The sequence below is a fragment of the Butyrivibrio hungatei genome, assembly GCF_001858005.1.
Taxonomy (GTDB): Bacteria; Bacillota; Clostridia; order Lachnospirales; family Lachnospiraceae; genus Butyrivibrio; species Butyrivibrio hungatei.
On the sequence record NZ_CP017831.1, the window covers coordinates 2,706,170 to 2,821,512 of the forward strand.

At 40.0% G+C, this 115,343-nt stretch carries 101 protein-coding genes and 1 tRNA gene (2 of these 102 running past the window's edge); 4 read left to right on the plus strand and 98 right to left on the minus strand.

The genetic code is table 11. The annotated features are described in order from the left end of the window. A protein-coding gene (locus tag bhn_RS12545) for a ribonuclease H-like domain-containing protein (protein ID WP_071177016.1) crosses the window boundary here: on the plus strand, positions 1-259 show its end. Its footprint begins 929 nt before the window's first position; 259 of the gene's 1,188 nt are visible here — the last part of the coding sequence; its start codon lies beyond the left edge, outside the window; it ends in the stop codon at positions 257-259. 65 nt (positions 260-324) lie between these two features. Here bhn_RS12545 and bhn_RS12550 read toward each other — a convergent pair whose 3' ends face one another. The 61 genes from bhn_RS12550 to bhn_RS12850 form a co-directional block, all read right to left on the minus strand. Then, positions 325-582, minus strand: coding sequence for a hypothetical protein (locus bhn_RS12550; RefSeq protein WP_071177017.1), 258 nt, complete (start codon positions 580-582; stop codon positions 325-327). 149 nt (positions 583-731) lie between these two features. After that, on the minus strand, positions 732-1,469 hold the full coding sequence (locus bhn_RS12555) for a MerR family transcriptional regulator (protein WP_071177018.1): 738 nt from the start codon (positions 1,467-1,469) through the stop codon (positions 732-734). After that, entirely contained in the window at positions 1,466-2,371 is a 906-nt protein-coding gene (locus bhn_RS12560) for a DUF2268 domain-containing protein (protein WP_071177019.1), read from the minus strand. Before bhn_RS12560 ends, bhn_RS12555 begins: the two co-directional genes overlap by 4 nt. Before the next feature lie 147 nt (positions 2,372-2,518). After that, a complete protein-coding gene (locus bhn_RS12565) occupies positions 2,519-3,649 on the minus strand; it encodes a glycoside hydrolase family 88 protein (protein WP_071177020.1) in 1,131 nt (376 codons plus the stop codon). A gap of 45 nt (positions 3,650-3,694) precedes the next feature. Further along, entirely contained in the window at positions 3,695-5,221 is a 1,527-nt protein-coding gene (locus tag bhn_RS12570; protein ID WP_071177021.1) for a lipopolysaccharide biosynthesis protein, read from the minus strand. Then, positions 5,221-6,150: an alpha-1,2-fucosyltransferase gene (locus bhn_RS12575; RefSeq protein WP_071177022.1), complete on the minus strand. Its 930-nt coding sequence runs from the start codon at positions 6,148-6,150 to the stop codon at positions 5,221-5,223. Before bhn_RS12575 ends, bhn_RS12570 begins: the two co-directional genes overlap by 1 nt. A 27-nt stretch (positions 6,151-6,177) precedes the next feature. Next, positions 6,178-7,350, minus strand: coding sequence for a polysaccharide pyruvyl transferase family protein (locus bhn_RS12580; protein ID WP_071177023.1), 1,173 nt, complete (start codon positions 7,348-7,350; stop codon positions 6,178-6,180). After that, the gene (locus tag bhn_RS12585) at positions 7,347-8,324 is read right to left on the minus strand and encodes a glycosyltransferase family 2 protein (RefSeq protein WP_071177024.1); all 978 of its coding nucleotides are present in this window, start codon (positions 8,322-8,324) and stop codon (positions 7,347-7,349) included. The genes bhn_RS12580 and bhn_RS12585 overlap by 4 nt, the downstream gene beginning before the upstream one ends. Continuing rightward, a complete protein-coding gene (locus tag bhn_RS12590) occupies positions 8,309-9,718 on the minus strand; it encodes a DUF3329 domain-containing protein (RefSeq protein WP_071177025.1) in 1,410 nt (469 codons plus the stop codon). Before bhn_RS12590 ends, bhn_RS12585 begins: the two co-directional genes overlap by 16 nt. Then, positions 9,699-10,895 (minus strand): hypothetical protein, encoded by a 1,197-nt coding sequence (locus bhn_RS12595; protein WP_071177026.1) that lies wholly within the window; start codon positions 10,893-10,895, stop codon positions 9,699-9,701. The genes bhn_RS12590 and bhn_RS12595 overlap by 20 nt, the downstream gene beginning before the upstream one ends. Before the next feature lie 2 nt (positions 10,896-10,897). Continuing rightward, positions 10,898-11,854 carry a glycosyltransferase family 17 protein gene (locus bhn_RS12600; protein WP_071177027.1) on the minus strand — a complete coding sequence of 319 codons (957 nt, stop codon included), beginning with the start codon at positions 11,852-11,854 and terminating at the stop codon, positions 10,898-10,900. Further along, a complete protein-coding gene (locus bhn_RS12605; protein ID WP_148661955.1) occupies positions 11,844-12,938 on the minus strand; it encodes a glycosyltransferase family 2 protein in 1,095 nt (364 codons plus the stop codon). Before bhn_RS12605 ends, bhn_RS12600 begins: the two co-directional genes overlap by 11 nt. After that, on the minus strand, positions 12,893-13,663 hold the full coding sequence (locus bhn_RS12610) for a DUF5672 family protein (protein WP_236845925.1): 771 nt from the start codon (positions 13,661-13,663) through the stop codon (positions 12,893-12,895). The genes bhn_RS12605 and bhn_RS12610 overlap by 46 nt, the downstream gene beginning before the upstream one ends. A gap of 3 nt (positions 13,664-13,666) precedes the next feature. Continuing rightward, on the minus strand, positions 13,667-14,704 hold the full coding sequence (locus tag bhn_RS12615) for an alpha-1,2-fucosyltransferase (protein ID WP_071177029.1): 1,038 nt from the start codon (positions 14,702-14,704) through the stop codon (positions 13,667-13,669). A gap of 13 nt (positions 14,705-14,717) precedes the next feature. Continuing rightward, entirely contained in the window at positions 14,718-16,511 is a 1,794-nt protein-coding gene (locus bhn_RS12620) for an ABC transporter ATP-binding protein (protein ID WP_236845926.1), read from the minus strand. Between the two features lie 19 nt (positions 16,512-16,530). After that, the gene (locus bhn_RS12625) at positions 16,531-17,403 is read right to left on the minus strand and encodes an alpha-1,2-fucosyltransferase (protein WP_071177030.1); all 873 of its coding nucleotides are present in this window, start codon (positions 17,401-17,403) and stop codon (positions 16,531-16,533) included. Between the two features lie 34 nt (positions 17,404-17,437). Continuing rightward, positions 17,438-19,393, minus strand: coding sequence for an asparagine synthase (glutamine-hydrolyzing) (gene asnB, locus bhn_RS12630; RefSeq protein ID WP_071177031.1), 1,956 nt, complete (start codon positions 19,391-19,393; stop codon positions 17,438-17,440). Positions 19,394-19,404: 11 nt separating this feature from the next. Further along, positions 19,405-20,493, minus strand: coding sequence for a hypothetical protein (locus bhn_RS12635; protein WP_071177032.1), 1,089 nt, complete (start codon positions 20,491-20,493; stop codon positions 19,405-19,407). Between the two features lie 16 nt (positions 20,494-20,509). Then, the gene (locus bhn_RS12640) at positions 20,510-21,928 is read right to left on the minus strand and encodes an MBOAT family O-acyltransferase (RefSeq protein WP_236845927.1); all 1,419 of its coding nucleotides are present in this window, start codon (positions 21,926-21,928) and stop codon (positions 20,510-20,512) included. A gap of 145 nt (positions 21,929-22,073) precedes the next feature. After that, the gene (locus bhn_RS12645; RefSeq protein WP_071177034.1) at positions 22,074-23,276 is read right to left on the minus strand and encodes a glycosyltransferase; all 1,203 of its coding nucleotides are present in this window, start codon (positions 23,274-23,276) and stop codon (positions 22,074-22,076) included. Next, positions 23,267-25,213, minus strand: a complete 1,947-nt coding sequence (asnB, locus tag bhn_RS12650) for an asparagine synthase (glutamine-hydrolyzing) (protein ID WP_071177035.1) — start codon at positions 25,211-25,213, stop codon at positions 23,267-23,269. Before asnB (bhn_RS12650) ends, bhn_RS12645 begins: the two co-directional genes overlap by 10 nt. An 8-nt stretch (positions 25,214-25,221) precedes the next feature. Continuing rightward, complete coding sequence (locus bhn_RS12655; protein ID WP_071177036.1) at positions 25,222-26,331, minus strand: glycosyltransferase family 4 protein; 1,110 nt, start codon at positions 26,329-26,331, stop codon at positions 25,222-25,224. A gap of 6 nt (positions 26,332-26,337) precedes the next feature. After that, complete coding sequence (locus bhn_RS12660; protein WP_071177037.1) at positions 26,338-27,537, minus strand: glycosyltransferase; 1,200 nt, start codon at positions 27,535-27,537, stop codon at positions 26,338-26,340. Further along, positions 27,537-28,979 carry a glycosyltransferase gene (locus tag bhn_RS12665; protein ID WP_071177038.1) on the minus strand — a complete coding sequence of 481 codons (1,443 nt, stop codon included), beginning with the start codon at positions 28,977-28,979 and terminating at the stop codon, positions 27,537-27,539. The genes bhn_RS12660 and bhn_RS12665 overlap by 1 nt, the downstream gene beginning before the upstream one ends. A gap of 327 nt (positions 28,980-29,306) precedes the next feature. Further along, positions 29,307-30,041: a DUF2334 domain-containing protein gene (locus tag bhn_RS12670; protein ID WP_071177039.1), complete on the minus strand. Its 735-nt coding sequence runs from the start codon at positions 30,039-30,041 to the stop codon at positions 29,307-29,309. Positions 30,042-30,269: 228 nt separating this feature from the next. Beyond that, positions 30,270-31,244, minus strand: a complete 975-nt coding sequence (locus bhn_RS12675) for an SDR family oxidoreductase (protein WP_071177040.1) — start codon at positions 31,242-31,244, stop codon at positions 30,270-30,272. A gap of 201 nt (positions 31,245-31,445) precedes the next feature. Further along, positions 31,446-32,762: a nucleotide sugar dehydrogenase gene (locus tag bhn_RS12680; protein WP_071177041.1), complete on the minus strand. Its 1,317-nt coding sequence runs from the start codon at positions 32,760-32,762 to the stop codon at positions 31,446-31,448. Between the two features lie 96 nt (positions 32,763-32,858). Then, on the minus strand, positions 32,859-33,956 hold the full coding sequence (locus bhn_RS12685) for a glycosyltransferase family 4 protein (protein WP_083385987.1): 1,098 nt from the start codon (positions 33,954-33,956) through the stop codon (positions 32,859-32,861). Positions 33,957-33,958: 2 nt separating this feature from the next. Then, the gene (locus bhn_RS12690) at positions 33,959-34,954 is read right to left on the minus strand and encodes an ATP-grasp domain-containing protein (RefSeq protein WP_071177042.1); all 996 of its coding nucleotides are present in this window, start codon (positions 34,952-34,954) and stop codon (positions 33,959-33,961) included. Positions 34,955-34,958: 4 nt separating this feature from the next. Continuing rightward, a complete protein-coding gene (locus tag bhn_RS12695; protein ID WP_193399758.1) occupies positions 34,959-35,585 on the minus strand; it encodes a sugar transferase in 627 nt (208 codons plus the stop codon). A gap of 27 nt (positions 35,586-35,612) precedes the next feature. Continuing rightward, positions 35,613-36,884 (minus strand): DegT/DnrJ/EryC1/StrS family aminotransferase, encoded by a 1,272-nt coding sequence (locus bhn_RS12700; RefSeq protein ID WP_071177043.1) that lies wholly within the window; start codon positions 36,882-36,884, stop codon positions 35,613-35,615. 2 nt (positions 36,885-36,886) lie between these two features. Beyond that, the gene (locus bhn_RS12705; protein ID WP_071177044.1) at positions 36,887-38,827 is read right to left on the minus strand and encodes a polysaccharide biosynthesis protein; all 1,941 of its coding nucleotides are present in this window, start codon (positions 38,825-38,827) and stop codon (positions 36,887-36,889) included. Between the two features lie 15 nt (positions 38,828-38,842). Then, positions 38,843-41,476: an O-antigen ligase family protein gene (locus bhn_RS12710; protein WP_071177045.1), complete on the minus strand. Its 2,634-nt coding sequence runs from the start codon at positions 41,474-41,476 to the stop codon at positions 38,843-38,845. Between the two features lie 81 nt (positions 41,477-41,557). After that, positions 41,558-43,243: a DUF6020 family protein gene (locus bhn_RS12715; protein WP_071177046.1), complete on the minus strand. Its 1,686-nt coding sequence runs from the start codon at positions 43,241-43,243 to the stop codon at positions 41,558-41,560. Then, complete coding sequence (locus bhn_RS12720) at positions 43,233-44,177, minus strand: glycosyltransferase family 2 protein (RefSeq protein WP_071177047.1); 945 nt, start codon at positions 44,175-44,177, stop codon at positions 43,233-43,235. Before bhn_RS12720 ends, bhn_RS12715 begins: the two co-directional genes overlap by 11 nt. Before the next feature lie 15 nt (positions 44,178-44,192). Further along, positions 44,193-44,708, minus strand: a complete 516-nt coding sequence (locus bhn_RS12725; RefSeq protein WP_071177048.1) for a GNAT family N-acetyltransferase — start codon at positions 44,706-44,708, stop codon at positions 44,193-44,195. Between the two features lie 12 nt (positions 44,709-44,720). Further along, positions 44,721-46,481: a hypothetical protein gene (locus tag bhn_RS12730; protein WP_071177049.1), complete on the minus strand. Its 1,761-nt coding sequence runs from the start codon at positions 46,479-46,481 to the stop codon at positions 44,721-44,723. A gap of 14 nt (positions 46,482-46,495) precedes the next feature. Beyond that, complete coding sequence (gene rffA / locus bhn_RS12735) at positions 46,496-47,632, minus strand: dTDP-4-amino-4,6-dideoxygalactose transaminase (RefSeq protein WP_071177050.1); 1,137 nt, start codon at positions 47,630-47,632, stop codon at positions 46,496-46,498. 14 nt (positions 47,633-47,646) lie between these two features. Next, positions 47,647-48,105 (minus strand): GtrA family protein, encoded by a 459-nt coding sequence (locus bhn_RS12740; RefSeq protein ID WP_071177051.1) that lies wholly within the window; start codon positions 48,103-48,105, stop codon positions 47,647-47,649. 19 nt (positions 48,106-48,124) lie between these two features. After that, a complete protein-coding gene (locus bhn_RS12745; RefSeq protein WP_148661956.1) occupies positions 48,125-49,765 on the minus strand; it encodes a hypothetical protein in 1,641 nt (546 codons plus the stop codon). A gap of 98 nt (positions 49,766-49,863) precedes the next feature. Further along, complete coding sequence (locus bhn_RS12750; RefSeq protein WP_071177053.1) at positions 49,864-50,976, minus strand: acyltransferase; 1,113 nt, start codon at positions 50,974-50,976, stop codon at positions 49,864-49,866. Positions 50,977-50,996: 20 nt separating this feature from the next. Then, positions 50,997-52,748, minus strand: coding sequence for an ABC transporter ATP-binding protein (locus bhn_RS12755; RefSeq protein WP_071177054.1), 1,752 nt, complete (start codon positions 52,746-52,748; stop codon positions 50,997-50,999). Positions 52,749-52,772: 24 nt separating this feature from the next. Further along, positions 52,773-53,798 (minus strand): glycosyltransferase family 52, encoded by a 1,026-nt coding sequence (locus bhn_RS12760; protein ID WP_236845928.1) that lies wholly within the window; start codon positions 53,796-53,798, stop codon positions 52,773-52,775. A 52-nt stretch (positions 53,799-53,850) separates the two neighbouring features. Beyond that, positions 53,851-54,912, minus strand: a complete 1,062-nt coding sequence (locus tag bhn_RS12765; protein WP_236845929.1) for a glycosyltransferase family 2 protein — start codon at positions 54,910-54,912, stop codon at positions 53,851-53,853. Further along, positions 54,909-55,991: a UDP-2,4-diacetamido-2,4,6-trideoxy-beta-L-altropyranose hydrolase gene (pseG, locus tag bhn_RS12770; RefSeq protein WP_071177056.1), complete on the minus strand. Its 1,083-nt coding sequence runs from the start codon at positions 55,989-55,991 to the stop codon at positions 54,909-54,911. Before pseG ends, bhn_RS12765 begins: the two co-directional genes overlap by 4 nt. Before the next feature lie 15 nt (positions 55,992-56,006). Beyond that, complete coding sequence (gene pseI, locus bhn_RS12775) at positions 56,007-57,080, minus strand: pseudaminic acid synthase (RefSeq protein WP_071177057.1); 1,074 nt, start codon at positions 57,078-57,080, stop codon at positions 56,007-56,009. Next, positions 57,081-59,009 carry a pseudaminic acid cytidylyltransferase gene (gene pseF, locus bhn_RS16085; RefSeq protein ID WP_083385989.1) on the minus strand — a complete coding sequence of 643 codons (1,929 nt, stop codon included), beginning with the start codon at positions 59,007-59,009 and terminating at the stop codon, positions 57,081-57,083. It lies immediately after the preceding gene. After that, positions 59,006-60,208, minus strand: coding sequence for an ATP-grasp domain-containing protein (locus bhn_RS12785; RefSeq protein WP_071177058.1), 1,203 nt, complete (start codon positions 60,206-60,208; stop codon positions 59,006-59,008). The genes pseF and bhn_RS12785 overlap by 4 nt, the downstream gene beginning before the upstream one ends. 49 nt (positions 60,209-60,257) lie before the next feature. Further along, positions 60,258-61,814 carry a hypothetical protein gene (locus bhn_RS12790; RefSeq protein ID WP_071177059.1) on the minus strand — a complete coding sequence of 519 codons (1,557 nt, stop codon included), beginning with the start codon at positions 61,812-61,814 and terminating at the stop codon, positions 60,258-60,260. A gap of 3 nt (positions 61,815-61,817) precedes the next feature. Then, a complete protein-coding gene (locus bhn_RS12795; protein WP_071177060.1) occupies positions 61,818-62,825 on the minus strand; it encodes a glycosyltransferase family 2 protein in 1,008 nt (335 codons plus the stop codon). Further along, complete coding sequence (locus tag bhn_RS12800) at positions 62,818-64,041, minus strand: hypothetical protein (RefSeq protein ID WP_071177061.1); 1,224 nt, start codon at positions 64,039-64,041, stop codon at positions 62,818-62,820. The genes bhn_RS12795 and bhn_RS12800 overlap by 8 nt, the downstream gene beginning before the upstream one ends. 7 nt (positions 64,042-64,048) lie before the next feature. Continuing rightward, a complete protein-coding gene (locus bhn_RS12805) occupies positions 64,049-65,179 on the minus strand; it encodes a glycosyltransferase family 4 protein (RefSeq protein ID WP_236845930.1) in 1,131 nt (376 codons plus the stop codon). A 74-nt stretch (positions 65,180-65,253) separates the two neighbouring features. Further along, a complete protein-coding gene (locus bhn_RS12810; protein ID WP_071177536.1) occupies positions 65,254-66,525 on the minus strand; it encodes a glycosyltransferase family 4 protein in 1,272 nt (423 codons plus the stop codon). Positions 66,526-66,527: 2 nt separating this feature from the next. Continuing rightward, on the minus strand, positions 66,528-67,421 hold the full coding sequence (locus bhn_RS12815) for a glycosyltransferase (protein WP_071177063.1): 894 nt from the start codon (positions 67,419-67,421) through the stop codon (positions 66,528-66,530). 11 nt (positions 67,422-67,432) lie between these two features. Then, positions 67,433-68,545: an EpsG family protein gene (locus bhn_RS12820; protein ID WP_071177064.1), complete on the minus strand. Its 1,113-nt coding sequence runs from the start codon at positions 68,543-68,545 to the stop codon at positions 67,433-67,435. Further along, complete coding sequence (locus bhn_RS12825; protein WP_071177537.1) at positions 68,546-69,355, minus strand: glycosyltransferase; 810 nt, start codon at positions 69,353-69,355, stop codon at positions 68,546-68,548. Positions 69,356-69,366: 11 nt separating this feature from the next. After that, on the minus strand, positions 69,367-70,467 hold the full coding sequence (locus bhn_RS12830) for a YveK family protein (protein WP_071177065.1): 1,101 nt from the start codon (positions 70,465-70,467) through the stop codon (positions 69,367-69,369). 23 nt (positions 70,468-70,490) lie between these two features. Further along, on the minus strand, positions 70,491-71,891 hold the full coding sequence (locus tag bhn_RS12835) for an exopolysaccharide biosynthesis polyprenyl glycosylphosphotransferase (RefSeq protein WP_071177066.1): 1,401 nt from the start codon (positions 71,889-71,891) through the stop codon (positions 70,491-70,493). A gap of 18 nt (positions 71,892-71,909) precedes the next feature. Continuing rightward, positions 71,910-72,656 (minus strand): glycosyltransferase family 2 protein, encoded by a 747-nt coding sequence (locus bhn_RS12840; RefSeq protein ID WP_071177067.1) that lies wholly within the window; start codon positions 72,654-72,656, stop codon positions 71,910-71,912. Beyond that, positions 72,656-73,588 carry a glycosyltransferase family 2 protein gene (locus bhn_RS12845; RefSeq protein WP_071177068.1) on the minus strand — a complete coding sequence of 311 codons (933 nt, stop codon included), beginning with the start codon at positions 73,586-73,588 and terminating at the stop codon, positions 72,656-72,658. The genes bhn_RS12840 and bhn_RS12845 overlap by 1 nt, the downstream gene beginning before the upstream one ends. 846 nt (positions 73,589-74,434) lie before the next feature. Further along, positions 74,435-75,295 carry an AraC family transcriptional regulator gene (locus bhn_RS12850; RefSeq protein ID WP_071177538.1) on the minus strand — a complete coding sequence of 287 codons (861 nt, stop codon included), beginning with the start codon at positions 75,293-75,295 and terminating at the stop codon, positions 74,435-74,437. A gap of 159 nt (positions 75,296-75,454) precedes the next feature. Here bhn_RS12850 and gmd point away from each other — a divergent pair, with 159 nt between their 5' ends. Next, complete coding sequence (gmd, locus tag bhn_RS12855) at positions 75,455-76,546, plus strand: GDP-mannose 4,6-dehydratase (protein WP_071177069.1); 1,092 nt, start codon at positions 75,455-75,457, stop codon at positions 76,544-76,546. A gap of 20 nt (positions 76,547-76,566) precedes the next feature. Continuing rightward, positions 76,567-77,508, plus strand: a complete 942-nt coding sequence (locus tag bhn_RS12860; RefSeq protein ID WP_334293130.1) for a GDP-L-fucose synthase family protein — start codon at positions 76,567-76,569, stop codon at positions 77,506-77,508. A gap of 54 nt (positions 77,509-77,562) precedes the next feature. Here the strand turns inward: bhn_RS12860 and bhn_RS12865 are convergent, their stop codons facing one another. The 28 genes from bhn_RS12865 to bhn_RS13000 all read right to left on the minus strand — a co-directional run bounded on the left by bhn_RS12865 (position 77,563) and on the right by bhn_RS13000 (position 106,939). Continuing rightward, positions 77,563-78,012: a CAP domain-containing protein gene (locus tag bhn_RS12865; RefSeq protein ID WP_071177071.1), complete on the minus strand. Its 450-nt coding sequence runs from the start codon at positions 78,010-78,012 to the stop codon at positions 77,563-77,565. A 197-nt stretch (positions 78,013-78,209) separates the two neighbouring features. After that, a complete protein-coding gene (locus bhn_RS12870; RefSeq protein ID WP_071177072.1) occupies positions 78,210-80,000 on the minus strand; it encodes an LIC_10190 family membrane protein in 1,791 nt (596 codons plus the stop codon). A 35-nt stretch (positions 80,001-80,035) separates the two neighbouring features. After that, positions 80,036-80,491 (minus strand): divergent PAP2 family protein, encoded by a 456-nt coding sequence (locus tag bhn_RS12875; RefSeq protein ID WP_071177073.1) that lies wholly within the window; start codon positions 80,489-80,491, stop codon positions 80,036-80,038. Between the two features lie 12 nt (positions 80,492-80,503). Next, positions 80,504-81,373, minus strand: coding sequence for a dTDP-4-dehydrorhamnose reductase (rfbD, locus tag bhn_RS12880; RefSeq protein ID WP_071177074.1), 870 nt, complete (start codon positions 81,371-81,373; stop codon positions 80,504-80,506). 57 nt (positions 81,374-81,430) lie between these two features. Further along, entirely contained in the window at positions 81,431-82,603 is a 1,173-nt protein-coding gene (locus tag bhn_RS12885; protein ID WP_071177075.1) for a DUF3048 domain-containing protein, read from the minus strand. Positions 82,604-82,658: 55 nt separating this feature from the next. Beyond that, positions 82,659-82,922, minus strand: a complete 264-nt coding sequence (locus bhn_RS12890; protein ID WP_071177076.1) for an HPr family phosphocarrier protein — start codon at positions 82,920-82,922, stop codon at positions 82,659-82,661. A 1-nt stretch (position 82,923) separates the two neighbouring features. Further along, the gene (gene glmM, locus bhn_RS12895) at positions 82,924-84,273 is read right to left on the minus strand and encodes a phosphoglucosamine mutase (protein ID WP_071177077.1); all 1,350 of its coding nucleotides are present in this window, start codon (positions 84,271-84,273) and stop codon (positions 82,924-82,926) included. Between the two features lie 18 nt (positions 84,274-84,291). After that, positions 84,292-85,569, minus strand: a complete 1,278-nt coding sequence (locus tag bhn_RS15625; protein WP_071177078.1) for a CdaR family protein — start codon at positions 85,567-85,569, stop codon at positions 84,292-84,294. Then, the gene (cdaA, locus tag bhn_RS12905) at positions 85,566-86,384 is read right to left on the minus strand and encodes a diadenylate cyclase CdaA (RefSeq protein ID WP_330393217.1); all 819 of its coding nucleotides are present in this window, start codon (positions 86,382-86,384) and stop codon (positions 85,566-85,568) included. Before cdaA ends, bhn_RS15625 begins: the two co-directional genes overlap by 4 nt. Positions 86,385-86,448: 64 nt before the next feature. Beyond that, a complete protein-coding gene (locus tag bhn_RS12910) occupies positions 86,449-87,390 on the minus strand; it encodes a hypothetical protein (RefSeq protein WP_071177080.1) in 942 nt (313 codons plus the stop codon). Between the two features lie 4 nt (positions 87,391-87,394). Continuing rightward, entirely contained in the window at positions 87,395-87,790 is a 396-nt protein-coding gene (locus bhn_RS12915) for a hypothetical protein (RefSeq protein WP_071177081.1), read from the minus strand. A 9-nt stretch (positions 87,791-87,799) separates the two neighbouring features. Further along, a complete protein-coding gene (locus tag bhn_RS12920) occupies positions 87,800-88,210 on the minus strand; it encodes a flagellar protein (RefSeq protein WP_071177082.1) in 411 nt (136 codons plus the stop codon). A 20-nt stretch (positions 88,211-88,230) separates the two neighbouring features. Beyond that, the gene (locus bhn_RS12925; RefSeq protein WP_071177083.1) at positions 88,231-88,947 is read right to left on the minus strand and encodes a ComF family protein; all 717 of its coding nucleotides are present in this window, start codon (positions 88,945-88,947) and stop codon (positions 88,231-88,233) included. Next, positions 88,937-91,186 (minus strand): SF1B family DNA helicase RecD2, encoded by a 2,250-nt coding sequence (gene recD2 / locus bhn_RS12930; protein ID WP_071177084.1) that lies wholly within the window; start codon positions 91,184-91,186, stop codon positions 88,937-88,939. Before recD2 ends, bhn_RS12925 begins: the two co-directional genes overlap by 11 nt. Positions 91,187-91,262: 76 nt before the next feature. Further along, the gene (locus bhn_RS12935) at positions 91,263-91,655 is read right to left on the minus strand and encodes a hypothetical protein (protein WP_071177085.1); all 393 of its coding nucleotides are present in this window, start codon (positions 91,653-91,655) and stop codon (positions 91,263-91,265) included. 14 nt (positions 91,656-91,669) lie between these two features. Next, positions 91,670-92,497, minus strand: a complete 828-nt coding sequence (locus bhn_RS12940; protein ID WP_071177086.1) for a flagellar hook-basal body protein — start codon at positions 92,495-92,497, stop codon at positions 91,670-91,672. A gap of 123 nt (positions 92,498-92,620) precedes the next feature. After that, on the minus strand, positions 92,621-93,451 hold the full coding sequence (locus tag bhn_RS12945) for a flagellar hook-basal body protein (protein ID WP_071177087.1): 831 nt from the start codon (positions 93,449-93,451) through the stop codon (positions 92,621-92,623). 63 nt (positions 93,452-93,514) lie between these two features. Next, positions 93,515-94,507, minus strand: a complete 993-nt coding sequence (mreB, locus tag bhn_RS12950) for a rod shape-determining protein (protein WP_071177088.1) — start codon at positions 94,505-94,507, stop codon at positions 93,515-93,517. A gap of 164 nt (positions 94,508-94,671) precedes the next feature. Next, a complete protein-coding gene (gene uvrA, locus bhn_RS12955) occupies positions 94,672-97,548 on the minus strand; it encodes an excinuclease ABC subunit UvrA (protein WP_071177539.1) in 2,877 nt (958 codons plus the stop codon). Between the two features lie 45 nt (positions 97,549-97,593). Next, positions 97,594-99,579, minus strand: coding sequence for an excinuclease ABC subunit UvrB (gene uvrB / locus bhn_RS12960; protein WP_071177089.1), 1,986 nt, complete (start codon positions 99,577-99,579; stop codon positions 97,594-97,596). An 82-nt stretch (positions 99,580-99,661) separates the two neighbouring features. Beyond that, entirely contained in the window at positions 99,662-99,901 is a 240-nt protein-coding gene (locus bhn_RS12965) for a hypothetical protein (protein WP_071177090.1), read from the minus strand. After that, positions 99,898-100,854, minus strand: coding sequence for a serine/threonine protein kinase (locus bhn_RS12970; RefSeq protein ID WP_071177091.1), 957 nt, complete (start codon positions 100,852-100,854; stop codon positions 99,898-99,900). The genes bhn_RS12965 and bhn_RS12970 overlap by 4 nt, the downstream gene beginning before the upstream one ends. A 2-nt stretch (positions 100,855-100,856) precedes the next feature. Next, positions 100,857-101,579, minus strand: coding sequence for a PP2C family protein-serine/threonine phosphatase (locus bhn_RS12975; RefSeq protein WP_071177092.1), 723 nt, complete (start codon positions 101,577-101,579; stop codon positions 100,857-100,859). Between the two features lie 122 nt (positions 101,580-101,701). Then, positions 101,702-102,967: a S41 family peptidase gene (locus bhn_RS12980; RefSeq protein WP_236845931.1), complete on the minus strand. Its 1,266-nt coding sequence runs from the start codon at positions 102,965-102,967 to the stop codon at positions 101,702-101,704. A gap of 24 nt (positions 102,968-102,991) precedes the next feature. Beyond that, positions 102,992-104,224: a murein hydrolase activator EnvC family protein gene (locus bhn_RS12985; protein WP_071177093.1), complete on the minus strand. Its 1,233-nt coding sequence runs from the start codon at positions 104,222-104,224 to the stop codon at positions 102,992-102,994. Further along, positions 104,217-105,113 (minus strand): permease-like cell division protein FtsX, encoded by an 897-nt coding sequence (gene ftsX / locus bhn_RS12990; protein ID WP_071177094.1) that lies wholly within the window; start codon positions 105,111-105,113, stop codon positions 104,217-104,219. The genes bhn_RS12985 and ftsX overlap by 8 nt, the downstream gene beginning before the upstream one ends. Beyond that, complete coding sequence (gene ftsE, locus bhn_RS12995) at positions 105,103-105,843, minus strand: cell division ATP-binding protein FtsE (RefSeq protein WP_071177095.1); 741 nt, start codon at positions 105,841-105,843, stop codon at positions 105,103-105,105. The genes ftsX and ftsE overlap by 11 nt, the downstream gene beginning before the upstream one ends. Before the next feature lie 13 nt (positions 105,844-105,856). After that, on the minus strand, positions 105,857-106,939 hold the full coding sequence (locus bhn_RS13000) for a PucR family transcriptional regulator (protein ID WP_071177096.1): 1,083 nt from the start codon (positions 106,937-106,939) through the stop codon (positions 105,857-105,859). Positions 106,940-107,167: 228 nt separating this feature from the next. Here bhn_RS13000 and bhn_RS13005 point away from each other — a divergent pair, with 228 nt between their 5' ends. Then, positions 107,168-107,356 carry a YjfB family protein gene (locus bhn_RS13005; protein WP_071177097.1) on the plus strand — a complete coding sequence of 63 codons (189 nt, stop codon included), beginning with the start codon at positions 107,168-107,170 and terminating at the stop codon, positions 107,354-107,356. 47 nt (positions 107,357-107,403) lie between these two features. Here bhn_RS13005 and bhn_RS13010 read toward each other — a convergent pair whose 3' ends face one another. From bhn_RS13010 to bhn_RS13050, 9 genes are all read right to left on the minus strand, one after another. Next, a complete protein-coding gene (locus bhn_RS13010) occupies positions 107,404-108,330 on the minus strand; it encodes a CPBP family intramembrane glutamic endopeptidase (protein ID WP_071177098.1) in 927 nt (308 codons plus the stop codon). A 9-nt stretch (positions 108,331-108,339) separates the two neighbouring features. Further along, entirely contained in the window at positions 108,340-109,173 is an 834-nt protein-coding gene (locus tag bhn_RS13015) for a CvfB family protein (RefSeq protein ID WP_071177099.1), read from the minus strand. A gap of 29 nt (positions 109,174-109,202) precedes the next feature. Further along, positions 109,203-109,937 carry an acyl-[acyl-carrier-protein] thioesterase gene (locus bhn_RS13020; RefSeq protein WP_071177100.1) on the minus strand — a complete coding sequence of 245 codons (735 nt, stop codon included), beginning with the start codon at positions 109,935-109,937 and terminating at the stop codon, positions 109,203-109,205. A gap of 74 nt (positions 109,938-110,011) precedes the next feature. Beyond that, positions 110,012-110,084, minus strand: a tRNA-Gln gene (locus tag bhn_RS13025). A gap of 109 nt (positions 110,085-110,193) precedes the next feature. Next, the gene (locus tag bhn_RS13030) at positions 110,194-112,305 is read right to left on the minus strand and encodes a glutamine synthetase III family protein (RefSeq protein WP_071177101.1); all 2,112 of its coding nucleotides are present in this window, start codon (positions 112,303-112,305) and stop codon (positions 110,194-110,196) included. A 98-nt stretch (positions 112,306-112,403) separates the two neighbouring features. Continuing rightward, positions 112,404-113,630, minus strand: a complete 1,227-nt coding sequence (locus tag bhn_RS13035; RefSeq protein ID WP_071177102.1) for a peptidase U32 family protein — start codon at positions 113,628-113,630, stop codon at positions 112,404-112,406. 8 nt (positions 113,631-113,638) lie between these two features. Next, the gene (locus bhn_RS13040; RefSeq protein WP_071177103.1) at positions 113,639-114,286 is read right to left on the minus strand and encodes an O-methyltransferase; all 648 of its coding nucleotides are present in this window, start codon (positions 114,284-114,286) and stop codon (positions 113,639-113,641) included. Further along, positions 114,276-114,767, minus strand: a complete 492-nt coding sequence (locus bhn_RS13045; RefSeq protein WP_071177104.1) for an endolytic transglycosylase MltG — start codon at positions 114,765-114,767, stop codon at positions 114,276-114,278. Before bhn_RS13045 ends, bhn_RS13040 begins: the two co-directional genes overlap by 11 nt. Before the next feature lie 21 nt (positions 114,768-114,788). Further along, positions 114,789-115,343: the 3' portion of a ribonuclease J gene (locus bhn_RS13050; RefSeq protein ID WP_071177105.1), read on the minus strand. 1,125 nt of this gene lie beyond the right edge of the window; only the last 555 of its 1,680 coding nucleotides appear in the window; its start codon lies off the right edge, out of view — the gene reads right to left on this strand; its stop codon occupies positions 114,789-114,791.

Sequence of the window (115,343 nt, forward strand, 5' to 3'; positions counted from 1 at the left end):
AAAAGAGGATATGGCAATCCATAAGTCAATTGCCGGATTTGTAGATAAAGACTTTAGAGAAAAAGCAACTGCAGAGAACTGCTACACCAAAAAGGCCGGTCAGTACCTAAGAGAGTGGGATCTTTGCTTTTCTCCATTCTTTAAAAAGAACTATGGCGATAAAGAATTTTTCTTTGACCTCAACGACAATATGAAACAAAGCCGCTTTGCCATGAGCCTGTATGCTTGTCACGTCATTGCTCATGTCTTAGAACTATAATGTTATATTGCGGAAAATAAAAAGAACCTCTGTCTTACAAAAGACAGAGGTTTTATTTATGATCCTTACCTTGCCGGAGCCCATGTAATTCCGTACATCTGCTCCATAAGCTTTCTGAGTTCATCTTTCATCCTGCTACAAGCTGATGCCTCATCAACAAAATTCATTACCCCAATTTTTTCCTTTTTGTCCTGGAAGAAAACAGACCAGCCATTTTCAGTTTTGGCAAGACATATTCTATTCTTATGAGCGCCTCCAATCTTATAAAGTTTGGATGGTACGAGATGTTCTTTAAAATACTTCTGAAGTTCCTTTGCGTTCATGATCTCCTCCATTGCGTATAAAAAGTATCGTTATCTTGAATGTTGTTTTATAAATCATTACATGTAGTATTGATTACTACATATAATATATCACAATACTATTTCGTGTGCAACAACAAAAAATGAGCCCTAACCTCCGTCCCTAGGGCTCATTTTTTGCCGCAATATATCTTTATTGCCTGATATGTAAATGCACCGGTTCCTTTACCGCCAGCTTTGTCGATATTCTCAGTAAATTCTCCGCCACCATCATAGATTTTTCCAAGACTATACAGTATGTCATTTGTACATGTGTAAAGATTGTCAGTTATATAATCCTTCATTTTCTGAACAATCTCTTGCGCCTCATCACAAGCAGGATCCAAATCCTTTAGCTTCCCCATTTCCACAAAAAGCTTCATGAAGTTTTCCATAACCAAGTTGTCATGCTCTTTTGTCCAGCCCTTAGTCTTTTGGGCGTATTCTTTATACTGAGGAGTATGCTGCCACTGCTCTTTAGCTCTTTTACTATATTCATCGAGCTTGCTGGAATCGAACACAGAAAAATCAAGCTTGGCATGCTTAAAGCCGATAGTCTGCATTGTTCTAGCTACCGTGATAAGGTTTTCTATATGCTCTTTCTTTAGTTGTAAGAGCTTTATCTGCTGATTAAGAGCTTTATTCCTATCAAAATCTGCGCTGTTTACTATAGCCTGGATGTCCTTTAGCGGGAATTCAAGCTCTTTAAAAAACATGATCTGCTGCAACTTTTGAAGCTCTGCCTCGTCGTATAGTCTGTATTTAGCATCTGTATACTTTGCAGGCTTTAACAGGCCTATTTTGTCATAATATTGAAGTGTCCTGACGCTCACTCCAGAGAGCTTGCTGACTTCATGTACTGTCATCATGTCCAGAAATCCTCCACTTCATCTAGTATTTCTTTGGCTGGGAGTATTGTGGCTTCTTCGATCGGAATCTTTGTCTTTTCAAGGTAATGCTTGATAAGATAATATCCTGTTGCGTAACCAGCGCAATATGGAAGCCCTACCTTTGGAAACTGCTGAATCTCAGCCATTTCATCGCCGTAAAGGTATGATGTGATATTGTCAAAGCCAGTCACTTCAAGACCGTCGTGAATTATCTCTTTTATGAGTGGCATCAACTCCATATCTGTCTTGGTAACCCATGGGCCAAGAAACTCCTCGCCAAATATAGTTGTGGCGTAGTTCTCAGCAAGGCCTTCGCTTACGATCATCTCAGCAAGGTTGATGTCATTTGTCCACTTGATAAACTGATATCTCACGTTGTGGTTGGTCTCATGAGCCAGGGCAGAAGGGAGTCTTTTTATAGTCTCCTTTGATGGCACAAGCCATGCCATGATATAGCCAGGAATTCCGCCATCTCCGCAGTAGCCTTCGTTCATGACTGTGTACGCATTAGTTGGATTAGCCAGGAAAAGAGAATACAGATAATCCGTTACTTTCAGCTCAATACCACGTTCCTCGAATCTACTAAGTGCTGTTTCTATAGCGCTCTGGCAATCATCCCAGATCTTTTCATCAGATAAAAGATCTATAGAACTCTCGAGGCTACTATCTACAGCTGAAGGTGGCATGAGACCCATCCTATTATTGGCCATGATAATGTCATATCCACCGGGATGTGTGGGCTTAAGTGGTATATGGTAGCAATCCCACTTTCCCATAAATGGCATCATCATTTCATAGCGGTATATATCATCTTTTTTATCTTGCTCAGCCAGCATGATCTTTGTGTAGATATCTGGCGAATAAACTCTGCTTACTTTCATAGTCATCTCCTTGAGTAATAATATAAACTATTACGTAACGTCAGAGTCAACACTTTTTGTAAAAGAAACGAAAAAGAGCTCCGCAAACGCAGAGCTCAAGAGCATTTTCGGAAATGAGCCAAAGCCGACCTCCCTAGGGCTCAAAAATCATTCCCCAATTTCAGCAAGAGCGGCAAGTACTGCTCCCTGTCCCCATGGATATGTGCCATAGGTCTGGTAGTGAACACCGAAGTCGTCGCAGGAACTAAGGGCGTCAAGAACGTCGCCCTCCTTGGTGTGAGTAATCATACAATCGCGGGCTTTAGCAAGTTTATCTTTTAGTGGAGCAATCGCAGAATCAGCAAAGATTCCGGCATTTACGCCTCTTGCGATACAGTATGCGATCATGCCGGTTGCAGACATATCAATATGTCCCTCAACAGCCTGCATCTGCCAGCTCCAGCCACCGTCAAATCTCTGGTAATCAAGGGCTATCTCACAGATATTTCTATAAATCTCAACCACATCAATATCCTCAGCAATGGCTTCTGCCTTGGTAGGAGCACCTTGTACACTTGCCTTAGCCTGAACAACTGCTGCCTCAGTAATTCCCATAAAGAGCCATCCAAAAGCTCTGCCCCATCCAAGAAGTCCCTTCTTGGTTCCTTCTTCCATGGAATATCCGTGATAGTTAAGTCCTGTTCTCTTATCTATTCCATGATTATAGAAATTCTTGATCTGCTTGGCTGCGCTAAGTCTTGCCCCAGCACTGATTGAAATATCAGAACCACCAAATGCCTCTCCATAAGCAGCCATAAACATTGAAACCTGACCTACCCCATCGGCAAAGATATTTGTTGAATCACGGCCAGGATTGTAGATAACTGAGCCATCATTGTCCCTTGGAGTCTTGGCTATAAAGTCTGCAATCTTATCTGCTGCCTCTTTGTACTTGTCTTCCTGAGTATATTCATAGCTCTTTACAAAGCAGTAACCAGCAAGAGCATCATCTACAAAGTCAATCTTTCCATCATAGTCTCTAAGCCACATGTCTGTATGAGCAGAGATGTGCGACATGATCTCAGGTCTGATCACTCTGTCCTTTGCTGCAGACAAAAGCCCCAGCATCAGCATTCCTGAAGGCCAAAACAGCGGATCCTTGGTCCTTACAGATCTTCCCATAACTTTCTTGGCTGTGTCCTTCATCTTGTCAATGAGAGATACGTTCATGATATCATCAAGCTCAGCCTCGCTCTTTTTTATTATCTCCTGGTACATTTCATTGAAGCTTTTTTCCATATGAGTCTCCCTTTTTTTCATACCCCATGACTTATGTCATGTAACTCAATGCCTTACTAACTTCTCACGCAACTTGCCATAAAGATATTTAAACTCTTCACTTCTACCGTAAAGAATAAAATAAACTCCATTAAAGACGATTGTAATGATCACTGCCATGATCAGGAAAGTAAATATATTTAAGTTTGCCAGCACTTTCAGACTTATGAAATGGCAAGATAAAAGTACAAACAACAAACTGGCTATATATTTAAAGGAATCAATAAAATAGCTGCTGGCGTCCATATCAAAGCAGGCCCTGTAGATGATTATAGGCTTGGTGATATTGGCAATAAGTCCTGACACGATAGTTCCTATGTAAATACCAACAATTCCAAGTGGTGTCTGTACAAGAGCAATTGATAATACAAGGTTAACTGCTCCCTGAATAAGGGCCAGGTACTTATCCTGCTCGAACACACCTGCTGCTGTCTTGTAGTTACTAAGAACTATTCTGTCACCCTTGAAGTAATAATCTGTAAGTATGCAGTACACTGCTGCTGGAACCAGCACCCACTTATCACCGATCCATATCCTGATAAGAGGTGTCAAAAGAATCATGAATCCCACGCAGGAATATCCATAGATCCAGGATGCAAAGAACCTGTAAACCTTAAACATTTCATACTGCTTTTGCTTGGACTCTGTGGCGATCAGATTTCCAAAGCTTGAAATAACCGAGTTAAAAATAATATTTACAAAATTTGATACTGAGTTAAGGACCAGATTGTAGTTATCTACATATCCAGCCATTTTTACCTGGATAAAAGAAGTAATGATAATGGCATCTGTCTGAAGTCTTGCCACATCACCAACTTTGTGAAAAACTAATGCCTTGGTCTTGTTCCAGACTTCATCACTCTCAGCCTTTGCAAGTGGCTCGATGTTCTTTTCCTTAAGAAGCGGATACTTCTTGTCCAGATATATTGATACAAATATCTTCTGTACCAGCTGCACTGCCGCATCTGTCAAAAGGAACAGATAAAAGTTCTCTGTTATTACTACTACTGCAATCTGAATACTTACTGTAACGATCTTGGTAATAGTTAAAATATTGGTCTGAATGTAGTTCTTTTGCTCAGCATTTACAAGGCTGTACTTGTAGGCTACAAAGTAGCTGCTGACTGTATTAAACAAGAAGATAAGGTAATAAAGTGTGAGATCTCTCTCAGATACATCTCCCGGGTTCTTGGCAAGATACTTAAGGAATGGTACCAGCAAAAGACCTACAACTGCCACAACTGTAGCAATCACGCGATAAGCCTTGCGATACAGCTGCATATAGGATTTGATCTTCTCTTTTTCACCCCTTGCTACAGGACCGTAAAGGCTGAAGTTAAGGGCTGTTCCTATTCCAAGCTCAGCCATGTTCAGAAGAGAAAGAATATTACTGTACATGCTGTTGACGCCAAGAAGGTCTTCGCTTAAGTGCATGATAAAAATGGTACGTAAAGCAAAAGACAAGATCAGCGTAGCAGCCTGCCCAATAAATCCAAATGCTATATTTCTTGTTGCAGATTTAATTCTTCCCATTAAACGATGTTTCCTTGATTATCAATCAATATCCAATCTTTCCAGTATTTATGCATAGTCTCAGGTTCAGCAACCTGATTGTTTCTCATCTTAAGAGTACGAACAAGCTCTTTGTCCTCTCTCTTGTTGAGTCTAGCCCCCCAGAAGCTAAAGGTTGAATTAGCACAAATGTTGCCCTTACAGTGACTCATGAGCATCAGATCCTGAACGGAATCTTTGCCAATGTTCCAGTCTATTATAGTATATCTGGACTCGTCGCTGTAATTCTCCCTTGCGTATTCGTGATCGCTGGTGAAAATGTAGAAGTGTGTTGAAGGATCCTCCTTAAGGAAATGATCCATAGCACTCTTGTAATACTCATCAGATGCGATGTTTCCAAGTATCTTTACATTTTCAGGAGCAAGATAATCGCCTCTTCTGATATGAACGCTTACTGAAACCTCAGAGTCCATCTTGGCTGCAATAACTTTGTTGCGCTGCTGCAGATCTGGATCTCTGTGGTCAGGAAAGACAAATAACTCTCTAAGCTCAGGCATAATGTCATCATAGTAATACTGACATGCAAAATAGCCTGTAATATACATATCATCCAGCTCGAAAACTTCCGGATGATACATCTTGGTCTCTACAAATACCTTAGGATTTGCAAAAGGAGTAAGTCTTAACATATTAGCAACTTTTCCTACTACCTTCTGGAAAATATTTCTCTTTAAAAGAGCTGCCTTCTCCTCCTTGGTACATACCTCATAAGGAAGGTCCTTAAAAAGTGCAAGTTCAAATTCTCTTGGAGCAAGCATGTTCTTTTGGATCTTTGGATCAAACCATGAAAGGTCCAACTTAACTTCTTTTCCAAGTTTTAATAGCTTACGATAAAGTGCATACTGCTGCATTTGGTTTCCCAGGCCGCCTGCAATCTGAATTATTATCATAGTATTTCCCCAATCCCCATTTAGTCTTTAAGCAGTTTCTTTTATCTTGTTATATGCCTTTATTAGTGAATCCGGCTCAGATAGTTCCTGAACTGGAAGGCAATAGTTCTCATAGGTTCCAAAAAGATCTGTGGCAATGCCCTTACTCTTAACTGAATAGCCAATTACAAGTGTTGGAACATTGCTACTGTATGCAGCGATGGTACTGTGTGTTCTGGCACCTACAAAAAAGCTGCACTTAGCGATATATCCTTTAAGCCCCTCAGCAGGTCTGTCTCCAATAAGCGCGATCCTGCCAGTATCCTTAAATGCCTCATAGAGCTCAGTAAGAGGCTTTCTATCATCGCTTCCACTCCATACTACGTGCGGAATAAGAGCTACGGAATCATCAGTATTATCAAAGATATACTGAATGAATTTCTTGTAGTTCTCCATGGTGATTCCTGGAGTCTTTTCTTTTTCAATGACCATAGGGCTTAAATTTATTCCAATGGTCTTACCCTGTTTAACTACATCTCCATCTGAAACATCAGATGTATCAAGCATAAATGCAGGATCTTTTCTAAGAACCAGCTTGTCAGCTGATATTCCCGCATTCAAAAGTCCATTATATGTGATCGATTCTCTTGCATATATCTTTGAATATGCACACAGGTCTTTATATAGAACTGGATCTTTTAATGAATCAGGCTCTATTGAGCATCCCCATAGAATTGTCTCAAAGCCTTTTTTCCTGAATACATTGTGCGCAAGGATCAGATCCTGCACCATCTCTGGATAGCAGTAGTTGTCGCCGCCGATAGATACCGCCAATGGCTTCTGACTCTTATCCCATAAAGGAGCTTCTTTCGACATCTGTGAAAAGAGCTTAAAAGCATCCTTAAATCTGTATCTCAAAAAAGACTCTCTGTCTCCTGTGATCTTTCTGTAGCCATAGTAAAGAACGTGGTCTACAAATACTCTGTCGATGTGCCTTTCTTCAACTAAAGTACACAGTCCCTCTTTTTCAAGTTCTCCAAGTGAATACTTTCTATCCTCTGCTACGCTGTTTGTCACTATAAGAACCGGAAGTTTAGTGTCTGCTCCCTGCTCTTTTCTTTTGGCTGCAATGAGTTTAACAGTGCTGTTTGCGATTGCTTCACAACCATGATTCCCAGAGCCAGCATGCATATATAAAACTATTGGTCTGTTTAGATTCATTTTTTGTAACCCCCATAGAGCTTAAGATATAACTTAGGACTGATTCTAAAAAGAAGTACTTTAACCTTGTATCCGGCTGAAAGTCCCGCAAAGGCGCCTCGCACCTTAAGAGCGTGTTCTATCTGGTCCCCAACTCTCATGATAACAAGGTTTGTGATATCAGCATCTCTCTGACCCTCAGGCACTACAGCCAGCTTACCAACTACCAAAAGAGCTGTCATGATCTGAGAGGCAGCTACGCTCACAAACGCATACTGTGAAATGTGCTCTGCTACTGGAAGAAGCCTATCTTCTGCCTCTTTCCAGCACACAAGCTGATCCATATAGCTTTCTTTAAATGCCCTGTTCATGGCACTAGCTTCGTTTTCTTCGTAGTTATAGCCATTTCCAGAGATGAGGCGTATAGTACGCTCTTTTCCCTGTAAAAGAGCTATATCAAGCATGAAGAGAAGGTCCTCTCCAATAGATAGTCCTTCCTTGAACATCACATGGCCATCTCTAAGAGTCTGTCTCTTAAATAGCTTACCCCATACGTGGGTGTTCTTGTTAAGGATAGAATTCTCAATGTACTGATAGCCGCTTATCTTACTGTTGCTGGCATAGCTATCTGTCTCATCTACTATAACTGTAGCTTCATCAAGGTACTTGAGCATATCCTCTGCAAAAAATTCAGCGATAGTATCATCTGCATCCACAAAGGTAATGTAATCACCTTCTGCCATCTCAAGTCCGATATTTCTGGCATGAGACACTCCAAAGTTTCTGGTGTGCTTGACCTTGATGCGTCCATGCTGGTCTTTGGCCGCAAGCTCATCACACAGGTCGCTACTGCCGTCAGTTGAGCCATCATCTACAAGTATTACTTCCAGTTCCTTCTCAAGAAGGTCCTTTTGGGCAAGACAAGACTGGACACATCTCTCCAGAGTGTCCTTAGCCTCATAAACTGGAATTATAATACTTAATACTCTGTCCATTCTTCCCTTTCCACACCTGAAACTGTGTCAAAGCCATATTTCTCAGCATAGAACTGATTGATCCAGAAATGATAATCCTCATCAAGATCAGACTGATATGCAAACGAGAATCTGTTATCCCACTGAGGTCTTAGCTTTGGTGCATATACGTCTATCTCGCCCTTATCTGCAAGCTCCTGCAGATAAGCATCTCTTTCATTAAACTCTCTCTTGATCCTAGCAAGGTTAGCTCCATTTTCGATATATGAGAACATCAAGATCAAAAGAGCTACTACTACCGCAGATGTTACAGCTGTCTGCTGCATTACAAATGCTAGTCCTTTTTCCTGATCAGAAGCACTTCCTGACATAAGCTTGGTATTTGCAAAGATAGCAACTCCATTTGCTACAGCAATCATAAGGAAAAGACCTGCTCCATAGTATGTTCTGATCTGAGATGATGGAACAGCTATAAGAGCAAATGCAGTAGCAAGTGCAATAAATCCAAAGAATCTCATGGTTCTAGTCATCTCCATGAACTTTCTCTTATCTACTGCTACGTATGCTACAAAAATAAGAAGCACTACAAACATAACTGTAAGAACAAGGTAGTTTTCCTTGATATTAAGAACAATCTTTAAAAATCTAGCCATAAGAGCCATAAAGCCTGTGTGCTCTTCGTCTGCACCTTCTGCTCTTGAGTAGTTACCAGGAGATGCGATCATGAAGGCAAATCCAATAAGGTTAGCTACTAAAGAAACTACCATCCAAGGCTTAAGGAACTTAAAGCTCTTGTTGTTCTGAAGCCACTTATAGGCAAGGAGAATAACTGTAACAAGAATAACTCCGCCAGATGTATTCTCATTGCACCAGCCAGCTAAAAGTCCAAGTACTGCAAGCTTTATCATAAGTCCTACAGAATTTTCTGACTCAAGCTTCATGTGCTTTCTAAATAAGGTCACATATCCAAGTACAATTGTTCCTGTAAAGAGATAATTACATGCTCCAGTCTCCCAGAAAACTGTGTTGCTGATGGCTGGATCAAAGAACCATAAAAAGCAAAGGATAACCCCGTAGATCCTGATGTCGTATTTTTCTCTGGCATCGACATTTAAGTAGATAAGGATTGATTCCAAAGTAAATACAAGGGCAGCCACAATATCAAAGATAACCTTGTTTCCGCTAAACAAAAAGAATCTAAGGATTATATGAGCTACATTTCTGCCACTGTGATGGAGATAATGATCATACTCCTGTCCAAAGAGATCAAATATGTTTTTGGCTCCTGAAACAACGCCTCCATAGAAGATGTCATCAGACATAACAGGTGTCAGATATTCATAAACCGCCACCATTATGAAGGTTATAAATGCCATTAAGAAAAAGATATTTTTCTTAGTCTTGTTCTGAATCATTTCTTTCTCCTCGATGTAAGATAAAGTCTCCCAGATAAACAGCCAGGATTGGAAGAAGCATATTCCTACCAATATATCTTGAAACAAATGTAGCTTCGATAACTGTGTATACCCCAAGGGATAAAATAAGTATCAAAGTCCATGCGTCACGTCTTTTGAGGCACAGATAAATAAACACAAGTGTGAGTACAACTATTAAAGCTCCAGGAATGATGCCATACCAGTAAAAGATCCTGACCCATCCCATATCAAACATCTCTTCGCTTAAACTATCTGAAAAAGGCTTCCAGGAAATAAGAGCTCCGCCGTGTCTCTCACTGCCTCTGTAAAGGTTCTGTATTCTGTTGTTTAACATATCATCAAATCTAGTAAGCTTGATCTGATAATCTGTATCCATGTGAAATCTAGGTATCTCGCTTACAGCTGCTGCCCATACTGAAAAAGCTACTGCTGCCACAGGTGTAACTATCGCTGTGAGAATATATGGAAACCTAAACTTTCCAAGCACAGGAATGTATCTAACGATAAAGGCAATAGCAAGAGTACCCATGAATATCATCACGCTTGTTCTGGAGGATGTAAGCTTGTATGTACCCCAGATCGCTGCAAAAGCTATAGCGTACTGATAGAGTTTGGCTTTTTTGCCATAGATCCAGATCCACAAAAGCTCCAGTGCATAAACGCAACCTGCCAGTGTATTTGGATGTCCAAAGCCAAATACATATCTCTTTTCATCCTCTATCTCTCTGCCATAATCAGTGATGATAGCTACATCTCCAAGGATTCCTGTAACGGATAACAGCACTATCACTGCAAATCCAATGGCTGAAAAATAGAAGTAATATTTCATGATCTTCTTTAGATCGATATCTCTAAGCGCAAAGACATAATAGGAAAATCTAAGGAGCTCATTTCTACCTGTGATCCTATAACAAACAAATGTAAATACTGTAACTAAGGCAATGGCAATCCACTCTTTTTTGTTATGCTCCATCAAAAGAACTGCTGCAAAAGTCAAAAGAAATGTAACCCTGAAAACATGGCTGATAAAAGGAATAGAAACTTCACTTTTTTCAAGGACCATAAAAAACAGTTCCAGCGTAATAGCAAGATATACCAGTACTTCTGCTGTCTTTTTCCTATTTTCTTTTGAAAACATATCTAATAATTTTTCCATAATTATCTGCGTGTAATGATTCTTTTTATCTTTCTGAAAGCTTTTCTGCAAAAGCGGCCTGCTGTTATATCAAGGTAGTGATAGGTCCTTGATAAAGCTGTAACCTTTGGCATTACCAAATGGCTATACTCTGAAAGGTGCTCACGAAGGTACTCAGGATATGTCTCGTCCACTTCACATCTTTCAAACTTTGCATTTCTTCCAAAAATATCCTGTCCAAGAACAAGGTGATCCATTGTCTCAGCAAGGATTTCTTTGTCATTGAGCTCCTGATGAGCTGCAGCCTTAACCTTAACGCCAATTCTCTTGGCTGGGTTATTTTCTTTGCAGCCGCCCATATATCCAAAGTGCCATCCGCCGTCAGCTACGCGAACTGATCTCTCATCGCAGACAGAAATAAGGTCACGCAGTCTCACGATTCCTTCCTTTGGAATATTGAGAATAGATGTGATCTTAGTTCCAAGCCACTTTCTATCTATTTCTGCTATCTCAGGAAATTCTCCTGTTATAGATAAAAGTCTTCCTGATCTTTCTTCGTTATTTACATATACGTAAAAGTTTCTCTGCGCAAGGTGATATACCTTGTGCTTGTCAAAGGTTTCGATGATCTTAGTAAGAACCTCTGGATTTGGAATCTCATCTGCATCGCCAAAGATGATCACATCATCCTCTGTGGCATCTACTTCATCAAGTCCCTTTGTAAGGTGGTTCTTTTGGAAGTAGTCACGCTCATGAGTTACCTTAAAGTCCTGGTCCTCATCCACAACAACATAGATGATCTTGTCCAAAAACTCTTTGAACATATCCCTATTTTTCTCAAAGCAAAGCTCTTTTGGCTCACCAGAAAAAGTGGTTGTAGCTTCCTCGATGATAAACTTATCCACATATGGGTTAAGAATATTGAGTCTAAGCTTTAAAATATCAAGTTCATTAAAAAAAGGTATAAGATCATAAACCATGTTTTAAAATCCTTTTAATCCTTGTCTTTAATCTGCGCTTTGTAGCAGACATCATAAGTCTAATATACGGGTCAGATGCCTTCTGAAGCTTGTGCACATAAACGTCCTCTTCAGGCGCCCATGCTGGAAGGTCAAGCTCTGCGAATTCATTATAGAACTTCTGATCCATGAGCCATTTAAGCTTTTCTTTGATCTCAGAAAGAGGCACATTTGAATAGATAATATTTATCACCGCGATGGTACATGTAAGAGACTTTCTGGCATTGATGTAACTGTTAAAGCAGTCACCAACCCATTTCTCACTATAGTCTGCAAATGCTTCCCAAGCTCTTTCCTGATGAGTTATGTAATCAGGATGATAGCCTGCTGTGAGGCCTTCATTATTTCTGCGGTAGTAATACAAGATCTCATCCACATAGACGATCTCTCTTGCCTTGTCGATAAATGCTGCAGTCTGCAGCAGATCCTCGCCGTGATTAAGATTATCCTGCTCATTGACACTGATAGCAGAAAGTGCAAGTTCTCTGGTAATGCACTTATTCCAGAGGGCGTTTAGAGAATCGTTCTTGCACATGATCTCGTAAAAGATTCTCTTGTCGTCGCCTTTATATATCTTTCCCTCTTCTAAAGGAAATGAAAACTTTCTCTTTTCCTTGTCATCAAGATATGCTGCGTTATACAGCACCATATCAAGGGCGGGAGCATTCCTTCTATTCTGGACTATAGCCCTTTCTATCTTGGAAAGAGCTGCGCCTGTAAGACAGTCATCTACGTCAACAAATATGAGCCACTGCCCCTTAGCGTTCTTGATTCCTTCTCTTCTGGCGCTATAGGCACCAATTGGTCCATAGTGAAAGGCCTTTATGAAGGGATAACTTCTTGCATACTCATCACAGATCTTTGGACTGTTATCTGTGGAACCGTTTTCCACAAGCAGCACCTCAAGATCGATGTCCTGATCAAGCTGCGCAATGATAGGATCCATCATGTCATCTATGTACTTTTCGCCATTATGAACAGGCACTATGATCGAAAAAGTCATGTGATATTGTGCTCCTCTTTCCACTTCTTTGATCTTCTCCAAAATAGAAGTGGTCTTACTGCCATCTTAAATCTCTTCTTTGGGCTGTAGAAATGTGGATAACCCTCATTTTCTCCCCACCATTTGTGGAAAGCAAATGGCTCTATGCCCTTATTTTCTGGAAGAGGATGTTCTCTACCAAATCTAACCGCAAGTTCAAGTGGTGCCCACTTAAGCCCCTCTGCCTCCATGTCGTTCTTGTGCATGCAGCAAAGGAAGATATCCTCATTGTAAAAATCATCGTATCCCTTTTCCCACTTAAGGTTATGTACAGTTGGATACTCAAGAAGTCTCTTTGACCTGATGGAAACACTGTTTCCTACGCGGCAGATCTCACCCTTACTATCTCTGTAGGCATAGTCATTCTGCGGGAGTGGCCAAGGAGATCCGATATAGTCATACTCAAGAAACTCATCAGTCCAGTTCTCAGGGTGGATAACAAATCCATCTGCATGAACTATCATTACAAAGTCAGTCTCTATATGATCTTTGAGCTCATAGACCATCTTGTAATTAAATTTATCGATGCTATCAAGCTTGTCTGTGTGACTGTATCTGATATTCTGAGGGAGATAAAAAGGCTTCTTGTCTGTAATAAGCACTGCATCTCCAAATTCAATATCTCTCATGCTGTACTTCATGGCCTTGACGGTTTCATAGAGGTTGACGCTGGTCATGGCACAGAGAGTCACGTTTGGCAGCTTTAATTTTTTACTATTATCACTCATAACTTATATCCGCTTTATAATTCCGGTTCTTCTCTCAAGTGATCTTATGATCTTCTTAAGGTAAAAGACTCCGTAAATACATTTTCTTCTGATAATCTGGCAGAAGTACCTGAATTTACCAGGCTTTACATTTCTTTTGGCATAAAGTCTTGAAGTCTTTTTGTACTCTTCAAGCTCTTTTCTGCACTCTTCTGCTGTGAATATCCTGCCCTTTTTGTCCTGATAATGAAGGAAGGTGTAGATATTCTGCTCTGAAGACCAGAAGCCATCTGAAATATTATGTCTTGCCCAGTACTTAGGTGCTATTGCGTACTTAAGCTCTGTACTTGAAAGTACTGGCATGATCGAAAATGAAGAATTTGAAAGAATAAGGTATCTGGCATTCTTGACTGTCACATAGTCCTTACCCATATCAAAGTGATGGCACTCATACTCAGGAAGGACCTTTTTGGCAGCCTCTTCATCCTCTGTGACCACCATAAATCTCATGTTAGGATTTATCTCTTTCATATGCTCTATGGCATTTAAGAAATATCTCCTATCAAGGTACAGCTCAGGGTGATCAGTATACTCACCACCTCTGATATTGATGATGCAAAGATCATCTGCTGTGTATTCATAAGACTCAGCCTCAGGCTTAACCTTAAGCCAGTCTTTTATCTGATCTCTATATTTTTCAAAATAGCTCTGATCCTGAAGATTACCATAAATAAGGGTATTGTCCTCAACTTCAAAAAGCTTTGGATCAGGACCACTGATATAGCAACCATTTGCCATATCATGCTTGGAATTACCCATGTATAGGCGATCATCCTGCTCAACAAAGATCTTGAACTTATCCTTATCCTCTGGAGGAATCTCTTTTCCCATATCGATATCCATGAAATACATTCCCATGTTGGACTGAGCTACATTTCCAACCTGACCAGGATTTATGAAACCAAAATCAACGCCTTTTTCCAGGGCTACACATCTGGTAGTCACATAGAAAAAAAGCTGATTTCCAAGTCCATATCCTTTTATAAACTCTGTTCCTATCATATATCCTAAGCCCTTACTGAATTATTGTTCTGCCCTCAAGGGATGTCTCATGTATCTTTTCATCTTTTACTTCGTAGATGATATCGCAGTTTGCAATAGTATTAAGTCTATGAGCAATGATGACCATTGTTTTCTTGCCGTGGAAACTATTGATAGCCTCCATGACTGCTGCCTCTGTCTCATTATCAAGAGCAGATGTAGCCTCATCAAATACCAATATCTCTGGATTGTGATAAAGAGCTCTGGCAATACCGATTCTCTGTCTCTGTCCACCAGACAATCTAACGCCTCTGTCACCAATTCTGGTATCAAGGCCCTCTGGAAGAGTCTTAACAAAGTCAGCAAGCTGAGCTTCCTTCATTACTTCCCAGATCCTGTTATCATCTATCTGATCTTCATCAATACCAAAAGCGATATTTGCTCTGATGGATTCATCTACAAGGTAGATAGACTGTGGAATATATCCGATCTGAGCAAGCCATGAATCGTAGTTACTAAAGATGTTGCTACCGTCGCAGAGAACTTCTCCTGACTTAACATGTAAAAGACCAAGAAGCACGTCTACGATAGTTGACTTACCTGCACCAGATGGTCCCATGATACCAACTGATTTTCCCTTAGGAACTACCATGTTGGCATCTGTGAAGATGTTCACTTCAGCATCAGGATAAGCAAAAGTAATATCCTTTAAGCTGATCTCTTTTTCAAGATGAAGCTCAGGGCCAGCGATTGCAGCTCTTTCTGCACGCATTTCCTTATCTTCCTTCATGGACTCAGTTAAGTTGTTATATACGAAGTCCAAACTGAACTGGTTATAAGCAATCTGTGTAAGATAGGTGTTAATTCTGTTAACAGAAGGCATGATCCTGACAGCAGCAACACCAAAAGCTGAAATCTGTGGAAGAAGTGCTGTAGCATCTCCGCCATTTACAAGATAGAGGAGCACATACAAAAGAACTACTGCAACAAACACAGTCTCTATAAGGAGTCTTGGGATGTTATTAAGAACAATGTAGTTTCTGTCTATATCAGCTCCAAGCTTTCCTGATTCATAATAATTTCTGATGAAGAAATCCTGTCTGTTTAATACCTTTACGTCCTTGAGTCCGTAGATAGCCTGAAGTCGCCACTTCGCAATCCTTGACTGGGTCTCCTGATTCTTTCTTCCGATCCTATTAAGACGAGGCTTTAAAACCTTTGTGATAATAAGCGTCAGGATCAAAAGAACAAAGATCATAAGAAGTGTCATCTGCCAGTTAACCAATAAAAGCACGATACCAAGGCAGGTTGATACTACAAACTCTGTTGCAAGAGAAAGGATTGAGAGCATAAGTGTAAATGTCTTTGGAATATCACTATCAGTAATCCTGAATACTGTAGGAATATCTGCTCCAAGATATGCCTCATATGGTCTATTGAGGAACTCTCTCATGACACGGCTTATCATGTCATTTCTGGCTCTTGAAATAAATGTATTCTGCTTGTAAACAAGAAACAGAAGATAAAGATTTTTGAATACAAAAAGGAAGATAACAACAACTACTAAAACCGTTATAAGCTTTAGATCTGTGTCAATATGCAAGAAATTAACGATGCTTTGAAGTTCCGGGCGCTTATCGATCTGTCTATGAATAGCTTCTGGCTTCAATATTGCAGAAACTACTGGAAGCATCATTGAAACTCCTAAAGTTTCAACAACACCCCCAATCAGTATAAGGACAGCTAATAAAATAAGCTGCCCTTTTTGTTTTTTATCAAATATATAGTTAAGTTTAGTAAACATACTTACTTTTTTTGTTTCATTCATTGTCTGTAACACCTTTTACTCAAATAGCCATCTTAGTCATGCGCTTGGTGTAGATATCATCCATATCGCGGTTGTTGATCCACTTCTCTGGAACAATAACGAGTTTTTCAGGTGAATCATTGAGCCATGCTGCCCACCAGCTAAATGAGCTGTTTGCAAGGATGTGATGCTTACATCTACTCATAAGAGTCATCTCAGCAATATCAGTCTTTTGACCCTCTTCAAGCTCGACTACTACGAAGTTTGGCCCAATAAAGTGTTCCTTACACCACTCTTTGTCATCAGTAAAGATGAAGAATACAGCATCTGAATGCTTACTTCTAACATGGTCGATAGCATTTTTGTAATATTTCTCGCTACAAAGATTATGAATACTTGCATGCTCTTCATCGATGTAATCTGTTCTGCGCACATGGAGACTTACTGACTGACAGCACTCAATCTGCTGAAGGATTGTCCAGCTTGTGGTGTCATTCATAAGATCCTGTGGTCTCTTCTCAAAAATTTTTCTAAGTTCTGCGATTACTTCTTCATTTTCAAAGTACTTGTCACTCTGCCAATAACCAACAAGGTAAGCGTCATCTTTTTCCAGTATCTCTGGATTGAACTTACCAGATTCCTCGTCGATCCTGAATGTCTTTCTACCTGTGAGCTTTCTTCTGATCCTGCTGAATATATCCATCTTGGAATCAGTAAGGGCGATGATCTCCTCATCGGTAGCTTTGTCGTATGTAGCTCCCCACCTGTCAAGAACAGGAACCCTAAGCTTGTCATTAACAAATCCTGTTGTATCGTCTATCTTGACCTCTTTGCCAAGCTTCTTAAGACTCTTATATAAAGCGTACTGAAACATCTGATTGCCAAGTCCGCCTTTAAGCTGAATGATTATCATAATTCCTCCATTATGAAAAGTGAACAAAACGTCATTATATTATACCATAATCTAGCCACTGCTCAAACATGAGTATGTACCATATCAGTGGCTGGTAGGTTCCGTCTTCACTCATAAAGTTATTCCAGATCTTATGTACTACTTCCGGATTTAAATATCCTTCTCTTTTAAGCTTATCCTCTGCTATCAGATCCTCAGCCCAATCTTTGAGTTCAGAAGTCTTTAGCCAGCTTCCGATAGGAATTGAGAAGCCCTTCTTTGGTCTATCCATAAGCTCCTTTGGAACATGACGATAGAGCACGTTTCTAAGGACCTGTTTGCCCTCGCCTGTCTTTTTATCACGTAAAAGACTTACTGGAAGACTCCATGCAAATTCAACCACGTCTGGATCAAGAAGTGGTATACGACTCTCAAGTGAAACAGCCATACCTGCTCTGTCCACCTTAACAAGAATGTCATCAGGATGATACATCTTCATGTCCATCAGCATGATGTCATGGTTTACTTCGGACAGAACGTCTTTTTCTGAAAGGCTGTATTTATAAGGCAGCATGATCTTGCTCTTTGCTACCTCCTTGGCAAATGGAACCATCTCGTACTGGATCCTATAGAGGTCTTCAGGGCTCTTTGCCTGCAAAAGACGCGCTTTATCCCTAAGGATCTCATCGCTGTGGGCTGCTCTTGAATGAGCAAGCATCTTACCAGCACCTTTTCTAAGGCCGACTGGAATACCCTTCATCTTGTTCCAGATCCTGTCTACAGATTCATAGGATCTGTATCCACAAAAGAGCTCATCTCCGCCGTCACCGGAAAGTGAAACTGTTACATGCTCTCTCGTCATCTTACTTACAAGATATGTAGGTATCTGTGATGAATCAGCAAAAGGCTCACCAAACATATGAGGAATATTAGGAATAACATCCTTGGCATCCTGCTCTGTTATGTAAAGCTCTGTATGTTCTGTTCCAAGGTGCGCTGCTATCTCTTTGGCTGCCTCAGCTTCGTTATACTTTGGATCCTGCATACCGATAGTGAAGGTCTTGACCTTTTCAGGGCTCACATCCTGCATCAGAGCAACAACAGTACTTGAATCAATTCCAGCTGAAAGGAACGCGCCAATAGGCACATCAGAAACAAGCTGTCCTCTGATGGACTCTTTTAATCTCTTTTCAAGCTCATCTGCTGCCTCTTCAGCAGTGCCCTTAAACTGGTTCTTTTGACCATTTATGGCAACTTCTCTGATATCGTAGTAGGTTTCAAAGCTATGCTCACCGCCAGATCTCTGAACACCAGTAATAACGCCTGTCTCATCATCTTCATGAACAGGTCTGAAATATGAAAATGGCGCAGACACCTTTAATATAGTTCCTGGCTCAAGCTTGTAAATATCTTGGTAAATAGTATATGGCGCAGGAATATAGCCATGGCAAAAATAGAGATTAAGTGCTTCTTCAAAAATACGGTTCTTGAAGCCCTCGATAGCTCTTATGGCTGATATTTCTGAAGCAAATACAAAATTGCCATTTACAAAGCCGTAGTAAAGCGGTTTCTCACCAATCCTGTCTCTTGCAAGACTGATTTCATGAGTTTCCATATCATAAACTGCAAGAGCAAACATGCCCTTACAAAACTTAAGTGTCTCAGTAATTCCAAGATGCTCGATTGCTTCTAAGAGGACCTCTGTATCAGAAGTTCCTCTAAAGCTTGTAACATAGCCCTTTTCCTTAAGAAGATCTGCAAGCTTGTCAGCGTTATAGATTTCTCCATTGTAGACAATGACTGACTTGCCACTTCTGGATACCATAGGCTGAGATCCATTCTGGGACAGATCTCTTATAGCAAGACGCCTGTGCCCAAACCAAACCAGGTCCCCTGGGCTATTCCAAATATCACCTGCATCAGGTCCTCTGTGAATAAGGCGTTCGTTCATTCTTCGTATATTCTTTTCACCATTACTATTGTAGCCGCATAGGCCTGCGATTCCGCACATATTATTCCCCTTTAGCCAATAAGTGAATTGTAATCAAAGTTTTCGAGGAGCTCTTTCTCTTTAGCAGAATACTCTTCGACATTATCCTTAGTGATGCGGTACTCTGACTCTGCGCCAGAAACCTCGCATTCACCGATCTTTTGGATGATCCAGGAATTCACATCCTCATCATAATGAGCTGGATCTCTGTATCTATCAAGATCTGTAGTTATGTCTGTTGCCATTGTAAAACTATAAACGTGAATGTTGTCATATTCAAGCATCATATCTATAGCCTGTCTCTTGTACTCAAGCTCTTTTGACAGATTCCCCTCTTCTCTTATGATTCCGAAATAATCCATGGAATAAGGTGGGAAGAAATAAAGGAATGTGGTCTCCGGATGCTCTTTGGCCATGCTGATAACGTTGTATTCTATGTTGCCTGTAAGCATGTTAGTTTCATCTTCAGTCGCCTCATTTATAGTAACTGGATCCGCAAAGCTTGTTCGTCCATTGAGCACGACTGCGCTGTCAAAGGTGTTCCTGCTTGCGGTATAGCTGTAGGAATCAAAGCTTGTGTGTCCACCTTCCTGGCCTTTTAAGTATCTTAATAGGATTGGAAGCGTGTAGTTTACTATGGCATCTCTGTTTAAAAGATATTTTACATCATCAAAAGGATTCCTATTAGTAAGGTAGTCCGGATACTGTCCCATATCAAGTCTGAGCTCATCCTTATCCCTTACAAGTAGCGAATAATCAAGACCTCTAAGGACATACTTTGGTGAATGCCCGCTGTTAAAAGAGGCTTTTAGATTTTCTTCTATCTCTTTATAGGTTGCCCCGGAAAATGTGACTTTAATTGAGTTTGTTCCAAATACTGAGTCAAATTCTGAAGCAGAGAAATTCTCGCACATGGAAGTGCCTGTTATGATGGCATCATAATCAAAATGTCTGGTGATTCCGTCGTTTTGGTAGCGCTGTTCCTCAAGATCATAATAGAAATAATCTCTTGGACTCCTGTAATGGAAAAAAGGATCTGTCCAAAAGACACATCCTGATAGTACTAAAAGCGCCGCAAGGCACATTATGATTATTGAAGCAAACCACTTTTTTCCGCTCATATCCGATCCTGTAAAACTAGAAATTAAAATACAAAAATGTTGAAACTGAGCTAAGTGAAATAATGCAGATCACTAATATCACCCAGGTAAACACTAAACTTACTACATTTCTCTTATATGTTCTCTCGTAGTTATTTGGAAAGAGAAGGCATATAAGCAGTGCTGCCAGCATTATCAGGACAAGTCCTGCCCAAAGGGCCATATTGTCATCTGCCGGAAGCCTAAGTATCTGAAGCACATATCTAAACTTAGGAATCCTGAAGTTTTCCAGGATATCCTCTCTTACATCGAGGTTTAATACAAAAAGTCTCTTAAGAATCTGAACCCACATTGTCACGCTGTCTGCTCTAAAGAGTAGCCACGTAACATTAAGGAAGGCAAAGGTTACGATCCACTGAACAGCCTTTATAAGGCCACACAATACTTTTCCAAAAACTCCTGTAATACCTTTCGCAGCGCCAAATATCTTTTTGTAGATTCCAGAAGTGAGCTTATTAAAGCACTGGGCTACTCCATGGAGTATACCCCAAAGAATAAACGTCCAGTTGGCTCCATGCCAGATACCGCTCACAAGAAAAACTATCATAGTGTTGAGATAGGTCCTTGCCTTACCTTTTCTATTGCCTCCAAGAGGAATGTAGATGTAGGTCGTAAGGAACCTTGTAAGTGTCATGTGCCAGCGCTTCCAGAAATCTGCTACAGAAAGGGCCTTGTAAGGGGAATTGAAGTTCATTGGGATCTTGAGGTTAAACATCTGTCCCAAGCCTGTAGCCATGTCGCTGTATCCGCTAAAATCAAAGTATATCTGGAATGTGTAAGACAGCATCAGGATAATGATCTCAGCTCTTGTAAGAGCGCCTTCCCCTACTGCTATCTCAGAGGCTTTGGATATTGCTATATCAACCGCCCCTCCAAAGGTATCAGCTATGAGGATCTTCTTTGCAAGACCTCTTGCAAACATCATGATTCCCTGTGAAAGATTGTCAAAATTCACATGGTGCCTTACTTCATCTCTAAACTGAGGCACAAGCTCTGAATGGAGAACGATGGGTCCTGCTACCAGCTGAGGGAAGAAGGATACAAAGAGAGCATATTCAATAAATGAATATCCTGCTGCTTCACCTCTATAGGCATCCACAATGAATGAGATCTGCTGGAAGGTAAAAAAGCTGATTCCAAGAGGAAGTGTAATATTCCTCAGGATAAAATCTGTATTGAATGCGTGATTTATATTGTCTATAAAAAAGTCAAAGTACTTAAAATAAAAGATAAGTCCCACATTGAACAAAAGAGCCAGTGTCAGAAGAAGCTTTCTTGAAGTATCTTTTACACCTTTCCTGTTCATGAACCTGTATGCGCCATAGTTTACAAGTATGCTGGCGCAGATGATAGGAAGATATCCTATGTTAAAGTACCCATAAAACCAAAGGCTCATCAGTAAAAGAAAGCTCTGAGCGAGCTTTTCTTTTTTGAAATGGTGTAGCCCAAAGTATCCCAGCAGAGTAATGGGCAGAAAACACAATATAAAGATATATGAATTAAATTGCACTGCTTCTCACACTGCCTTTCTAAGTTACAAATTACTTTTTAAGTATTTCTTCAAAGTATTCTTTCCACTGACTGTTTATCTTGTCAGGGCTGTACTTCTCTCTAACGTATGCAGCATTATCAGATAGCTTCTTAGAAAAGTCTCTATCTGTAATGACTCTCCTTAGAGCATTAGCAAGCTCTTTTACCATCTCCTCATCTGATGCCATAGGGATCAAAAGTCCATTCTCGCCATCAGTAATAAGGTCTCTAGGGCCGCCGCATGGACAGTCCGTAGATATACAGGTAAGTCCCAAAGCCATGGCCTCTATCAAGGCATTTGGCGAGCCTTCCTGCTTGGATGTCAGCACGAATATCTCTGAAGAGCCGATATGATCAGGTACATCACTGACATTGCCTTTAAAGATCACCTTTTCATTATCTAAAAGGCCAAGCTCTTTGGCTTTTTCTTTGAACTTTTCTCTTGACGGTCCATCGCCGTAGAGAACGAGTCTATAATCATCAAACTCTTTTGAAATCTCTGCAAAGGCTTTTATCAAAAGGATCTGATTCTTGTTGTCATCAAGTCTTCCTACCGACACGATCTCTTTTGCCCTGTCCTCAAAAGGAATGATGCTCCTGGTTATAAAGTCCGGATGAACTGAGTTTGGAAGTATCTTTGTCTTAACATTTCTTCCAAAATATTCCGCAGCGCCTGTAGTCTGAACCACAACGCCTGCTGCCTTTGGAAAATAGTGCCTCATAGAAATATTAAGTATTTTAGAAGCATACTCCCTTGAGGGATTAGACCTCACTGATACCACAACCGGAATTCCCAGTGATCTTGCGCTCTTGATGGCCATAACATTATTCTTTCCAAGGAAAGATAGAATGATATCTGGCTGTATCTGTTTCCAGATGTTTTCAAGTATCTGAACTCTGTTGCGCAGGTTAGCGAGTCTTCCGCCTCTGTTCTCTAATGTCAGAGCTGAGAACACTCTGGCGATACCATCTTCTGACTTGTTGATCCAGACTTTTTTCTTTTTGTCGTCTGGATTAAGGACCTCGATTTCGCTGCAGCCTTCCTTGGCTTCCTTGTACCAGGTTCCATCAGGAAGTTCATACTCATCGTCAGCAAGATATGTGGTGACCATGGTAACCTTGTGGCCTTCATTGTAAAAATACTCAGCCAGGTTGCACATAACCCTTTCTGCGCCGCCTTTATTCAGTGAGCCAATGTACATTGCTATATGCATAGATACCTCTCATACCACTGCTGGAAAATGTAGAAGGACCAGGCAATCTTACTGTAGTTTGCGCCAGTAGCTGGGCCAGCATCTCCATTAACAATATAGTTATCTATATACTTTGATACAAAATCCGCATCAAATATGCCCTGTTTCTTAAGGTAATCTACATTACTATAATCAAGGAGCTGATCCTTTAATGGTCCGCGAAGCCACTTATCCATAGGAACGCCAAAACCAGTCTTTGGTCTTTCTAAAAGCTCCCTTGGAATATAGTCATATGCAAGATCCTTGAGAATGTGCTTTTTATCTCCTTTGTGATACTTGAAGCTATGTGGGATTCTGAAGGAATACTCCATAACCTCTGTATCCATGATAGGGCACCTGTTCTCAAGGGAATACTTCATAGAAGCTCTATCCATCTTGACTAAAATATCATCAGGAAGATAGGTGTCCATATCAAGAAGCATTCTTCTGATCTGATAATTCTTAACGTTGTACAGGCTCTCAATAGGATAGAGAACCGGTTGCTGATTTGAAGGATTGTTATAGTCAGTCTTTAAATATTCCATGGCTGTCATTGGAATATCAAAGGCTGGAATTCCTGATACAAATGCATGAGCTGATGTGATATATCCGCTTGATACCAGCTGAGTCTTGGTCTCATGGTCTCTGTTGCCAGCTACCACCTTTACTCTAAATGGCATCTTGTCAATAAGCTTGCCACTTCCAAGTGGGAGCTTACCAATTGAATTTACCATATGTCCTGGCGCATTTAAGAGCTGCGCTGTTCTGACATTGTCATAAATGTTGTAACCGCAAAAGAACTCATCTCCTCCGTCACCAGAAAGAGCTACTGTAACATCTTTTCTGGCAAGCTTACTTACAAGCATAGAAGGGATCTCAGAGTTATCAGCAAATGGCTCATCGTAGTACTGAGCGATGCTGCTGACCTGATCAAACATCTCTTTTTCTGTAATGTAGAGCTCTGTGTGATCAGTTCCAAGATGCTTTGCTATCTCTGTTGCATATTCAGCTTCGTTGTAGCTTGGAACATCAAATCCAATACAGAAGGTCTTTACCGGTCTGTCTGAGTGTTCCTGTGCGATAGCTGTAATAAGCGAAGAATCATATCCGCCAGAAAGAAAAGTTCCAAGAGGAACATCAGCGATCATCCTGGATGCAACTGATTTCTTTAATCTCTCCTTAAGGCCTGCCTTAGCTTCTTCATAGCTTTCGATCTGATCCTTTGACTTTTCAGCGTAGACTTTTTTAACATCCCAGTACTTCCACTTGGTTATCTCACCATGGTGGAATCTAAGAATGCCGCCTGCTTCAAGCTTATATACATCGGTAAAGATAGTCTCTGGTGCAGCAATGTACTGCTGATAGAGATATCTTGAAATAACCTGCTTTCTGATCTCAGGTTTAAATCCTGGGCACTTCATAATAGGCTTAAGTTCTGAACCAAATACGATATTCTCGCCATCGACCCAGTAAAAGAGTGGTTTCTTACCAATCCTGTCTCTGATAAGGAATATCTCGTCTGTCTCTCTGTCATAAAGGGCAATGGCAAACATTCCATGGATATGGTCTACCATATCGATTCCCCACTTGAGATAGGAGGCGATGATGACCTCGGTATCGCAGTTTGATCTAAAGGTATAATCTGATAGTTCCTTTTTGAGTTCAAGGAAGTTGTAGATCTCACCATTAAATACGATAGAGACTCTGCCATTTTCTGAATGCATAGGCTGATGTCCAAGTGGAGAAAGATCCTGAATTGCAAGTCTTCTCTGAGCAAAGCCTATCACATAATCATTTGTACCGTCATAAAGCTCAACACCACTGTCATCTGGTCCTCTGTGTATCATGGTGTCGTTCATAGTCCGGAGTTCGTCTTCTGTTATTCTCTTTTTTGAAACATATCCGCAAATACCGCACATAATCTAGGTCAATCCTTTTTATCTTTAACTATTTCTTCCAGATAATCTCTCCACTGTTCAAATACAGTCTGAACATTGGCAATCTCTGAAACCTTTGATGCTTCTTTTCCAAATCTTTCTGCAAGCTCTTTATCTTCAATAAGTTTGCAGATCCTGTCTGCAAGAGCCTCATGGTCACCTACAGGTACAAGGAAGCCATTTTCACCATCTCTTATTACCATCTTTGGTCCGCCAGGAGGGCAGTCTGTAGAAACTACAGGCATTCCCATAGCCATAGCTTCCAAGAGGGAATTAGGAAAACCTTCATAGTCTGAACTATAGGCATAAACCTCTGCCTTAGGTATTTCCTTATCTATCTCATTGCAGCTTCCCATGAGAAATACGCAGTTTTCTAAATGGTGTTCTGCAATCTTTCTTTCTACCTTTTCTCTTGTTCCGTCAAAAGAATCAGGTCCGTAGATCTTGAGCACGTAATCAGGGTGCTTGTCATGAACTATAGCAAAGGCATCAACCAGCATCGGATGATTTTTGAAATCTACGATCCTTGCATGGTTTACCACAACCTTTTCTTTTACTTCAGGTCTCTGCACACCAATAAACTTTGGATTTAATGGATTCATGATGATCCTTGAGTTCTCCTGAAGATATGGTTTAAAGAACTCTCTTTGTTGCTGAGTCTGGAATACACAGCCTGCAGCCCTTGGAAAGAGCCATTTTATCTGTATCTTATCCGAGAAGGAATCATAAAAACCTATAGGATTGATCCTGATAGAAATTACTGTAGGTATTCCAAATCCCTTATTAGCCATAAGCGCCCTGTAGTTTGCTCTGTGAGCAAAGGCAACAAGCACATCCGGTCTGTATTCCCTAAGAAACTCTTTAAGGTACTTAACTCGTAAAAGGAACTTAGTAACTCGCCCTTTCTTTTCATCAGTATCCTTGAGGCCTACATGGACTCTTGTGACTCTCTGGTCAAGCTCGTATTCATTTTCATCGTACCATTCAGTCGCAACGTAAACCTTATAGCCCTCCTCTGCAAACTTATTTGCAAGGTTTGTGACTACTCTCTCTGCGCCGCCCTGAACCAGGCAGTTTAAATGGAAAGCAATTGTTTTCATAAAATATCACTCATATCTTTTAAATATTTCATGAGCGCTTGCCTGATATTTTTCAGGTGTATAGAAAAGCGCTCTCTCGTATGCTTTTTCTGAATAGTGCTTCATTTTTTCATCACTATCCAAAAGAGCTATGATCTGATCCGCAAGAACTCTTTCTTCATCAGAAATATCTTCCGGATCCATGTTTACTTCTTCGCTCATATCAGGAACGAGAATACCAAATTCGCCTTCAATCGGCTTTGTTATGCTGTCACCATTTGGAATTTCTTTTATCAAAGCATTGTACTGATCCTCATTCAAAAGAATCTCTCTAGGTCCAGTTTTACAATCTGCAGAGATCAGAGGCTTTTTAAGTGCCATTGCCTCTAAGACTGCATTTGGAAAGCCTTCGTGGTTGGAGCTGCAAACGTATACATCTGACTTAGCCACATATGGGAACGGGTTTTTTCTAACCCCTGGAAAGGCCACCTTTTCTTTTATTCCAAGGCTCCAAGCCATATCTCTATAGTCTGACCAGTCACCAGCTCCAAGAACAATAAGTCTTGCTTCCGGATGAGCCTTTTCAACAAGATAAAAAGCTTTGACAAGGTGCCAGATTCCTTTGATGTAGTCATTTCTTCCCATGCAGGAAATGACTTTAACATCCGGCTCATTAAATGGATAATCCTTTATCTCCTCAGCGCCTTTATCCTGCACATCACTTACATCAAGGGGATTGTAGATATAGGTGCTTCTGTTATATGAATATTCTCTTTCAAGCTCTCTAACAATTTCTTTGGAGCATGATAAGACCTGATCTGATCTGTTGCAAAAAAGTCTGACATTCTTCTTGTTGTCCATATCTGTCTGGCAACGCAGTCCCGTAAGCACCTTTTCTTTTCCCTTAGAAAGGACATTTACGTAATTGGCCGAACTTCCAAAGCTGTAAGAAATATCTATGCCAAGATCTTTTTTGACCTTCTTGGTCTTTTTGACTCTTTTAAGGACATTTATAACTTTATTAACTATTCCCTTTTGTGCAGGCACGTCAATATCAATGACATCCAGACCTGTGATATCAAAATTGATATCTTTGGAGCTGAATATCAAAATGTGGACGTTATAAAATTCCTGCATGAGTCTTGCAGTCTTGATGCAGACTCTTTCGAAGCCTCCCTGATGGAGCATTGGTACCATCAAAAGGAGATTCTTTTTTTCTGAACTCATTAAAAATGTCCTCTTTCATAAAAATAAGCCATCATCTTTGCCTGAGACTTTACGTCAAATCCGGCATGCTTTAGTTTACTCAAAATATAAGCAGAAGAACCCTGCCTGTCTCCAATAGAAAAGCCTTCTGACTTCTTTGGCTGTTTACTTGAATCAGCTACATTTAATTTCTCAAAACCTGTTCCTTCATCAAGGCTGTCAAAGTCTGGAGTTTCTTCTGTCTCAAACACGCTCTCTCTGCGCTCTCCTGCAATTGCTGTAAAAGTCTGATTGAGCTTCATCTCTTCAGATAACGGATCACTATGGTAGTCCTCATGAAGCATGAGATCATCCAATATCTTTCTAGCCCAGTCTCTAGGCTCTGACTTAATGCTTCGCATAGAAACAAGCTCTGTAACGTCTACTTCAGGAGTGACTGCATCAGAAACAAGGCACTGAAGCCCTGAAGCCTGTGCTTCTATTACGCTTCCCGGAAGCCCTTCGTATCTTGAAGGGAAGCAGAAATAGTCCATGGCCTGATAGTAATCGCTGGCATTACTCTTATTGCCTGCAAATATACATCTATCGTATATATGTAATGATTCAGCCTTCTTTTTCATCTCCTCCATGAGAGGGCCCTTACCAAGCATCAAAAGACGTATTCTCATGCCGTGAAGCATGCTGAATCTGTTATTGTCGTCATTATCAAGCATTCTGCAAAGAGCTGCGAATACTTCTAAAAGGAACTCATGGTTCTTGGCATATCTAAAGCTTCCAACGTGACCTATAACAAGAGCGTTGGAGATACCAAGTTCAGCTCTTATGGCATTTCTCTTTTCCTCATTGTATGCAAATTTCCTAAGGTCTATGGCATTAGGAATAATTCGCACATTTCCAGCATTGACTAATGTATCTCCAAATACTGAAATGCCGGCTTCCTTGGAACAAGCGAAATTATAATCAGTAATGCCTTCCTTGTGAAGCGGAGTTCTCAGAAATCTTGTTGCTATTCCTTTAATGCCCTGATCAACTCCAGCGCTTCTGGCGTGGGCGATACAGATTGGAACACCAGCCTTCTTGGCAATTGGAAGATAAAGAGCTGCTGTACTGGTCATATGGCCCTGAACTACCTTCCATTCATTTGGATGTTCCTTAAAGAACTGTTTAATAGCTCTTTTGTACTCCACAACATTGGTTCCTACAAACTTAGGGAGGCAAAATATCCTTCCTCCCAATTTCTTTACGCTATTATCAAAATAGTCCGGCTCTCGAACTGCCATGAGTTCATCAGAAGTCGGACTTTTCTTTCCAGTTTTTTCAGGTGAATAGTGCACAAGAAAATCGAACTGAATCTTGTCTCTATCCATATTTCGATATAGATCAATTATACGGCATTCCGCGCCGCCAACTCCAAGTCCCCCCAGAACATGAAGCACTCTTATCTGTCCATATCCTTCTTCCATATTGGCTCCCCGTGTAGGTGCTCTATGGCGATAGGTTGTGTATAGAAGTGATTGGTGCTGTGTAAAGCATCTTGGGCACGCTTCCGCTCCGTACTCCTTGGTAACGGCACATAAGCTTCTAAAAAACAGAAGCTAAGTGCCGACCAGGAGTAAGGGCCTCAAGATTGCTTCACACAGGCCCGCAATCACATTTACGTCACGATCAATAAGCCATAGATCACATATCAACTAATAATTCAAAAATAAAAAGTGGTTACTAACTTTAAAAATCAACTAAAAGCAACAGCCGATTTATAAAGTAATCCGTACTACCTAATAATAAGATTATCACTTGCGATATCTAACTATTAAGTATTTGGTTTTAGCAAGTAAATACTCGCTAAGATTTTTAAATAAATTCCGACTTTCTATATTATACTCAAAAAAGTCAGAATAAGAAACTACTGTAGTTTTTTCGAATAGTTTTTCAAAGGATTGGAAATCTTTACATTCCATGGTGTTAGCATGGTACACGAAGGTGGTAATACCGTTACTTGAGTCTTTGATGCTCTTTGACTTCTGCATGGATATTGGGTAAAAGGTTATTCCGTCTCTTTTATAAGGCTTTTTGCCAAAGCCGTCGGTTACTTTGGTAAAGCCGTTAGCCTTAAGGGCTTTTAAGGTGTTTTTGTCATAGGAATGGGAGGGTGCCATGAACATGTCTGTATGGATGCCGTGGCTTTCAAGGATTTCTTTTCCCTTTTTGATCATTGAATCCTGAGTAGCATAGTCAAGACCTGCAAACTCAGATTTCATGTTCAGCGGAAAAAGACCACCTTTCTTAGTAGTATACAGGTGATTTAAACCGTGCATAGCAACAATCCATCCCTGATCCTGAAGTTCCTTTACATAATCCCAGAAATCAGCTCTAGAATCATTAAGTTTAAGCTTGCTATCTCCATTGTCAGGAACAATACCAATTAAAGGCTTAACCTGATGCTTATCTAATATCTCTTTTACCGTATTAAATTTGCTCCAGTCCATATCTGGAGTTATGTCATCCAATCTTATCGTAATATACATATCTGCACCTATTTTTATGAATAAAAACTAGATAATTGTACCTATACTTATACATAAAACGAGGGGATGTGAATGTGTATATGTTCACTTTGGGGCTTTAAAAAACGTCAGTACAAGACGGCGTCTTTTGACGTCTATGTACTGCTACGTTTTTTACAGAGCGAAAGCGTCCCCAATGTGGATATATACACATTCACATCCCCACCTATTAGTCATAACCTTTCGGTATCACAGATTTTCCTTATACCAGTCAATTGCGAGCTTGATTCCGGCCTTGAAGTCGAATGATGGATCATAGCCAAGGTTCTTACGTGCTTTTGAAATATCTGCGTTAGAGTCTCTTATATCTCCTGCTCTTGGTGGTCCGTAGATTGGTTCTACGTCAAGTCCAAGTGCATCTGTAAGATGATGATATACATCGATGAGATACTCTCTTCCGCCAGCTCCGATATTGTAAGCTTCACCGGCTGCTTCTGAAGGAGCAAGGCAAGCTCTAAGGTTACCCTCGATTACGTTATCAACATATGTAAAGTCTCTTGACTGCTTACCGTCACCATTGATCGTAGGTGTCTCACCGTTCATGAGCTGCTTTAAGAACTTAGGAATAACAGCTGCATATGCGCCATTAGGATCCTGTCTTCTACCGAATACGTTGAAATAACGAAGTCCGTAAGTATCTAAGTTATAAAGCTTCTTGTAAAGCTTACCATACTCTTCGTCAGTCTTCTTGGTAAGTGCATAAGGAGATAAAACATTTCCTTCATGACCTTCCTGTTTTGGAAGAGTAGTTGAATCACCATAAACTGAAGAACTTGAAGCATATACAAACTTCTTAACACCGTTCTGTCTAGAAGCTTCCATCATGTTAAGAGTTCCTCTGATGTTGATCTCCTCATAGAGAAGAGGCATCTCAATACTTCTTGGAACACTTCCCCATGCAGCCTCATTAAGTACATATGTAACGCCTTCAGTTGCCTTCATGCAAGCATCCAAATCTCTTATATCTTCCTGAATAAAAGTGAATTTTGGATTATCCATAAATGGCTGTATATTTTCAATATGTCCTGTAGAGAGGTTATCCATACATCTAACTGTATAACCCATATCAAGTAATGCTTCACAAATATTTGATCCAATAAAACCGGCTCCACCAGTTACAAGGAACACACTATCTGGATCAAACTTTAACTCTCTAAAACTCATTGTTCTATAAATTTCCTTTCAATACACAGATTTATCTAAATAAACTAAGTGCAATAAGGACTTTGCGAGCCTTTGAATTCGTCGGTACTTATGTCATGTCCTTTATGACATTAGTACCGTTACGAATTCAACGGAGCGAAAGCGTCCGCAAAGCATTATGCACTGTTTATTTAGATAAATCGTTCGTTTCCAAAGCGTAAATTACAGTCTCCAATAATTATACTCAGGAGAATTATAGTCGTTCATGTTGTAGATGCCCTTAAGGTCCATGAATACTTTTGTCTTGTGCGCAGGATTGAAGAACTTAGCGATATCTGCTGGCTTGTAGTTCTCAAATTCCTTGTGTGCTACAGCTACGATAACTGCATCCATATCCTTTACTGCATCCATAGTCTCGAACTCGATACCGTAAAGTCTCTTAGCTTCATCTGAATCAGCTTCTGGATCTACAACTACTGGAGTGATTCCATACTCACCAAGCTCGTTGTAGATATCGATAACCTTAGTATTACGTGTATCAGGGCAGTTCTCCTTGAATGTGAATCCGAGGATAGCTACCTTTGCATTCTTAACTGCAATGTCATTTGCGATAAGATTCTTTACGCATGACTCTGCGATATATTTACCCATATCATCATTGATACGTCTACCTGAAAGAATGATCTGTGAGTGGTATCCAAGCTCCTCAGCCTTGTATGTAAGGTAATATGGATCTACACCGATGCAGTGTCCTCCTACAAGACCTGGACGGAATGGAAGGAAGTTCCACTTTGTGCCTGCTGCCTCAAGAACGCTCTTTGTATCGATATCCATCTTGTGGAAGATCATTGAAAGCTCGTTCATGAAAGCGATATTGATATCACGCTGTGAATTCTCGATAACCTTTGCAGCCTCAGCAACCTTGATTGACTGAGCCTTGTAAACGCCTGCAAGTGCAACGAGGCTATATACGTTTGCAATCTCTTCAAGAGTCTCTTCATCCATACCTGAAACGATCTTGGTGATAGTATCAAGTCTGTGTACCTTGTCACCTGGGTTGATACGCTCTGGTGAATAACCAACCTTGAAGTCTACGCCGCACTTAAGGCCTGACTCCTGTTCAAGAATAGGTACGCAGATGTCTTCTGTTACTCCTGGATATACTGTTGACTCGTAAACTACGATGCTTCCCTTTGTAAGGTACTTACCAAGTGTATGGCTGGCGCCCTCTACAGGTGAAAGATCTGGTGTATGATCATCATTAACTGGTGTAGGTACAGCAACTACGTGGAACTTACATTCACGAAGCTTTTCTGGATCTGCTGTGAACTCTACTGATGTCTCCTTTATAGCCTCATCACCAACTTCTCTTGTAGGATCGATTCCTCTCTTGTAAAGATCAACCTTGGCAGCATTAAAATCATAACCTACTACCTTGATCTTCTTGGCATAAGCAACTGCGATAGGCATTCCTACGTAGCCAAGTCCTACAAGTGATAATTTCTCTTCTCCTGAGAGAAGCTTTTCATATAAACTCATGGTGTTTCCTCCACACAAAAAATTCATTCAAAAAACTTTTTCTTTCACATACGTCAATATTATACTACGCATGTCAAACCAATATATTATATAGACTTAAAGTCGCCCTAGTTCTTCTTTGTAAGCATTTATAACTATATTACGATCAAAATGATCTTCTATATACTTCCTGCCCTTTTTGCCCATTTCACTTCTCTGTTCCTTGGTAAGAGCAAGCATCTTTTTAATGGCATCTATGAGAGCTTCCTTGTCCTGCGACTTGAACGCCATTCCAGATACGCCATCTTCAAAAGTCTCAATACATCCGTGAACATTACTAGCAAGAACCGGTCTTCCGCAAGCCGCTGCCTCCAAAAGAACATTTGAAAGTCCCTCATGATATGAAGGATGAACTATCACATGGCTCTTTGCCATAACAGGTTCAACAGTGTCCAAATGTCCGTAATACTTTAAAAGTCCCTGCTTCTCAAGATCTTTTATCTGTTCCTCGTACTTGTCTCTCTCATCCTCTTCAAACTCTCCGACAAGCTCAAAGTGAACATTAGAGTTAGAACCACCGACGACCTTGGCAGCATTAAGATATTCCTCAATGCCCTTATCTCTCATAACTCTTACTACAGCAAGGAGTCTGATTCCATCCTCTTCAGAAGGGTAATCTCTAAACGGATGTTCAGTCAGATTTACTCCAGAACCTGGAAGGAGTCCTGCGTTATCCTTTGCAATTCCATGCTTTTGCATGAAATCCATGTTCTTTTCATTTTGGAAAAAGACCTTTTGTGCTCTTCTAAGTGATGATGAATACATCTTGATCAGTATCTTACTGAGCATTCCGCCATTTTCTATGGCAGTTCCAAGGCCTGTAATATTGCTGATATAAGGAACCTTGAGGATCTTAGCAGCCATAGCTCCATATATATTAGGCTTTATGGTATATGTAAGAACAACCTGTGGCTTTTCTTTTCTGATCATAGAAAGATATGTGTTAAAAAGCTTTATATCCTTTGCAGGATTCATACCATGTCTATCAAGCGCTGTTTCTATGATCTCTACGCCCAGTCCCTCAAGTTTTTTGCAATTTTCATCAGATGGGACTGACACAACAACCTGATGTCCCTCTTTTATAAAGGACTCCACCAGCTCTTTTCTGAACAGGTATAGTCCATTAGCATAATTGGTCAGGATCAATATTTTCATGATCAAACTTCTTTCATTCTCTCCTGGAGATTATCAAGAGTATCGATAACCACGCTGTCATACATCATCATTACAACATTTTCGTTGTACTGGCCTATCTGCTGCTTGTTAGCTTCTTTTTCCATGACATTCCTGTAGATGAATGAAGGGAAGTCTACACCTGCGCCATATGCGTGGAGATAAGCTCCGCCAAATCTAGGATTGATCTCAGAGAGATAGTACTCTCCATTCTGGAAAAAGAGATCCATATCAAGAGGTCCGTTAAACTTAAAGACCTTCATAGCGTCTTTTACAAATTCAAAAAGCTTCTCATCCTTGAAGGAAATAGTCTTGTTGGCTCCGCCGATAGTTGTTGAGATCTTTTTCTTAGAAAAGATTGCAATGACTTCGCCGCTTACAGTATCAACGTAAAGGTCTGCATCCATATCTTTACCTGTCATAAGCTCCTGGATGATAAGCTCTGGGCTTCTCTCCATAACTTCTTTTAACAGTTCATAGGACTCAACCCTTCTGGCTCCTACGCTTCCGCTACCAGTTCTAGGCTTAACAAATACTGGAAGACTGATCTTTCCTTCTTTGTAATCCTTATCAAAATCTTCGAAAGTGCCATAAGTCTTGACTGTTCTGACACCTTTCTCACTAAGATATTTGAACATCTCATACTTATCAAAGCAAAGGTCTGCAGTCTCCTTGTAAGGAGCAAGAACTTCAACTCCAAGCGCCTCGAACTCTGCTCTGTGATCTGCAAGAATAGAGATCTCAGGATCGATAAGTGTTGTGATCGCATTGATCTTCTCTTTTTTACAGATATCAAGGATCATAGGAATATAGTTCTCATCTGTAATAAGAGGCACCTTGTAGCTCATATCTGAAAATGCAAGAGCTGGTGCATAAGGGCTGTTATCTGTAACAACTATACGAACCTTGTCTCCAAGTGTTTTTCTAAAATCTTTTAAAAGCTCGCAGCGTCTTCCTACGCTACAAAAAAGAATGTTCATTACTTTACTCCTTTGGTTTAGTGCCGGTAAATGCCTCCATTGTGGCATCCGTCGCACTATTTATATCATTATGTCTAAACACGACTGCAACAGTCATGAATACGATCTTAAGATCCATCAAAAAAGAAATGTGATTTACATAAAATACATCTTTTTCAAATCTGTCTTCCCAGCTAAGAAGATTTCTTCCATTGACCTGAGCCCATCCTGTAAGGCCTGGTCTCACATCATGCCTGTGCCTTTGTTCCTCATTGTAAAGAGGAAGGTACTTAACAAGAAGTGGCCTTGGACCAACAAAGCTCATGTCACCTTTAAGGATATTGAAGAACTCTGGAAGTTCATCAAGGCTTGTTGCTCGTAGCTTTTTGCCAAATTCCGGAAGTCTGTCTTCATCTGGAAGGAGATTACCATCTTTGTCTCTTGCATCTGTCATGGTCCTGAACTTGTAAAGGTTAAATACCTTCTCATCCTTACCAGGTCTTGGTTGTCTGAAGATAACCGGGCTTCCAAGCTTGACTCTTACAAGAACAGCCACAATAAGATAAAGCCAGAAAAACAATACTATCACCACAAGTGACAGCAAAATGTCTATTATTCTTTTTACATACTTTGAATATATGGTATTCTTCATGTTCTTATTCTCTTTTGCACTATAGCTTTATTCAAAGCACTTCTTTATTACTTCAATGATCACATCCTGCTGCTGTGGTGTCATCTTATTATCACTTGGAAGGCAAAGACCTCTTTCAAAGATATCTGCTCCAACATCTGTAAAGCCTGTCTCCTTGATGTATGCGTTACTTCTGGCTCTTCCATTTCCTGATACTGTAATAAAAGCATTCATTCTATAAATAGGCTGCATGTGCATTGGCTTCCAGATTGGTCTGCCTTCTGCGTTGATGGCTGCAATTGCTTCAAGGATCTGTGTTGGGCAGCTCTTACCAGGCTCTGAAACATAGAGTACATCCTTCTCGCCTCTAACCTGCTTGCACATAGCCTCTTTGTCGATAATAAGGCATGATAGCCAGAAGTTTGGCTCACTGTTTGCTTCATCAAAAGGATTCATCTTGACAGGAAGATCCTTAAGACCTTCTTTGTATCTGTTGTAGATTGCCTTTTTCTGAGCAATATGCTCCTCAAGATGAGGAATCTGGCCTCTTACTACGCCGGCAATAACATTACTCATGCGGTAGTTGTAACCAATTTCTTCATGCTGATACCAAGGTGCATCTTCTCTGGCCTGAGTTGACCACTTACGTACCTTGTGCGCATCTTCAATATTGTTTGTAAGGAACATTCCTCCTGCTGAACCAGTGATGATCTTGTTTCCGTTAAAAGAGATGATTCCATAATCACCAAAAATACCAGTCTGCTTGCCCTTATATGTTGCTCCGAGAGACTCAGCAGCATCCTCAACGATGAGAGCTCCGTGCTGATCACAGATCTTTCTGATCTCATCAACCTTACCTGGAGTTCCGTAAAGATGAGCGATCACTACGAGCTTAACATCAGGATATATCTCAAAAGCCTTCTCTAAAGCCTTAGGACACATATTCCAGGTATCTGCCTCTGTATCAATATAAACAGCTTCGCCACCTTCGTAAGCAACAGGATTAACTGTGGCATCAAAGGTCATATCTGAACAGAAGACCTTCTTTCCTTCTAAGACGCCATGTCCAGTCCTTGGCTGGCCATAGAGTCTTTCTCCTGCAAGCTTGATTGCAAGATGAAGAGCAGCAGTACCAGATGAAAGAGCTACAGCGTCTTTACATCCAATCTTTTCTGCGATCATTTTCTCAGATTCATTTATATTGGCACCTACAGTAGACATCCAGTTTGTCTCATAGGCTTCCTGCATAAATTTAAGCTCATCGCCGTGCATTGTAGGTGATGAAAGATATACTTTCTTTTCAAATGGCTTGATTTCCATAATTACTCCTCGTTTATCTTTTCAGCAGCTTTTTTGAGAGCTTCCATATGTTCCTGAGTTTTATCTTCTTCATTATCTGTAGGATGATATGTTGTAACTATCTCCTGCACAAGGCTCTTTATCTCTGGTGACTCAGCCCTTGCGGCCTTATGAAGTCTTTCAAGTCCTGTAAAGAACTTCATCTCATCAAGTTCAATAGGCTTGCCGATGTGGATCATCTTGTTGGCTGTATCCTGAAGGCCTTCTTCATCCATGAGCATCTCTTCGTAGAGCTTCTCACCAGGTCTAAGTCCTGTAAATTCGATCTTGATATCTTCGCCGACCTTGTAGCCAGAGAGCTTAATAAGGTTCTCAGCAAGATCAAGGATCCTTACTGGTTCTCCCATATCAAGGACGAATATCTCGCCGCCCTTTGCAAATGCTCCAGCCTGAAGCACAAGTGATACCGCTTCAGTGATAGTCATGAAGTATCTGATGATGTTAGGGTCTGTAACAGTTACAGGTCCTCCTGCAGCAATCTGCTTTTTGAAAAGAGGGATAACTGAACCGTTAGACCCAAGTACGTTACCAAATCTAACTGCTACGAACTCTGTGTCGTAATGCTTATTAAAGGTCTGAACGATCATCTCACAGATACGCTTGCTGGCACCCATAACGTTTGTAGGGTTAACAGCCTTATCTGTTGAGATGAGTACAAATTTCTTGGTCCCATTCATGGCTGCTGCCATTGCTGTCTTCCAAGTTCCGAATACGTTATTCTTGATAGCCTCTCCTGGGCTGTCTTCCATGAGAGGTACATGCTTGTGAGCAGCTGCATGATAAACGATCTCAGGCTTGTACTGCTCAAATATTGTATTTACTCTAAGAGTATTTCTAACAGAAGCAATAAGGACTACCAGATCAAGGTCTGGGTACTTGCTCTTAAGCTCCTGCTGGATGTCATAGGCATTGTTCTCATAGATATCAACAATGATAAGTCTCTTTGGCTTGTGACCAGCTATCTGTCTGCAAAGCTCTGATCCGATGGATCCGCCGCCACCAGTTACCATTACTGTCTTGCCGCTAACATAACCAGCGATAGAATCAAGGTCTACAGCGATAGGATCTCTGCCTAAAAGGTCTTCTACTTCTACATCACGAAGTCTTGATACATTAACTTCGCCGTTTACAAGCTGATACATTCCTGGAAGGGAACGAAGCTTACAATCTGTGTTCTTACAGATCTCAAGGATCTTTTTAAGTTCCTGTCTTGAAACAGAAGGAATAGCAACAATGATCTCATCAATATCATAAAGATCAGCACATTCAACGATTCTGTCTCTACCACCAACTACTCTGATACCCTGGATGTACTTGCCCCATTTGTTGGTATCGTCATCGATGATACATTTGATGGACATTGTTGAATAGTTACTTGTATTGATATCCTTGATGATGATATTGGCAGCTTCACCAGCTCCAATTATCATAACGGCTTTGCTGTTATTCTTGTTCTCAGCTCTATTCTTGTGGCTTCTAAGGAACCTGTATGAGAATCTGCTGATAAAGATAAATGTTATCAGAAGGAATGTATACAGGAAGTAGTAGCTCTGTGGAACTGGCTGATCTGCAGATTTAAAGAACTGAAGACCGATGGCATTAACAATTCCAGAAAGAACACATGCCATTACCAGGTTCTGCATCTCTCTTTCGCCGGCGTATGCCCACAAGCTGTCATAAAGCTTAAACAGATAAAAGATCAAAAGAGTGATCGCAATATTTATAAGCAAAAATGTAGTAACAGGATCAAGGAAGTGATCTGGAATACTTCCGATCTTGAACTCATATCTTATGAGGATTGCAACATAACTAGACATGATTATGCTGAGCACATCATAAATGATAAGTCCTGTTCTTCTATATAATTTTTGATAATTAAATGGTTCCTTACTCTTCTTGTTCATAGCTCGATTCCATCGTTATTTTTTCTGTAATGATCTGAACATAAGTGGCGCAATTGACAACATAAGCGCCTGTGTCATTGGATTACTAAACATAAATACCCATTCACTGATGCCTGCAAAGGCAAAGCCAACTATAACAGCAAATGGAAGGAGAGCCAACGGCTCTTTTGCATGGTCAGTTCTGTAGTAATGAACTCCCCAGATCATTCCGAACACAATAAATATCACAAATAGGATTCCAACAATGATTCCATGATCGTAAGCCACCTGAATATAGGTGTTATGCGCATGTACTGCGATCTCACCGTTAGGAAGTGGCGCTCCCATCTCATCGTGTCCTGTCATATTGAGTTCTTGTATATAAGACTTGAAAATAGTGATTCGTCCGTTTGAAAGCACATCTATTATGTTGGATGAATCTACATATTCGTTTGGCTGTTCTGTAAGGGCAAGGACTGCAATTTCTGCCCCTGTAAGGTGCGTGCTTGCAAGCATGTTGTCATCTGACTCAATGATGTTGTAGCCATATTTTTGCTGCTGCTCGTCACTACCCTCATATGGATTTCCATAGTAATCAAGATAAGGATCACCATTTCCATTCATATCGTAGTTGTAATAATCATTTGGATAGTCGTAATCACTTACGTCCATTCCCAATATCTTGTCACTAAAGAGATTTACAAATCTCTCTATGCACATGAAGTTTGAATTGCCCCAGGAAGCGCCGCCTCTTACGAACTCATCTGCATCATCGATAACGTAAAATACAGGATCAGCCGTCATAGCTGGCACGATTCGCTGAAGTGTAAATGCTGCCGGGAAGCAGATCAAAAATGCCGCCACCATAACAGCAACCATACGGATGAACTGCTTCTTGTGGTAAACACTTGTAACTATAAGCACTGCCAATGTACATACACCAAGTGCAAGTATTGCTGTTCTGGATACTGTAAATATCGCGTAGGCAGATATCCATCCAAATAGTATTATCTCCTTCCAGGCTGAGAAGAAGACTTTTTTCACACCTATCCCATTAGGGAGGGCTACTATCTTGGCTGTCAAAAGAACTGCTGCCACAGCTCCCATAAATGTAAAGTATTCAGCTGTTACTGTCACTGTATGGAACAAGAATCCGAATCTGCCGCTCACGTAACCTGTAAAGTATCTGTGAAGAAGGCTAAATATGAGTGATATTGCAAAATTAGTCATGAGTCCGCCGGATACTATCTTGATCCAGTCTGCTCTATTTTTCCATACAAAAAGTCTGATGTATAAAACTGTAAATATGACAGCAAGAGCAACGCCCCACCATCTTGTATTTCTCATAATGACAATAGCTGCAAGGAAGACTATTACCGCAAAGCCATAAGTAGAGAGTCTGAGTCTTTTATCAGAGCTACTGTGCTCATTATATCTCTTTGCCTTTACTGCGTTAACAACAAGTCTTATGAGATTTAATACGATAACACCACCAAGGATCACGATCATGATTCCATACTTAAGGATCGCATTGTGGAGATCATATTCTTTTTCTGTATCAGGTAAGAGGTGGCTGTAATAATAGTGAATTCCAAAAATAGTTGAACCAATAGCCCATACTAAGTTGTACAGATTCACAACCTCTTTATAGCTAAATGTAAGTATGATCATAATAAGGAGCCATATGACCATTCTGCGCTCTGACATTGTGTGATAGATATCATACAGGTCATTCATATAGGTGCAGGCATACCAGATTGCCATAGCCATAGAAAACATCATCGGAATATAAACAAGCTTATTGTTCCTACTGATATTTTCCCAGAATGACACGCCTTCTTCATGCTTTATTACTTTGTGATTAACTGCATAAAGGGCCATTCCAGCTGTAATGATAAGACCTATCTCGTAAAAGATGATATCTGCCACTCTAAGATCAAAGATCTTGAGCGGGAATACCATGATCATCAAAACACCAAACACCAATATGATCAAAGGATTTACGATCGTCTTAATTGCCTGCTTGACTGTAACTAAGTTGTTTCTACCTGGTCTTAATCTAAAATACAGGTATATAAATGCCTCTAACAATGCCGTGATCATGATGATCATAGCCATCAGCTTAACTGATGCCAGCTTGGATATTGGAAGCCTATAGTTATATCTTGCTGCAAGATGCCTGCCTGGTCTCTCCTGACCATTTACATATACAGAACCCACATAGCCAGATCCATCAGGAACTGATTCAAGAGATGGATAATACTTGGATCTGCAGCCCTCAAGCTTAAGGTAATAGTTCTTGCCAACTTCCATGTTGTACTCAAATGGGATATTCACATACCCTGGAAGCTCAAGTCCTTCCGTATCTACGTAGACCTTCACGAGGTTGGAATAAAATTCATCCGTGATAGTGGCACTAACGTATCTGCCTTTTTCTACCTCATCTATATATACGTCGATGGAATTAAGTCTGTCATACTGTGATACAAACTGTTGCATCAAAGTATTTTCAAAGTTAATTTCTTCTCTCTCGGAAAGAATATCTCCTCCAGGAGAAGTCTCAAGGACAGATGTCCACATTCTGATAGGCCAGATGCTAAGGATACATATAAGCGCAATCAGCATGACTACTGCCATGCACGCTGTTTTTTTATCTATAACTTTTCTCATCTATCTAAAGGTCATTTCCTTTGTTTTTGCATTTTGGCACAAAAAGCCATCATTAAATATTAACATACTGAAACTGCTTAATCAAACAGGTCCAAAATTGCCTGTTCTTCCAGTATTCATGAGGACTGGGAAGGCAGTCCACAGTATCACCACGTACCTTACAAGATATGTTGGTCCAAGAAGCACTGTAAGCCACACTAAAACCAGTGGCATAAAGGGTATTATTCCCTTGAAATCTTTTCTCGACAATCTGTAAAGGATCACAAAAAGATATATCAAAAACAGCATTCCTGGTGAAAACAAAAGTGCAAGCACCGGAGCATCTTTGTGGAATGAACCGATGGACAAAAATCTGTAAAGCTTATCTATTACTGGAATAAAGCTTGTTCTAGTACCAGGGCTTTCTACTTCATAGCCAAAATAAGAGCTTTCATCATAAGTAAAGGTAAAGACCGTAGTTCCTTTATAAACATTTATCAGAGCTGGTGGATACCAATACCCGTAAGAAGTTAGAAGCCAGGCATTTACATAGGCCATAGGGTGTCTCGCTAGCTCTTTTGCCCAAAGCTTCCAAAAACCGCCTTTATCCTTCTCATAATATTCATTGTTAAATCCAACCTTCACAAGGTCTGACACCCTTGGAGTGTACATCTTAAGATTGTCTTCTGGCAGGTAAGCTGTAAGGATCTTGATATCTTCTGCAGATAGATCTTCCCTATCATATGTATACACCCTGGATAGCTGCATTATAGGTACTGTCAACATTTCCTGATTATCTTTGCCCTGGGCTCCCATTGAAAGCGCCAGCACTTTGGAAATAACAAGGTAAGCAATAACTGGTATCACCAGAAGAAATACAAGCTTTTTCTTAAGCTCTTTTCTGAAATAGATAAGAGCAAAGGGCAAAAATACAAGATACGCATAAAAGCCATTATGTCTAAAGCAGGGCATCAAAATAGCTGCGATCACAAAAGCAGCGCACTTTCCCTTACTTTTTAGAAAGCCTTCTTTGTCATTTACAAGCTGTGTTAAAAGAACTATCAAAAGTAGCAAAAATGCTGTGAATAAGCCATCTTTACTGGAGCACAGCGTATACATCACGATAGTTGGGAATAGTCCATAGTACAAAGTCCAGAGGATGCGTGATCTTTTTCCAATGCCTCTTTTTGACATATATACAAGAACATAGGCAAATACTGCAGTTATAACGAGCATCTGCAAAAAGATGTATGAAAAGATTCCAGCATTCCATGAGCCTGTAACCTTGTGAATAAGAGCAATCATACCGCCAAGCAAAAGCACGTGTAAAAGTGGATGATGTGTTGTGAAAGACCTGGTCAGAACTTCATTTAATTCATCCTGGGCATCATACACGAAAAATCCCGGAAACACTGCAAGAAGAACCGGCAAATTTAGAAGAACAATAATTCCCCATGTAGTCAGAAATTCTTTTGTTCCAAAGATCTTTTCATCAGTGGCACTTTGATAATCAGCTTTATTAAGTTTCATAAGCCCAAAGAGTTTTTTCCCCTCAAAGGACTGGTTATAGTTCTTCCAGACATGCATTGTATCTACAGTCAAAACCGCCATGATAGCCACCATTACCATCATTGCATTTTTGTCAGTAAGGTCTATCCGGTCGATCTTTTCAAGCTGATAACCTATCACCAAAAAAATCCCCGATAAAACGCCAAATAAGCCTGACATAAGCCAGGCTAAGATTTGATCAGGATTATTCTTTTTTCTTTTCCCCAATTCACTCTTCATCTAGAGTAGTCTCCCTGATAACGTATTGAGGGTTTCTATTCTGTGAAATATACACTCTTCCTAAATATTCCCCAACCATACCCATCATGAGCATCAGCATTCCGCCAATAAAGATCATTGCACTCATAAGAGCAGAAAAACCTACCGGTACATTAGGATTAACAAACTTCTTGATAACTGTGAAGATTCCATACAAGAATCCAAGGAATGCAAATATTGTACCTGACAGAGTTGCTATTCTAAGTGGCTTGATACTGAATGCAGTGAAGCCGTTTATCCACAAAGCCATAAGCTTTGAGAATGTATATCCACTGGCTCCAACTTCTCTTTTTCTATGATTAACATCTACGTTGACGATCCTCTTGGTAGTTCTAAGGACAAGGCCAATTACGTATGGATACGAGCTTTCGTATTTGATCATCTCGTCGACTACAAATCTTCTAACAGCAAAATAGCTTGATACAAAAAGCTCCTTTGGTTTACCGAGCATCACGCTGGCCATCCATTCATTCATGGCTGTTCCAAAGTTTCTAAAGAGGCTGTGCTGCTTGTGACCATATCTGGCATATACTGCGTCTGAACCATCATTAAGTGCATCGAGCAGCTTAAATACTTCATTTGCAGGTGTCTGCCCATCATCATCAAGACAAACGACATAGTCTCCCTTTGATTTTCCAAGGCCTGCCATAAGAGCTGCATGCTGTCCGAAGTTCTTGGCAAAGTTGATTCCGATAACCTTGTCTTTGTCTCTTTCAGCAGCAATTTTTCTGATGACATCCCATGTATTATCAGGTGATCCGTCATTGACCAAAAGGATCTCATAGTCGTAATCATTACTGCCGTTCATGGTCTCTTCTATTTCATTTATAACAGCTTCTAATGTTTTCTCTGATCTGTAGCAGGGAATAACAAAACTGACAAGTTTCTTTTTCATAACAATACCTTCCGCTTATAACATTTTTTCCATAAGTATCATATCACTTTTTTGTCCATCACTGCACTCTACAAGTGGTACGATCTCTGTTTCACTAAATCCTGCATGTTTGTAGCTCTTAATAGCAGCTTCATTAGTGGTAAATACTCTTAAGATAAGCTTTTTAAGCCCCATTTTGTCCCTTGCATAATCAGTTGCAAGAATAGCGGCTTCATTGCCATAGCCTTTACCTATAGCATCGTCCTCGCCTATAAAGATTCCGTACTCAGCAGTTTTGGCATCTTTATCTATATCTCTAAAATACACGCTTCCTACAGGTCTGTTGTCATTATTCTTCTCACAGATTATGAACTGAACAACTTCGCCTGTTTTTACTTTTGTCTCTATCCAGTTCTCATGAGTCTGTCTTGTGAACACTTCTCTATACACGAAGTTATTTCGCACTCTTTCGTTGTTGCGCCACTTCACAATAAGATCCGTGTCATCACTTGTCATGAGCCTGATATTTACTTTATCTCCAAAAATATACATTTCTTTACCTGCTTATCTTACTGAAATTGAGTAGATGCCAAAAACGTCAGCCACCTTATCTACTTCTTTTACTGTGACATCTATGCCTTTTTCTCTGTAATAATCAGCTATCCATGTCACATCCTCTGAAAGAACCTGAACCATATAGACGTTATCCAAAAGGAGGGAATCCTGCATATTTGTAAGGCCAAACTTCTGCATCTTCTCTTCAAAAAGAGGGCTCTTTGAAGCCCAACCACCCATAATATCATGGTTAGCGTAGCTATTATCTACTCTTTCAAACATCTTTTCAGAGAAAGTAGCCTCTCCGTCAGCCTTATTCTCGCCGCAGGAAACACTGGTGTAAACATCTATGAAATAGAAATTATCTTTGTTTGCATCAAAATAGTCATAAAGTGCATCGTAGTGCTGTCTCATGCTATTTCTTGAAGCAATTTCAGCTTTAATGATATCAAACTGGTTTGGAATTGATAACAAGCTTATAAGTGAAACTGCTACGAGCGGCACAAACACAACTCTTTTACCATTTCTGTCCTTCATATGGATGATCGCCAGAAGTATCACGATCTCCATGAGGTACAAGGGATGGGTTATCCTTATTGGATCTCGTCCTCTGACTATTATGTAGAGCCACAGGCTACTGCGACATGCAAATAGCAGTGCAAGGAGCCCAAATGTAAGTAATATGTTTTTCTTATTCTTTTCTGCCACTGGAAAAAGAGCTGTTAATATTGCACCCAGGTATAAAAGAAGTACGATCATATTCCATGGAAAATCTGTCATTGGGTATTCATAGCTCTTTTGACCAGATATGAACCTCATGCGGTATAGATATGGTGAAATTGCATTCAAAAGCTGCTTGGTCATAGGAACTTCATCAGTTCTAAGCTTGGCAGCATACTGTGCAACTGCATTTAATGTATCTGCATTTATTTCTTCATCGATACCAAAGTTGTAATTAACAAGGAGCTCCTGCTCGCTTTCAGAAAGGCCTATGCTGTCGTAAAAATCCTTGTTATCAGCATATTCAGGAATGTACTGAAAATCATAGAGCTCGGTTCTTGCATCAAATAACCTGTAGAACTCCTTCCACTCAGGTGATGAGTATCCAATCTTATTAGCCACATTGCCTAGGATCAAAGCGCAGATTATGAGAATAAATGCTTTGAGGTAATTCTTAAACTCTTTTCCTGTAAGAGCCCATCTGATAAGGATTCCGACACATAACATTGGAAGTGTCAAAAGAAGCATCTCAGACCTTAACAGGTATGCTACAAATACCAGGATCACGGCGAAAATAAGGTTATTATCCTTTTCCTTATGAGTCATGATAAGGAACGTAGCCGTAGCCGAAAGCATTCCGCATGTGAATGTATACTGTACAAAGAGAAAGTGGGATGCCATGGTTCCAAGGAAAAGAAGGATCACCATAACAGACCATACTATCTTGTTGGCTTTCTCAGATACGTCAGCTATCACATGATATGCCACTGCAAACACGCATAAAAACTGTAGAAAGCACAAAAAAATGCCATACCAGTCAGGCGCTCTAAATACTCTGTAAAACACAGAGATAAGCGCGCTTATCGGATATAGCATCTGTATATTATGCCCTGCGGGCACACCTGTATAGGAGCCTGAGAGAATATCTTTCATGAGAACATCATCATTTAAGTCAAAATAATAATCTCCAACTACACCTACAACCACCATAATGATCAGGGTAATCAGCGCCGTGATTATTATATTAAGGCTTAAAGATGATCTCCTCATATTTCTGCTCCAGATTAGTTAAATTTGTAGTACTCCTTTACTCTCATAACTACTTCATCAAGGTCTTCGTTTGTAAGCTTATAGTACATAGGAAGTCTCAAAAGTCTGAGACTCTCTCTTGTTGTATACTTATCTTCTCCTCTGAACTCAGAGTACTTCACACCAGCTTTTGATGAGTGAAGTGGTACGTAGTGAGATGCAGGTAAGATGTCGTTGCTCTTAAGATAATTGATAAGTCCTGTTCTCTCCTCTACATCCTTACACTTGATGTAGAACATATGGCCATTGTGTACGCACTCTTCTGGTACGTAAGGAAGCTCAATGAGACCTTTTTCTGCAAGTGGTCTGAGGGCTTCATAATATCTATTCCAGTGATCAAGTCTTGCATCATTGATCTCATCAGCAAGCTGAAGCTGTGCATGAAGATATGCTGCGTTCATCTCACTTGGAAGATATGAAGAACCTGGCATGATCCAGCTGTATTTATCAACCTTACCAAGGTTGTAAAGAGTTCTGTTTGTACCCTTTTCTCTGATGATGATAGCGTTATCAACGTATGTTTCATCTCTTAAAAGAAGCGCTCCACCTTCGCCCATGCTGTAGTTCTTGGTCTCGTGGAAGCTATAGTTACCAAAATCACCGATCGAACCAAGGGCTCTTCCCTTATAAGTTGCCATAACGCCCTGAGCTGCATCCTCGATAACCAGAAGGTTGTGGCGCTTTGCAATGTCCATGATAGTATCCATCTCGCAGCCAACACCAGCATAGTGTACTGGAACGATTGCCTTAGTCTTTGGTGTGATAGCCTGCTCGATAAGATTCTCATCAATATTCATAGTATCAGGTCTGATATCAACAAAAACTACCTTAGCTCCTCTTAATACAAAAGCGTTAGCTGTTGATACAAAAGTAAATGAAGGCATGATAACTTCATCGCCTTCTTTGATTCCGGCAAGAATAGCTGACATCTCAGTAGCATGTGTGCATGATGTTGTAAGAAGTGCCTTCTTTACGCCTGTCTTTTTCTCAATCCACTCATTATCAAGGGCTGTATACTTACCATCGCCGCAGATCTTCTGAGCTTCTACGCACTCCTTAATATAGTCAAGTTCTTTACCTGTATATGGAGGTACATTAAAATTAATTCTCATGATTCACCTCTTGATCAATCCTTCTTTTCAAGAAAAATCTTTCTTGATATGAAATTATATACCATTACTACGCCAGTTGCACCAAATTTAAAGAATACATCCTTAGCAAAACCTTCGCTCATAATGCTCCTGAGCCATGGCCAGTTGAGATAGATCACGTCATATCCAAGATATAAGCAGACCTCATTGATTCCAAGTCCGATGATACTAAGAACAAGAAATACGATAAACTCTTTCTTTCTGCTGATATCTTCTTTTCTCTCGAAAACAAACTTAAAGCTTAAGATGTAATTAACTACTACTGAAACTGTGAATCCTAGAAGCGCTGACAAAAGATAATACTGTGCAAACACCTCTGAGAATCCAACACTGACAAATATAGCATTGAAGATCCTGTATACTACATAGTCAACAATGAAGCTAATAACTCCAACAATTCCGAATTTGGCAATCTGTGCCAAAAGCTTATCCATAAATATAAACCTCTATTCTTTATTTTGATTCAGCAAAAACGATAAATCTTTCGCTTTCGAAGATTTTATTATAATCGTGATTTGCAATATAGTCCAATAAAATATCATATTTAGCTCCTACCAAGGAGTAGTCTGCCATTTCTTTGGAAACAATGACTGTAGGAGTTGCATTATCGGATGCGTTTAATTCCATAAGCTGAGAATCAAACTTATCTATTGAGTAGCTATCAAGATCTGGCCATGCGGTGTTAATAGCTGGTTCCATATCAAACATATAGGATATTCCTGGAATTCCACCAAAGAGAATCACCTTAGTCTGTAAAAGATCTGCCTTTTCCAAAGCATCTTTTAACTCATCAAGAGACTGTGCATTATACTGAGTCGTGATCATTCCTGAAAGCTTGTCTACACTTACTGTGCTATCTCTTGGGGTTCCATCTGCACCATCAACGAATGAGTAACCCATATGGAAAAGAGCTCCCTGGATAAATAGCGCAACAATAACAGCTGTAATTGTACTTTCCCATGCAAAGTTGTAATCTGCTTCACCTGCTCTTTGGATCATTCGTCTAAATAGCCAAAGAACTATCGGGGCAATGATAAAGAGATTATTAAGGATTGGGAAGGTATAGTTATTACTTCCAATAGGCGTTACAAGGATAAGGAGAAGTGTCACAAAGCTTAAAGTCTGCTCCTCTTTACTGCCATTTAACAGTCCAAGGCTTCCGATAAGGCTAAGCACTATTCCAGCGATTATAAACATCATTGCAAGCTGGAACATTGAATCGTAGTAATAATAGTTTCTAGTGATGACACCTATTGCAAAATAGTATCTGATAAGAACTAATAATCCGCCTATGAAAAGGAGCTTCTTGATAAGGACATATCTCTTAGGCAAAAGCATAAACATAATGATTCCAGCTGCAATACAAGGAAGCATTATGATCATATCTGAAAGAGTAGTAAGATAAGCCTCTACGATAAGCGCTATCATTCCACCTCCAGAATAATCGGAGGCTCCCTCTGTCATTCCGAACAAGCTGCTTATCATATTTGGATAAGCCATGAAGCCATACTTTATTGAAATTATAGCTATTGGCACAAGCATTCCTGCTAGGAACCCAAGGATACAGATACCTGTTCTCTTTAAAACCTCTACTAGTCTATCCTTGGTAATAAGGCCATAGAACCAAAGCGCAAGTATCATTGCTGTCTCTACGATATTCGGAAATCTCACAAGTACGTTAAGCCCAAAGCATATTCCTGCAAGGAAAAGAAACAGATTTTGTCTTTGCCACTGAAGAATGCCATGAATCAGAAGAATAGTTCCTACAGTAAACAAAAGGTATGTCAGATAGTTATAAAGTATGACTCTTGGGCAAAAACAGATGCTCTCTGCAATAAACTCGCCAATAAAGATCATCCATCCTGGCATAAACCTCTGAAGACAGTAATATGCTATAAGTGCGATGGCACTCGTGATAAAGCTGCAATAAATACTAAATCCCAGCATTGTTCCTGCTCCGGGAAGAAGCATTATCAGCTTTCCAAAGACGTTACTGAGATAAGTAGAAAAGAGCCACATGGGATCAAGACTGCCCATGTATTCATAATTGGTCAGGCTGTACATGGTGTCAGATATATCAATTCCCTGATTCACACCAATTAAAGGGTATAACAAAAGCACCACTGGAAAGAAGTATCTCTCCAGCGGACGCTGAAATCTCTTGAAATTATAAAAATAACTTCTGATATTATTTAGCATATCTTTTCATCCCATTTGCGGATAAACTTAAACAACTTAGTATCCTTCATTACGCGGCCAATGAAGTCAAATATCATCTTGCGGATCCAGTCCACAAAAATACCTGCGGCAAATACTATAATGACGCAGCGGATCATATGCCAAGCAAAGAAGAGAACATTATCCATTGGAACTGGTCCAATAAGGCTTTCAAGCCACTCTACCCATCTGTTTCTGATCTCAAGATGCATATGTACAAGGTATACGCCAAAAGTAAAAGGTGCTACAAATCTTACTACATTCGCAAACCAGTTTTCCTTCATCTTGAGGAATCTAAATACTGAGAACAAGCCAAGTGCTCCTGTTAAAGTAAAGATGAAGTTATAGTGAGTAGGCACCTGTGAGTAGTAGATAAATCCGCCTCTCACAAGGTTTATATAGTGAAGCGCCAGAGACATGGCAAGAGATATAAGTGATGAGATCAAAAATACCAATGCACTTCTCTTGGCATTAAAGAAAAGAACTACGTCATATTTTCTGATATATGCCGCAATAAGATAAAGGCATATGAACCAGCCATAATCATATCCTGCATGATCAGTTACAAACATTACAGGGACAATGCTCTTGATACCGCAGAACCAAATGAGAAGACCTATGATGACTGTCTTTAGCTGTATCCTGCTAAGGGCATTTACAGCTGCGTTGAGTACTGGAGACAGAACATACATGATGACGTATGCTGTAACAAACCAATAATGCTCAGAAGATATCGGGAAAAGATACTGAGCAGTCTTGTAGATAGTATCGTCACTTCCAACTGTGTATGTTCCCACCATCATCATGGCAACGGAAATAAGTATCGTATAGAAATACACCTGACAGATAAGCTTTAGGATACGACTAAGCTTAATGTTGGTCTGTGAAAGGAAATATCCACTAAGAAGCACATAAACATTGACTCCGGTTATGCAAAATGTCTCGATAACTGTTGCAAAGATCTGAACCTTTGAAGCTGGAACTCCCAGCTGTAACAATGCATCTGCATGGATATTGTAGTGTAATGTCACTATCATAAGCATTGCGATTATTCTAAGTAACTCAAAATTAGGTTTTCTAACGCTCATGCTCTCCTCCAAAAAACTTTTTATCTGTCTACCACTGCTTTTCCGTCCTTAATGCTGTAGACCATATCACATTTTTCAATGGTCTGAAGTCTGTGGGCAATAATAACAAGTGTTTTCTTGCCATGAAGGTTATTTATCGACTCCATGATAGCTGCCTCAGTCTCATTATCAAGAGCTGATGTAGCTTCATCAAGAACAAGTACTTCAGGATCTTCAAAAAGAGCTCTTGCAATACCTATTCTCTGTTTCTGTCCACCTGAAAGCCTGATTCCTCTCTCACCAATCTTGGTATCAAGTCCCTCTGGAAGGCTTCTTACAAATTCATCAAGTGATGCTTCTTTTAACGCATTCCAAACTCTTGTATCGTCAATCTCTTCATCGGGATAGCCAAAAGCTACATTCTTTCTGATGGTTGAATCGATCATGAAGATAGTCTGTGGAATATAACCGATATTCTTGAGCCACTCTGGATAGTGTTCCATGACATCTACGCCGTCTGCAAGAATTTTTCCAGATTCAGGCTTCAAAAGTCCAAGCATGACATCTACGATAGTGGTCTTACCTGCACCGGAAGTACCAACGATACCGACGGACTTTCCAACTGGAACTTCCATATCTGCTTTATCAAGAATGAGCTTGTCAGTTCCAGGATACTTATAAGTAATATCCTTCATGAGAATGCTCTTTGTAACAGGTAACTTTTCAATCTGGCTCTTTTTCCTGTAATCATCGCTGTTATATGAAATATTGCCGTCATGGATCTCTGACTGAAGATTGTCGCTTACATTCATAAGGAAAGGTTCAAAATAAGCAATTGAAGTCAGGTAATTGTTGATCCTGTTTGCACTTGGTAAAAGTCTTGAAGCAGCTGCTGCAAGAACAGTAAGCTGAGGAACGAGGTCTGTGAGATCAGTTCCTCTAGCCATTACTACAAGCATATATCCGATCATACCGGCAATCGCAATAGTCTCGATCAAAAGTCTTGGTGTTGAATTATAAAGATTATACTTCTGAACAGCATTTACATAACCTGCACCGCAATCAGCATATCCATTTATGAAATAGTTTTCCTTATTTGCGATCTTGATCTCTTTGATTCCTGTAACAGACTCATCGATCCACTTATAAAGACCACTATAATAATCCTGGTTTTCCTGTCCTGCCTTGACCATAACTGGCTTGATGAAATACTTGATCACAAGGAGTACTACAACAAGAAGAAGAGCAATACTAAGTGTCATCTCTGCATCAGTACTAACAAGGAAAGCAACAAGGCAAGTAAATACGATAACTTCACTTATAAGCTGAAGACTACTCAGGATAAGTCCATACATATTGTTAACGTCAGAAGTGATATTTCTCTGAATGACACTCGTGTCAGCATTGAGATAATACTCATAAGGTCTCTGCATGAAATTGATCATCATACGTCTTGATGTAGCAAACTGGTTTGTATATACAAAACGTAGCTGAACTACATTCAGGAAATAAAGGAATATATTCTTTACAACAAAGACCAGAATAAGTGCCACCATTATGATAGCTGCAAGCTGAGTGGTGGATGTAAGGTTAAGTCCGTTGTAGATAAATGAAAGATACTTACTCTCCTGAACCTTCTCAGGGCTGACAACAACCTTCATGATAGGCACGATAAGAGCAATACCTAATGACTCTAAAACACCTCCGATAAGCATCATGAAAACAATGCCTACCATCTGTCTCTTCTGCTTTGCATCCAAAAGACGCATCACTTTTTTAAAAATCTTGCGCATAAAACTAAAATTACCCTTCTTATGTTAATCTGTGATCGCTTCATTCTGTCTGTGGATCTCAGGTGCTTCGTACTTGTCCATGAAGTCATCTCCAAGATATATCTTGTCCTCTACAAAGCTTAAAGAATCCACTACTGTATATACAGAAACAAGCCTGTCAAAGCTGATATTCTCAATAAAGTTCAGCATCTCCATAGGAAATGAGCCATCAAGAACGATAGCTTCAGGGAAATTCTCCCTATAATCCAGTAGATCTCTAGGATGTTGTTTTATAATAACAGTTGCTTTTGTATTATCTATTGTTCCATATTCACAAATAATATCTTTAAATATTCTAACCCTTGTGTCAAGGTCGCAAAGAGGTTCAGATAAAACAAGCAAAGTCTTATCATTACCCTCTACCTTTTTCTTGATTCCTTCAACGTCATCCACAAATAGCTTTAGCATCAGCTCTTTTTCTGAAGCGGTAAGTCTGTCAGTAAGTGTCTTACGAGGAAGCTCCACGTACTTATCACATGGATATGGCAAAACAGAGATATTGTTGACCTCCATATCTATGCAATACCTACCATAGCCATTCTGAATATGGATAAGTCCTTTTGAAGCCATCCAGGCTTTGATCTTGAAGTGTCCTCTGTTGTCATATCTGGCTGTATCATAGTATCTGATACAATCAAGGCCATCTTCTACAGCATGATATGGAATCTTCTTGTAATTAAGGTAATAGCCAATAGGATCTGAATCGCAAAATACATAGATATCTTTGTATTCCCTGAAATCTATAGGAATGTATTTTTCCTGAAGACGACCAAATTCTTTACAGAACTTAATCCTTTTTATCATGTTAAGAAAAATATTTCCTGAGTCCTTTTTAAGCTCTGCCAGCTCAGGAAAAAATGTGTCTTCTTTTTCATCGTACTCATAGACAGCATCAAAAATAGGGCTCTCCTTGGCTCTTTCGACCATTTTGCCAAAGTTATTGGACATCTTAGAAAGAACAAGAGTCGCTTTCCCGCCATCAGCTATATAAAATTCCTTCAAACATGCCACATATACATGATAAAAGGTGTGGCACACATATACTCTATCCTGCATATAATACTTAACTTTTACTCCTTAAGCCTCTATAAAACCACAGTAATCTGTAGTACAAATAAAAAAACATATGTGATTTCATTTGATATGCTATAAGCTTCTTTTCCTCTGGATGAATCTTTTCCTGATAATATTGGTTCTCCTGAAAATCAGGGAAGGTTTCCTTCATCTCTTTTGCCAAAGCCTTAGTAAAGGAATAGCAATCCTTTAACTTAGAACTCTTAGGCATAGCAGAAAAGAGGGTGTTCACATAAAATAACACAGTGTATTGAAATTCGATCTCTGGTTTATATTCATCAAAATAGCCATTTTCTTTGGCTTCACTTATGATCATCCTTCCAGCGACCATTCTGTCCTCAAGATTCTTCCTTGAGATGCTGTGGACAGTTGAACTCTGATGCTGGTAATAAAAATATAATGGTTCCTGAATGTATTCAAAATGCTTGGATCTTGTCATCCATGTATTACTTACTGCATTATCCTCATAAAAGATGTTCTCAGGAAAAACTGAAAGCTTATCCTTAGTGCCTGGTTCATAATTTCCAACGATGAGTTCTCTTCTATATACTTTAACCACAAGACTACCTGTTTCTAACAATAGATTCTTGTAGCGTTCTTTATCCATAACACCCGTTTGTGAATAATTGTTGTTGTGGACTACCTTTCCGACCTTAAAGCTGTGTTCATCTGTGAGAGAATAATCACAGCCTACCATGTCAGCCCCGGTCTCTTTTGCCTTATTTAATAGTCTCTCATAGTAATCTGGAACGATCCAATCATCCGCATCAATAAACCCAAGCCATTCACCCTTAGCAATTGCGAGGCCAATATTCTTGGCACCTCCCTGATGAAGATTTGTTTCTGAATGGATAGCTTTAAATTTCTCAGGGTGCTCTTTTTCATATCTCTGAAGGATCTCAAAAGAGTTATCTGTTGAGCAGTCATCAACTGCTATTATCTCATAGTCAGAAGGATCCAGCGTCTGCCCTACCAGACTATTCAAGCAATATTCAAGTTTTCCATCTGATGCCATATTGTAAACAGGCACTATTATGCTAAGCTTTATCATATAAATTCCAAAATTGCCTTGGCAATCCTTTCTGCGCCTTTTCCGTCAATGAGACTTTTGGCTTTATCACTCATTCTTTTCCTAAATCCAGCGTTGTCCTGAGCTGCTGTTCCCCAGGTTACGATCTTCTGAACAAGTCTTCTGTCTTTTCTGGCATCACCAGCGTATTTGGCTGCTCCAGCCTTATCAAAGGACTGCACAAACTCAACCTGATTATCGGCCATACTAAATACAACCGTTGGTACTCCCACTGCGCATAACTCATACAGGGTTGTTCCTCCAGCAGATACCGCAAAATCAGCCTTTTTCATGAGAGATGCCATATCACCTACTGTCTCATGGAGTGAAATCTCTTTATGTGCCTTTGCAAGCTCTCTTAGCTCTTCCTTGTAGCCTTCTTCAAAGAGAGCCCCAACAACTACATCGCAGCATAGCCCTGTTGTATCAAGAACTTTTCTGCAGGGGCTATCGCCTACATAAATCTCTTTTAATATATCCCCTAAAACATGATAAGGATCAGTTCCACCAGAAGATAATAAAGCTGTTCTAGCTATATCTCTTACCTCATATCTGTTGTCCGCAAACTGAGGTCTAAGCGGGGAAAACTCTGGCCCCAGAAGCTGCTTAGGAGCACTATAAAAGTCCTTAGGAATAATAATGTCATAATTTATTATCAGGTCCACCGGATAATCGAATTTATAGAGATCATCAATAAATCCAGTCTTTGTCTGCAATGCAAGCTCCTTTATGAGATCATTTATCCCTTGAAAATAGTCTTCCTTCAGGAAATATGAATCCATAAGGTAAAAGTCAGGCTTCTCTGAAGCAAAAAGTTCTTTTAATAGCGGAAGATCTTCCATAGGCTCGGAAAAATTGTTATGGAGGATCACAGAGTCAAATGTAGTTCCATCCTCATCAGATAAAGTTCTCAAAAGATCGGCGCTATCAATATCTGATAAAACAAAAACGACTTCAGCGCCATTGTCCATCAGCTCTTTTGCAATAGTCATACATCTTCTGATATGACCAGTAGCGATTATGCCATTACCATTTGCCTTTATCCAGACTTTCTTATTCATGCTTCCTCCTGCTATTTAACAGAAATCGTCATATTTGAGAGGTTCGCCTCTAAAAAGGTCCTTAGAAGCTATTTTACCAATAACATTGTCGTACTCAATCGGTGGAAGGCCGCTACCCTGCTGAGGTCTAATAGATCTGATGTTTGCAGCAGTAAGCTTCTCGCCCTTCTTGATATCCTCTACTATGAAAAGAGATCTTGCGCCCTCTCTTTCCTTTTCCTGAGCCGGGGTCAGCTTGTACTTGCTGCTTCCAAGAGCTTTTTCAACAATTCGGATGCTCTTTACCATCTCAGCAAATTCTTCCGGCTCCATAGAAAATGCACCATCTGCGCCGCCATCAGCTCTTCTGAGCGTCAGATGTTTTTCAACCATTCTGGCTCCTAATGAAACTGCGGCAATTGGAACTGTCCATCCCATGGTGTGATCAGAAAGTCCCATTATGCAGCCATACTCATCAGCAAGTCCCTTTATCATATTGAGGTTTACATCCTCATAAGGTGTAGGATATGCAGAAACGCATTTAAGCAACACTACATCCTTGTTTCCTTCCTGAATGCAGGCCTCGATAGCAAGTCTGATATCATCAAGTGTAGCAACACCTGTAGCCAGTATGATTGGCTTTTTCTTGGCTGCGCACATTCTGATAAGCGGGATATCTGTGATCTCATAGGATGCGATCTTGATAGCTGGCATATTCATCTGTTCTACAAAATCAAGAGATGTCTTGTCAAAAGGAGTTGAGAAGCAATCAAGTCCAAGCTTATTTGCTTCTTCCATAAGCTTTGGTTGCCACTCCCAAGGTGTATATGCCTGCTGATAAAGCTTGTAAAGAGTCATACCATCCCATAAAGTTCCACCATCTATCTGGAAATAGCTTTTGTCACTGTCAATAGTCATGGTGTCAGCTGTATAGGTCTGAAGCTTAATAGCATCAGCACCAGCCTCTTTGGCTGCGTGAATGATCTCTATAGCTCTGTTAAAGTCATTGTTATGGTTGGCAGACATTTCCGCAACAATATATACAGGATCATCCTTGCCAATATAGTGATCAGCCAGTTTAACCCTCTGATTTAGCTCAAATCTAGGCATTTAAAAACCTCCCTGGAAATGATTCTTCATCATGTATTCTTCATTAGTCCATGGAAATCTGGCTTCAAAAACCGTTCCATCACTCTTTTTAACATAAACCGCTGGAAAATAATGTATGAAAAGAGGTGTAAGGCAAAGCGTGTATCCTCCGGCATTAGTAAATACAACTTTGTCACCAGTCTTGAGCTCTACCTCATTTTCTGCATTAAACAATCTGTCGTACTCCATGCATGTGGCACCACAGATCATCTGCGAATCCATCTTATTTCTAGAAGCCTTATCGCCGGCATACTCAAACCTGTGAGGATACCATCTTCTGGTAACCTGTGGATTAAGATTCACACGGCTTCCGTCTATTACAACATATCTATGTTCTCTGATATCTTTTGTATCAATAACACTCGTTACAAAACTAAATGAAGATGAAACCATAGATACACCTGGCTCCATTACTAGCTTTGTCTTATTCACATCAAAGAACTTTGAAAGTTCCTCACTGATTGCAGGAACGTAGCTTCTAAAATCAGGCTTACCTTCTACGCCGCCATAATATCCGCCGCCCATGTCCACATAGTCAAGATCAAGCTCATACTCTTTTGCCACTAGAACAGCAACCTGAGAAAGAGCTCTATAGGCATTAAGTGAACGTGACTTTGTAGAAGAATGAAGGTGAAGACCAGCAACCTTAACATTTGGAAAGCTCTTCACTTTATCAATGACTTTCCCAAGCTCACCATTTTCGTAGCAGTAGCCAAATCTACTTCCTTCCTCGTCTGCAAGAACTTCGTCAGGAATAATAGTAGAGATATCATAGTTGACTCTGATACCAATACCAAAAGACCTGTCTTTATGTTTATTAGCAAGTTCTTCAAGCCAAAGTGGTTCATAGCTTGAATCCATATTTACGATTCCACCTGCAAGGAGAATCTCACAGAAAGCATCCTTATCCTTTATTGGTCCATTATAGATCACCTGATCTTTTCTATAGCCTAGTCTAAGAGCGAGCTCATATTCTTCCTTGGAAACAACTTCTGCATAAAAGCCATTTTCCTTTAAATGAGCAAGAAGCCATGGAAGTGAGTTAGTCTTAACCGAATAAGAACAGATGTAATTATTCCAATCCTTATTCAGTGCGTCTTTTAGCATTTTGATATCAGCATTTAAAAGAGATTCATCCACTCTGTAATAAGGAGTCTTGAGCTTTGAATCATCAAACTTTTCGCCTGACATGTTTGTCATTTCTTCTGACGCACTCTTAAGATTTCTGTATTTTTGCTCAGCAATCTTCCAGTCTTCAAAGGTATCAATGTCCTGAACTTCATCTTCGCTAAGGATAACAGCAACCATATCATCTACATCAGTTGTATTGTCTCTAAAGAAAGCATCTGTCCTGCAGGCATAGAACTGTCCACTGTCGTGATATATCTTTTCAAGATCCTGAGATCTTGTGAGAGCATGCTCAAGATGCTTACGAACAAGTCTCTCATTTTCAATGATAAAGCCCCTCTGAGGTGGATATGAAAAAGCAACCACTGGAGTAACTGATTCGTGCTCATCAAGTTTATCCATAGCTTCTTTTAATCTCTGAGGAGTAATAAAAGGAGCTGTAGGATATATACAACAGAATCTGTCAAAAATCTTGCCTTCTGACTTGTATCTATTCAGTACTTCTGCAATAACTTCATCTGTTGTAGCATAGTCATTGGCAGTATCCTCTGAGCGCATGAAAGGAACCTTGGCTCCAGCATTCCTAGCAACCTCGGCAATCTTCTCATCATCTGTTGAAACCATTACTTCATCGAATGCGCCGCTTTCAATAGCGGCTGTTATAGAATACTCGATAATAGGTTTTCCACAGAAATTCTTTATGTTCTTGCCAGGGATTCTCTTACTTCCGCCTCTGGCTGTAATAATGGCAACACAGCTCATTTTACTGCCTCCACTTCAAACTCGCTTTTGATGGCTGCGGCGTATTCATCAAGGGCAAAAGTGTCAGATGCTTCCAGGATAAAGAAGCCTCTTCCCATGATAGACGCACCATTTGTAACTTTTCCTAAATACATTCCACTCTTTATATTGCAATTCCAAGCTCGCAGCGGATATTTCTTCATCAGAGCCTCTTTGGATGGGACTTTATTGATCCTGACATCTTCAAAGTCAAAATATCTGATGATCATCTTCTTATCCACATTTGGCTCAAATGAATATTTAAGACCAAGTGCTGGTACAGCAAGCTTGATAAACTCTGAGATAACATCAACCCCACTTGCCATAGGTGTAAAGAGGTTATGGAGATTGTGCCCTGATGGACGTCCGGAAGTTTCGATGATAAATGGCTTTCCATTTACATCTTTTATGATATCTGCATGCACCAGGTTATTCTTAAATCCAAGAATCTCACCGGCTTCCTGCATAAGCTTCTTTACAGCTGTGATAAACTCAGCATTTTCAGGAGCCTCAATGATAGAATAATAGCCAACACACTCCCTATATGGAGGTTTAGTATTCTTTTTACCTCTAAGAAGTATAAGCTTGAACTTCCCATCAACATAAACACCGTCTACGCCATATTCCGGACCATCAACGAATGTCTCTATGCAATAATCCTCTTCAAATGGCAGTTCTGCCAAAAACTCTTTTTGAAGTTCCTCTTTAGTATTATAGATCTTAACTCCGCGGCTTCCTGAACCAAATCTTGGCTTAACTACAACTGGATACATGAAATTAAGCTCATCCGCATCTGCACTTTCAGTACCTGCAGAAATTAAGTACATTTCTGCTTTTCTAAGATTCTTTTCACTTAACAGTCTATGGAACTCATATTTGTCAGTGCAGTTATTAGCCGCATCAAAAGAGATTCCGCACAGATTATAGTGATCATTCACCGCACCTGTGGTAGTAAGGTACCTTCCGATAGGTACAGGAAGCACTATGTCAGGCTTGTTCTGATCAAGTATCTCAAAAACCTTCTGTGGATCTCTTATATCTACAACAAAGGAAGCATCTGCCTCGCGTAAACCAGGTGCTTCCGCATTTCCATCTAATGCAATAACTTCCAGCCCAAGCTCTTTAGCCTTGCTGATAGCGTATATAGATTCTGAACTTGCTCCTATTACTGCTGCTCTCATCAAATTATGCCCTCAATCTTACTCATTTTCATTTTATTATATCATGTACTCAATCAAGCTCATAGGTTACCCACATTTCCTCGTCAGAAACGAAGCTTTTTCCACTGATATTCTGGCATGAATCCACCAAATTGTTTATAGCTTCCTGCTGAAGGTCATCATCAGCCACATAAAGAACTATCTTATCAGCTGAAGTCACCTCTTTATCCACAAGTTTTTCTGTGTTTTCCTCATTCATGTAGAAAACCTTATCATACTGAAGAAGTTCATCTGTGAGCCTCCAAACATTATGTGGCGTCGCAGGATTATACATAACAACCGCTACGTTATCTTCATGTTCTCTGGCATACGCTATCTTAGGTACATCCTCCTTGTACAAGAAGAGCACATTTCCATCGATCATCAGACCTTTTATCAAAAAAGCTACCATCGCAACCATAAATGCATATACATAGCTCTTTTGCCCAATAGAATTAACAGTGTAATACACGTCCCAAAATAAGAGCATGATAATGATTCCATAAATTGGCATCTCATACCTGTTAGATGCACTGCCAACCAAAAGAGCTGTCTTGGCTGTAAGAAGGAAATATCCAACTGCTCCTACAGTTAATATCACAACTTCCGGTCTTAAAAGCTTATACTTTTTGCCAGTAAATATTCCAGCAACTATCAATATGGCTATGAAAAGAGCTATGAATATAAGTCCTCCTGCAAATACATAGTCATTTAAAAGTCCCACAAAAAACTTGACCCTAAGCCCTGTATTAAAAATATCAAAGAAGCTTCCTGACGCATCGCTTCCTCTGTAGCCGCCAAACATGTGCCTTACACTGGCTGGATATGTTAATACCGCCAATAGTAGGCTAACTGCACAGCCACAAACATAAACCAAAGCGTTCTTTAGATCTGCATTTTTAAAGAACAGCCAGTAAGCTGTTGCAACTCCTATAGATACAAAGAAGAAGATGTAAAAATACTGGATCAAAAAGCCCACGTAGGATACAGCCATGATCGGCAAAAGCCACTTGAGCATATAGTTTTTCATATCTTTTCTATATCTGCCATAATCCTGGATCAGTCTCACATGAAAATATGCACAGGCAAATACCGCTGCTGTTAAAAATGCATACATTCTGATCAGTATGTTACAGGAAATGGTCTGAGGATTAAGTCCCCAAAAGGCCATCGTAAGGAGCTGTATCTGAAATGGTACTTTAAGCCTCTCCATCAATGCATATAGCACAAGCATTGAAATAACAAATGCTATTAAATTTGTTATGATACCTGTCCATTTTGTAAATACTCCAGGAACAAAAGAACATATCGTATGGAAAACAAAATAGTAAAAAGGTGGATGAACATCCCAAGATTGAACAAGCTTAACAAGCCCGTAGTTAAAGCCTTCTCCCTCTTTAACTGCAAACTCATCCAGGATAGTCTGCTTGTCCTGCCACTCTCTGTCTGGCTGGTACAACCCCAAGCTTCTATTGGTCGAGAAATAAGTATAGTACTCATCCTCATGAAAGCCAGACTTTTGTGCACCATAATAGATACTCACAAGCAGTGCTATAAACATGATAAGGTAAATAGAAATCTTTTTCATAAATTATAAGCCCCTTATCTTCGCATGAAGCTTCCTAACAAATTTAGGTGCAGGCGCTAATATGCTCAAATAAAGCTTTTGTTTACCGGTCAAATATCCGTTTCTCATGATATTAAAGTAATTTTTCCTGATATATCCTACAACTTCAAGATAAAATGCATTGCTCTTTTCCATTTTGCTAACTGGAATGTGCAATAAGTAATCCAGCCTCTGATAGTAGCCAAATCTCTCTGCTATCTGCACAAGTTCAGGATGCTTGTCCTTAACAAGTTCAAGTACTACATCAGAATTTCTGACTATATCAGTATAAACAGATGGGAAATAGTCCTTGTCTTCGGCCTTGCGCCTTGAATTACTTCCTGATCTGTAAAAGACATGGTAATACTGATATGGCAAAACAACCAACTTATTAACGTATTCAAGAGCATGGATCATGAGATAAAAATCCTCATTAAGCTCGCCCTCAGGGAACTTAAGCCCCCTATCAAAAATAGCTTTTCTGGTGATCTTGGTGCAAAAAGATGCATCACCTGTGTGCATGAGAAGTGTCCTGAGATGCTCTACTGGAGATACTTCTGTTTCCTGCTCTGGAGGTATAACTACATCAGGACGTCTTGTTCCATCCTCTGATATCTCGTCTCTTGAGATCTGAACCATGTCTGCGCCAGTTCTGACAGCAGCGTCAACTAATGAACTATACATTCTGCTATCAACATAGTCATCACTATCTACAAATCCGATGTATTCACCTGTCGCATGTGCTATGCCCAAATTTCTGGCGCTACTGGAACCACCATTTTTCTGATGATAAACTTCCACATTAGAAAACTCTTTTGCAAGATCATCAGCAACTTTAGCTGTTCCATCTGTTGATTCATCATCAACCACTATAATCTGAAGAAGCTCAGCTGGATAATCCTGCTGAGCTACAGATCTGACGCACTTTGGTAAAAGATTTTCAATGTTATATGCCGGTATGATTACCGATATTTTCTGAGTAAACTCAGACATTAGAAGCCTCCATCTTTTTCATTTGTCTATAGAGATCATATCCAATGATCATAATGATCACCAGCATTGCGCATGACAGTGGCCAAAGAGTTGTTACTGTTGAGCCGAAAAGATATCTTGCGTAGGTCATCATAGTGATCATCTGAAGTGCTGCACATATTGGCACTCTCTTAACATTGATAACTGCATAAACTACAGCTAAGATCTCAGGGAGATAGCCATATCTCTCATGCATAGCAGGGAGACAGAAGCAGCATACTTCTACAGTAAATATAACAAGTGTTATCATATATTCAAAGCTTACTTCATTCTTTATCTTGTATGAATAGTAAGCAATGATTCCGAGAATGATCACAGTAGCCATAGTTCCACCACTGATAAGTATTGAACGGGTTGCCTTTGAAAGATCTGAAGTAATAATGGTATAAATGCTTGGATAATTCATTGTAAGTCTGGAGAACATTTTTACCTGCTTACCATAAATACCAAGAAGATCTCCCCAGCTTCTACCAGCAATTGCTGCAGGAATCATAGCTGCAAAATGTACAACTGGAATCCAGAAAATGTATCTGATCTTTATCTTATTCTTGAGCCACATGATTATTACAAATGGCATAAAGAAGATTGCCTGCTGCTTGAAGCTATAAGCAAATGCAAGGTAAATGAATGCTCTGTTGTCCTTGCCCTTCATGAAATAAAGAAGTGACAAAAGGACAAATGATGTAAATATAGCATCATTCTGTGCCCATGCTGCACTGTTGAGCACGACAGATGGAAGAAACATAGCTGCGCCATAGGCAATAAGTGACTTTGTCACATTGCCTTCTGTTGCCTTAAAAGTAATTCTCATAATAGTAACAGCACACACATAATCGAATATTACTGAAACTGTCTTTACCAGATACATATCGCTGATACCACCGCCAATATAGTGAAGGATCACGATAATATACTGGAACATACAGTTATAATCAAAAGTACTGGCATCACTGACACCTGGCTTGATTCCAAGATATGCAAATCCGCCTGCTTCATGGCACTCTCTCATCCAATCAGCAAATGCAAGCTTGTAATCACCAGAAACAATGTCATAAAGTGAAAGTCTAAATACCAATCCAAGACATGAAATGATGGTGAAAAAGAGCAGGTCAAAAATTTTTATCTCTACTCCAAAGATCTTAAATTTTGTTTCAAAAAACTCGTCAATAAATCTCATAATATCCTCATTCTAAATGATTATCTTCCTGCAAACACCTTTTTATACCAGCAGGCTTTATTATCTCAGCCTTGCTGACAGGACCCTCAGGAGAAAAACTTGGCTTTCTTCCCTCCAAAAACTCATTAGAGAACCTAAGGAGCTCTTTTGCAGCATTTTTCGCGTTCCAGACTTCTTCTATAGTCTTTTTTGCATTACTACCAAACTGCAAAATTTTATCTTTTCTTTCAAATAAATACAAGACTTTTTTCGCGAACTCACTATAGTCGCCGTTCTTGTAGGAAAGTCCATTAACTCCATCCTGTATAAGGAATGGAACGGCACCAGCTTCATAGGATGCAACTACTGCATTTCCGCACTGCATAGCCTCATTTACTACAGCTCCCCAACCTTCAAGATAGTTACTGGTAAAGAGCTGTATGTCTGCCTCTGCCATTGCTTTGAAAGCATCTGCTGGATCAAGATTTCCCTTAAAACTCACCTGCTCCCCAAGGCCGTATTCTTTCGTTTTTTTCTCAAGTGCTTCTCTTTGATTGCCGTCGCCAACGAAAGTCAGCTCAAAATCGTACCCTTTTTCCTTAAGTAGCCTTGCAATCTCTACGGCAAACTCAGGATGCTTGAGCTTTATTAGTCTTCCTGTCCAGGAAATCTTTATCTTTCTTCCTTCAAAAGATCTTTTGGGAGAAATCTCAATCTTTCTATCAGGAAAATATCCCCATTTAAGCTTCTTGTCAGGATAACAGTGGATAAGTTCAAAATCAGAAGCCACATATGCACCGGCACACAGTAGATATACCGGCATTTTTCTATATTTATAATGCTCGTGATACTTTCTTATAAGTCCTTTAGGACTTATAGCTTTCCACTGCCCTTCGCGGTAGATTCTCTCACTTAAGCGAAAAGTCAGCTTACCAGATGAAAGCCTCTTTTCCTCCAGTTCACTGATAAACCCCTCAGTCCAGCCCAATATAACTACATCGCTGTCCATAATGAGGCTACTACACTTTTCTTTATCTTCGTAAAAGAGCTCCACATAAGAATAATCCTTTGGATCCACAGCCCATCCCATCTTGATCCTTTCCTCTTCCATGGGCATAGTCTGTACAAAATGAAAAGAGTCACCGATTAACTCCTTCATAGCCTCACAAAAAGGAATCTGATGATGATTTATGTAGTTAGATACAAAGGTTATAACCAATATGATCCCTCTCTTTATTTCTTAACAATAGATTCATAAACCTCAATGAGCCTCTCATAATTGGCATTGGCGTCATGAGTCTCTCTTGCGTGTTTGCTGGCATTATCGCCATAAACCGCAGATATAACAGGTTCATCCCACATGGAAATGATCTGGTCAGCAAGCATCTCAACATTGCCCTTATCAAACAAAAGTCCATCCTTGCCAGACTGAACAAGACTTGGTATTCCTCCTACATTTGCTGCAAGCAACGGAACTCCCAGGAGCATCGCTTCTCCAACAGAATTTGGTGAATTCTCTACAACAGATGGACACACAAACAGACTGGTCTTAAGGAACTGTTCCTTCATCTCCACATCTGAAAGCATTCCTACCATCTTAACTTTTTTCTTGAGCTTATTCTTGGAAATAAGGCTCTTTATGTACTTACCATAGGCACTGGCACGCATAAAATAAGGATACTTGCTCTTACCCTTACCAATTATATTGTTTCCAGCCACATAAAGGTGTGCATCAGGGTATTTTTCAAGAATCTTTGGCATCGCCTGAAGCATAAAATGGAAGCCCTTTAACGGATAGTCACCCTGAGACAGAAAAATGCTGTGAGGCTCCGCATTCTTTTCCTCCCACTTTCCTTCATAGAAGCAAGGTCTCATGGTCTCATTTATGTGATAATACTTAGCTTCGCTATTAATTTCCGAAGTGTATTTTCTGTCAAATTCCGTTCTACCGGTAATATTTCCAGCAAGCATGATGCATTCTCTCTCATGCTCAGCTCTTATCTTGTACTTTTCAACCTGCTGCAGAAGAGAATCCTCCTTTATCCTGTCTCTAAAGGTTGCTGAATTCTGCACATCAATAGGAATATCAGCCATATACTCCTTTGCAATTACTCCGCAAATTCCCTGTATTCCTAAAAGAACTCTGTCTGGATTGCCAAAAGCTCTAAGTAATGCAAGAGAATGAGGAAATTCTGTTCCAAATATATGAACAATGTCAGGCTTAAAATCGTCCAAAATGACATGCAATCTATTCTCAAGCTTTCCATCATATACTTCAGGATGATTAAGATCCTCGTAGAAGCTATAATAGGTCACACCATCTATCTCTTCCTTAACATCGGGTTTATCAAAAGGAAAGCATATAGCAAGTGTTATTTTATTATCCTTTGCATTATGCAACTTCTCAAGGCATCCTGTAAGCCATCCCTCTCTCACAGAAAAAGGAATTCCATGTGCTTTCGCATAAGCAGGAAGCATGATGTTGCAAAGCCATAGTATCTTCAAATTCATTTCTCCTTTTTGCCGCTTCTAAGTCTATAAGCAGCATTCTTTATAGCATTGTAACCACCAGCAGTTACTTTATTTGAAGCCACAAAGGTTCTGAGTCTGGATAATGTAAGGACACGTAACAGGTCATACTTTCTGATCTGTGCCCCTGTCAGATAGAGTTTTATTATCTCTCTTCTTTCATCCTCAGAAATCTTCTTGTTCTGATCTGAATATCCGCCGCCTTCATAATTAGAAATGATCACTGGCATGTACACAGGTACTGCTTTCTCTCTATAAAAGCATCTAAGGAACTGCTCATAATCCGCTCTGACTTTGTATCGAAGGTCAAATGGGTTCTTGTATATAAGTCTCTCATCATAAAAGCAGGCCTGATGAGAAGGAACGTTTCGATAACATGCGTAATCGTCAATCCTAGGATTGGAAGCCACTTTAGTGCCTGTTGTGATTTCAAAAATATCGCCATAATAAATGGAGGAAATTGTAGTTCCTTCTTTACTCTGGTTCTTGTTAATGAACTCATGAACATTTCTAAGAACATTTTCATCCTTAAAAGTATCACCGCAATTTAAGAAAAAGATATATGACGGTGATTCGCCAGCCTGAATATCTGAAGCCTTTTCTGCAAGATATGAGGTTGCAATATTCATACCATGATATATTCCGCTATCACAACTCTCTATAAGAAGTATCTTATCCTTGCTCTCTTCGAAGTCATCAGTCACTTCAAACTTAGCCTTAAGCTTATCAATCGACCCATCTGTAGACATTCCATCTTTTACCAGAATGCGGTAATTTGTATAGCTCTGCTTCTTGATACTTTCGATAGTCTCGATCAGCTTTTTACCCGGATTATATGAAACTACTATTATGTTGAAAAAAGGTCTTTTCATCCGAAACCTCCTTAATATCCTCTCTCAGACAGAGTAAGTGGCATATCGTCAAACAAGATTGACTGATATGGCAAAATCCTAACTCCATCATCAGGAGCTTTCTTCATGTAAATTGCAAAATATAATAAACATCCTAAAACTGCTGCAATCTTGACCCACTTACGTATCCTGTCATCCTTGATATGGAGTATAAGTGCTGGAACAAACAGTATATGAGTTACTGTCAGGTAGTACCCGATCCTTGAGATGATAGGAAGAAATGATCCAAACACATAAAGGGCAAGCGCCATGAGATTGCAGTAGAAATAGAACAGGTAGGTTCTATTTTCTTTAACCACATCCTTAAACAATATTAGAGAGAAAATAAGTATAGCTGCGCATCTTGCTATATTAACTGAGCTCGTTCCACCTGTAAGATACTCTGTATCTTTGTATGAAGGATACAGGAATACCACTATCTTCAGGTATAGATCCTGTAAAAAAAGACATGAGACGCAGAAAAAGCCAGCTGCAATATACATCCATCTCTTCCACTTCATCCTTGCTATAGGATAAAGCACCAGAACAACTAAAAGTGATTTATGGAAAAGTGCACCAATAAGTACCACCATCAAAAATCTTGGCCAGTCTTTTGCCATTACAAACTTAATGGAATACAGCGCCAATCCTAAAGCTAAATAATAACGCACGGTACTGATGGACTGGAAATAATAGCCAAGGAGCATGAACATCATAAAGCTAAAGGTGAACCACTCACTCTGATCCCAGATTGCCTTCATAAAAAACAAAATAGTAAAGAAAGCAATAACAGCAAAGACCAAAATATAATTTTCAAAGCCGCTAAGATAATAGATTGCATATGTAAGCGCATTAAATCCTGCCTCCGTAGGAACATAGGCTCTTGAATACACCAAATGCATAAATTCAACATACTTGGCATAATCATTTCCTACATTTACACGTAGCGCAGACACCCAAAATAAGCATGAGAATATGATAACAACTGCTATTACATTAACAACATTCTGCCTTTTTACCTGTCCATAGCATATATTAAATTGTGTTTTTCTCACAAGCATTGCTGTTATAAGAACAACCGCTGTAAGTGGCAAATATACTATCATTTATACCTTCTTTAAAGTCTTGGCATGTTTGATGCCCTGATTTAATAAATGGTAACTTTTAAATAATCCTTTTTTGACACACATGGTTTTTCTGTTGTTAAACAGATATCTAAAACCAAGAATGCTAGCAAATGATCCATACAAAAAGTGATATAAGACACCTCTGTCATAAAAGAACTTATCTGTGTAACCATTAAACCATGTAGACTCACCTGAAACTTCATGTCCAAGTGCTACTGTGGTCCTATATAATGACAGTCCTGACTTTAAACAGTCATGTAAAAAGAGACTATCTTCTCCATTCATGTATGGAGCTCCGCCACCAAATAATAAAGAATACTTAACTCCGCTACTGACAAGCTTGTCTCTTCTAGCGCAGATGGCGTAAGCGGGATATCTTCCGTAGTTCTTCCATGTTACTTTTGCAAAGTCCTCATTCCAGTAGGTTTCTCTACCTTCCTGTGCCTTTACATTGAACATGATCACATCAGCTTCTGGGTGATCATCGAATTCTTTTAAGATCTTTTCAGCATAGCCCTGATCATAAACTATATCATCATCAGCAAACTGTATGATCTCATGGTCTGCATTTTCTAGAGCAGTGTTCCTTGATAAGCCAACACCTTTTTCTCTTCTGCCGATTACTTTGACTGTGTGACCATTTTGCTGAAACTCTTCCTCGTAATTATCTCCATCAGTTTTAATGAACTGATTGACTAAAACAGCGTCAGACTCAATATTCATTTGTTCCAGCAGACTTTTACTATCTTTGTCCACTGCTGATATCAGCATTTGAAGTCTTTTGCTCATATTATCTTCCATCACTTTATTCTGTAGTATCTTCTAAGGAATCCCGCATCAGCTCTAACCAGAATAATTCCAAGCACAGGACATTCATGTTTCTTTAGCTGAGCTATAATATGTTCGCTCATGCTTCCACATCTTTTTCCCGCTGGAACTGTAAGAATAACACCATCAGATGCACCAATCTTTCTGTAGTTATCAAGCACATTTCCAGGAATTTCCATGGCTGTTACTTTATCTAACTGACTATCAAAGCCGCTTCCTAATGCCTTTTTAAGTGAATCCAGATCCTTTTTGGAATTCTCGGCATCTTTTACGCTGTCTGAAGCAATCAGCACAACTCTCTCCGCACCAGCAATATATTTCTCATAAGCTGCCTGCAATTCGTTTTTGAAGAAAGCGTCCTTTGAATTATTTTCAAAAAGCACTCCAAGTACCGGCAATTTATATCTCTTTTCGCAGTCCTCAGGAACATAGACCGAATCGTCAAGGGCATCTACTAGCAAAAGAACTAAAACTGCCGCTACTGCAAATAAAACCGCCCCAAAGATTACTGCTACGAAAGTCCTATCTGTGTAGGTCACAAGAGCAGAATCTGTCTTGCCAATAAGCTTGATCGAATCAAACGCCTCATTGGTATTTCCATAATTTACCAACGCTTCATCGATTGCATCTGTTATCAAATCAGTATCTTCCTGACTATTATTCGTAACAGTCACCAAAAGGAGCCTTACATCTGAAGGAATCTCTGCTTTTACAGAATCAATAACTTCCTGCTCCGAAATCTGCTCCTTTGATACTCCAGCCTTTTGCAGATTTTCCATAGCAATAGGTAAAATGTCATCAGTAGACATGAGCAAGTTCCAAGTAAATGCATTGTAATAGTCAACCAAAGTTCCTGCCTGCTCATCATAAGCAAACTTAATGTAGAGCTTGGACTCTGTGCTATAGCTTCTGGCAGGGCCAAAAGTAACGTTCACAAGAGTGTATATTCCGCCGCATAAAAATGCTCCCACCAATGCCGCCAGCGGAATGATCCATATTTTTTTGATAAGCCTTAAATAAAAGCTCCTTAAATTAAGTTCTTCATCCATATGTCTCTGAAATGTTCTGTCCATAAGCATTCTCCAGAATGATAATCTTACTTCTGCGCTGTTGTCTGATTCTCATCAACACCTTCTGTGCTGTCTGGTGTAAACAGTATCTTTACTGTAAGCAGCATAAGCTTGACATCAAGCCAAATCGAATAATTTTCAATATATGTAAGATCAAGCTTTAATTTATCATAAGGTGTAGTATTGTATTTTCCATAAACCTGCGCATATCCTGCAAGTCCAGCCTTCACTTTCATTCTGAAAGCAAATTCAGGCATATCTTCAAGATACTGCTCTATGATCTCTGGTCTCTCAGGTCTTGGTCCAATGAACGTCATGTCACCAACCAGGATATTAAAAAGCTGTGGCAGCTCATCAATCCTACATGAACGGATAAACTTGCCGATAGGAGTTATTCTTGAATCGTTCTTGGATGCAAGTCTTGCAACTCCATCTTTTTCAGCATCAACGCTCATACTTCTAAACTTCATGATCTTGAACTCTCGTCTGTTGATAGTGCATCTAACCTGCTTGTAAAGCACAGGGCCACCATCATATGCCTTGATGATGATAGCGGTGATCAGCATTATTGGTGAAGAAAGTATGATCAGTATCAAAGAAAGCAGTATGTCGAAAGCTCTTTTTATTGCTCTTTGTTCAACCTTGATAGCATATTCCCTAAGTAAGAGAACCGGTGTATCAAAAAGATGAAGCTGAGTAGATCCCTTTAATAGTACATCTGTGATCTTTGGCATTACATAGATTCTGATGTTACGACCATAGCAGTACTTAACAAGACCATTTCTATACTCACTAGGAACATCCCAGATAATGACGCCATCATAATCTCCAAGGCACTCTTTGTAGACATTTTCAATGCCTTCAGATATATTCATCTGTTTGATGATCCTGTATTTATCTTTTCTGGTATTGAACTTGCGAATAATGTCATCTGCAGCAAATTTACCATTAACAAGAAGGAGATTCCTTGGCGGGAATATCATTCGATAAATGGCATTTGTGGCATAGGCCCATGCAAAAGACAAAACAAGCTGAATTCCAAATATCTCCAACATTGGGAGCACTGGAACAAGCCAGTTTCTCAAAAGAGCTATCTGGAAATATGAAATGAAGTTCGCCATAAATAATGCGAAGATCTGTGAAAAGAACACATCCATAGGCTTAAGATATCCAATCTTAAGGCCACCATATGTGTTTGAAAAGAATAAAAGCAATATGAAATAGATTGCTAAAATAAGCAAATGTCCGCGGAAGTAAAGCTTAAGTCCACTTCCAAGATTATATCCGTCAACGCTGATACGATTAGCAGAAACTATTGGATAATATGTCTTAAACCAAAAACAGGCGTATACAGCTGTCTGCACGCACAGTCCAATAAATCCAAGGAATAAAACAAGGATTCTTTTTACTGATTCTACGTGTTTCATATGATCCCCTTTTAGCTATCAGATTCTCCTAAGAGTTGCTCTGACAGCCCATCCTCCAAAATAAAATAATGATTCTAATACAGAGAGATCTGCAATATTTCTATACAAAAACCATATTCTCTCTATGGCCAAAAGCTTATTTGATGAAAGCGATTTGGCTGGTCTACGGTAAATAGCAAGATTCTCATCCATTCCGTAAGCAATGATCCCGCTCTTTAATATTCTCCACCAAGTTGCAGTGTCCTCACTTGGAACCATCGGCATATGGATGATCTCCATGTCTATCTTCTCAGTGTCAAACATAACAGTTGTTGTGAAAATAACCGTTCTTGACAGAGCCTGCCTAAAGTTTAGCGTTTTAGGAGCATGTACTACTTTACCTGTAGGTCTAGCTTCTTCATCTCCAAACTCATAGGAATGAAAAGAAAAAGCGGCTCCGTTTTTTTCCATGAAGGCAATCTGCTTTTCAAGCTTATCTGCTTGCCATACATCGTCTGCATCCAAAAAAGCTATGTATCTGCCGATCGCAGCATCGATTCCTGTGTTTCTAGCAGCTGCGGCACCTTCATTTCTCTCTTTTTTGATTAGTTTGATTCTCTTTGCCTGAGAAGATATCAGTTCTTCAATATATTCAGCGCTTCCATCCCTTGAGCAGTCATCAACCAGAATAAGTTCCCAGTCTTTATAAGTCTGAGCTTCCACCATTTCTATGGTCTTTGCTATGTATTTTTTTGCATTATAGACTGGAACAACAATACTTACCATTATAATTCCTCTTTAACAATGTATAATGGACGCTTCTTGACCTCGAGATAAGTCTTGGACAGGTACTGTCCCACAATACCGATGCAAAACAGCTGTACGCCGCTAACAAGTGAAATAATACATACAAGTGAAGGCCATCCACTTGTAGGGTCTCCAAACATGAGCTTTCTACCAATAATGAAGATTATGAATATAAAAGCAAGCAAGCAGAACAGCACACCCATAAATGATGCAATTGCAAGTGGTGCTGTTGAAAATGCAACTATTCCGTCAAGAGCATAGAGGAAAAGCTTCCAAAAAGACCACTTAGTCTCACCTTTTTGTCTCTCAACATTCTCAAATTCGATCCATTTATTCTTAAAGCCCACCCATCCAAAGATTCCTTTAGAAAAGCGGTTGTATTCGCCCATAGAAAGGACTGCATCTACAAATTGTCTGGTCATAAGTCTGTAGTCTCTTGCGCCGTCTACGATCTCAGTCTTGGACATCTTGTTGATGATCCTGTAGAACATTCTTGCAAAGAATGACCTGATAGGAGGCTCGCCTTTTCTACTGACTCTTCTGGTAGCTACGCTGTCATAGCCTTCATTAACAATAGCTTCATACATCTGTGGTAAAAGAGCTGGTGGATCCTGAAGGTCGCAGTCCATGATTGCAACAAAATCACCCTTTGCTCTCTCAAGACCAGCTATCATAGCAGACTCTTTTCCAAAGTTTCTTGAGAAGTTGATAAGATGAACTCTCTCATCCCTCTCGTGAAGCTTTTTTACTTCTGCTACTGTTCCATCCTTAGAACCATCATTTACATATATGATTTCCATATCCACATCATGGGACTTAAAATAAGCCTCATTCTTTAGAAGCTCATCATAAAAATCCACAATATTCTCCTGCTCATTGTAACAAGGTACTATTATGCTCAAAATTTTCATGTGCCAATCTCCACGCGTCAATTATCTGATTGCATAGTAAGGCAATCCTACCCAATATTTTACACTTATTGCCCAAGTCTTTCAACGAACAGTTACCATTCACAGTTTTGGGGGCCGCTGGCTAGTTCACTGGGGCCGCGCCCTGCCACTGCCTAATTCAGCTAAATGGGGCCGCCAGCCTAAAGTTTGTTTTTGTTCATCCTTTGGATTTTTATGTTCATGGCATTATATTTCCTACTTTAAATTCTTTGAAACAAACTCGCCTTTGATTGCCATTTTTTGCATGTAAAGTTTTGGGTTTGAACGATTGTCAAAAAACGCCATTTTTTTGTGCTCATAAGCAGCTTTTGAAGCGCATGCGGTTTGCGTTGTTTGAAGCAGGGCGATAAGAATTTATATAAGTGGTCACGCCCGCTTTTGGCGGGCTTTGTAAACAGGAATAAGAGGTGACTCTGCAAGCTAGCTTGCGAGATCACCTCTTTTCCTGTTATTGGAGCGTAGCTCCTATGACCACTTATTATAAATTCCGCCCTGCAAGTCTGTAGCAAGAGCATGCGTATTAAAACAAAAGCTGCATGAGCACATAGAAAAGTATCGTTTTTTTGATGAGGGCAAAACAAAACTTTACAGCAAAAATGGCATCAAAGACTCAGACAGTGTTTCAAAAACAGAATTTAAAGTAAGAAATATAACGCTCATGAACATAGAAAAATCCTCAGAGATTCTCAAAAATAAACTTTAGGCTGGCGGCCCCACTTAGCTAGACTAGGCAGTGGCAGGGCACGGCCCCAGTGAAATAGCCAGCGGCTATCCCCAAACTGTGAATGGTAACAACGAACAATAGCATTACTTCCATCCAGCCTTGAATTCTAAAGGACTTACTCCCTCAATCTGCTTAAATATCCTTGAGAAATAGTATAAGGGAGTTATTCCGCAGGCAGCCCCCACCTCTTCCACTGTCATATCTGTGAATCTAAGTAGCTGCTTGGCATGGGTAATCCTTACCACCAATAGGTAATTTATGATAGATGTTCCGAATTGTTCCTTAAAACTTCTTGATAAAGAATACTTATTTTTTAAAAAAAGGTCCGATAGCATATCGAGCGATATCTTTTCCGAATAGTGTGTATCTATATATTCCTTAACATCATACAATGATTTTGTATTTGGATCAGATCTTTTAGCTTCCGGATTCCAGCTAAATGACATCAAAAAAGTCATAAGAGCAGACAAGTATTCGTTGATCCTGATATCTCTGATATAGTCCGCTGAATGTGCCACATCATTTATTTTCTTCCATATTTCTTTTGGTATTCCCAGTTCTTCTGGTCTAAATACCGGCTGACCACCTCTGTCCACATACTTCATATATATAGGGAGTACATTTTCTCCATTAAAATGTATCCACTCCAATCTCCAAAGATTATTAGAAGTTCTGTGAGAATACGACTTCTGGCAGTTGATAAATACGCAGTCTCCGGCCTCAATCTCATAGAGTTTGCCTTCATAGTCAAGGTATCCGCTTCCCTCTTTTACATAGAAAAATAAAAACGAAGACAGATTCTGTCTTTTACTAATGTGCGTTTTTTGAGCTTTTAAACTACCAATTTCCTGTAAATATATGAGATTATTTTTTGCAAATTCCGAGGCAGTATACAGCAATCTGTCAGAGGATACATACTCACCTTGAAATAGTTTTTCGCCCATTTTACCGCTTCCTTTCATATTTTCTCTTCTGTTTTATATAGTATAATTTTCATATCAAGATAATGCAAATCAAAATCAAGAAAATGAATTGCTTTTATATTATTCTCTAAATATAATCATTATGAACATTAAACATTTGATTATTTGAGAGGTAAAAAAATGGCTAAAAAAGCTCTTATTACAGGAATCACAGGCCAGGATGGTTCATACCTTGCTGAGTTCCTTCTTGAAAAGGGTTATGACGTTCACGGAATAATCAGAAGATCTTCTGTAGATTACAGAGAGAGAATCGCTCATCTTGAAGGAAAGCCTAACTTCCATTTACATTATGGTGACCTTGGTGACTCAATGAGCATCATTGGAATCGTATCTAAGGTTCGCCCAGACGAGATCTACAACCTTGCAGCTCAGTCTCACGTTCAGGTATCTTTTGATTCACCTGAGTTTACAGCAGACGTAGACGCTGTAGGTGTTACAAGAATCCTTGAAGCTGTTCGTCAGTGTGGTCTTACTGAGACATGCCGTATCTATCAGGCTTCAACATCTGAGCTTTACGGTAAAGTTGAGGAAGTTCCACAGAACGAGAAGACTCCTTTCCACCCATACAGCCCATATGCAGTTGCTAAACTCTATGGTTTCTGGATCGTTAAGGAGTACAGAGAAGCTTACAACATGTTCTGCTGCTCAGGTATTCTTTTCAACCACGAGTCAGAGAGAAGAGGCGAGACATTCGTTACACGTAAGATCACTCTTGCTGCTTCTAGAATTGCCCAGGGAAAACAGGACAAGTTATACCTTGGAAATCTTTCAAGTCTTCGTGACTGGGGTTATGCTAAGGATTATGTTGAGTGTATGTGGCTCATCCTTCAGAATGACAAGCCAGAAGATTTCGTAATCGCTACTGGTGTACAGCACTCAGTTAGAGAGTTCGCTCAGCTTGCATTCCACTATGCCGGTATCGAACTTGAATTCAAGGGCGAAGGCGCTGATGAAAAGGGTTATGACAAGGCTACAGGTAAGGTGCTTGTTGAGGTATCTCCTGACTTCTACAGACCAACAGATGTTGTTAACCTTTGGGGTGATCCTACCAAGGCAAAAGAGAAGCTTCACTGGAATCCACAGTCAACATCTTTCGAAGATCTCGTAAGGATCATGGTTGAGCATGATATGGCTAAGGTTGCAGTTGAAAGAGCTAACGAACATGTAGAATTCAATCTTGCAGAATTCCTTGAAAAGGGTATTGATAAATAAAAAAGAAGGTGACAGATATGATGGATTACGGTGCAAAAATATATGTTGCTGGCCACAGAGGAATGGTTGGCTCAGCAATCGTTCGTGAATTAAAGAAACAGGGCTACTTCAATATCGTAACCAGAACACACGCAGAGCTTGATCTTACAAGACAGGATCAGGTTGAGAAGTTCTTTGCAGAAGAAAAGCCTGAATATGTTTTCCTTGCAGCTGCTAAGGTTGGCGGAATCATGGGTAACTCAGAGGCTCTTGCAGATTTCATGTATGACAACATGATCCTTGAAATGAACGTTATCCACTCAGCTTGGAAGAATGATTGTAAAAAGGTTGAGTTCTTAGGTTCATCCTGTATCTACCCAAGAATGGCTCCACAGCCAATGAAGGAAGATTGTCTTCTTACTTCAGAACTTGAAAAGACCAACGAAGCTTATGCACTTGCTAAGATCTCTGGTCTTAAGTACTGTGAATACCTCAACAAACAGTATGGAACTGACTACATTTCAGTTATGCCTACTAACCTTTATGGACCAAATGATAACTATCATCCAACTCATTCACATGTACTTCCAGCTCTTATCAGACGTTTCCATGAAGCCAAGGAGCAGAACCTTCCTTACGTAACATGTTGGGGAGATGGAAGTCCACTTAGAGAATTCCTCTATGTTGATGACCTTGCTAACCTCTGCGTATTCCTTATGAATAACTACAGTGGAAACGAGACAGTCAACGCTGGTACAGGAAAAGAGCTTACTATCAAAGAGCTCACAGAAAAGGTTGCAGCAATCATCGGTTACACTGGTGAGATCAGATGGGATCCTTCAAAGCCAAACGGAACACCAAGAAAGCTTCTTGATGTTTCAAAAGCAAAGAATCTTGGTTGGACCTATAAGACAGAACTCGATGACGGTATCAAGCTTGCTTATGAAGATTTCCTTCATAATCCAATGCGTGCCGAAAGATAAGAACAGGCATTATAAAAGGCGATGCAGATAATCTGCATCGCCTTATTTTTTTGATCATTTAAATTCACAAGCTATATAGATATCTCCGTTTCCATTGTCATAATAAGCTATTCCAACGCTAGAAAAGCTTTTTCTCATGACATTTGCCTGATGCTTTGGACTAAGGAGCCATGCAAGTACTACATTTTCAGGATTGGACTGCTCTTCATTTCTTGCATGCGCCAAATTTTCACCCTTTGCCGCACTGGAAACTGTATGCCAAGCTTTTCCATTTGGTCTTGTATGAGAAAACCTTGAAGCGCACTCTGCCGCCCTAGTTGTAGCCGCTTCCTGAAGTGTTTCATCAACTGTATAAGCTGGAAGTCCAGCCTCTGCTCTTGCTGCATTCATATATGCCAGAACATCATCTGCTCCTGCAGCCTTGCATTCAAAGGAATATGCTCCAAAAAGCATAAGCACTATAGTCGTTAACATTATTAAGGTCCTTATATTCTTTTTCCTCATAAAGTACCTCTTTTCAAAATGGTGATCTACTGTTTCATCATTTCTGTATATTTATGATACTTTATTTCGGAGCACAGAAGTCCTTTATTAACGTTATTTAGGCTATTCTTAATACATTGTTTAGAATAGAATCAATTGTTAATTTATTTTTTATAGTTAAAATTGTATTTTTATTAAATTATCGTCAAAGGCCTGTTTTATTTACCTTTCGGCTTAAAACCATCATGGATATTCTTGCCGATAAATTCCATTTCCTCTGAAAGATCATGGGTCGCTGCCGGAAATGGTCCATATCCTATCTGATCTCCTTCTGCCGGATAATAGAAGGTTACCCCTGATATTTCAAAAGTCTTTGTCTCATATGTGCCGTAATCCTGCTGCGCAAGGAAATACTTAGCATTAAATCTAGGATACTCATCTCTTATAAGATTTATTCCCTTAAATACGATCCATAATGCTAAAAGAGCCACAAATATCTTGAGCATATAGTCTTTAGCCTTTTTATCTACTCTGTTACTTAACAGGATAAACATTCTTCCAAGGACAACCGCTACTACAAGCCACACATATACTATGCCGTATCTGATAAGTGGAGCACTCATAAACCAAAAGATCATGCACCCGATAAGAGTAGCGCCGATCGTCAAAAAATCTGCAAGATTAAGCATACTTCTATGGCTTATCTCAAAGACCTTATTGTTTAACTTATGTGTTTTTCTCTCTGACGCAGCCAAAAGAAAATATAAGAAGCAAACAATATAGATCACTATTGCAACTAATGCCAATACGACCATAGCCTTGTTCATCATAGAAAGGCTGCTAAACCAATGTGGAACCCATTCCTTCATGGTTACATGCCCATAATTTGTTACATCATTATAGCCTCGTCCAAAGGTCTTTATCTCAAGAGCGTCAAACTCTGCGACTCCCTTTGGTATTTCCCAATCAAAGCCGAAGAAATCCAAGATCGTTACGGGGTAAAGTACCCAGCCGGATATGATCACATTTCTTGTAAGGAACGGTAGCACAATAAAGAGCACTAAAAGTATAGATATACCAAAGGCCTTCATTTTCTCTTTTGTCCTATCATGGAATAGCATATAGATAGGAATTATGGCCAAAAGAACCATTGGCGCTGCTGAAAGCTTGATAGTAACTGCATACACACCTAACATAGTCAGCTGAATATAAGGTACATAAGATTTTTCATGCCTTACATACATATCAAGCCAGTGTATTATGGTATAAAAAACCATGGTCTGAAGGAAATAATCTGACGCAGGCGCTACCATCTCATCATAGATAGTAAAAAGATAATAGATAGCTGCTGCTCTTGCAAAATCAGAAAGAACAATATGTCCACGCCTTACCACATTTTTGATATCAAGACACTGCCAAGCAAGAAGCAGAGCAAAGAAACCAGCCATAACATGATATGACTGTCCGCCTAAAAAAGCCATGCTATAAAGAGCTGACAGTGCAAATGATGCGCTATTGTAGGCCAATCTCACATGTAGATTGCCCAAGCCTTTGACAATACCATAGTCTTCTATCCAGTGGATAGCCTGTGCATGATAAAGATCTGAATCATAGTGCATTATTCCGTGGGATGTGCCATATGCCATCAGCAAAAAGATAAGAATATAGAATATTCCATCCAGATTAGAGCTGAGGACATGATGCATATCCTGAAGATCTTCTAAAAGTTCTTCTCTGTAATATACAGCCGCCACAACACAATATAAAATAAGAATAATATTAGCTTTTAAGCCAACGCCCTGGAAAATACTAAAGATTTCGGAAAAGACTGTTACTACGACAATTCCCGTGACAATATAAGACTCCCTGAAATGTGTCTTATATTTTTTGACAATTCCATTTTTAAGGGTAGCCATACCCGGCCATGATGACATCATCTTAAGAAAAGAATAGCCAACCAGGTATGTTGTGATAATTACATATAGCCATATCAACATGACTGTTATCATAAAATGCTAGTCCCCCAAAATGTCATTTATAATGATCATAGGCTGATAACGATCGCGCCTACTACAATTCCTAAAATAGCTCCAAAAAGCACCTGTAATGGTGTATGACCCACAAATTCCTTGAGTTTTTGCTCAACAGGGATGTCCTGGTCAAGCTCTTTAAACCAGTCCATCATATTATTGATCATAACAGCCTGCTTACCTGCCTGTCTTCTAACGCCCATTGCGTCATGCATTACTATAAGGGCAAGCACGCCAGAAATAGCAAATTCAAAAGAGCCTGCTCCATAAGTTAAAAATGTTGATGTTACAAGAGCCATAACTGTAGCGGAGTGTGAGCTTGGCATTCCTCCATCTCCCATAAGTCTCTCAGGATTGAAGTTTTTATTAACTACCACATAAATGATAGTTTTTAAAACCTGAGCCACAAACCAGCCCCAAAATGCTGACATCAATATTCTATTGCTAAAAATATCTGAAATAAAATCCATAAAACAATCCTTTTAAAGTAGTTCTTTTAAATACTGCTCAATTGCATCGTGCCAGTCTGCAAACATAAAGTCAGATGTGAGCTTGAACATATAGTTTTCAAGGATACTATAGGCTGGTCTAGGTGCAGACTGAGGATTCTTGGCAACGTATTCCTGTGTTGTAACATGATTAACCTTTGTCTTCTTGCCGGCAATCCTAAAGATCTCTTCTGTGAAATCTGCCCAGTTAGTATCTCCTTCACATGTACCATGGAAAGTTCCATAATTCTGTGTTGGAAGAAGATAATGAATAGCCTTAGCAAGCTCAGTTGTACTTGTTGGTGTTCCAAGCTGATCCTTTACCACACTAACTTCATCATACTTCTCAGAAAGTGAGAGCATTGTCTTAACAAAGTTCTTACCATCTCCATAAAGCCATGCTGTTCTGATGATAAAAGACTCTTTAGCAAACTGCTTTACAAACTCTTCACCAGCAAGCTTTGTTTTACCATAAACACTTACAGGGTTTGTTTTATCAAACTCAACATATGGTCTTGTTCCATTTCCTTCAAAAACATAATCAGTAGAAACATGAACAAGCTTAGCCCCTACTTCTGTAGATGCTATAGCAAGGTTTCTTGGTCCGATAGCATTGATCTTGTATGAAAGATCAACATCGCTTTCCTGCTTATCAACTGCTGTGTATGCAGCACAGTTAATAATAGCTGAGGGCTTAACTTTTCTTGCAAGTTCGACTACTGCGTCTACATTTGTAATATCAAGAGGAGTGATTCCCTCTCCCTGAAATACATCTGTATTAACAAGTTCATATTTGCCGTTAAGTTCCTTATTGATTGCTCTACCAAGCTGTCCATTGCAACCTGTTACAATTATTGTTTCCATATTGTTCTCCTATTAATCACAAAATCGGACGGCATCACTGCCGTCCAATTAGAAATATCAATCTGCGTAGGTGACACCATTTACTTCAAACTTTGAGAATGAACCGCCCTTTTCCTGAATTACAAAGATCATCGTCTTACCGGTATTGAGCACGATCTCATTGCCGTTGTCATCATAGTAAGTAGTAGGACCGTAGTCATCTGTCTTCTCCCATTTGATGTGGATCATCTTGCCCTTAGTAATGTAATATCCATCACGTGTTGTATCATGCATCTGATAAGCAAGATAACCGTTATCATCACGAACTTCATGATATGTTCTCTGAATGATTACATTTGAGAATGCAAGCTGTTCTCCGGTAAGTGCATCTTTCTGTTCTGCACCATAAAGGGTTTTAAGATATACCTCTTTTTCTGGATCGTATTTAAGTGCTGACTTTGTTACAGGGAAGCATCCTGCCATGTTAATCTCTGTAGCATCTACAGCATCTGAATAATCTGATAATGTGTTAGGATTTGAATAGCCAGTAAATGTGAAGTGTGGCTCGCCTTCAAATTCATCTCTATGTTCAAGTGAAAAACCTGCTTTATCAATAGCAGAAGATACATGTGCGCCATCTGTGAAAGCTGTGTGCTCAGAAGTACTTCCCTCAGGAATTCTGAAGAATGCGCCATAATCTGAACCCATTACACCGCCAACACCATTTAAGTTATCAACATCCTTACGAGTAAGGATTGTCTTAACATAGAGCTCTGGTCCGCCATAGTGAACGATAACCGGATCATACTCAAGTGCAGCGTATACGAAGTAATCTCTGATACTACGGATATTTCCAATCTGGCTAAGATCCTGCCAGTCCTCTAAAATACCCATCTGACGGCTCATGCTTCCCTCTTCCATGATCTCATAGAATACAGCAACGTTACTAAGTCCATACTGTGGCTGAGCCTCTTTGTTTATAGGATACATAACAGCTAAAGGTCTGTTCTTGTTTACTTCTTCATCAACCCACTCATTAGTGAAGTAGCTTCTAACCATTCCTTCTGCAGGTGGTGTGTCTTCATCAACTACTTCTGAAGATGCTTCTGAAGCAGCGGCTACTGGAGTCTGTTCTACATTTTCAAGTTTCTCAACACTAAGTCCTGTTACAGATTCATCATTTGAAGAACCGCAACCAAATACCATAGCTGCAGCTAAGCTAGCAGCTAAAATAGCTTTAACCTTTTTCATTACCGAAAGTTCCTCTCTAATTTTTACGCATGTGATAGTTTATCACAATATGCTTTTATTCGCCAAGTCCCGTTTCAATGGCCTGTACAAGAGCATCCATAGCCTCTTCTTCATCAGGTCCATCGCACTTAAGTGTAAGCTCATCGCCGCATTTGATACATGCCCCCAGAACGCTGAGTACACTCTTGGCATTAGCTGTGTTATCACCATAACTAAATGTTATGTGGGATTTGTAATTCATTGCTACTTTACACAAGTTACCCGCCGGACGAAGATGAAGTCCAGTGGGATTACTGATAACCACCTTCTGACTTATCATATTAAAGCATAACCTCCTCGATCAGCTTAGCAAGCTTCTTGGCCTCTTCTTCAATCTTGCCCTGATCCTTACCCTCAATCATAACTCTTACTAATGGCTCTGTTCCTGATGGTCTGATAAGAACTCTTCCATCACCAGCGAACTGTTTCTCAAGATCTGCAATTGCTCCTGCGATCTCAGGATAATCCATATAAGCATCCTTCTTGTGAGTTGGCACATGAGCATTTACAAGAGCCTGAGGCATAACCTCCATAACCTTGGCAAGTTCTGATAATGGCTTACCAGTCTTGACCATAACCTCAAGCAAATGAAGTGCTGACAGCAGTCCATCACCTGTTGTATTGTCATCAAGGAAAATGATGTGTCCAGACTGCTCACCGCCAAGATTAGCACCAATCTCTTTCATATGTTCAAGAACATATCTATCGCCAACCTTAGTCTTATCTACCTGGATTCCTTCTCTTTCAGCCATCTTAAAGAATCCAAGATTACTCATAACTGTAGCAACGATAGTATTCTTGGCAAGCTTTCCGTTGTCCTTCATATACTTACCGATAATAGCCATGATCTCATCGCCATCAACCATCTTACCATTTTCATCTACAGCAAGGAATCTGTCAGCATCGCCATCAAAGGCAAGACCTACATTTGCCTTCTCAGTTACAACTCTTCCCATAAGCTCTTCCATATGAGTTGAACCGCAACCAGCATTGATATTAGTTCCATCAGGATTATTGTGAATTACTATAACCTCAGCACCAAGCTGTCTGATAGCTTCTACAGAAGTATAAAATGAAGCACCTTCTGCACAGTCCATAACAACCTTCATACCCTTAAGGTTAATATCTACCGCATTAAGATTGTGGTTAATGTACTCTTCTCTAGCGTCTGTTCTGTTTTTGATCTTACCAACACCTGCTCCTGTTGGCATCTTAACTCCATCCATGTTGTTCTTGATAAGAGCTTCGATCTCATCTTCAAGAGCATCTGGAAGCTTGTATCCATTGCCATCAAAGAACTTGATACCATTAAACTCCATTGGATTGTGTGAAGCAGAAATAACTACGCCAGCATCTACCCTGTACTTCTGAGTAAGATATGCTACACCAGGAGTTGGGATAACTCCAACATTAACTACGTCTGCACCTACAGAACATGCACCAGCCATAAGTGCACTTGCAAGCATGTCACCTGAAAGTCTTGTATCGCATCCAACCATGATCGTTGGCTTGTGGTTTACCTCTTTTGATAAAACATAAGCTCCAGCCTGTCCAAGCTGCATCGCAAGTAATGGTGTAAGCTCATCATTAGCCACACCTCTAACACCGTCAGTACCAAATAATCTTCCCATTACAATAACCTCTTAATCTTAATTATTCTTTTCAACTTTGACATATACGCTTACAGGAGCTTTTTCCTTGACTCCCTCAGGCAGATTCCATTCTACCTGCGCTGTATATGTACCTTCTGTCATTTCTGTTAAGCCATTACTTTCTAATATTTCATCAATATCTACTGTTCCTTCAAGACTTCCAGCAGAAATTGCATCAAGCTCTGATTTAAGTCCCTGAAGAGTTAAGGATACAGTATCATGTTCGCTATCGTCAATATTTATATCAAAGCCATCAACTTTTCCTGAAATAGTAACATTCTTGGTGCTTACATCATAGGTCTCTTCCGAAACACTGCCGATGTGAACAACAACAGCTGCTGTTCCATGATAATCAGGATCACCAAATGTAACACCAGACGGCAGATACTTGCTAACATCAACAGTATAGTTGAGGTTCTTAGAAAGACCTGTGACATTAAGTCCGTCATCCTTGATAGTGATCTCATTTACAGAAGAGATAACGCTGCTCCTTCCAGCGATCAGAACTTCAGAAGGATTGCTGTCTATCTTACCTGTGAGTATATATCCATTTGCAGGTTCGCCAGTTACTACATAGTTAAGAGGAACATACTTGGTTCCATAGATAGAAACGTTCACGCGAACTGACTTGATATTCATCGATACCTGAGAACTGTCTACAGGATCACCATCTGCATCGTACAAAATGATGTCTGCATCAGTTCCAATATTTGAAGTAAAGCCTGTTACATCGACATCAACTTCTGCAGACTGAATGTTCTGGATAACTGACTCTGGTCCGTTTATCCTGATCATATTCTGCTCTGTTGTAACATCTCCGATGATATAGCCATCAGACAACGTTCCGGAAGTAGTAGCTGTAAGAGCCAATGTCTTGGACGCTTTACGCTCCACGCTCAGTTTGACAACGTCCGTACTGGTGACGATCTTTTGGATCTTGTCACTATATTTATTAGTCGTAACATTGATGGTTACTGTATTAAGGCTAGATAAATCCTGAACATCAGCTGTAGCAACCACATTGTTCTGGCTAATTGAATCAATTATAGATCTGGGCGCATAAATAGTAACCGAACTGATAGTATCGCTACCATCAAGTATGGTGTACACCTGACCCTGATCTGTGATCAGATTTGTATTCTTGAGCGTTACAGGAACGTTCGTATATCTTACTGAAATAACCGGATCATTAATATTAGTAACAAGAAACCATATTATGATCGCAAAAATAAGAGAAGCAAGTTTGAGTCCCCAATTAGATGTAATCTTCTTCATTTTCTCACCTTAGCCTTTCTGGCAAGATGTTTGATAGGAGTCTCTTCTGTATGCTTGTCCTGCAAGATTCTCAAACGTTCTCTCAACCTGTCGCTATCTACTGCTCTTTCAAGCTCGCCTTCGTAGGCAATACTTATTTTTCCTGTTTCTTCTGAAACAATGATAGTAAGTGAATCTGTAGCCTCTGAAACACCGATACCGGCTCTATGTCTGGTTCCAAGTTCCTTACCAATTCCCATATTATCCGACAAAGGAAGATAACATGTCGCCGCTGTCACTCTGTCGCCTCTGATGATGACTGCACCATCATGAAGCGGTGTATTATGTTCGAATATATTGATAAGTAGCTGGCTTGTAACAATACCATCTACATCTATTCCTGTTCTTTCATACTCAGCAAGAGGATGATTCTGCTCAATAACAATAAGGGCACCAGTTCTGACTTTACCCATTTCAACACATGCTCTTACTATCTCATTTAATGTTCTGTCTGAAAAACGGCCTTCTGTCTTGGGATCCCCCAAAGATAACACATTGGAAAAGAAATTTTTTCGGCCCAGCTCTTCCAACGCTTTTCTAAGTTCTGGCTGCAGAATTACAACCATAGCTATGATAGCTATACTGAATACTCTCTCGACGATCCATAGGATAGTAGACATATTAAACAGCGCAGCTATCAAAATAAAGACAACTATGACGATTATTCCCTTTAAAAGAGACCACAATCTTGTATTTTTTGCCCACACTAAAATATGATATACCAGAAATGCGATAATAAAGACTTCTAGTATATCTGAAAATCTTATAGTCGGCATGTGCAGACTAGTTCTATTAAAATCAAAAAGAAAATCTATCTGCTTCATAGTGTTCCTTTATATCTTATCTGTGCTGTTCTCTAGCACGATTTATCTTTTTTACTTTTCTCTCTGGAGTTGAAACAGTAACCTTAGGTACAGCCTTAACATAATAGTAGTACTCATCATCTTCGAACTGAACTTTCTCTGTTCTGCTGTAATCAAGGCTGAAGGAGAAGAATTCTACAACCAGCATCAAAAGAGCTGAGATGATTGTACCAAATATCACTCCAATTATTGAAATCTCTGCATCACACACAAGACTTCCAATGAGAATACAAATGATAAGTGAGATTGCTCCGCAAGCAATAGCGATCTTCCATGAATTATCTACTGAAGATCTGCGGATCATATATACAATAACTACTGTTATTGCAAATGCTACGATCATAACGATCATAGTCTTGTTACCAATAATTCCTGCAAGGATCGTATGGAACTCATTAGCAGCCTCTTCTACTCCATCGCTTCCAAAGGTTGCTGCGTTAGATGAAAAGTAAGAGATCACAAACGAAATAACTACTCCAAATGCAACAGACACTGCAGATGCAGGTGTTCCAAGAAGTCCCATAGCAAGTGGCATAACAAATGGGATATGAAGAAAATAAAAGACAGGAGTAAGTAAAACAGCCAGTGTATCCTTAGGTGAGAACCTGAAATACAATAAAAACATCAGCACAAAAATGATTGCAACGATCATTGCACATTCAGGTGCCAACGCATATAAATGTCCAAGAATAAACACAGCTGAAATAAATACAATAAAGTTTGCTGGAAGGATGGCGCAAAGAAGTGCAGCCATCATAACAATAGCAAAGTTATTGAGAGAATTCATATAACCAAGCTTGCCATTGATCATTAAAATAGATACAAGTGCAAGCAAGAACTTCCAAATGTAAGTAATGTAAGTTTCATTTTTGATATAAAATTTTTTGATGTATTGCTTTAATTCTAAAAGTGATGTCATGATATCATTGTTCCTTTTCGTACATTCTTGCTAGTTTTTTCAGATTTCCATAATACTCTTTCATATTCTTGCGCATCTTGGAATAACGATAGGAATAGATGATATATGATGCAAGAGAATACACGCCAACAAGCAGGAGGTAATATATAAGAAACCTCCTGCCGATTGTCAGTAAATTATCAGTATTATAAAGATTAGATATTACATTTTCAAAATCATAAAGTGCATATGTACCAACAATAATTGCAAAAACTATTGTAGCACTGATCACCGACTTGATAATGTTAAAGCCAATGTAATCACTTCTAAAGTAGGAATTGATAGTTCCGTTCTTTTTGCCTTCACGATCCATAAACGCAGTCATCTTGGTCATCAAAATGACTTTTTCTTCATTTAACATTTTTGCTCCTTAAGTATCCAGGAAGCGCATACCTGCCTTAGTCTCTTTCTTTACAGGCTGCTGCTGAACAGCAGGCTGAGGCTTAGCAAATGTATTAGTTAAATTATTTGCCATAGTACCTTTACATTTAGCACAAAATCTTCCTGTCAAAATAGGCTCTCCACACTTTTCACACTGAAGTGCAATTGGAGATCCCTCTGAAAACATTAGTCTCTCTTCACGGATCCACTGCTGAATCTGCTTTGTTGTAACCCCATTATCTTCGGCGATCTGCTTAATATCGGCATGTGGATTTTCCTCAATGTACTTCTTTACATTTTGGAAATCTTCTTCCAAGGCCTTTTTACATGGTTCACAAATCATCTGTCCACCAATGTAATTAAACATCTTTCCGCACCTAGAACAATTACGAATGTTCATAATTCTGACCTCCATTTATGTTAAGTAGTTTGCCCGATAGCTAGTGTCAGAGAATAAACATTCTCCACTCCCGCCATCTGAAACTCATGGGCGATCTCATCAATGGTACTTCCTGTTGTATAGATGTCATCAATAATAAGTATACACTTAAATTTTACATCATTTCGCACTATATTAAAAGCCTTTTTCAAATTAATGCGCCTGCCTCTGGCGTCCAGTTTCTTCATTGGTAATGTCGGTCTGGCTCTGACTATGATGTCATCTCTATATTCAATTCTTAGTTCCCTTGCAAGCTTTTTGGCGTATACTTCAGCCTGATTATAGCCTCTCTGCTTTTTCTTCCCACTATACATTGGAACAGGTATTATTGCTTCAACACCAAGCTGCTTTATCTTTTTAGACAGTTTTTTGGCTGTCACACGAGCATAGTAATCTGCATATTCCTGTCTTCCCATGTATTTGAATTTATATATGGATCCAGATATGCTCCTATACTGAAACACGCCAAAGTTTCTTTCAAATCTATGCTTTATTCTTACACAGTCACTACAGTACTCACTGTCATTTCCCATTCCAAGCTGCTTGCCGCATTTCATACATTTTGAACCAGATATAAGCCTTACCTTTTTCTGGCATTCTGAATGAACAAGCTCTCCACTTTTAACCAGTTCATCACATATAGGGCAGTGCCTTGGATACAAAAAACTCAGAGCTTTATCAATAAAATCAAATTGCATCAAAAACTTCTTTTATCCTATCTGAAAGTCCTGTATATCTCCTGAGTTGCTCCTCATTATCAACCATAGTCATCAGAGTCTGGCTACTTCCAAGGATACAGACTGTACTTTTAGCCCTTGTGACCGCCGTGTAGAGAAGATTTCTGTTAAGAAGCATTCTTGGTCCACCAAGGAGTGGCAAAATAACTGCAGGGTACTCACTTCCCTGTGATTTATGTATCGTAATAGCATAAGACAGCTCAAGTTCATCAAGTTCAGAGAAAGGATACCTGACTCTTCTGTGCTCATCAAATTCCACCACAAGATCCTGAGAATATTCATTGATCTCTTTTACTATTCCCATGTCTCCATTAAAGATTCCCATTCCAGAATCTATAGGAACATTGTATTTACCTACAACTTCCCATTCAGCCTGATAGTTATTCCTGATCTGCATGACTTTGTCACCTTCACGAAGTGTCATATCGCCATAGGTATGCTCTTTTTTAGAAGGATCCGGCGGATTTAAATATTCCTGAAGGACCAGATTTAATTGCTGTGCTCCAAGTGGTCCTTTTTTCATAGGTGTCAGCACTTGGATATCATAAGGTCCGGCATCAACATACGCAGGAAGCTTATCCCTGATGAGCTGTACCATATGTTTGTATATGACGTTACTGTCATTTCTTTCAAGGAAAAAGAAATCCTTACTCTTATTATCAATAACAGGCTTTTCACCGTTGTGGATCCTGTGGGCGTTCATTACTATGTCACTCTCTTCCGCCTGCCTGAAGATCTTTTTCAGATATATAGTTGGAAACTTCTGGCTGGAAATGAGGTCGCTAAGCACCTGACCTGCTCCAACGCTTGGAAGCTGAGAACTATCTCCCACCAGTATCAGGTGTACTCCAGGTACCAGAGCTTTTAACAATGCATAAAAGAGATGTGTATCTACCATGGACATCTCGTCAATGATGATGGCATCTGCTTCCAGAGGATTATCTCGATTTCTCTCAAAATGAACGCCTGAACCTTTTTCATCATCCATCTGTCCTGAAACTTCAAGCAATCTGTGTATGGTCCTGGCCTCGTATCCTGTAGTCTCAGTCATGCGCTTTGCTGCTCTCCCCGTAGGTGCCGCCAGCATTATATCCATGCCCTGACTCGCATAATATTCAATTATAGTGTTGATAGTGGTAGTCTTACCCGTACCTGGTCCACCAGTTATTATCACCACTCCATTAGAAATGCTCTTTAAAACCGCATCTCTTTGAAGGGCATCAAGCTCAATGCCTTTTCTCTTTTCAATCTCAAGTATCCTGTCCAGATACACCTTTTCCTCAGCCGGCTCAGTCTTCTCAGTAAGATTAAGATCAGAGAGCATTACTGCGCAGCCCTGCTCCTCATAGTAAAAACTGGCAGCAAAAATATTAGTGTCATTCTTGACCACCAGCTTCTTGTCCATTGTAAGGTTAGCTATTTGAGTGCGAACACTTTCTGAATCGATAATCGCTTCTGGTCCTGTTTCCAAAAGAGCTAATGTCTTGGGCACAAGCTCATCAATAGGAAGATATGTATTTCCATCAAGCGATGCCTGTAAAAGAGTGAACAAAATGCCGCTTCTGATCCTGTATTCTGAATCGACTCTTATTCCGATCTTACCCGCAATCTCATCTGCAGTTCTAAAACCAATACCGGAAATATCATCAGCAAGCTGATATGGATTCTCCTGAATGATGCCATATAGCCTTGATCCATAGGTATTAAAAATCTTAACAGCCATGGTATTGCTGATACCATATTGAGAGAGAAACATCATGGCATCGCGCATTTCCCTCTTTTCAGCCATCTGCATAGCAATATCTATAGCCTTTTTCTCGCTGATTCCTTTGATCTCAGCAAGTCTCTCCGGCTCATCTTCTATGATCCTAAAGGTTTCAGCGCCAAACTTCTTAACAATTCGTGCAGCCAGAGCTTCTCCAACACCTTTGATAGCTCCTGATCCAAGATATCTCTGCATAGAAACAGCATCATCCGGCATAATGATCTTGAAATTAGCCACTTTGAGCTGTTCACCATAAACCGGGTGATTTACAATATCGCCTTCAATCTCCAGAGTATCTCCCACATCAGCATCCTTGAATATGCCAGTGCAGACCAGTTCCTCTCCGCCCACAACAAGGCTCACTACTCCATAACCATTCTCGGCGTTTTTATATATAAAATGATCAATGTATCCTTTAACAACTTCTTTTTCCATAGCAAATAGTATACCACAACAAAAAGCGCGCAATCCTTAAGTTTTCTTAAGAATTACGCGCTATATTATTCATCAGTTATTTATTTTCCAACTTTCCTTCCGGAATGTCGTAATTACGCTTCAAGTTCTCATACAGCATCTGTGCAAATCCATTACTCTGAGTATCAACAGATGTTGAACAAACATCCTGAAGTGTCTGATCTTTAAAGAAATCAACCAAAGTGTTTGTGGAATTATCTCCCTTTTCAGGTTTAAGAGCATCTACAGACTTCTGCATCTCTTTGAACATCTGCTCCAAGAAGTAAGCTTCAAAACCTTTGCAGGCTTCCATAAGCTCATCATCAGTAGATGACTTAGACGTGCTCTCAAGCTTCTTTTGAAGAGCAACCGTACTTGCATTCTTGCTCTCCTGCATGGCATATTCAGTTACCGCGGTAGCATTAAGCCCCTTAATATCTAATCCAGCCATATTAGCTCCTTACTTTATCTCTTAAGACCATTAGCAGTCTGCATCATCTCATCAGTTGTCTGGATTGCTGTTGAATTCATTTCGTAAGCACGCTGTGCAACGATAAGGTTTACCATCTCTGTTGCTACATTTACGTTTGAACCCTCAAGATAACCCTGAACGATCTCACTAACCTTGATATTGTCTGCATCTGCCTCAAGAACAGGCTCACCACTTGCTGCTGTCTGCTTCCAAGCTGCACTACCCACTCTCTCAAGACCTTCTCTATTTCTGAACTGCCAGATACCAATCTGAAGATTATTAACCGGTTCAGGTACACCCTCTTCATTTGGATAATATATCTTACCATCACCGCCAATAGTAATCCTGCTGGCAATAGCGTTATCAATAGTGATCGCGTTACCGTCAATATCAAGAACAGGGTTACCTTCAGCTGTTGTAAGTTCTACTGTTGTTCCACCTGTCTCTGTAAGAGCCCATGTGAAATTACCGTTTCTGGTATACAGCTGTGTCTCACCATCAGCATCCATATAACTAAAGAATCCATCACCACTTATAGCAAGTGCTGCTGGGTTATCACTATTCTGAAATGATCCCTGGGAAAAGAACTGATTAATGGTTGAAGTTCTAACACCAAGTCCCACCTGTGAATTGGTTGGTTTTGGTGTGCCATTAGCAGTTGTTGTTACAGTCTGAAGCTCCTGATAAAGAAGAGATTTAAACTGAGCGCCCTGTGCCTTATATCCTACAGTGTTAACATTGGCAAGATTGTTTGAAATAGTATCTACATTAGTCTGCTGGGCATTCATACCAGTCGCTGCTGACCAAAGACTTCTTACCATAAGTCACCTCCGATTTCAATATCAAATAACATTTGAATACATCCGTCCTCCGTGACCTAATGTATCTCTCTTACCATTTATCGGCAGATTTCCGTAATTACTTAATATTGTTTGCAAAAAATATTATGAAAGTCTACCAAGCTGATTAACTGCAATATCCAAAGATGAATCCACTGTAGTGATCATACGCTGGTTAGTATCGTAATTTCTCTGAACTGCGATCATATTGACCATCTCATCGACAACTGAAACGTTGGACTGTTCAAGGAATCCAGCATAAAGCGCTGATGTTGATTCTACAGCATTGGTTCCATCGATAGGAATATACATATTCTCGCCGTAATGCTCAAGATTATTATATGTTATCCTGCCATCAGGATATGTTGTCTTCTCAAAATCAAAGCGGCCAACTGTGGCAACTACTTCGCCATCCTGAATAATTTCGCCCAGAGTATTGATCTCAACCGGAAGGTCCGGGTCGATCTCAATATGACCACCATCCTGAGAAAGGACATAGTCACCATCCTGAGTTACTAAAACTCCGTCAGCATTCAAAGTGAAATTACCATCACGTGTATACATGATATTTGTCTGATTGGCTACATCTCTCTCGATATTAACAGCTTTGTTAGTGTATTCAATTCCAAAGAATCCATAACCGCCAATAGCCATATCGAAAGTATTATTTGTTTCCTTCATTGGTCCCTCAGACCAATCTACATAGCCTTCGCCAATCTTAACACCCGGATTAATAATGCCCAGTCCACGCGCAGTGAACGGGGCATCAGTATAATCTTTTATTTTCAGCGCAAGCTGATCACTGAAAGACTGTGATGTTGCGCCTTCCTTTTTGTATCCATTAGTGTTGGCATTGGCAAGATTGTTGGTGAGCACATCCATTCTGTGTTGCTCGTTGATCATACCTGTGTAAGCAGTATAAAGACCCTTTACCATACAAAATCCCTCATACCATCCTGGTTTATTTGCAGTTCAGTCCATGAACCGCACAACAAATTATTAGTCCTGACGATAACCTACAATAAACTCAACATAGCGACCGGTTCCGATAGCAACAGCTGTCATTGGATCCTCAGCTGTCATTGTGTTAATGCCAGTCTTAGAATAGATAAGATCCTCTAAACCACGAAGAAGTGCTCCACCACCTGTAAGAACAATTCCTCTGTCAGCAATATCAGCTGCAAGCTCTGGAGGAGTATTCTCAAGTACGCTATGAATAGCTTCAATAATCTGAGATGTTGGTTCTCTTAAAGCTTCCTCAGTCTCTTCTGAAGAAACTCTTACTGTCTTAGGAAGACCTGTAACAAGGTTTCTACCACGCACATCAAGGTAATCATTCTCAGCTCTAGGATAAGCTGAACCGATCTTGATCTTGATATCCTCAGCTGTTCTGTCACCAATGAGAAGATTATGTTTCTTTCTCATGTAACGAACAATTGCCTCGTCGAAGTCATCACCGGCAACCTTAACTGATGTACTAACAACAGTTCCACCAAGTGAAATAACAGCGATATCTGATGTACCACCACCTATATCAACGATCATATTGCCGCATGGCTTAGTAATATCAATTCCTGCACCGATAGCTGCTGCAATAGGCTCTTCGATAGTCTTAACATCTCTTGCGCCACAAAGTCTTGTAGCATCTTCTACTGCCTTCTTCTCAACTTCTGTTGCTCCACTAGGAACACATACAGCAATGAAAGGCTTTCTGTGAATTCTACGACCAATTGCCTTCTTGATGAAGTATCTCATCATCTGCTCAGTGATCTTGTAGTTTGAGATAACACCCTGTCTAAGAGGTCTGACTGCAACGATGTTGCCTGGTGTACGACCAAGCATAAGACGTGCATCCTCACCAATTGCCTTGATCTCTTCTGTGTCTCTATCGTAAGCTACAACTGAAGGCTCTTTTAAAACAACACCCTTACCTCTAATGTAAACAAGTACAGATGCTGTACCTAAATCAATTCCTATATCTGCGTACTGCATAACGTATAAAACCCCTTTCAATCAACAAAATAGCAAATATTTCAGCGCATAAATGCGGATAATACAGTTTATAATATCATTAGCATTATAAACCAAATCAAAAATAATGAAAAGGGGATATCCATCTTTTATATATATCGGATATCCCCCAATTCCTCTTTATATTATTTAAGCATCTTTTTGATATATGCTCCCGTGTAGGACTTCTTGCACTTGGCAACTTCCTCAGGTGTACCTGCTACTACAACCGTTCCGCCCTTGGATCCTCCTTCAGGTCCCATATCAATAATATAGTCTCCAGTTTTGATAACATCAAGATTGTGTTCTATGACTACAACTGTGTTGCCCTGTTCAACAAGCTCATGCATGATCTTAACAAGCTTCTGAACATCTGCAAAATGTAGTCCTGTTGTAGGTTCATCAAGAATATAAACAGTTTTTCCTGTTCCCACTTTACTAAGCTCTGTTGCAAGCTTGATTCTTTGAGCTTCACCGCCTGAAAGTTCAGTACTTGGCTGGCCAAGCTTAACATAACCAAGTCCAACATCATAGAGAGTCTGAATCTTTCTCTTAATGGTCTTAACATTCTCAAAGAAAGGAAGCGCCTCTTCTACAGTCATATCAAGCACATCGTAGATGCTCTTTCCTTTGTACTTAACTTCAAGTGTCTCGTGATTGTATCTCTTACCTCCGCAGACTTCACATGGCACATATACATCTGGAAGGAAGTGCATCTCGATCTTGATGATTCCATCTCCGCCGCAGGCTTCACATCGTCCGCCCTTAACATTGAATGAAAATCTGCCCTTGGCATAACCTCTTGCCTTGGCATCAGGAGTACCTGCAAAAAGATCTCTGATAAGATCAAATACTCCAGTGTATGTTGCCGGATTAGATCTTGGCGTTCTACCTATAGGTGACTGATCAATGGCAATTACCTTATCAACCTGTTCAAGGCCTTCTATTCCCTTGTGCTTACCTGGAATGCATCTAGCTCTGTTGAGATCTCTTGCGAGATGCTTGTAGAGTATCTCATTTACAAAAGAGCTCTTTCCTGAACCTGATACACCTGTAACTATGGTAAGTACACCAACAGGCACATCTATATCAATGTTCTTTAAGTTATTTTCAGCTGCTCCAATTACTTTGAGCCATCCTGTAGGTTTTCTGCGAACCTTTGGAACTTCAATCTTAAGCTTACCAGCAAGATACTGACCAGTGATAGACTCCTTGACCTGCATGAGCTCTTCTGCAGTTCCGCAGGCTACGATCTTTCCACCTTTTGATCCTGCTCCAGGACCAACATCCACAATATAATCAGCAGCTCTCATTGTATCTTCATCATGTTCAACTACAATAAGAGTATTGCCAAGATCTCTCAGATTCTTGAGAGTGTTAAGGAGCTTATCGTTGTCTCTCTGGTGAAGTCCGATACTTGGCTCATCAAGGATATAGCAAACGCCGCAAAGTCCTGAACCGATTTGAGTAGCAAGACGGATTCTCTGGGCCTCTCCGCCTGACAAGGTACCTGTTGCTCTTGAAAGAGAAAGGTAATCAAGGCCAACATCCACCAGGAAACCAACTCTAGCCTTGATCTCTTTGAGAACCTGCGCTCCGACTATCTCCTGATGCTCGGTAAGTTTCATGTTATCGAGATAATTCTGAAGCTCATCTATGGACATAGATGTGATCTCATAAATATTCTTGTCATCAATAGTAACAGCAAGAGATTCTTTTTTTAGTCTCTGACCGCCACAAAGCTGGCAAGGAGTGATTCTCATGTACTCTTCATACTCAGCTTTGGCTGTCTCTGAAAAAGTCTCGCGATAACGCTGCTCAACATTTTTGATAAGTCCGTCGAACAGTACCGGATAATCGCCTTCTCCACGGCTACCCTTGTAGTGAACATTAACAGTCTTATCCGCACCATAAATGAGCATATTCTGAACCTTCTCAGAAAGATCCTGGAAAGGTGTATCCATGCTAAATTTATATGCTTTGGCAAGCGCCTTCAAGGTTGCATTGGAAAAGCTTCCTTCTTTGTTGGATGATTGCCATCCCATAACCTGAATACAGCCTTCGTTAAGTGAAAGTGACCGGTCTGGAATCATAAGATCTGCATCAAATTCCATCTTGTATCCAAGTCCTGCACAATCAGGGCAGGCACCAAATGGATTGTTGAACGAAAAGCTTCTAGGCTCTATCTCTGAAATACTGATACCACAATCAGGGCAGGCAAAATTCTGGCTAAAGCTAAGCTCCTTGCCATCAATTACATCCACGATCAAAAGTCCATCAGCAAGCTGAAGAGCACTCTCAACTGAATCTGTAAGTCTGCTTCTTAAATTCTCGTTGTCGCTTCTGACTACAATCCTATCTACAATGATCTCAATGCTATGCTTGATATTCTTATCAAGCTTGATCTCTTCTTCTGTGATCTCGTACTGGCTTCCGTCAATCCTTGCGCGGACATAACCAGCTCTTTTGGCTCTATCAAGAGTCTTGGCATGTTCACCCTTCTTGCCTCTGACAACAGGAGCAAGGATCTGGATTTTGGTTCCATCTCCAAGAGCCATGATCTGATCACACATCTCATCTACAGTCTGGCGTCTGATCTCCCTTCCACAGTTAGGACAATGAGGAATACCGATCCTTGCATATAAAAGCCTGAAATGATCGTATATCTCAGTCACAGTACCAACAGTTGATCTGGGATTCTTGTTTGTTGATTTCTGGTCAATAGAAATTGTAGGTGAAAGTCCCTCTATTCTCTCAACATTTGGCTTATCCATCTGGCCAAGGAACATTCTGGCATATGAAGAAAGTGACTCCATATATCTCCTCTGTCCTTCTGCAAAGATGGTATCAAAAGCAAGTGATGACTTACCTGATCCTGAAAGCCCTGTAAAAACAGTAAGGGTCTCTCTTGGTATCTTCACATTTACATGCTTTAAGTTGTGCTCACTGGCACCCCTTACTCTGATGTAATCATGGATATCAGAAGAAAGTATCCTCTTGGTCGTAGTATTCTTTTTGGTCATTCTGTTATTTTCTGACATATCATTCTCCAAAAACATGAAACTGTTTTATTCCAGTTTCAGCAAAACCTCTTTAAGCGAGATCAATTCATCACGAAGCATAGCTGCAGTTTCGAAATCAAGATCAGTTGCAGCTCTCTTCATCTTCTTCTGAAGCTGAGCAATAAGTTTCTCAAGTTCATCCTTGTCCATAGACTCAGGATCTTTCTCAAATCTGGCCTCTTCCTTGGCCACAGACTTCGTTACAGCAATCAGATCTCTTACCGCCTTCTTGATGGTCTGAGGTGTTATGCCGTGTTCTTCGTTGTACTTTTGCTGAATAGCTCGTCTTCTGGCAGTTTCATCGATAGCCTTCTGCATGGACTCAGTCATGTTATCTGCATACATGATAACTCTACCTTCTGCATTACGGGCTGCTCGGCCTATAGTCTGAATAAGCGAAGTCTCTGATCTAAGGAATCCTTCCTTATCGGCGTCAATGATCGCTACAAGTGATATCTCCGGAATATCAAGTCCTTCTCTCAAAAGGTTGATACCAACCAGAACGTCAAACACATCAAGTCTCATATCTCTGATGATTTCTGATCTCTCAAGGGTATCTATATCAGAATGAAGGTACTTGACCCTGATTCCTGACTCCGCAAGATATTCTGTCAGATCCTCAGCCATTCGTTTGGTAAGAGTAGTAACAAGCACTTTGTTTTTCTTGTCAATTTCAGTTCTGATCTCACTTATAAGATCATCTATCTGGCCCTCCACAGGTCTTACTGATATTTCAGGATCCAAAAGACCTGTTGGTCTGATGACCTGCTCGGCTCTTAAAAGTTCATGTTCCTCTTCATACTTACCAGGAGTAGCTGAACAAAAGAGCATCTGATCTATATGAGATTCAAATTCTTCAAAGTTAAGTGGTCTGTTATCAAGAGCTGATGGAAGTCTAAAGCCATAATCCACAAGAGTAAGCTTCCTGCTCCTGTCACCATGATACATAGCCCCAATCTGAGGAATAGTCATATGTGACTCATCCACTATTATCAAAAAGTCTCTGTCATAGAAGTCTAAAAGAGTAAGTGGTGGTTCCCCTGGCGCCATAAAATTCAGATGCCTTGAGTAGTTCTCAATTCCTGAACAAAAGCCTGTCTCTCTCATCATCTCAAGATCAAAATTCGTTCTCTCCGAGATTCTCTGAGCTTCTATCAGTCTATCTTCTCCCTTAAAGAACTTAACCTGTTCTTCAAGTTCTTTTTCAATGTTGTCGCAGGCCTTATTTATCTTTTCCTGAGGAACAACGTAATGAGAAGCAGGATAGATCATAACGTGAGAAAGCTCGTGTCTGACCTTGGCTGTAACAGGCTCTATCTCTGTGATCCTGTCTATCTCATCCCCAAAAAATTCAACTCGGATAAGATAGTCATCAGCATTGGCAGGGAATATCTCCAATGTGTCTCCCCTTACTCTAAAGTTGCATCTTCCAAGATCAAGGTCATTTCTGGTGTACTGAATAGCTATCAATTCCTTGATGGTTTCATCTCTATCCTTGCTCATGCCAGGTCTTAATGAAATTGACATTCCCTTAAATTCATCAGGGCTTCCAAGGCCGTATATACATGAAACACTGGCAACAACTATTACATCATTTCTTTCAGAAAGAGATGCTGTAGCTGAGAGCCTGAGTTTATCAATCTCATCATTTATTGAAGAGTCCTTGGCAATATATGTATCTGTCTGGGGAACGTAAGCTTCAGGCTGATAGTAATCGTAGTAGGACACAAAATATTCTACGGCGTTTTCCGGAAAGAACTCTTTCATCTCGCCATAGAGCTGACCTGCCAGAGTCTTGTTGTGAGAAATGATAAGGGTTGGCTTGTTTAAAGCCGCAATAATATTGGCCATGGCAAAAGTCTTACCGGAACCAGTTACTCCAAGGAGCGTCTCAAACTGATTGCCAGCTTTAAATCCATCTACCAAAGCTTTGATTGCCTGAGGCTGATCGCCAGTAGGCTTATATGGCGCAACTAACTTAAAATCTCCCATATCAATCTCCACTAAAAATCATTCCAACATGCTAGTGGAAGTATAACACAATAATATGCCTTTCGCAAACATTTGTTCTGATTTAGATATTTATCGAATCATACGTATAGACCATGTCCTGTTCTATCACAAAATCTTCCAGCATATCCTCTTCTACACATTCATTCTTTTCAAGGAGCTGCGTTGTGCACATCGAGGCTGTAGCCATCCCCTCTATCTCCTCTTTATCATCAATAGGGATATCAGCCAAAAGACCTCCAACTCCTAATATCAATACTATTGCCAAAAACACAATAGCAAATGTATATGCAAATATGATCATCTTTCCTCCTCTATTGCCTCCAAAGCTCCATCAATCCTTTGTTTTGCATTATAAAATCTCATTTTTACTGCAGGCAGCCTCTGTTCCACGTCGCAAGTAACAAACTCTTTTACCTGATCATAGTAAGATGCAGAAAAAGAGATCACCATCGCTACAATTGCAGATACAACGCCTATCTTCAGATATCTGAGCATCTTTCTATGCCGAACTCTTTCCGGAACTTTCTTTATTGCCTTTTCAATTTCCCTGCAGTTCTTATATCGTTCCTTGCGGCTTGGCTTTATACACCTGTAGACCACATCAAGGGTTTCAGGGCTTACTCCTCTAATGCCTTTTTTCTTTATCTCATTTAATCTGCTGCTGTCTTTTAGATTTGTTCCTGAAACCATCTGCAAAAGAGTCATTCCAAGGCAGTAGATATCTGTCTGCTGGCTACTCTGGCCAAGACTTCCAAACTGCTCTGGTGCCGCATAGCCTACAGTACCAAGGTTTACAGTGTCCGCCTCAACATCATCTCTAAAAATCCGGGCTGCTCCATAATCAATGAGTCTTGCCTTTCCATCATCTCCGATTATGATATTGGCAGGCTTTAGATCTCTGTAGATTATCGGTTCATTTCGTTCATGCAGTATCCTTAGTGTTTCTGCCAGGTCCGCCGTATATTTTAATGCTTCTTTTTCTTTTAATTTACCTTTTTTCTTGAGAATACTGAGAAGATCTTCTCCTGAAACATAAGAAATTTTGATGTATTCTTTTTCAACTCCTAAAAGTTCTGGGCCTCCATTGCCACCAAGCCTTTTAAGTATCTCTACCTCTGATGCAAAGACCTCACTAGCGCTTTCACAGGTGCCATCTTTAACAAATTTCAGTGTGACGTACCTTTGCAGTTTCTGGTCATATGCAAGATAAACCTTGCTGGTTCCACCTCTACCTAGTTCCCTTATTATCTTCATGGTCAGAACTCCATGCAAAGGGCAGCTGCAGTGATATTGTCTTTTTCTTCCCTTTCCCACGCCATATCAAAAAGAGATCTGCACTGATCCAGCATATCCTCTGATGTCACGCACATTTGCGGGCAAAGTGCTCTAAATATCTCTTTTTCTTCCAGTTTCCTCCAAAAGCCATCAGAACAAGCCACAATAGTAGAGTCCGATTTAAATTCGCCCCTTACTATCTCAGGATCAGGCGCCTTAGAAGAGCCAACACACTGGATGAGCACATTTCCAACACTCTGATCCTGTGTGAGCTGCTTTATCTCCCTCCGTGACAGCAGGTAAATCCTTGAGTCGCCAACATTTAGCAAAATGTACTTTCTTCCAACCTGTAAAAGAGCTGCCATAGTAGTCCCAAGAGATATCCCTCTATGCTTTCCGTATCTTTTTATATCTCCATTTATCTTGCCAATAAGGCGTCTCCATGACCTTTCCACAGCATCCATCAGCTTGTCATCAGACAGATCCTGCATCAGCGCCAATTCTTCATGAAACCAGCTCTCCATTGCCCTTACTGCTTTACAGCTTGCAACTTCGCCTTTGGACAGTCCGCCCATTCCATCGCATACCACAACAAAAGAGATCCTTCCAAGCTTTCCAGAATTGGCAACCTTAATAAGTGACGAATCCTGGTTCTCTTTTCGCTTTTTACCTACATCGGTATTAATGCACGCTTTTACCTTCATAACAACAAAATCCTTTCGTACTAACACAATTCCAAAAGTGGAAATTTCGCTCGAAATGAGCAAGAAAAAACTGTGCTAAGAATTAGCACAGTTTTGAATAATACATTTTTTTATTTATCTTGTCAATCCATTTCTTGTTTGATCACTTCTACAGCCTTATCCAGCTGATTATCAGTCTTGTCCTCAGAATAAGCATCCGCATCAAACTCAACTTCTACATCAGGTTCGATACCAACTCCGTGGATATTAACACCATTAGGAGTAAAATAGCTGCTAACTGTAAGCTTAATAGCTGTTCCATCCTTCAGATCAAAGATTCTCTGAACAATTCCCTTTCCGTAGGTAGTTGTTCCAACAAGCTTAGCTTTATTGTAGTCCTTAAGTGCACCAGATAAGATCTCAGAAGCACTAGCAGAGTACTTATTGACCAGAACAACAACAGGTATATCGATCTCATGCTCACCATCGCAAGTATAATCTTCTCTGTTACCGTCTCTATCAACTGTATAAACTATCGTACCCTGTGGAAGAAGCTGTCTTGCGATCTCGCATACTGCCTGAAGACTTCCGCCGGGATTACTTCTAAGGTCGATAATAAGTCCCTTGATGTTAGACTCTCTCAGCTCTGCCATTCCCTCAATGAACTGGTCAGGTGTGACATCATCAAACTCAGTGATCTGGAGATATCCAATTCCATCATCCATTACCTTTGTAGTTACAGTTGGAACCTCTACGGCATCTCTTATTACATCAACCTCTACTTCTTCAGCATCTGCGCCTCTAAGCAAAGTAAGATGTACCGAAGTACCCTTTTCACCCTTGATCATAGACACTACGTCTTCAAGTTCAAGGCCCTGAGTACTTTCTTTGTCAACTTCATAGATGATATCCTCTGGCAAAAGACCTGCTGCCTCTGCGGGACTTCCTGGAATTATACCAGAAATCCTAGGATAATTCAGTGTCTGATCAACGCCGACATATGCTCCGATTCCGTAGTAAACGCCAGCTGTATCAGTCATAAGATCATTGAGCTCTTCCTCAGTGTAATAAACCGAGTAAGGATCTCCAAGGGAATCCAAAAGGCCTTTATAAAGACCGTCTGTCTCTTTTTCCTTGTCTATTTCAGTCTTGTAATAATTTGAATCTATTACAGCTTCAAGTTTTTTGATCTTGTTTACAGTCTCTTGTGTCAGGATCTCGCTGTTATCCTTGTTGATTCCAAACACGTTAGATGCAAGGAAAAGAGCTACAGCTGAGCACACAAACATAGAGCACAAAAAACCGATGAGGATTCCGGCTACAAGACGCTTGGTAAGTAAACTCTTAAGCCCTTCCTCCTGTTCATTTTCTTGACCATTATCCTGTTCAATATATTCGTTATTTTCCACTTTAACACCTCTACAAGGTTGTATCTATTTCAGGTAATTCCATGGACTTACATAAGCTCCATTTAATCTAACTCCAAAGTGCAGATGGTTACCGGTTGATCTTCCGGTAGAACCTACTGCAGCTATCTTGGTACCTGATGTTACATCTTGTCCTTTTGAAACATACAGCGCAGAGCAATGCATGTAGATCGTGTACAATCCACCACCATGATTGATCATGATATAGTTACCCATAGTTGAATTATAATCTGCAGCAACTACTGTGCCGTTATAAGCCGCTAATATTGAAGAGCCTGCAGGAGCCGCAAGGTCGATACCATTATGCATCTTCTCGATTCCTAGAGTAGGATGCATACGCATTCCATAGTTATCAGAAATGCGGGAATATGATGGACATGGCCATGTAAACATACCGCCATCATACATATATTTGCTGTAAAGAGCTGCCTTATCAGCTGCAACTTCTTTTTCAAGTGCTGCGATAGCTGCATTCTCTGCTTTGATCTCAGCTTCATACTCAGCAATAGCTGCTTCTTTACTGGAGATATCGCTCTTAACGTTAGTAAGTTCCTGTTCTTTGGTATCAAGAAGAGACTGAAGATTCTTTTCTTCCTGCTCTTTTTCAGCCTTAGCAGCATCAAGAGTAGCTTTTTCCTCTTCCAGTGCCTCTTTGGTCACCTGGATGAGCTCTGTTGTAGCAATATACTCATCGAGCTTCTTCCTGTCATAGGAAGAAAGCATCTCGATATATTCAGCCTTATTGAGCATATCTGAAAAGCTTCCAGACTCAATGAGCAGTTCCACATATATTGTGTCGCCGCGCTCATACAGGAACTTAATCCTCTTTTTCATGGCTTCATACTGTTCCTGCTGGATGCGTTCAGCTTCCTCAAGCTCTTTTTCTGTAGTCTCGATCTCCTGTTCTTTGGCAGTGATCTGGTCATTCAAAGAGTCGATCTTACCCTGAATATCTGTAAGGGAAGCATCAAGCTGAGTAATGTAAGTATTAAGATCAGACTTGCTCTTTTCAAGATCTTTTTTGACCTTCTCAAGATTAGTCTTGGCACTACTTAAGTTATCACGTTCCTTCTTGGCCTGTGATATCTGTTCCTCTTTGGCCTTGATACTTTCTTCTGTTACCTCCGCAGTAGCAGTAATGCAGCTATTGGCAAAAGTACAGATTGCAATAGCTGCACATAGTAAAAGCGTAATTATTCTTTTGTTCAAGCCTTGTTTTCTGGTAAAAAACTTATACATGCAAATGCTTTCTTACTGTTGTGAAACTTCCGAAAAATCCGATACCAATACCTATTGCAAGTGATATTGGGAAAAGCTTGTTGAATACGATCTCAACAGGCAGGAAATTCAAGATAGATGACAACATTGTAAATTTTGATACTATATACGAGATCGCATTGGTATATACAAAATAAATGATGACCAACGGAATAAGTGAACCAATGATTCCAATGATAATACCTTCAACTACGAAAGGTGCTCTTACAAAGAAGTCCGTTGCTCCAATGTATTTCATAATATTGATCTCGTCTTTTCTGACAGCTATACCCATTGTAACTGTGTTGCTGATAAGGAATATTGATACCAGCAAAAGAATAATGATGATACCTGCAGAAATATATGCAATAAGCTTATTAAGACCGCTAAGAGTTGTAGCCGTTACTTCTGAACGGTTAACTTCTCTTACGACGTCAATAGATTCGATATATGTTACTAATGCGCCCTGCATAGATACGTCATTTAAGTAAATCTGCAGGTTAGCCGAATCTGCCAATGGGTTCTCAGTAAAGCCATCAGCGTATTCGCCAAGGTACTCCTCTTTAAAGCCTTCCCAAGCCTCATCAGCTGATACATATACAATTTCTCTGACTTCCGGACGCTTCTCGAGGTCACTCTTAACAACAAGAATCTGCTCTTCGCCAACTCCCTCATTGAAGAAAACAGTTACAGAAACGCCTTCCTCAGCAGTCTTGACCACATTCTGGAAGTTTGTGATTATTGAATAAAAAAGTCCGAACAAAAACAAACAAGCACTTATTGTCGCAATTGAAGCAAGCGTATACCACTTATTTCTGCCTAAATTCTTGAAGCCCTGTCCGATGGTGTAAAAGAAACTACTAATCCTCATCGATGTACATACCTTCTTCCTCGTCCTCTATGATGACGCCTTTTTTCATGGTGATAACTCTCTTCTTCATGGCATTAACGATCTCTCTGTTGTGAGTTACAACGATAACTGTTGTGCCATTCTCATTGATCTGCTCCATGAGTTTCATGATCTCCCATGAATTGTTTGGATCGAGATTTCCTGTAGGCTCATCGGCCAAAAGAATTGTTGGCTTATTTACCAAAGCTCTGGCAAGAGCAACTCTCTGCTGCTCACCACCTGAAAGCTGATTTATCTTGTTTTTGTACTTACCAGCAAGGTTAACTGTTGCAAGAATTGATGGAACATTTCTCTTAATCTCCCTTGTTGGAGTCTGAACGATCCTCTGTGCAAAAGCAACGTTCTCATAAACATTTCTGTCCTTAAGAAGGCGGAAATCCTGGAACACGATTCCAAGGTTACGTCTAAACTTAGGGATCTTTCTATGTTTGATCTTCTTTAAATTGTAACCAAGAACAGTGATCTCTCCATCTGTTGGTACAAGTTCTCTAAGTAAAAGCTTTATAAGTGTAGACTTACCAGATCCACTATCACCTACGATAAATACGAACTCACCTCTTTTGATGTGAAGTGTGACTCCGTTTAATGCAGGTGCCCCTGTAGAATATGACTTAGTGACATTCTCCAGAGTGATGACTTCATCATCAGGAATCTGTCTAGAAGTCCTTCTTTTTCTGTATCCTTTTTCCATACCTATCTCCTGATCAAGTAAACTTTTCCATGTACTTCATGTATCTTACAACCATAAGAGCAATTTTGAAAGTTATTGCATCATCAAATACTCTAAGGTCAAGTCCTGTGCTCTTCTGAAGCTTATCAAGTCTATACACAAGTGTATTTCTGTGGATAAAGAGCTGTCTTGATGTCTCTGACACGTTCAGACTGTTCTCAAAGAATTTATCGATAGTCGTAAGTGTCTCCTGGTCGAATTCATCAGGATTTTTGCCGCCGAATATCTCTTTGATAAACATCTTGCAAAGAGGAATAGGAAGCTGATAAATAAGTCTTCCAATACCAAGTTCGCTGTAGCAGATAACTTTGCGCTCGTCAAAGAATATCTTTCCAACATCTAGTGCCATCTTTGCTTCTTTGTAGGATCGGCTGACTTCTTTGATCTCCCCTACAACTGTTCCATATGCAATTCTTACTCCTGAAAGTCCCTCTTTTTCAAGAGTTGTAAGCATATCTTCTGCGACCTTAGCAATCTCGCCAGGCTTGCCCAAATCTGTAACATCCTTGACCACAATGATATTATCTTCATCGACTTCAGTAACAAAGTCTGTTCCGTTGCCAAAGTGAGTTCTTGCAACTTCAAGGGCATTGTTGTCCCTTCCATTCATAGACTCAACGATCATGGCAACTCTCTTAGCATCAGTCTGGATGTGAAGCTTTTTGGCTCTGCTATAGATATCAACCAAAAGAAGATTATCAAGAAGAAGGTTCTTGATAAAGTTATCCTTGTCAAATCTCTCTTTGTAAGCCACAAGAAGACTCTGAATCTGATATGCGATCATCTTGCCGAGCATATAAACATGCTCGCCTGAACCTGTGCAGATCAGAATGTATTCAAGCTGCTGTTCATCATATATCTTGAAATACTGAAAGCCCTGGATTTCCTGTGAATCAGCTGGTGAATCAACGAAATCTCTGGCCACAGCTGTAACATTACCGATATCACTGGCTGTAGCTGCAACTTCCTTACCATCAGTATCAAGCACATAGAGATCAACATGCGCTATGTTTTTTAACCCATCAATGGTGTTCTGAAGAATTTGATTCGAAATCATTTTTCACTCTTTCTGCAGTCTTCTATCTGCGAATTGTATACATAGCATTTTAATATAAATGTACAAAAAAATCCACTCTTTAAAGGGTGTTTTTTGTACATTTTTCAATTTTCCTAGTCAAAAGTACCAAAAACGCCCTCTTCTTTTTGGTATCAACTTACCCCCTAAATAATCCGATATACTAGATAGGATAAAGTGAAGTGTGCCCATTTGGCACAGGAGGTGAATATGGATATTCCAGCTTTATCGATGGCTCTTTCCCAAAATCGGATCTTAAATGATGTTGGGATTGCTATGCTATCCAAGAACCTCGATTTCATGGAAGATGTAGGAAGTGGATTGGTAGAGAGCATTGATGCTGTCTCAGAACTTTCTGTGAATCCTAATATCGGTTCAAACATTGACATTCGTATCTGATTGAGCCATCACAAAAATGCTCCAGGTTTTCCTGGAGCATTTGTTTTTTAGTAAGTGTAATTCGATATATATGCCACAAAACACATATACGCTACTGAGATCACTATTGCTATCACAAGAGGCACTGTGATCAGTTTATAGCCTTGTTTTTCGCTCTTTCTAATATAGTTATAATATTCCGTCCTGCCCTGAATATCAGCAATCTTACGAACTATATAAAAAGCCGCAGTTGTAAATATGACAGACATAACCAAATAAAATGCCAGAAACTCCAAAGTGCTATGGTCTCCGACCACGTTTTCCACGACCACGTCTGCTTCCCCAACAGTTCCTGATGCAGTATACATCACGATAACTTCAATAGTGTTGAACAGTGCATGGGCAATAAATGATGACAAAACACTTCCTGTTGCCTCCACCAATAGACAGAACATCACGCCCATTACCGCGCCATAAGCAAACTGGTTGAAATTAAGGTGCATCATTCCAAAAAGTACTGAAGAAAGGATGATAGATCCTACTATTCGTCCTGTCTTTTTGTAGCTGTGGAATATCACTCCTCTAAATACAATTTCCTCAATAAACGGTCCAATAAGACCCATAGAAAGGATCATTTTCCACATCGGCATGGCAAGAACCTCATCGCTTATGGAACTTACCATATTCTCAACAAAGAACATCGAGATGTAATTCACCAAAGTAACCAATGGAAAAAGTGCTAAAAGATAACCTACTGTAAGCACTAAAGAAGCTGGTTTTATGCCTCTCATTGGAATAACATGTGATATCTTTTCACCACTAAGCAAAACTACAGCCATTGTCGGCAAAAGTATAACAAGCTCACATAGAAGGTTATCCATAAAAATTGAAAGTGATCTTCCAGTAACTGCATAATAATAGCTGATCAAAAGGACCAGGACCAAAGTCGCTATTATCATATATAGATAAGTTCTGTTGGCACGCCTATAATCCATATTTTCTCCTTATTTCCTGATAATGGAATCCTTGCCTATCTCGACTTTGCCCTCTTTTAAAAGTCTTCCAATAGCTCGTTTAAACTCATTTTTACTCATATGAGTCTTCTCTCTGATAAGTTCAGGTGATGCCTTATCAGTGAAAGGAAGCTTTCCTCCATTATCATCAAGCATCTCGAGAACCTTTTTGGCGTCATCGTCCATCTGAAGATAAGCCTTTTCCCTAACACTTAAGTTAAGTCTTCCATCCTCTTTGACTGATGTTACTCTGGCATTTACTTCATCACCGATCTGAATATTGCCATAGAGCTCTTTCTTTGGAATAAGTCCTGAATAGATGTCATCTACTGCAACAAAAGCGCCAAAGTTGTCACTCATCTCGTATACAGTTCCGATAACCTTATCATCTTTTGAATAAGGACTCTTGTCCAAAAGATATTTATATACATTCATTGTTACAGCAAGTCTGCTGCTCTTATCGATATAAAGCGCGCAGAGCACTTCATCACCAACCTTGATCTTGCCACGCTGCTCTCTAAATGGCATCAGTACGTCTTTTTCAAGGCCCCAATCCATAAATGCGCCGATCTTACTGAGTTCTTTTACTCTAAGTCTTCTTACGTCTCCTAACATGATCTTGGGAGTTGTTGTTGTTGCAATAAGTCTGTCGTCTGAATCTTTGTATATAAAGACCTCTATCTCAGAGCCAAGCCCAGCTTCAGCCGGAACCTGCTTGCCAGGAAGGAGTACCTTCTCCTCACTGTCCATGTTCTCAGCAAGATATACGCCGAAATCCACCTCTTTGATTACTACTAGTGTCTGTTTTTCACCTAATTTGATCATAAGTCCTCCGTTCAAAAAATATAGCGATGTCAATTATCACTAACTACTAGTTCTACAATACATACCGGTGAGCCTTCTGTGTTATTGAGACTCACAGTATATATACTATTATCTACTTCTTTGTTTTTTATAACAACCGGTAAAAGAATATCTCCAAGCCTTGCCTGTTTTTTGTATTCAGCACGCATTGAAACCACTTTTCTGCTCTTATCTTCCAGACAGTCTATTGCCATTCTGATGTACTGGCCGTTATTCACATGGTTATTGGTGTCAAGATTATGCCTTCTTACTACTATTTCTTCGCAATCTATCTTTTCACCTGTTTCAGGTATCTTGATCTTCCTGTTGCCATACTCCATCTCAAGTTTATCTTCAAGAGGATAGGCATCTACAATTACTGGAGTTACTCTTACAGGGACATTTTTTTCAAAATCAAATAATGTCCACACGGAATTGGCAATTGCAAGCCTCTCACCATTATCAGTATCCATAAAGAAATTTCTAAGTCCCAATGGGCCTTTAAGCATATATGGAACTGTTCCTATAGTAACATGCTCACACAGCTTAGGATATCTATTGATCGTAATCTGCCATGAATTCAATACCCAAGCCATATTCTGCTCTCTAAGATACTCCATTTTGGCTGGACCATCCTGAGTCTGAAAGGTTGAGCAATCCTGAAAATAATCAATCAGAGATTCAAGAGTAAGCTCTGCGTTACTATCAACTTCACTATATCTGATCCTGGAATTAAATGAATACATGCTTATAGTCTCCAATCAAAAAATAATTCCCGATTGTATAAAAAAAACGAGATTGTTTCCAATCTCGTTTCTAGCTGGGCTAGTAGGATTCGAACCTACGTAATGACGGAGTCAGAGTCCGTTGCCTTACCGCTTGGCGATAGCCCACCGACAAGAAATGATTATACGTGAGGTTTTAGAAAAATGCAAGTACTTTTTTCAAATTTTTCTAAAAACCTCACAATCACTTATTTTATCTACATTTCACGAGATGTTATCAGCCTTCAAAAAGAAGATCTGCATATGTTGGGAATGGCCAATCCTTTTTATCAACCAGCATCTCAAGCTTGTCTGCAGGTGCTCTGAGGGCATCCATAACAGGTCTTACCTTATCCTTGTAGAAGAAAGCAAGTTCTCTGTGGTCTGAAATCTTACCAGCCTTCTCTTCACACGCCTTGAGCTTGTCTAAAGCCTTCTTCATGTTGCCAAGCTGAGTCTGGATCTCCTTAAGTTCATCCTGCTGTACAGTGGCATCTACGCCTGCTGCCTTGATTTCATTAACATCTGCTGCAAGTCTTCCTGCATACTTCATAACTGCTGGAATGATCTGCTTGGAAGCCATATCTATCATTGTAAGTGCTTCGATATTGATTGTCTTAGCATATGTCTCAAAGATGATGTCTTTTCTTGATTCAAGTTCAACCTTTGTGTATACGCCAAACTTCTCGAATAGTTCGATTGCTTTCTTGGTTGTGAGAGTATCTGCTGCCTCAATAGTGGACTTGATATTTGGAAGGCCTCTCTTCTTTGCCTCTTTTACCCAATCCTCTGAGTATCCATCTCCATTGAAGATGATGCGCTGATGCTCAGTCATGTATTCCTTGATAATGTCATGAACTTCTACATCAAAATTCTTGGCCTTCTCAAGTCTGTCTGCTGCCTCGCAGAAAGCTTCAGCAACAATTGTATTAAGAGTAGTATTTGAGCTTGCCATTGAATCTGATGATCCAACCATTCTGAACTCAAATTTGTTTCCAGTAAATGCAAATGGTGATGTACGGTTTCTATCAGTAGCATCCTTCTCGAACTGAGGAAGTGTTGATACACCAGTCTTGAGCTTTCCGCCCTTCTTGCTGGACTTGGCTTCACCTGTCTCGATGAGCTGTCTGACAACATCCTCAAGCTGTTCGCCAAGGAACACTGACATAATAGCTGGAGGTGCCTCATTAGCCCCAAGTCTGTGGTCATTTCCTACGTCTGAAGCACTCTGTCTCAAAAGATCTGCATGCTTATCAACTGCCTTAATGACACAAGCAAGAACAAAGAGGAACTGAATGTTCTTGTTTGGTGTATCGCCCGGATCAAGGAGATTCACTCCATCATCTGTGCAAAGAGACCAGTTGTCGTGCTTACCTGAACCGTTCACACCTGCAAATGGCTTCTCGTGGAGAAGACATCTCATGTGGTGATGTTCAGCTACTCGCTTCATTGTCTCCATGATGATCTGGTTGTGATCAACTGCAATATTAGCTGTCTCATATATTGGAGCAAGCTCGTGCTGTCCAGGTGCTACCTCATTGTGCTGAGTCTTGTCCGGAACACCAAGCTTCCATAATTCTACGTTGAGATCTTTCATGAATTCGCCGACTCTCTCACGGATTACACCAAAGTAGTGGTCCTCCATCTCCTGTCCCTTAGGAGCTGGCGCACCGAAAAGAGTTCTGCCTGTGAAGATAAGGTCCTCACGTTTCATTGACTTATCCCAGTCTACAAGGAAATATTCCTGCTCTGGTCCTACTGAAACGTTAACCTTTGTGGCATTTGTATTGCCGAATAATTTGACGATCCTAAGAGCCTGCTTGTTAACAGCCTCCATAGATCTTAAGAGAGGAGTCTTTTTGTCTAAGGCTTCTCCTGTGTATGAACAAAAAGCTGTTGGAATGCATAATGTAACACCAGCTCCTGATTCCTTCAAAAATGCTGGTGACGTAATATCCCATGTTGTATATCCTCTGGCCTCAAATGTTGCTCTAAGGCCACCTGAAGGGAATGATGAAGCATCTGGTTCTCCCTTGATAAGTTCTTTTCCAGAAAAAGATGTAAGCATTCTTCCGTCTTTGTCAGCACTTCCAACAAATGAGTCATGCTTCTCAGCTGTGATTCCAGTAAGTGGCTGGAACCAGTGTGTATAGTGAGTTGCTCCGTTTTCTACTGCCCATTCTTTCATTGCATTTGCAACTACATCAGCAGATTCCTTGGAAAGCTCACCACCATGTTCTGTGACACTAACAACCTCTTTGTAGACATTCTTTGGAAGACGTTCTCTCATCTTTGCAAGAGTAAAGACGTTCTGCCCGAATATTTCTTCAACATTCACCTTATTGTTCATCAATGCATCCCTTCCTTTGTTTAACTTGCTTACGCTACCCTTGAGTTTACAACAACTGTATTAAAACGTGTAGTATTTTTTTGATTTCTTTTGCAAAATTATTCAGAAGGGATTCTCAAAATATCGAATTTATCAGGCTTTACTGATAGATCAAGGTAAATAACCTGCTTTGGATGTGGGCATGAATCAACGCTCTCACCATCCTCAGTATACATTCCATTCACCTTAGCCTTGACATCTGTTCCGTCAGGCTTCATGATTTCTATCTCATCGCCAACAGAGAACTTATTTCTCTGTTCGATCTTGGCAAAGCCTCTGTCGTCAACCTCACCAACTATTCCAAGATAGATATATTCGTTAACATAAGTATTATTGTCATAGATCTGAGCTTCATCACTAGGTTTTCCAAAATAAAAGCCTGTGGTAAAGAGTCTGTATGTACATCTTGAGATCTGATCAAGGTACCATGACATGTTCTCTCTGTACTTTTCTTCAGACTCAAAGTAATCATCGATTGCTTTTCTATAGGTTCTGGCAACTGTAGCTACATAAAGGGCTGTTTTCATTCTGCCCTCGATCTTGCAGCTGTCTACTCCGGCGTCCACAAGCTCAGGAATGTGTTCGATCATGCACAGATCCTTTGAATTAAAGATGTAAGTTCCTCTCTCATTTTCATAAACTGGAAGATATTCGCCAGGTCTCTGCTCTTCCACGATTGAATACTTCCATCTGCATGGATGTGTACAAGCGCCTTTGTTGGCGTCTCTTCCTGTGAAGTAATTTGATAAAAGACATCTTCCTGAATAGGAAATGCACATAGCACCGTGAATGAAACACTCCATTTCAAGGTCTTCCGGGATTCTCTCCTTGATCTCTTTGATTTCTCTAAGAGAAAGCTCTCTAGCAGCAACTACTCTCTTTGCTCCAAGATCATGCCAGAAATTATAAGTCTCGTAGTTTGTATTGTTGGCCTGTGTTGATACGTGAATCTCTATCTCAGGACAGATCCTTCTGGCTTTCATGAAAATACCAGGGTCTGCAATAATGAGCGCGTCTGGGCCTAACTCTTTTAACTCATGGAGATACTTCTCAACGCCATCAAGATCATAGTTGTGAGCAAGGATATTAACTGTTACGTGAACCCTTACTCCATGGGCATGAGCAAACTCAATTCCCTCTTTCATCTCTTCTGGACTGAAGTTCTTGGCTTTAGCTCTAAGTCCAAAAGCGTCACCACCAATATATACTGCATCGGCGCCAAACATTACCGCTGTCTTTAATACTTCCAAACTACTTGCCGGAATCAATAATTCTGGTTTTTTCATAAATTACCTCATTTCGTCTTTACAGAAAGAGTCATTCCATCTCCAACTGTCAAAATAACTGTGTTAAGCATGTCGTTATGCTTTAGCTCATATAGATACTCACGCATTCTGGCGTGTATTGTTCTGTCTCTTCTTGTCACAGCAAATCTTGATTCTATGACGTCTCCGTCCTGAAGGACATTGTCTGATACCAAAAGACCTCCCTTATTGAGTATCCTTAAACACTCTGGCAGGAAGTTGATATACTGCCCTTTTGCTGCATCCATAAAAATAAAATCATACCCTGGAGTCAGCGTCTTTAAAATGTCTGTCGCATCACCTTCCAAAAGTGTGATTTTATGTTTTGAGTCGTACTTTATAAAGTTGTCCCTGGCTATAGGGATTCGCTTTTCATATTTTTCTATTGTAGTGATCTTGGCATCATCTCTGCTGTACTCAGCCATCAAAAGAGCTGAGAATCCAGTAGCACAGCCAACTTCCAATATATTCACCGGATTTGCCTGTGCCATCAGGAATTTGAGTAGTGCCTGAGAATCCTTGCGTACAATAGGGACGTCGTCCTTTTTGGCGATTCTTTCAAGTTCATCAAGATAAGGTGCATTGCCCTGATCAAGAGAATTGATGAATGCCGTCATTCTATCTTGTTCAGTTACCATTAGATTCCTCAGAATTTCCTACTTCTTCTGTCTCTTGTGTTTCTTCTGTCACTTCAGTTTCCTCAGCAGCACCTTCTTCGAGAGCGCCATCTTTGTCTGAAGATTCCTCACCATTCTTGATGCCGCCAGACATGATAGAGAGCATCTCCTCCGGTGTCATTGCTGTGCTGAGAGTATATGTTCCTGGCTGTTCCATTCCGTGGTACTCTGAGAACATCTCCTGAAGTTTGAACAAAAACTTATCTGTAATAAGCCCAACCTCTGCAAGTTTATCTGCGATCTGGCCTACTGAATCACCCTCTGAGATAGTTACAGTTACTTCTCTTCCTGTTCCGGAAGACACTGCTGTCTGATTAAAAATATGATAACCATAGTTGTAAGCAACCTTGGCATACTTAATGATCAGCATAGCAACAATGATGATGAAAACTACCTTGACTATGGTGTCCAATATGCCCAAGCCGAGTTTCTTTGTATTCATAAAATACTTCTCCTAAAGACCTCAAATATTTGTAGACATTATTATTGGCATTATCATTGGTCTTCTCTTTGTCTTCTTCCAAATATAATCGCTTAAGACATCTTTGACAATATTTTTTAATTTATTCCAATCAGTTATGCCCTTATCAGTAGCTTCGATAAGTTCGTCGTAAACAAGATCTGTAGCATCATCAATGAGCTTGTCTGACTCTCTGACATATACAAATCCTCTTGATACAATATTAGGACCTGAAATAAGCTGTCCACTCTCCTTATCAAGACCAAATACAACTATAACGATTCCATCCTCAGCAAGATGCTGTCTGTCACGAAGAACAACATTACCTACATCACCTACACCAAGACCGTCAACAAGGATAGCTCCTACAGGAACCTTACCCTTAACTTTTGCGCTCTCTTCATCAAGTTCAAGGATATCTCCAGAATGAAGAATGAATACATTCTCCTTTGCAATTCCAAGATCTCTTGCAATATTGCTCTGAGCAATAAGGTGTCTGTACTCGCCGTGAACAGGAATTGCGTACTTAGGCTTAACAAGTGTATAGATGAGCTTGAT

Coding starts and splice junctions, on each gene's coding strand:
- bhn_RS12550 (WP_071177017.1), bottom strand. CDS start 582: ATGAACGCAAAGGAACTTCAGAAGTATTTTAAAGAACATCTCGTACCA.
- bhn_RS12555 (WP_071177018.1), bottom strand. CDS start 1,469: ATGATGACAGTACATGAAGTCAGCAAGCTCTCTGGAGTGAGCGTCAGG.
- bhn_RS12560 (WP_071177019.1), bottom strand. CDS start 2,371: ATGAAAGTAAGCAGAGTTTATTCGCCAGATATCTACACAAAGATCATG.
- bhn_RS12565 (WP_071177020.1), bottom strand. CDS start 3,649: ATGGAAAAAAGCTTCAATGAAATGTACCAGGAGATAATAAAAAAGAGC.
- bhn_RS12570 (WP_071177021.1), bottom strand. CDS start 5,221: ATGGGAAGAATTAAATCTGCAACAAGAAATATAGCATTTGGATTTATT.
- bhn_RS12575 (WP_071177022.1), bottom strand. CDS start 6,150: ATGATAATAATTCAGATTGCAGGCGGCCTGGGAAACCAAATGCAGCAG.
- bhn_RS12580 (WP_071177023.1), bottom strand. CDS start 7,350: ATGAATCTAAACAGACCAATAGTTTTATATATGCATGCTGGCTCTGGG.
- bhn_RS12585 (WP_071177024.1), bottom strand. CDS start 8,324: ATGGACAGAGTATTAAGTATTATAATTCCAGTTTATGAGGCTAAGGAC.
- bhn_RS12590 (WP_071177025.1), bottom strand. CDS start 9,718: ATGATTCAGAACAAGACTAAGAAAAATATCTTTTTCTTAATGGCATTT.
- bhn_RS12595 (WP_071177026.1), bottom strand. CDS start 10,895: ATGGAAAAATTATTAGATATGTTTTCAAAAGAAAATAGGAAAAAGACA.
- bhn_RS12600 (WP_071177027.1), bottom strand. CDS start 11,854: ATGGTTTATGATCTTATACCTTTTTTTAATGAACTTGATATTTTAAAG.
- bhn_RS12610 (WP_236845925.1), bottom strand. CDS start 13,663: ATGAGTGATAATAGTAAAAAATTAAAGCTGCCAAACGTGACTCTCTGT.
- bhn_RS12615 (WP_071177029.1), bottom strand. CDS start 14,704: ATGATAGGAACAGAGTTTATAAAAGGATATGGACTTGGAAATCAGCTT.
- bhn_RS12620 (WP_236845926.1), bottom strand. CDS start 16,511: ATGAATGAAACAAAAAAAGTAAGTATGTTTACTAAACTTAACTATATA.
- bhn_RS12625 (WP_071177030.1), bottom strand. CDS start 17,403: ATGATAATCATTCAGCTTAAAGGCGGACTTGGCAATCAGATGTTTCAG.
- asnB (WP_071177031.1), bottom strand. CDS start 19,393: ATGTGCGGAATCGCAGGCCTATGCGGCTACAATAGTAATGGTGAAAAG.
- bhn_RS12635 (WP_071177032.1), bottom strand. CDS start 20,493: ATGAGCGGAAAAAAGTGGTTTGCTTCAATAATCATAATGTGCCTTGCG.
- bhn_RS12640 (WP_236845927.1), bottom strand. CDS start 21,928: ATGAGCCTTTGGTTTTATGGGTACTTTAACATAGGATATCTTCCTATC.
- bhn_RS12645 (WP_071177034.1), bottom strand. CDS start 23,276: ATGCATATAGCAATGTACATTGGCTCACTGAATAAAGGCGGCGCAGAA.
- asnB (WP_071177035.1), bottom strand. CDS start 25,213: ATGTGCGGTATTTGCGGATATGTTTCAAAAAAGAGAATAACAGAAGAC.
- bhn_RS12655 (WP_071177036.1), bottom strand. CDS start 26,331: ATGAAAACAATTGCTTTCCATTTAAACTGCCTGGTTCAGGGCGGCGCA.
- bhn_RS12660 (WP_071177037.1), bottom strand. CDS start 27,537: ATGAGTTCAGAAAAAAAGAATCTCCTTTTGATGGTACCAATGCTCCAT.
- bhn_RS12665 (WP_071177038.1), bottom strand. CDS start 28,979: ATGGAAGAAGGATATGGACAGATAAGAGTGCTTCATGTTCTGGGGGGA.
- bhn_RS12670 (WP_071177039.1), bottom strand. CDS start 30,041: ATGTATATTACGATAAGATTGGATGACATAACTCCAGATATGGACTGG.
- bhn_RS12675 (WP_071177040.1), bottom strand. CDS start 31,244: ATGAGTTTTAGAGAGTTAAAGTTTGATCCAGATAGTGTGTTCCTTGTA.
- bhn_RS12680 (WP_071177041.1), bottom strand. CDS start 32,762: ATGAGTTTATATGAAAAGCTTCTCTCAGGAGAAGAGAAATTATCACTT.
- bhn_RS12685 (WP_083385987.1), bottom strand. CDS start 33,956: ATGAAAATATTGATCCTGACCAATTATGCTAATGGACTATACCTGTTC.
- bhn_RS12690 (WP_071177042.1), bottom strand. CDS start 34,954: ATGAACATTCTTTTTTGTAGCGTAGGAAGACGCTGCGAGCTTTTAAAA.
- bhn_RS12695 (WP_193399758.1), bottom strand. CDS start 35,585: ATGAAGAATACCATATATTCAAAGTATGTAAAAAGAATAATAGACATT.
- bhn_RS12700 (WP_071177043.1), bottom strand. CDS start 36,884: ATGGAAATCAAGCCATTTGAAAAGAAAGTATATCTTTCATCACCTACA.
- bhn_RS12705 (WP_071177044.1), bottom strand. CDS start 38,827: ATGAACAAGAAGAGTAAGGAACCATTTAATTATCAAAAATTATATAGA.
- bhn_RS12710 (WP_071177045.1), bottom strand. CDS start 41,476: ATGAGAAAAGTTATAGATAAAAAAACAGCGTGCATGGCAGTAGTCATG.
- bhn_RS12715 (WP_071177046.1), bottom strand. CDS start 43,243: ATGAAGAGTGAATTGGGGAAAAGAAAAAAGAATAATCCTGATCAAATC.
- bhn_RS12720 (WP_071177047.1), bottom strand. CDS start 44,177: ATGAAAAAGAAACTTGTCAGTTTTGTTATTCCCTGCTACAGATCAGAG.
- bhn_RS12725 (WP_071177048.1), bottom strand. CDS start 44,708: ATGTATATTTTTGGAGATAAAGTAAATATCAGGCTCATGACAAGTGAT.
- bhn_RS12730 (WP_071177049.1), bottom strand. CDS start 46,481: ATGAGGAGATCATCTTTAAGCCTTAATATAATAATCACGGCGCTGATT.
- rffA (WP_071177050.1), bottom strand. CDS start 47,632: ATGAGAATTAATTTTAATGTACCTCCATATACAGGTAAAGAACTTGAC.
- bhn_RS12740 (WP_071177051.1), bottom strand. CDS start 48,105: ATGGATAAGCTTTTGGCACAGATTGCCAAATTCGGAATTGTTGGAGTT.
- bhn_RS12750 (WP_071177053.1), bottom strand. CDS start 50,976: ATGAGCGTTAGAAAACCTAATTTTGAGTTACTTAGAATAATCGCAATG.
- bhn_RS12755 (WP_071177054.1), bottom strand. CDS start 52,748: ATGCGCAAGATTTTTAAAAAAGTGATGCGTCTTTTGGATGCAAAGCAG.
- bhn_RS12765 (WP_236845929.1), bottom strand. CDS start 54,912: ATGATAAAGCTTAGCATAATAGTGCCTGTTTACAATATGGCATCAGAT.
- pseG (WP_071177056.1), bottom strand. CDS start 55,991: ATGAATAAGAAAGTCTGGATAAAGGCAAATGGTAATGGCATAATCGCT.
- pseI (WP_071177057.1), bottom strand. CDS start 57,080: ATGCCTAGATTTGAGCTAAATCAGAGGGTTAAACTGGCTGATCACTAT.
- pseF (WP_083385989.1), bottom strand. CDS start 59,009: ATGAGCTGTGTTGCCATTATTACAGCCAGAGGCGGAAGTAAGAGAATC.
- bhn_RS12785 (WP_071177058.1), bottom strand. CDS start 60,208: ATGAGAGCAGCAGTAATAGGAGCAAGTTCAGAATCTATATACGCTATC.
- bhn_RS12790 (WP_071177059.1), bottom strand. CDS start 61,814: ATGAAAAAGATTTCTATTTACCTTATCATGTTTATAGCACTGCTTGTG.
- bhn_RS12795 (WP_071177060.1), bottom strand. CDS start 62,825: ATGTCTGAGTTTACTCAGAAAATATCGGTAATCATACCGGCATATAAC.
- bhn_RS12800 (WP_071177061.1), bottom strand. CDS start 64,041: ATGAGATTTATTGACGAGTTTTTTGAAACAAAATTTAAGATCTTTGGA.
- bhn_RS12805 (WP_236845930.1), bottom strand. CDS start 65,179: ATGAAGGAGTTAATCGGTGACTCTTTTCATTTTGTACAGACTATGCCC.
- bhn_RS12815 (WP_071177063.1), bottom strand. CDS start 67,421: ATGAAAAGACCTTTTTTCAACATAATAGTAGTTTCATATAATCCGGGT.
- bhn_RS12820 (WP_071177064.1), bottom strand. CDS start 68,545: ATGATAGTATATTTGCCACTTACAGCGGTTGTTCTTATAACAGCAATG.
- bhn_RS12825 (WP_071177537.1), bottom strand. CDS start 69,355: ATGAGCAAAAGACTTCAAATGCTGATATCAGCAGTGGACAAAGATAGT.
- bhn_RS12830 (WP_071177065.1), bottom strand. CDS start 70,467: ATGGACAGAACATTTCAGAGACATATGGATGAAGAACTTAATTTAAGG.
- bhn_RS12835 (WP_071177066.1), bottom strand. CDS start 71,891: ATGAAACACGTAGAATCAGTAAAAAGAATCCTTGTTTTATTCCTTGGA.
- bhn_RS12840 (WP_071177067.1), bottom strand. CDS start 72,656: ATGGTAAGTATTGTTGTTCCAGTCTATAATGCAAAAAAATACATAGCA.
- bhn_RS12845 (WP_071177068.1), bottom strand. CDS start 73,588: ATGAAAATTTTGAGCATAATAGTACCTTGTTACAATGAGCAGGAGAAT.
- bhn_RS12850 (WP_071177538.1), bottom strand. CDS start 75,295: ATGGGCGAAAAACTATTTCAAGGTGAGTATGTATCCTCTGACAGATTG.
- gmd (WP_071177069.1), top strand. CDS start 75,455: ATGGCTAAAAAAGCTCTTATTACAGGAATCACAGGCCAGGATGGTTCA.
- bhn_RS12860 (WP_334293130.1), top strand. CDS start 76,567: ATGGATTACGGTGCAAAAATATATGTTGCTGGCCACAGAGGAATGGTT.
- bhn_RS12865 (WP_071177071.1), bottom strand. CDS start 78,012: ATGAGGAAAAAGAATATAAGGACCTTAATAATGTTAACGACTATAGTG.
- bhn_RS12870 (WP_071177072.1), bottom strand. CDS start 80,000: ATGATAACAGTCATGTTGATATGGCTATATGTAATTATCACAACATAC.
- bhn_RS12875 (WP_071177073.1), bottom strand. CDS start 80,491: ATGGATTTTATTTCAGATATTTTTAGCAATAGAATATTGATGTCAGCA.
- rfbD (WP_071177074.1), bottom strand. CDS start 81,373: ATGGAAACAATAATTGTAACAGGTTGCAATGGACAGCTTGGTAGAGCA.
- bhn_RS12885 (WP_071177075.1), bottom strand. CDS start 82,603: ATGAAAAAGGTTAAAGCTATTTTAGCTGCTAGCTTAGCTGCAGCTATG.
- bhn_RS12890 (WP_071177076.1), bottom strand. CDS start 82,922: ATGATAAGTCAGAAGGTGGTTATCAGTAATCCCACTGGACTTCATCTT.
- glmM (WP_071177077.1), bottom strand. CDS start 84,273: ATGGGAAGATTATTTGGTACTGACGGTGTTAGAGGTGTGGCTAATGAT.
- bhn_RS15625 (WP_071177078.1), bottom strand. CDS start 85,569: ATGAAGAAGATTACATCTAATTGGGGACTCAAACTTGCTTCTCTTATT.
- cdaA (WP_330393217.1), bottom strand. CDS start 86,384: ATGCCGACTATAAGATTTTCAGATATACTAGAAGTCTTTATTATCGCA.
- bhn_RS12910 (WP_071177080.1), bottom strand. CDS start 87,390: ATGACATCACTTTTAGAATTAAAGCAATACATCAAAAAATTTTATATC.
- bhn_RS12915 (WP_071177081.1), bottom strand. CDS start 87,790: ATGTTAAATGAAGAAAAAGTCATTTTGATGACCAAGATGACTGCGTTT.
- bhn_RS12920 (WP_071177082.1), bottom strand. CDS start 88,210: ATGAACATTCGTAATTGTTCTAGGTGCGGAAAGATGTTTAATTACATT.
- bhn_RS12925 (WP_071177083.1), bottom strand. CDS start 88,947: ATGCAATTTGATTTTATTGATAAAGCTCTGAGTTTTTTGTATCCAAGG.
- recD2 (WP_071177084.1), bottom strand. CDS start 91,186: ATGGAAAAAGAAGTTGTTAAAGGATACATTGATCATTTTATATATAAA.
- bhn_RS12935 (WP_071177085.1), bottom strand. CDS start 91,655: ATGGCTGGATTAGATATTAAGGGGCTTAATGCTACCGCGGTAACTGAA.
- bhn_RS12940 (WP_071177086.1), bottom strand. CDS start 92,497: ATGGTAAGAAGTCTTTGGTCAGCAGCGACTGGTATGAATGCCCAGCAG.
- bhn_RS12945 (WP_071177087.1), bottom strand. CDS start 93,451: ATGGTAAAGGGTCTTTATACTGCTTACACAGGTATGATCAACGAGCAA.
- mreB (WP_071177088.1), bottom strand. CDS start 94,507: ATGCAGTACGCAGATATAGGAATTGATTTAGGTACAGCATCTGTACTT.
- uvrA (WP_071177539.1), bottom strand. CDS start 97,548: ATGACCAAAAAGAATACTACGACCAAGAGGATACTTTCTTCTGATATC.
- uvrB (WP_071177089.1), bottom strand. CDS start 99,579: ATGGGAGATTTTAAGTTAGTTGCGCCATATAAGCCTACTGGCGATCAG.
- bhn_RS12965 (WP_071177090.1), bottom strand. CDS start 99,901: ATGATCATATTTGCATATACATTTGCTATTGTGTTTTTGGCAATAGTA.
- bhn_RS12970 (WP_071177091.1), bottom strand. CDS start 100,854: ATGAAGATAATAAGGGAACTAGGTAGAGGTGGAACCAGCAAGGTTTAT.
- bhn_RS12975 (WP_071177092.1), bottom strand. CDS start 101,579: ATGAAGGTAAAAGCGTGCATTAATACCGATGTAGGTAAAAAGCGAAAA.
- bhn_RS12985 (WP_071177093.1), bottom strand. CDS start 104,224: ATGTATAAGTTTTTTACCAGAAAACAAGGCTTGAACAAAAGAATAATT.
- ftsX (WP_071177094.1), bottom strand. CDS start 105,113: ATGAGGATTAGTAGTTTCTTTTACACCATCGGACAGGGCTTCAAGAAT.
- ftsE (WP_071177095.1), bottom strand. CDS start 105,843: ATGGAAAAAGGATACAGAAAAAGAAGGACTTCTAGACAGATTCCTGAT.
- bhn_RS13000 (WP_071177096.1), bottom strand. CDS start 106,939: ATGATTTCGAATCAAATTCTTCAGAACACCATTGATGGGTTAAAAAAC.
- bhn_RS13005 (WP_071177097.1), top strand. CDS start 107,168: ATGGATATTCCAGCTTTATCGATGGCTCTTTCCCAAAATCGGATCTTA.
- bhn_RS13010 (WP_071177098.1), bottom strand. CDS start 108,330: ATGGATTATAGGCGTGCCAACAGAACTTATCTATATATGATAATAGCG.
- bhn_RS13015 (WP_071177099.1), bottom strand. CDS start 109,173: ATGATCAAATTAGGTGAAAAACAGACACTAGTAGTAATCAAAGAGGTG.
- bhn_RS13020 (WP_071177100.1), bottom strand. CDS start 109,937: ATGTATTCATTTAATTCCAGGATCAGATATAGTGAAGTTGATAGTAAC.
- bhn_RS13030 (WP_071177101.1), bottom strand. CDS start 112,305: ATGAACAATAAGGTGAATGTTGAAGAAATATTCGGGCAGAACGTCTTT.
- bhn_RS13035 (WP_071177102.1), bottom strand. CDS start 113,630: ATGAAAAAACCAGAATTATTGATTCCGGCAAGTAGTTTGGAAGTATTA.
- bhn_RS13040 (WP_071177103.1), bottom strand. CDS start 114,286: ATGGTAACTGAACAAGATAGAATGACGGCATTCATCAATTCTCTTGAT.
- bhn_RS13045 (WP_071177104.1), bottom strand. CDS start 114,767: ATGAATACAAAGAAACTCGGCTTGGGCATATTGGACACCATAGTCAAG.